The organism is Streptomyces sp. CWNU-52B, assembly GCF_047444975.1.
In the GTDB taxonomy this organism is placed as follows: domain Bacteria; phylum Actinomycetota; class Actinomycetes; order Streptomycetales; family Streptomycetaceae; genus Streptomyces.
The window spans coordinates 62389-176081 of sequence record NZ_JBLFJV010000013.1 but is presented as its reverse complement, the minus strand read 5'-3'; the positions used below and the strand labels follow the sequence as shown (position 1 = coordinate 176081).

97 protein-coding genes, 2 pseudogenes and 2 riboswitches (1 of these 101 running past the window's edge) are annotated in these 113693 nt (G+C 72.3%); of the genes and pseudogenes, 46 read left to right on the top strand and 53 right to left on the bottom strand.

Annotated elements, in window-relative coordinates; genetic code table 11:
• Positions 1-2157 carry the 5' portion of a catalase gene (locus tag ACLVWQ_RS15740; RefSeq protein ID WP_414109300.1) on the bottom strand. It extends 210 nt beyond the left edge of the window, so only the first 2157 of its 2367 coding nucleotides appear in the window; the start codon lies at positions 2155-2157; its stop codon lies beyond the left edge, outside the window.
• Positions 2158-2338: 181 nt separating this feature from the next.
• The gene (locus ACLVWQ_RS15735; RefSeq protein WP_414109299.1) at positions 2339-2662 is read right to left on the bottom strand and encodes a plasmid stabilization protein; all 324 of its coding nucleotides are present in this window, start codon (positions 2660-2662) and stop codon (positions 2339-2341) included.
• Positions 2663-2939: 277 nt separating this feature from the next.
• Here ACLVWQ_RS15735 and ACLVWQ_RS15730 point away from each other — a divergent pair, with 277 nt between their 5' ends.
• Positions 2940-3662 carry a lysophospholipid acyltransferase family protein gene (locus ACLVWQ_RS15730; protein ID WP_414109298.1) on the top strand — a complete coding sequence of 241 codons (723 nt, stop codon included), beginning with the start codon at positions 2940-2942 and terminating at the stop codon, positions 3660-3662.
• 160 nt (positions 3663-3822) lie between these two features.
• Here the strand turns inward: ACLVWQ_RS15730 and ACLVWQ_RS15725 are convergent, their stop codons facing one another.
• From ACLVWQ_RS15725 to ACLVWQ_RS15690, 8 genes are all read right to left on the bottom strand, one after another.
• Positions 3823-5466, bottom strand: a complete 1644-nt coding sequence (locus ACLVWQ_RS15725; protein WP_414109297.1) for an alpha/beta hydrolase — start codon at positions 5464-5466, stop codon at positions 3823-3825.
• A 235-nt stretch (positions 5467-5701) separates the two neighbouring features.
• On the bottom strand, positions 5702-6493 hold the full coding sequence (locus ACLVWQ_RS15720) for an urease accessory protein UreD (RefSeq protein ID WP_414109295.1): 792 nt from the start codon (positions 6491-6493) through the stop codon (positions 5702-5704).
• The gene (ureG, locus tag ACLVWQ_RS15715; protein ID WP_414109294.1) at positions 6490-7173 is read right to left on the bottom strand and encodes an urease accessory protein UreG; all 684 of its coding nucleotides are present in this window, start codon (positions 7171-7173) and stop codon (positions 6490-6492) included. Before ureG ends, ACLVWQ_RS15720 begins: the two co-directional genes overlap by 4 nt.
• 165 nt (positions 7174-7338) lie before the next feature.
• Positions 7339-8040, bottom strand: coding sequence for an urease accessory protein UreF (locus ACLVWQ_RS15710; RefSeq protein ID WP_414109292.1), 702 nt, complete (start codon positions 8038-8040; stop codon positions 7339-7341).
• Positions 8041-8142: 102 nt separating this feature from the next.
• The gene (locus ACLVWQ_RS15705; protein ID WP_414109291.1) at positions 8143-9864 is read right to left on the bottom strand and encodes an urease subunit alpha; all 1722 of its coding nucleotides are present in this window, start codon (positions 9862-9864) and stop codon (positions 8143-8145) included.
• Entirely contained in the window at positions 9857-10168 is a 312-nt protein-coding gene (locus ACLVWQ_RS15700) for an urease subunit beta (RefSeq protein WP_414109290.1), read from the bottom strand. The genes ACLVWQ_RS15705 and ACLVWQ_RS15700 overlap by 8 nt, the downstream gene beginning before the upstream one ends.
• Positions 10169-10184: 16 nt before the next feature.
• The gene (locus ACLVWQ_RS15695; protein WP_107018782.1) at positions 10185-10487 is read right to left on the bottom strand and encodes an urease subunit gamma; all 303 of its coding nucleotides are present in this window, start codon (positions 10485-10487) and stop codon (positions 10185-10187) included.
• Positions 10488-10676: 189 nt separating this feature from the next.
• Complete coding sequence (locus ACLVWQ_RS15690) at positions 10677-11315, bottom strand: TetR/AcrR family transcriptional regulator (protein WP_414109289.1); 639 nt, start codon at positions 11313-11315, stop codon at positions 10677-10679.
• Positions 11316-11461: 146 nt separating this feature from the next.
• On the opposite strand from ACLVWQ_RS15690, the gene ACLVWQ_RS15685 reads away from it, so the two are divergent.
• The gene (locus ACLVWQ_RS15685) at positions 11462-12553 is read left to right on the top strand and encodes an ABC transporter permease (protein WP_414109287.1); all 1092 of its coding nucleotides are present in this window, start codon (positions 11462-11464) and stop codon (positions 12551-12553) included.
• 189 nt (positions 12554-12742) lie between these two features.
• Here ACLVWQ_RS15685 and ACLVWQ_RS15680 read toward each other — a convergent pair whose 3' ends face one another.
• Entirely contained in the window at positions 12743-13342 is a 600-nt protein-coding gene (locus ACLVWQ_RS15680) for a TetR/AcrR family transcriptional regulator (RefSeq protein WP_414109285.1), read from the bottom strand.
• A 98-nt stretch (positions 13343-13440) separates the two neighbouring features.
• Between ACLVWQ_RS15680 and ACLVWQ_RS15675 the strand changes: the two genes are divergently transcribed.
• The 3 genes from ACLVWQ_RS15675 (at position 13441) to ACLVWQ_RS15665 (ending at position 16267) form a co-directional block, all read left to right on the top strand.
• Positions 13441-14472: a zinc-binding dehydrogenase gene (locus ACLVWQ_RS15675; protein ID WP_414109284.1), complete on the top strand. Its 1032-nt coding sequence runs from the start codon at positions 13441-13443 to the stop codon at positions 14470-14472.
• Positions 14469-15071 (top strand): NADPH-dependent F420 reductase, encoded by a 603-nt coding sequence (locus tag ACLVWQ_RS15670; protein WP_414109282.1) that lies wholly within the window; start codon positions 14469-14471, stop codon positions 15069-15071. Before ACLVWQ_RS15675 ends, ACLVWQ_RS15670 begins: the two co-directional genes overlap by 4 nt.
• Positions 15072-15133: 62 nt before the next feature.
• Positions 15134-16267 carry an alkene reductase gene (locus ACLVWQ_RS15665; protein ID WP_414109281.1) on the top strand — a complete coding sequence of 378 codons (1134 nt, stop codon included), beginning with the start codon at positions 15134-15136 and terminating at the stop codon, positions 16265-16267.
• A gap of 118 nt (positions 16268-16385) precedes the next feature.
• Here the strand turns inward: ACLVWQ_RS15665 and ACLVWQ_RS15660 are convergent, their stop codons facing one another.
• Positions 16386-16664 carry a type II toxin-antitoxin system Phd/YefM family antitoxin gene (locus ACLVWQ_RS15660; protein ID WP_414109280.1) on the bottom strand — a complete coding sequence of 93 codons (279 nt, stop codon included), beginning with the start codon at positions 16662-16664 and terminating at the stop codon, positions 16386-16388.
• Between the two features lie 606 nt (positions 16665-17270).
• Here ACLVWQ_RS15660 and ACLVWQ_RS15655 point away from each other — a divergent pair.
• The 7 genes from ACLVWQ_RS15655 (at position 17271) to ACLVWQ_RS15625 (ending at position 25308) form a co-directional block, all read left to right on the top strand.
• Positions 17271-17654, top strand: coding sequence for an effector-associated constant component EACC1 (locus ACLVWQ_RS15655; RefSeq protein WP_414109279.1), 384 nt, complete (start codon positions 17271-17273; stop codon positions 17652-17654).
• A 6-nt stretch (positions 17655-17660) separates the two neighbouring features.
• Positions 17661-21554 carry a caspase, EACC1-associated type gene (locus ACLVWQ_RS15650; protein WP_414109278.1) on the top strand — a complete coding sequence of 1298 codons (3894 nt, stop codon included), beginning with the start codon at positions 17661-17663 and terminating at the stop codon, positions 21552-21554.
• 154 nt (positions 21555-21708) lie between these two features.
• Positions 21709-22290, top strand: coding sequence for an RNA 2',3'-cyclic phosphodiesterase (gene thpR, locus ACLVWQ_RS15645; protein ID WP_414109277.1), 582 nt, complete (start codon positions 21709-21711; stop codon positions 22288-22290).
• 283 nt (positions 22291-22573) lie between these two features.
• A complete protein-coding gene (locus ACLVWQ_RS15640) occupies positions 22574-23233 on the top strand; it encodes an ATP-dependent Clp protease proteolytic subunit (protein WP_414109275.1) in 660 nt (219 codons plus the stop codon).
• Between the two features lie 7 nt (positions 23234-23240).
• Entirely contained in the window at positions 23241-23549 is a 309-nt protein-coding gene (locus tag ACLVWQ_RS15635; protein ID WP_414109273.1) for a hypothetical protein, read from the top strand.
• A gap of 348 nt (positions 23550-23897) precedes the next feature.
• Positions 23898-24099: riboswitch (cyclic di-AMP (ydaO/yuaA leader) on the top strand.
• A gap of 3 nt (positions 24100-24102) precedes the next feature.
• Complete coding sequence (locus tag ACLVWQ_RS15630) at positions 24103-24576, top strand: C40 family peptidase (RefSeq protein ID WP_414109271.1); 474 nt, start codon at positions 24103-24105, stop codon at positions 24574-24576.
• Between the two features lie 99 nt (positions 24577-24675).
• Positions 24676-25308: a DUF6328 family protein gene (locus ACLVWQ_RS15625; RefSeq protein WP_414109269.1), complete on the top strand. Its 633-nt coding sequence runs from the start codon at positions 24676-24678 to the stop codon at positions 25306-25308.
• Positions 25309-25323: 15 nt separating this feature from the next.
• On the opposite strand, the gene ACLVWQ_RS15620 is transcribed toward ACLVWQ_RS15625, so the two are convergent.
• Positions 25324-25767, bottom strand: a complete 444-nt coding sequence (locus tag ACLVWQ_RS15620) for an ATP-binding protein (RefSeq protein WP_414109267.1) — start codon at positions 25765-25767, stop codon at positions 25324-25326.
• A gap of 262 nt (positions 25768-26029) precedes the next feature.
• Here ACLVWQ_RS15620 and ACLVWQ_RS15615 point away from each other — a divergent pair, with 262 nt between their 5' ends.
• On the top strand, positions 26030-26887 hold the full coding sequence (locus ACLVWQ_RS15615) for a helix-turn-helix domain-containing protein (RefSeq protein ID WP_414109266.1): 858 nt from the start codon (positions 26030-26032) through the stop codon (positions 26885-26887).
• 9 nt (positions 26888-26896) lie between these two features.
• Positions 26897-27118, top strand: coding sequence for a DUF397 domain-containing protein (locus ACLVWQ_RS15610; protein ID WP_414109264.1), 222 nt, complete (start codon positions 26897-26899; stop codon positions 27116-27118).
• Here ACLVWQ_RS15610 and ACLVWQ_RS15605 read toward each other — a convergent pair.
• Entirely contained in the window at positions 27102-28238 is a 1137-nt protein-coding gene (locus ACLVWQ_RS15605) for an 8-amino-7-oxononanoate synthase (RefSeq protein ID WP_414109263.1), read from the bottom strand. The two genes, ACLVWQ_RS15610 and ACLVWQ_RS15605, sit on opposite strands and share 17 nt — an antisense overlap.
• A gap of 213 nt (positions 28239-28451) precedes the next feature.
• Between ACLVWQ_RS15605 and bioB the strand changes: the two genes are divergently transcribed.
• From bioB to bioD, 3 genes are read left to right on the top strand one after another with little or no spacing between them, the layout of a single operon-like run.
• Complete coding sequence (bioB, locus tag ACLVWQ_RS15600; RefSeq protein ID WP_414109261.1) at positions 28452-29690, top strand: biotin synthase BioB; 1239 nt, start codon at positions 28452-28454, stop codon at positions 29688-29690.
• A complete protein-coding gene (locus ACLVWQ_RS15595; RefSeq protein WP_414109260.1) occupies positions 29683-31014 on the top strand; it encodes an adenosylmethionine--8-amino-7-oxononanoate transaminase in 1332 nt (443 codons plus the stop codon). Before bioB ends, ACLVWQ_RS15595 begins: the two co-directional genes overlap by 8 nt.
• 1 nt (position 31015) lies before the next feature.
• Complete coding sequence (bioD, locus tag ACLVWQ_RS15590) at positions 31016-31750, top strand: dethiobiotin synthase (RefSeq protein ID WP_414109259.1); 735 nt, start codon at positions 31016-31018, stop codon at positions 31748-31750.
• 42 nt (positions 31751-31792) lie between these two features.
• Here bioD and ACLVWQ_RS15585 read toward each other — a convergent pair whose 3' ends face one another.
• On the bottom strand, positions 31793-34171 hold the full coding sequence (locus ACLVWQ_RS15585) for a LuxR C-terminal-related transcriptional regulator (RefSeq protein WP_414109258.1): 2379 nt from the start codon (positions 34169-34171) through the stop codon (positions 31793-31795).
• A 169-nt stretch (positions 34172-34340) separates the two neighbouring features.
• Between ACLVWQ_RS15585 and ACLVWQ_RS15580 the strand changes: the two genes are divergently transcribed.
• Together ACLVWQ_RS15580 and ACLVWQ_RS15575 are read left to right on the top strand one after the other, a co-directional pair.
• On the top strand, positions 34341-35027 hold the full coding sequence (locus ACLVWQ_RS15580; protein WP_414109257.1) for an esterase/lipase family protein: 687 nt from the start codon (positions 34341-34343) through the stop codon (positions 35025-35027).
• Between the two features lie 172 nt (positions 35028-35199).
• On the top strand, positions 35200-35886 hold the full coding sequence (locus ACLVWQ_RS15575; RefSeq protein ID WP_414109255.1) for a class I SAM-dependent methyltransferase: 687 nt from the start codon (positions 35200-35202) through the stop codon (positions 35884-35886).
• A gap of 23 nt (positions 35887-35909) precedes the next feature.
• On the opposite strand, the gene ACLVWQ_RS15570 is transcribed toward ACLVWQ_RS15575, so the two are convergent.
• Together ACLVWQ_RS15570 and ACLVWQ_RS15565 are read right to left on the bottom strand one after the other, a co-directional pair.
• A complete protein-coding gene (locus ACLVWQ_RS15570; RefSeq protein WP_414109384.1) occupies positions 35910-36248 on the bottom strand; it encodes a fic family toxin-antitoxin system, toxin component in 339 nt (112 codons plus the stop codon).
• Positions 36249-36297: 49 nt separating this feature from the next.
• A complete protein-coding gene (locus tag ACLVWQ_RS15565; protein ID WP_414109254.1) occupies positions 36298-36525 on the bottom strand; it encodes an antitoxin in 228 nt (75 codons plus the stop codon).
• A gap of 294 nt (positions 36526-36819) precedes the next feature.
• Between ACLVWQ_RS15565 and ACLVWQ_RS15560 the strand changes: the two genes are divergently transcribed.
• The 10 genes and pseudogenes from ACLVWQ_RS15560 (at position 36820) to mug (ending at position 47852) form a co-directional block, all read left to right on the top strand.
• The gene (locus ACLVWQ_RS15560) at positions 36820-37755 is read left to right on the top strand and encodes an ABC transporter ATP-binding protein (protein WP_414109252.1); all 936 of its coding nucleotides are present in this window, start codon (positions 36820-36822) and stop codon (positions 37753-37755) included.
• Positions 37756-37766: 11 nt separating this feature from the next.
• On the top strand, positions 37767-40334 hold the full coding sequence (locus tag ACLVWQ_RS15555) for an ABC transporter permease (protein WP_414109251.1): 2568 nt from the start codon (positions 37767-37769) through the stop codon (positions 40332-40334).
• 9 nt (positions 40335-40343) lie between these two features.
• Positions 40344-41231, top strand: coding sequence for an LLM class F420-dependent oxidoreductase (locus ACLVWQ_RS15550; RefSeq protein ID WP_414109249.1), 888 nt, complete (start codon positions 40344-40346; stop codon positions 41229-41231).
• 134 nt (positions 41232-41365) lie between these two features.
• Positions 41366-41791, top strand: a complete 426-nt coding sequence (locus tag ACLVWQ_RS15545) for a GNAT family N-acetyltransferase (RefSeq protein WP_414109248.1) — start codon at positions 41366-41368, stop codon at positions 41789-41791.
• A gap of 175 nt (positions 41792-41966) precedes the next feature.
• Positions 41967-43418 carry a hemolysin family protein gene (locus ACLVWQ_RS15540; protein WP_414109247.1) on the top strand — a complete coding sequence of 484 codons (1452 nt, stop codon included), beginning with the start codon at positions 41967-41969 and terminating at the stop codon, positions 43416-43418.
• Positions 43415-44437, top strand: a complete 1023-nt coding sequence (locus tag ACLVWQ_RS15535; protein ID WP_414109245.1) for a hemolysin family protein — start codon at positions 43415-43417, stop codon at positions 44435-44437. Before ACLVWQ_RS15540 ends, ACLVWQ_RS15535 begins: the two co-directional genes overlap by 4 nt.
• A 55-nt stretch (positions 44438-44492) precedes the next feature.
• On the top strand, positions 44493-45284 hold the full coding sequence (locus ACLVWQ_RS15530) for an SGNH/GDSL hydrolase family protein (RefSeq protein ID WP_414109244.1): 792 nt from the start codon (positions 44493-44495) through the stop codon (positions 45282-45284).
• A 105-nt stretch (positions 45285-45389) separates the two neighbouring features.
• Positions 45390-45725, top strand: a pseudogene (locus tag ACLVWQ_RS15525) (DUF4326 domain-containing protein); the annotation flags it as partial.
• A gap of 142 nt (positions 45726-45867) precedes the next feature.
• Positions 45868-47310, top strand: a complete 1443-nt coding sequence (gene purB, locus ACLVWQ_RS15520; protein WP_414109243.1) for an adenylosuccinate lyase — start codon at positions 45868-45870, stop codon at positions 47308-47310.
• Positions 47307-47852: a G/U mismatch-specific DNA glycosylase gene (mug, locus tag ACLVWQ_RS15515; protein ID WP_414109382.1), complete on the top strand. Its 546-nt coding sequence runs from the start codon at positions 47307-47309 to the stop codon at positions 47850-47852. The genes purB and mug overlap by 4 nt, the downstream gene beginning before the upstream one ends.
• Before the next feature lie 223 nt (positions 47853-48075).
• On the opposite strand, the gene ACLVWQ_RS15510 is transcribed toward mug, so the two are convergent.
• From ACLVWQ_RS15510 to ACLVWQ_RS15500, 3 genes are all read right to left on the bottom strand, one after another.
• Positions 48076-48522, bottom strand: a complete 447-nt coding sequence (locus ACLVWQ_RS15510; RefSeq protein ID WP_414109242.1) for a hypothetical protein — start codon at positions 48520-48522, stop codon at positions 48076-48078.
• A 73-nt stretch (positions 48523-48595) separates the two neighbouring features.
• Positions 48596-49330: an ABC transporter permease gene (locus ACLVWQ_RS15505; protein ID WP_414109241.1), complete on the bottom strand. Its 735-nt coding sequence runs from the start codon at positions 49328-49330 to the stop codon at positions 48596-48598.
• A gap of 2 nt (positions 49331-49332) precedes the next feature.
• On the bottom strand, positions 49333-50298 hold the full coding sequence (locus ACLVWQ_RS15500) for an ABC transporter ATP-binding protein (protein WP_414109240.1): 966 nt from the start codon (positions 50296-50298) through the stop codon (positions 49333-49335).
• Positions 50299-50406: 108 nt separating this feature from the next.
• On the opposite strand from ACLVWQ_RS15500, the gene ACLVWQ_RS15495 reads away from it, so the two are divergent.
• From ACLVWQ_RS15495 to ACLVWQ_RS15485, 3 genes are all read left to right on the top strand, one after another.
• Positions 50407-51561: a sensor histidine kinase gene (locus ACLVWQ_RS15495; protein WP_414109239.1), complete on the top strand. Its 1155-nt coding sequence runs from the start codon at positions 50407-50409 to the stop codon at positions 51559-51561.
• 14 nt (positions 51562-51575) lie between these two features.
• Positions 51576-52250 carry a response regulator transcription factor gene (locus ACLVWQ_RS15490; protein WP_414109238.1) on the top strand — a complete coding sequence of 225 codons (675 nt, stop codon included), beginning with the start codon at positions 51576-51578 and terminating at the stop codon, positions 52248-52250.
• A 172-nt stretch (positions 52251-52422) separates the two neighbouring features.
• Complete coding sequence (locus ACLVWQ_RS15485; RefSeq protein WP_414109237.1) at positions 52423-53583, top strand: ROK family protein; 1161 nt, start codon at positions 52423-52425, stop codon at positions 53581-53583.
• A gap of 167 nt (positions 53584-53750) precedes the next feature.
• Here ACLVWQ_RS15485 and ACLVWQ_RS15480 read toward each other — a convergent pair whose 3' ends face one another.
• The gene (locus tag ACLVWQ_RS15480; protein WP_414109236.1) at positions 53751-54512 is read right to left on the bottom strand and encodes a GntR family transcriptional regulator; all 762 of its coding nucleotides are present in this window, start codon (positions 54510-54512) and stop codon (positions 53751-53753) included.
• 317 nt (positions 54513-54829) lie between these two features.
• The gene (locus ACLVWQ_RS15475) at positions 54830-55714 is read right to left on the bottom strand and encodes an RNA polymerase sigma-70 factor (RefSeq protein ID WP_414109235.1); all 885 of its coding nucleotides are present in this window, start codon (positions 55712-55714) and stop codon (positions 54830-54832) included.
• A 234-nt stretch (positions 55715-55948) separates the two neighbouring features.
• Here ACLVWQ_RS15475 and ACLVWQ_RS15470 point away from each other — a divergent pair, with 234 nt between their 5' ends.
• Positions 55949-56779: an alpha/beta fold hydrolase gene (locus ACLVWQ_RS15470; protein WP_414109234.1), complete on the top strand. Its 831-nt coding sequence runs from the start codon at positions 55949-55951 to the stop codon at positions 56777-56779.
• Positions 56780-56872: 93 nt separating this feature from the next.
• Here ACLVWQ_RS15470 and ACLVWQ_RS15465 read toward each other — a convergent pair.
• Positions 56873-57661: pseudogene (locus ACLVWQ_RS15465) on the bottom strand (EamA family transporter); the annotation flags it as partial.
• A 62-nt stretch (positions 57662-57723) separates the two neighbouring features.
• On the opposite strand from ACLVWQ_RS15465, the gene ACLVWQ_RS15460 reads away from it, so the two are divergent.
• From ACLVWQ_RS15460 to ACLVWQ_RS15435, 6 genes are all read left to right on the top strand, one after another.
• Positions 57724-59187: a PLP-dependent aminotransferase family protein gene (locus ACLVWQ_RS15460; RefSeq protein WP_414109233.1), complete on the top strand. Its 1464-nt coding sequence runs from the start codon at positions 57724-57726 to the stop codon at positions 59185-59187.
• 369 nt (positions 59188-59556) lie between these two features.
• Positions 59557-61149 carry an alkaline phosphatase D family protein gene (locus ACLVWQ_RS15455; RefSeq protein WP_414109232.1) on the top strand — a complete coding sequence of 531 codons (1593 nt, stop codon included), beginning with the start codon at positions 59557-59559 and terminating at the stop codon, positions 61147-61149.
• Between the two features lie 160 nt (positions 61150-61309).
• Entirely contained in the window at positions 61310-62725 is a 1416-nt protein-coding gene (locus ACLVWQ_RS15450; RefSeq protein WP_414109231.1) for an SWIM zinc finger family protein, read from the top strand.
• The gene (locus ACLVWQ_RS15445; protein ID WP_414109230.1) at positions 62722-65499 is read left to right on the top strand and encodes a DUF6493 family protein; all 2778 of its coding nucleotides are present in this window, start codon (positions 62722-62724) and stop codon (positions 65497-65499) included. The genes ACLVWQ_RS15450 and ACLVWQ_RS15445 overlap by 4 nt, the downstream gene beginning before the upstream one ends.
• 125 nt (positions 65500-65624) lie before the next feature.
• Complete coding sequence (locus tag ACLVWQ_RS15440; protein ID WP_414109229.1) at positions 65625-67067, top strand: N-acetyltransferase family protein; 1443 nt, start codon at positions 65625-65627, stop codon at positions 67065-67067.
• 137 nt (positions 67068-67204) lie between these two features.
• A complete protein-coding gene (locus ACLVWQ_RS15435; protein WP_414109227.1) occupies positions 67205-68896 on the top strand; it encodes a DUF885 domain-containing protein in 1692 nt (563 codons plus the stop codon).
• A 649-nt stretch (positions 68897-69545) separates the two neighbouring features.
• On the opposite strand, the gene ACLVWQ_RS15430 is transcribed toward ACLVWQ_RS15435, so the two are convergent.
• The 9 genes from ACLVWQ_RS15430 to ACLVWQ_RS15390 all read right to left on the bottom strand — a co-directional run bounded on the left by ACLVWQ_RS15430 (position 69546) and on the right by ACLVWQ_RS15390 (position 79632).
• Entirely contained in the window at positions 69546-70061 is a 516-nt protein-coding gene (locus ACLVWQ_RS15430; protein ID WP_414109226.1) for an immunity 21 family protein, read from the bottom strand.
• Positions 70062-70184: 123 nt separating this feature from the next.
• Positions 70185-73211 (bottom strand): AAA family ATPase, encoded by a 3027-nt coding sequence (locus ACLVWQ_RS15425; protein ID WP_414109225.1) that lies wholly within the window; start codon positions 73209-73211, stop codon positions 70185-70187.
• 79 nt (positions 73212-73290) lie between these two features.
• Positions 73291-74454 carry an exonuclease SbcCD subunit D gene (locus tag ACLVWQ_RS15420; RefSeq protein ID WP_414109224.1) on the bottom strand — a complete coding sequence of 388 codons (1164 nt, stop codon included), beginning with the start codon at positions 74452-74454 and terminating at the stop codon, positions 73291-73293.
• A gap of 68 nt (positions 74455-74522) precedes the next feature.
• Entirely contained in the window at positions 74523-75149 is a 627-nt protein-coding gene (locus ACLVWQ_RS15415) for a YigZ family protein (protein WP_414109223.1), read from the bottom strand.
• 99 nt (positions 75150-75248) lie between these two features.
• Positions 75249-75836 carry a SixA phosphatase family protein gene (locus ACLVWQ_RS15410; RefSeq protein WP_414109222.1) on the bottom strand — a complete coding sequence of 196 codons (588 nt, stop codon included), beginning with the start codon at positions 75834-75836 and terminating at the stop codon, positions 75249-75251.
• Entirely contained in the window at positions 75833-76663 is an 831-nt protein-coding gene (locus ACLVWQ_RS15405) for a hypothetical protein (RefSeq protein WP_414109221.1), read from the bottom strand. Before ACLVWQ_RS15405 ends, ACLVWQ_RS15410 begins: the two co-directional genes overlap by 4 nt.
• A gap of 46 nt (positions 76664-76709) precedes the next feature.
• Positions 76710-77591 (bottom strand): ABC transporter ATP-binding protein, encoded by an 882-nt coding sequence (locus ACLVWQ_RS15400; RefSeq protein ID WP_414109220.1) that lies wholly within the window; start codon positions 77589-77591, stop codon positions 76710-76712.
• Complete coding sequence (locus tag ACLVWQ_RS15395; RefSeq protein ID WP_414109219.1) at positions 77588-78604, bottom strand: FecCD family ABC transporter permease; 1017 nt, start codon at positions 78602-78604, stop codon at positions 77588-77590. The genes ACLVWQ_RS15400 and ACLVWQ_RS15395 overlap by 4 nt, the downstream gene beginning before the upstream one ends.
• A complete protein-coding gene (locus ACLVWQ_RS15390; protein ID WP_414109218.1) occupies positions 78601-79632 on the bottom strand; it encodes an ABC transporter substrate-binding protein in 1032 nt (343 codons plus the stop codon). The genes ACLVWQ_RS15395 and ACLVWQ_RS15390 overlap by 4 nt, the downstream gene beginning before the upstream one ends.
• A 67-nt stretch (positions 79633-79699) precedes the next feature.
• A riboswitch (cobalamin riboswitch) is annotated at positions 79700-79885 on the bottom strand.
• 178 nt (positions 79886-80063) lie between these two features.
• Between ACLVWQ_RS15390 and ACLVWQ_RS15385 the strand changes: the two genes are divergently transcribed.
• Positions 80064-80471 (top strand): CoA-binding protein, encoded by a 408-nt coding sequence (locus tag ACLVWQ_RS15385; RefSeq protein WP_414109217.1) that lies wholly within the window; start codon positions 80064-80066, stop codon positions 80469-80471.
• On the opposite strand, the gene ACLVWQ_RS15380 is transcribed toward ACLVWQ_RS15385, so the two are convergent.
• The 5 genes from ACLVWQ_RS15380 to ACLVWQ_RS15360 all read right to left on the bottom strand — a co-directional run bounded on the left by ACLVWQ_RS15380 (position 80428) and on the right by ACLVWQ_RS15360 (position 84717).
• Positions 80428-81318 (bottom strand): MHYT domain-containing protein, encoded by an 891-nt coding sequence (locus ACLVWQ_RS15380; protein ID WP_414109216.1) that lies wholly within the window; start codon positions 81316-81318, stop codon positions 80428-80430. The genes ACLVWQ_RS15385 and ACLVWQ_RS15380 overlap by 44 nt on opposite strands.
• Before the next feature lie 182 nt (positions 81319-81500).
• Positions 81501-82298, bottom strand: coding sequence for a VOC family protein (locus ACLVWQ_RS15375; protein ID WP_414109215.1), 798 nt, complete (start codon positions 82296-82298; stop codon positions 81501-81503).
• 267 nt (positions 82299-82565) lie between these two features.
• On the bottom strand, positions 82566-83123 hold the full coding sequence (locus ACLVWQ_RS15370; RefSeq protein ID WP_414109214.1) for a YbaK/EbsC family protein: 558 nt from the start codon (positions 83121-83123) through the stop codon (positions 82566-82568).
• 114 nt (positions 83124-83237) lie between these two features.
• Positions 83238-83810: a helix-turn-helix domain-containing protein gene (locus tag ACLVWQ_RS15365; protein ID WP_414109213.1), complete on the bottom strand. Its 573-nt coding sequence runs from the start codon at positions 83808-83810 to the stop codon at positions 83238-83240.
• A gap of 121 nt (positions 83811-83931) precedes the next feature.
• Entirely contained in the window at positions 83932-84717 is a 786-nt protein-coding gene (locus ACLVWQ_RS15360; protein WP_414109212.1) for an acyltransferase, read from the bottom strand.
• A 142-nt stretch (positions 84718-84859) separates the two neighbouring features.
• Here ACLVWQ_RS15360 and ACLVWQ_RS15355 point away from each other — a divergent pair, with 142 nt between their 5' ends.
• Positions 84860-85390 (top strand): gamma carbonic anhydrase family protein, encoded by a 531-nt coding sequence (locus ACLVWQ_RS15355; protein WP_414109210.1) that lies wholly within the window; start codon positions 84860-84862, stop codon positions 85388-85390.
• A gap of 58 nt (positions 85391-85448) precedes the next feature.
• Here the strand turns inward: ACLVWQ_RS15355 and ACLVWQ_RS15350 are convergent, their stop codons facing one another.
• Both ACLVWQ_RS15350 and ACLVWQ_RS15345 read right to left on the bottom strand, forming a co-directional pair.
• Positions 85449-85652, bottom strand: a complete 204-nt coding sequence (locus tag ACLVWQ_RS15350) for a DUF397 domain-containing protein (RefSeq protein ID WP_414109208.1) — start codon at positions 85650-85652, stop codon at positions 85449-85451.
• Positions 85649-86482 (bottom strand): helix-turn-helix domain-containing protein, encoded by an 834-nt coding sequence (locus ACLVWQ_RS15345; protein ID WP_414109207.1) that lies wholly within the window; start codon positions 86480-86482, stop codon positions 85649-85651. Before ACLVWQ_RS15345 ends, ACLVWQ_RS15350 begins: the two co-directional genes overlap by 4 nt.
• 287 nt (positions 86483-86769) lie before the next feature.
• Here ACLVWQ_RS15345 and ACLVWQ_RS15340 point away from each other — a divergent pair, with 287 nt between their 5' ends.
• Positions 86770-87156: an ATP-binding protein gene (locus tag ACLVWQ_RS15340; protein WP_414109206.1), complete on the top strand. Its 387-nt coding sequence runs from the start codon at positions 86770-86772 to the stop codon at positions 87154-87156.
• A gap of 27 nt (positions 87157-87183) precedes the next feature.
• On the opposite strand, the gene ACLVWQ_RS15335 is transcribed toward ACLVWQ_RS15340, so the two are convergent.
• From ACLVWQ_RS15335 to iolC, 13 genes are all read right to left on the bottom strand, one after another.
• Entirely contained in the window at positions 87184-90579 is a 3396-nt protein-coding gene (locus tag ACLVWQ_RS15335) for an SAV_2336 N-terminal domain-related protein (protein ID WP_414109205.1), read from the bottom strand.
• On the bottom strand, positions 90572-91567 hold the full coding sequence (locus ACLVWQ_RS15330) for an AAA family ATPase (RefSeq protein WP_414109203.1): 996 nt from the start codon (positions 91565-91567) through the stop codon (positions 90572-90574). Before ACLVWQ_RS15330 ends, ACLVWQ_RS15335 begins: the two co-directional genes overlap by 8 nt.
• Positions 91567-93750, bottom strand: a complete 2184-nt coding sequence (locus tag ACLVWQ_RS15325; protein ID WP_414109201.1) for a hypothetical protein — start codon at positions 93748-93750, stop codon at positions 91567-91569. Before ACLVWQ_RS15325 ends, ACLVWQ_RS15330 begins: the two co-directional genes overlap by 1 nt.
• The gene (locus ACLVWQ_RS15320) at positions 93747-94868 is read right to left on the bottom strand and encodes an alpha/beta hydrolase (RefSeq protein WP_414109200.1); all 1122 of its coding nucleotides are present in this window, start codon (positions 94866-94868) and stop codon (positions 93747-93749) included. Before ACLVWQ_RS15320 ends, ACLVWQ_RS15325 begins: the two co-directional genes overlap by 4 nt.
• A 221-nt stretch (positions 94869-95089) precedes the next feature.
• On the bottom strand, positions 95090-95758 hold the full coding sequence (locus ACLVWQ_RS15315) for a DedA family protein (protein ID WP_414109198.1): 669 nt from the start codon (positions 95756-95758) through the stop codon (positions 95090-95092).
• Between the two features lie 121 nt (positions 95759-95879).
• On the bottom strand, positions 95880-98360 hold the full coding sequence (locus ACLVWQ_RS15310) for a beta-glucosidase family protein (RefSeq protein WP_414109197.1): 2481 nt from the start codon (positions 98358-98360) through the stop codon (positions 95880-95882).
• Positions 98361-98568: 208 nt separating this feature from the next.
• The gene (locus ACLVWQ_RS15305) at positions 98569-101055 is read right to left on the bottom strand and encodes a SpoIIE family protein phosphatase (RefSeq protein WP_414109195.1); all 2487 of its coding nucleotides are present in this window, start codon (positions 101053-101055) and stop codon (positions 98569-98571) included.
• A 147-nt stretch (positions 101056-101202) separates the two neighbouring features.
• Positions 101203-101985, bottom strand: coding sequence for a GntR family transcriptional regulator (locus tag ACLVWQ_RS15300; RefSeq protein ID WP_414109194.1), 783 nt, complete (start codon positions 101983-101985; stop codon positions 101203-101205).
• Positions 101986-102013: 28 nt separating this feature from the next.
• On the bottom strand, positions 102014-103510 hold the full coding sequence (locus ACLVWQ_RS15295) for a CoA-acylating methylmalonate-semialdehyde dehydrogenase (RefSeq protein WP_414109193.1): 1497 nt from the start codon (positions 103508-103510) through the stop codon (positions 102014-102016).
• 46 nt (positions 103511-103556) lie between these two features.
• Positions 103557-105431 (bottom strand): 3D-(3,5/4)-trihydroxycyclohexane-1,2-dione acylhydrolase (decyclizing), encoded by a 1875-nt coding sequence (gene iolD / locus ACLVWQ_RS15290; protein ID WP_414109192.1) that lies wholly within the window; start codon positions 105429-105431, stop codon positions 103557-103559.
• A gap of 7 nt (positions 105432-105438) precedes the next feature.
• Entirely contained in the window at positions 105439-106332 is an 894-nt protein-coding gene (gene iolB, locus ACLVWQ_RS15285; RefSeq protein WP_414109191.1) for a 5-deoxy-glucuronate isomerase, read from the bottom strand.
• Positions 106333-106348: 16 nt separating this feature from the next.
• Positions 106349-107227 (bottom strand): deoxyribose-phosphate aldolase, encoded by an 879-nt coding sequence (locus ACLVWQ_RS15280; RefSeq protein WP_414109190.1) that lies wholly within the window; start codon positions 107225-107227, stop codon positions 106349-106351.
• Between the two features lie 33 nt (positions 107228-107260).
• Positions 107261-108235, bottom strand: coding sequence for a 5-dehydro-2-deoxygluconokinase (iolC, locus tag ACLVWQ_RS15275; RefSeq protein WP_414109189.1), 975 nt, complete (start codon positions 108233-108235; stop codon positions 107261-107263).
• Between the two features lie 315 nt (positions 108236-108550).
• On the opposite strand from iolC, the gene ACLVWQ_RS15270 reads away from it, so the two are divergent.
• Genes ACLVWQ_RS15270 through ACLVWQ_RS15255 form a run of 4 tightly spaced genes read left to right on the top strand, consistent with a single transcriptional unit; the run spans position 108551 to position 112679 of the window.
• A complete protein-coding gene (locus tag ACLVWQ_RS15270; RefSeq protein WP_414109188.1) occupies positions 108551-109567 on the top strand; it encodes a sugar ABC transporter substrate-binding protein in 1017 nt (338 codons plus the stop codon).
• Between the two features lie 5 nt (positions 109568-109572).
• Entirely contained in the window at positions 109573-110646 is a 1074-nt protein-coding gene (locus ACLVWQ_RS15265) for an ABC transporter permease (protein ID WP_414109186.1), read from the top strand.
• 3 nt (positions 110647-110649) lie between these two features.
• On the top strand, positions 110650-111660 hold the full coding sequence (locus ACLVWQ_RS15260) for an ATP-binding cassette domain-containing protein (protein WP_414109185.1): 1011 nt from the start codon (positions 110650-110652) through the stop codon (positions 111658-111660).
• Positions 111660-112679: a Gfo/Idh/MocA family protein gene (locus tag ACLVWQ_RS15255; protein ID WP_414109184.1), complete on the top strand. Its 1020-nt coding sequence runs from the start codon at positions 111660-111662 to the stop codon at positions 112677-112679. Before ACLVWQ_RS15260 ends, ACLVWQ_RS15255 begins: the two co-directional genes overlap by 1 nt.
• 124 nt (positions 112680-112803) lie before the next feature.
• On the opposite strand, the gene ACLVWQ_RS15250 is transcribed toward ACLVWQ_RS15255, so the two are convergent.
• The coding region (locus ACLVWQ_RS15250) for a Gfo/Idh/MocA family protein (RefSeq protein ID WP_414109183.1) at positions 112804-113693 on the bottom strand (890 nt) is incomplete at its 5' end.

Here is a 113693-nt window from a genome sequence, read left to right as displayed (position 1 = left end):
ATCGGCGATCCCGTCCGCCCCCGCGCCGCCCGCCTTCGCGTCGCGAGCGCCGTAGGCGTCCTTGCCGGGTCCCGGGACGCCCGCCACGAGGAGGGCGTCGTACTCCACCGACCGGGCGGCGGCGAAGGTGCGCTGCACCTGAAGCGCCTTGGCCCCTGCATTGGCCCCTGCCTTGGCCTTGCTCCCGCCCTTCCCCTTCGCCTTGCCCTTCGCGTCCAGCTTCCCGCCCGTGGGCGCGATCACCAGGGGGACCATGCCGGCGCCCAGGACCGCTTCGCGTACGGCGCGTACGCCGTCCAGATCGCCCTGCTCGTCGGTGACGATGCCGATGACCCTCCCGTCCAGCGGCCAGACCCCGCCGAGCTGGGAGAGGGCCGGACTCGGGTCGGCCGCCACAAGGCGCACGGTCGCCCGGGGCGCGGCCAGACCGAGACCTGTGGCGACCTGCGCGCACAGCTCGGAGTCGACGTTGGCGAGCACCTTCAGCACACGCTCCCTGACCGGCTGCTCGTAGCACTTGCTCAGCTCGAAGGTGTACGCGGCGACGATGTGTTCACGTTCCACGGGCGTCATGCTGAGCCAGAAGAGCCGGGCCTGGCCGAAGTGGTCGGAGAAGGAGTCCGGCGCCCTGCGTTCCTTGTTCGCCCGCACCACCTCCGCCGGCGTCTCGATGTACGCGCGGGTGTCAGCGCCCGCCAGGAACGGGCAGCCCCCGTCGAGGGAGTTGGGGTGGTACGGCGCCGCCCCGGTGGGCACGGCACTCTGGTGCATGCCGTCCCGCAGCATGTCGTTGACCGGGGCCTGCGGGCGGTTGACCGGGATCTGCCCGAAGTTCGGCCCGCCCAGGCGGCTGATCTGCGTGTCGAGATAGGAGAAGAGCCGGCCGGCGAGCAGGGGGTCGTCGGTGACGTCGATACCGGGAACGAGATGGCCGGGGTGGAAGGCGACCTGCTCGGTCTCGGCGAAGTAGCTGGACGGGTTGGCGTTCAGGGTCATCAGACCGACCGGCTGAACGGGGGCCAGCTCCTCGGGGACGAGGTTCGTCGCGTCCAGCAGGTCGATGCCCTCGAAGGTCTGCTCCGCGTTGTCGGGGAAGGTCTGGATGCCCAGCTCCCACTGCGGGTACGCGCCCGCCTCGATGGCGTCGGCGAGGTCGCGGCGGTGGAAGTCCGGGTCCATGCCGTTGATGAGCTGTGCCTCCTCCCACACCAGGGAGTGCACTCCGAGCCGGGGCTTCCAGTGGAACTTCACCAGCGTGGTGCCGCCCTCGGCGTTCACCAGGCGGAAGGTGTGGACGCCGAAGCCCTCCATCATGCGGTAGGAGCGCGGGAGACCCCGGTCGGACATGTTCCACAGTGTGTGGTGGGTGGCCTCGGTGTGCAGGGACACGAAGTCCCAGAACGTGTCGTGGGCGCTCTGGGCCTGCGGGATCTCACGGTCCGGGTGCGGCTTCCCGGCATGGATGATGTCCGGGAACTTGATGGCGTCCTGGATGAAGAAGACCGGGATGTTGTTGCCCACCAGGTCGAAGGTGCCCTCGGCGGTGTAGAACTTCGTCGCGAAGCCCCGGGTGTCGCGCACCGTGTCCGCCGAGCCGCGTGAGCCCAGGACCGTCGAGAACCGCACGAACACCGGCGTCTCGACCCCCTCGCCGAGGAAGGCGGCCTTGCTGACCTTCGCGGCGGTGCCGTACCCCTGGAAGATCCCGTGCGCGGCGGCGCCGCGGGCGTGCACGACCCGCTCCGGGATGCGCTCGTGGTCGAAGTGGGTGATCTTCTCCCGCAGGTGGTGGTCCTGGAGGAGGACCGGGCCGCGCGCGCCGGCCTTCAGGGAGTGGTCGGTCTCGTACAGCCGTGTCCCCTGCGCCGTGGTCAGGTAGGCACCTGCCTGGGCGCGCCCGGCCGGGTCCGCGCTCGTCGGCGACCCGGTGGGGCCGACGGGCGCCGGTGCGCCCTGGTCGGCCTTGGGCGGCAGGGGGTCGCGGGGCTCGGTCGGTTCGGCGACCGGGGGCGTCTCCACTCCGGGTCTGCCGGGAACGCCATCCGCCGGACCCTTCTTGCGCGCGGCGGTGGCGGCCTTCGCCGCTGTGGCCTTCTTGGCCGTGGTCTTTGCCGCGGTCTTCTTGGCCGTGGTCTTCCGGGGTTTCTTCTCAGCCATCGGGGCTCCAGCCTTCGGGGAGCGGCTGAGTACCCCTTGCCCTCTGGGCGAACCGTCACTTCAGGGTGGATTACGGCGTAATGCGCCACCCGGCGGGCTCGGACCGGCGGATGCCGTACCGCCGGTGGAGTGAGCCACCGCGCGCAGAGCCCGCCAGGGGTGCCGGGTCAGGCGGCCGGTGTCAGTGGCCCAGTTTCTGCTTCAGCTCCGACTTGTTCATGGCGGAGCGGCCCTTGACGTTGCGCCGCTTGGCCTCCTCGTACAGCTGGTCGTACGTGGGGCCCTGCGCTCCGCTGTGCGAGCGCAGGCCGCCCCGCTTCGACGACGACATGTCCCGCGTGGACGTCTTGCTCGCCGTCCTGGACTCACCTGCCCGAGCCCGTTCCTTGTTGACGGTGCGGGCGGCGATCTCCTTGGCCCGCCCCGTGCTCTCTCCGCGCTGCTCGGCGCTGTCCTTGATGTGCTCGTACTGCCGTTCCCGCTTGGGGCTGGAACCACGAGGCATGATCACTCCTTGTTCGGCCGAGGGATGCCGGCGCTCCGCGCCGTCGGCTCCGCGTCGCCCGAGTCCCCCTTCTTCCCTTTTCGACACTCCGCCGGGGCGCGGGCCGCGCGCGGAGCCGTCGGGGCCCGTCGGGGCCGGTCACGACGGGTCGGTACGAGTCCGCTCGGGGACGGTTACAGGGGGCGATGCCTGCACATACACTGGCGTCCCGCAGCACACCTCTTGACCAGCTAGAACACGGCGGTTGAGCCGACCCGGCGAAGCGAGGAGCGACCCGTTGTTCTATTACGTTCTCAAGTACGTGATCCTGGGACCGCTGTTGCGGCTGGTCTTCCGGCCCCGGATCGAGGGGCTGGAACGCGTACCGGCGACGGGCCCGGCCATCATCGCCGGCAACCACCTGTCGTTCTCGGACCACTTCCTGCTGCCCGCGATCCTCAAGCGGCGCATCACGTTCCTCGCCAAGGCCGAGTACTTCACGGGCCCCGGAGTCAAAGGCCGCCTGACGGCGTTCTTCTTCCGCAGCGCCGGGCAGATCCCGGTGGACCGTTCCGGCAAGGAAGCAGGTCAGGCGGCGATCCGTGAGGGTCTCGGGGTGCTGAGCAAGGACGAGCTGCTCGGCATCTACCCGGAGGGCACCCGCTCGCACGACGGCCGCCTCTACAAGGGCAAGGTCGGTGTCGCGGTGATGGCGCTCAGGGCCGAGGTGCCCGTCGTCCCGTGCGCGATGATCGGCACCTTCGAGGCACAGCCCCCGGGCCGGAAGATCCCGAAGATCCACCCCGTGGCGATCCGCTTCGGGAAGCCGCTCGACTTCTCCCGCTACGCCGGCATGGAGAACGAGAAGGCGATCCTGCGCGCCATCACCGACGAGATCATGTACGCGATCCTCACCCTCTCCGAGCAGGAGTACGTGGACCGGTACGCGGCCGACGTGAAGGCGGAAGAGGCGGCCGAGAAGGCGAAGGCGCGCAAGTTCCCGCGGATGCCGCTGCGTTGACGCTCCGCTCGGCGAAGGCGTCGATTCGTGCTTCGGGCAGTGAGAGGGGGCGGCCGTGGGACGGCCGCCCCCTCTGCTGCAACTACCGGCTCAAGGTGCCGACTTCAGGCACTGGCTTCAAGAGCCGGCTCCAGGTGTCGACTTCAGGTGCCGGTGGCCGCTACGGCTTGGGCGTGGCGTGCGGGGCGCACGTCACGTCGGCCGCGCCGACCTTGCCGGTGAGCAGGTAGGTGTCCACCCGCTCGTTCACGCACGGGTTGGTCAGCCCGGTCACACCGTGCGAACCCGCGTCCTTCTCGGTGATCAGGCGGGAGCCCTTGAACCGCTTGTGCAGTTCGACGCCACCCGCGTAGGGAGTGGCGGCGTCACGTGTGGACTGCACGATCAGGACGGGCGGCAGGCCCTTGCCCGACTTCACCTCGACCGGGGTCTGCTGCTTGGCGGGCCAGGTCGCGCACGGCAGGTTCAGCCAGGCGTTGGCCCACGTCATGAACGGGTAGTTCTTGTGCAGCGCGCTGTTGTCGCGGTCCCACTTCTTCCAGCTGGTGGGCCACTTGGCGTCGGTGCACTCGACGGCCGTGTAGACGGCGTTGCCGTTCTCCGAGGCGATGTTGCCCGCGGTGTCGGAGAGGTCCGGCGCGGCCGCGTCGACGAGCGCCTGGGTGTCCCCGGCGACGTACTTGCTGAAGACCGTCGCGACCGGCACCCACGACGAGTCGTAGTACGGGGCGCTCTGGAAGAAGCCGATGAGCTCGGACGGGCCGACGACCCCGCCGACGGGGTTCTTCTTCGCGGTGGCGCGCAGCTTCAGCCACTGGTCCTGGACCTTCGCCCGGGTGTCCCCGAGGTGGAACGCCGCGTCGTTCGCGGCGACCCAGTCCTGCCAGTCCTTCCAGCGCTTCTCGAAGGCGACGTCCTGGTCGAGGTTGGCCTGGTACCAGATCTTCTCGCGCGACGGGTTGACCACGCTGTCCGCGACCATACGGCGCACATGGTCCGGGTAGAGCGTGCCGTAGACGGCGGCGATGTACGTGCCGTACGAGACGCCCAGGAAGTTGAGCTTCTTCTCGCCGAGCGCGGCCCTGATGACGTCCAGGTCGCGAACGGTGTTGGGGGTCGTCATCTGCGGCAGCATGTCGCCACTGCGTTCGGCGCAGCCGGCCGCGTACTCGGCGGCGAGCTTGCGCTGGACCCGCTTGTCGGCCTCGGAGTCCGGTACCGGGTCCAGCTTGGGGGCCTTGACGAACTCCTGCGGGTCGGCGCAGGAGATGGGCGCCGAGTGGCCGACACCGCGCGGGTCGAAGCCGACGAAGTCGTACGCCTTGGACGTGTTCACCCAGAGCGGGTTCTTGGTGGTGACCCGGGTCGGGAAGCGCAGTCCCGAGCCGCCGGGGCCGCCGGGGTTGTAGACGAGGGCGCCCTGGCGCTCCGCCTTCGTGCCGGTGTTGCCGATGCGGTCGACGGCGAGCTTGATCTTCTTGCCGTCGGGCTTCGCGTAGTCGAGCGGCACCGTGACCCAGCCGCACTGGATGGGCTTCGCGATGGCCCAGTCGGCGGGGCAGTCCTGCCAGTCGATACCGGCCTTGGCCGCGCGAGCGGCGGCGATCTCGGCGCCCCGCGCCCGGCTGTCCTGACCGTGGCCGTTACCGCCGTGGCTGTTCCGGCTCTGGCTGTTCTGGCTCTGGCTCTGGCTGCTCTGGCCCTGGCGAATGTCCGCGCTGGCCGTCGGGGCCGCGACGGCGCCGGTTATGAGCGTCGCGGTGACGAGCGCCCCGGCCGAGCCGAACGCCGTCACCTTTCTCATACCTCTCAAGAGAGTTCTCCCCCTACTGTCGTCGTGGTCAGTACCGGGGATCCTTTCTGCTGTGAGGTACCTGAGGACAGGGGCGAAGTGTCTTCTTTGCCAATCCGATAACCGGAACATCTCTGTCCGTTGAGCGGAGATGCCGGTTGACCCCCATCACCGCTTCGTCACCACATCTCCACACCACGCCTCCACACCACGCCTCCACACCACGTCTCCACACCACGTCTCCACGTCAGCCGAGTGGGCACAGCGCCTCAAGGGCCTCGTCGAGGGTGCGGCGCAGGTGCCGGGCGTCGGGGGCGAGGGCGGTCACCAGGACCCCGGGCCCGGCGAGCGGGGTGAGCACGGCGCGCTCCCCCAGCAGCCGCGGTGCGAGGGGCTGCCGCGCGAACTCCGGCCGTACGACGAGGAGTTGCCCGAGTGCGCGGTGCCCGCCGAGTACGGCGGGGCCGTCCCACCCGCCCGGCGCGCCCGGACCGCTGGAGAGCTCCTGGTCGAGCAGGGGGCGTCCGCCGAGCAGGACGGTGAGCCGGCTGGTGAGCCTCCCGGGCTCCTCGCCGGTCCGCCCGAGGACCTGTTCCTCGCGCAGTGTCAGCCGGGCGCCCGCGGCGAGGTGGACGCGTGTCGTCAGGTGCAGCTCGCTGCCGTTCGCGGAGATCAACTGCTCGGGAAGCCACCGCAGTTCACCGCCCTCAGCGACCGTGAGGCGTACGTCGTAGCGCGCCTCCCCCTTCGCCTGCCCCGGCAGCGCGATGGTGGCCGCGGCCGATCCGACGTGCAGGTGCGCGCCCTCGGCCACGTCGGCCGTCACCGTGAAGTGGTCTCCGCCCAACGGCCCGCTCATCGCGCCGACCAGCATGACCCTGGCCTCGGAGCCGCCGGCCCGGGTCCGCCGCAGGGCGAGCGGGCCGTCCCCTTCCAGGGTGGGGAGCGCGGTGCCGCCCCGCCCGTCCGGCCGGGCCCCGATCCGCGCGGTGGCCCGCACTCCGGCCACTCCGGCCACTCCGACCGCTTCGGCTGTCATGCCGCCCACGCGGCGAGCTGCTCCCGCACCCAGGCGACCACGTCCTTGACCCCGTCATCGGTGCGCAACGACTGGAACACCACCGGCAGTTCGCCCCGCTGCGCCTTCGCGTCGGCGGCCATCCGCCCGAGGTCCGAGCCGACATACGGGGCCAGGTCCGTCTTGTTGACCACGAGCAGGTCGGCGGTGGTGACTCCGGGGCCGCCCTTGCGCGGGATGTCGTCCCCGCCCGCCACGTCGATCACGAAGATCTGCGCGTCGACGAGCCCCTTCGAGAAGGTCGCGGTCAGGTTGTCGCCCCCGGACTCGACCAGGATCAGCTCCAGCGGCCCGACCTCGTCCTCCAGGTCCTCGACCGCTTCGAGGTTCGCGGAGATGTCGTCACGGATCGCCGTGTGCGGGCACGCCCCGGTCTCGACGGCGGTGATCCGCTCGGGCGGCAGCACGGCCTCACGCAACAGGAACTCGGCGTCCTCGCGCGTGTAGATGTCATTGGTGACGACCGCCAGCGACAACTCGTCGCGCAGCGCCCGGCACAGCGCGGCCACCGTGGCGGTCTTCCCGGATCCGACGGGCCCACCGAGCCCGACCCGCAGAGCCCGCCGCCGCCCGTCGGGCCGACGAGCATCGGCACTGACGGCCGAGGCCCCGCTGTGAGAGTGGTTGTGGTCAAGATGCACAGGAAACGACTCCTTTTGTCTACAGATCGGACTTACCGACTTGGTCAGCGCCCGTCGGCCCGTCCGGCGCTTGAGGACGAGCGCGTCCAGCGCGACGCGGGGGGCCTGGGGGCGACAGCCCCCAGAAGGGACGGGAAGGGTAGGGGCGGTGGGGGGCGAGAAACCCTACGAGGCGAACAACCGCACAGCCCAAGCGGCGTGCGCCTCCGCCCCGACCTCCAGCAGCGGAGCCGAAGCCGCAGGCAGCACACCGACCCATCCCCCACCGCTCACACCACCCACACCGTTCCCCACCGCACCCCGCGCGGCCTCGACCGCCCGCGCCGCGACCAGGTCGAGTTCGGGAGCCAGCCGCGCCAACACCCCGGTCGCGTCGAACGGATCAAGACTCAGCAGCCGCACCGTCGCACTCGCCGGCCCGCTCACACTCTCGTACACGGCGCAGTACGCGGCGTCCTCCGCGCCGAGCCCGGCGACCCGAGCCGTCAGCCCGAGGACGACCGGCTGGTGGGCCCCCTTGGGGAACTCCCGGGCCAGCGCGTCGAGTTCCGGCGAGGGCCAGGTCGCACGAGCGGCCCGCATCAGCTGCCGTCCGAGCTTGCGTGCGGCGACCCGCAGCGCTGGCGACGGCGTACGGGCGTCCGCGGCACGGTCCAGTTCCACCGGGTCGACTCCGAGTGCGGCCGCGGCGGCGAGCGAGGCCGACACCAGTCCGGTGGTGTGCAGCCGCCCCCGGCAGAACTCCGCCAGGTCCGCCGCCCCGGTGATCCGGCCGGCCTTGACCGCGGCCTCGGCCCCGCCGGAGTGGGCATGCCCTCCGGCGGGGAACCGGCCGTCGGCCAGCACAAGCAACGCAGCACGCGACATGACGAGCCCCCGAACACAGAGTCAGAGATCGAAGCCAGGGCCGAGTTCCGGTTGCCGATTGCCGACTGCCGACGACGGGCGAGGGCAACCGGAACTCGGCCGTCAGAACAGGAAGTACCGCTGGGCCATGGGCAGTTCGGCGGCAGGTGTGGCCTCCACCAGCTCCCCGTCGATCGTGACGGCGAAGCTGTCGGGATCGACCTGCACCCGCGGCCGCGCGTCGTTCTCCCGCATGTCCGCCTTGGTCACCCCGCGCGTCGACTCGATCGGGACGAACCGCTTCCCGAGCGCGAGCCGCTCCGGCAGCCCGTCCTCGATCGCGATCGGCGCCACGAAGTTGAAGGAGTTGGACGCGGGAGCCCGCCCGATCGCCCCGAACATCGGCCGCGGCAGGATCGGCTGCGGCGTGGGGATGGAGGCGTTGGCGTCGCCCATCTGCGCGTACGCGATCTGGCCGCCCTTGACGACGAGATGCGGCTTGACCCCGAAGAACGCGGGTTCCCACAGCACGAGGTCGGCGAGCTTGCCCGTCTCGACGGAGCCGATCTCGCGGGCGAGGCCCTGGGCGACGGCGGGGTTGATCGTGTATTTGGCGACATAGCGACGAACTCGGCGGTTGTCCGCCCGGCCGTCCCCCGGCAGGGCGCCCCGACGCCGTTTCATGACGTGCGCGGTCTGCCACGTACGCATGATGACCTCGCCGACGCGTCCCATCGCCTGTGCGTCGGAGGAGATGATCGAGATCGCGCCGAGGTCGTGCAGGATGTCCTCGGCGCCGATGGTGCTGGGCCGGATCCGGGACTCCGCGAAGGCGAGGTCCTCGGGCACGGCGGCGTTCAGGTGGTGGCAGACCATCAGCATGTCGAGGTGTTCCTCGGCCGTGTTGACGGTGTAGGGGCGGGTCGGGTTGGTCGAACTGGGCAGCACGTGCGGCTCGGAGACCACGGTCATGATGTCCGGCGCGTGCCCGCCTCCGGCGCCCTCCGTGTGGTACGCGTGGATGGTGCGCCCCGCGATGGCGGCGAGCGTGTCGGCCACGAACCCGGCCTCGTTGAGCGTGTCCGTGTGGATGGCGATCTGGGCGCCGGTCCGGTCCGCGACGGTGAGCGCGGCGTCGATGACGGCGGGCGTGGAGCCCCAGTCCTCGTGGAGCTTGAGGCCGAGCGCGCCGCCGCGCAGCTGGGACAGCATCGCCTCCTGGGAGACGGTGTTGCCCTTGCCGAGCAGCCCGAAGTTGACCGGGTACCCCTCCATCGCCTCCAGCATCCGGGCCAGGTGCCAGGGCCCGGGGGTGACGGTGGTGGCCTTGGACCCCTCGGCGGGGCCGGTGCCGCCGCCCACGAGGGTCGTGATGCCCGAGGCGAGCGCCTCGTCCGCGATCTGCGGGCAGATCAGATGCACATGGGCGTCGATGGCCCCGGCCGTGAGGATGCGTCCGTTGCCCGCGATGATCTCGGTCTCCGGGCCGATCACCAGGTCCGGGTGCACCCCGTCCATGGTGTCGGGGTTGCCGGCCTTGCCGATGCCGGTGATCCGGCCGTCGCGGATACCGACGTCGGCCTTGACGATCCCCCAGTGGTCGATGATCACCGCGCCCGTGACGACCGTGTCCGGGGTGCCCTCGGCGCGCGTGGCGCGGGACTGGCCCATGGACTCGCGGATGACCTTGCCGCCGCCGAACACGGCCTCGTCCCCGGCGCGTCCGGGGCCGCCGGAACGGTCCTCCTCGATCTCGACCAGCAGGTCGGTGTCGGCGAGCCGGATCCGGTCGCCGGTGGTGGGGCCGAACAGGTCGGCGTACGCACCGCGTGAGATCTCAGGCATCGAGAGAACCTCCGGTCTCGCCGCGCAGACCGGGCACGAGACGGGCACCGGCGATCGGGACGAGTTCGACGTCGACGGGGATCCCGGGCTCGAAGCGCACGGCGGTGCCCGCGGCGACGTTGAGCCGCTTGCCGTGCGCGGCGGCGCGGTCGAAGTCGAGACCGGGGTTGGCCTCGGCGAAGTGGTAGTGGGAGCCGACCTGGACGGGCCGGTCGGCCGCGTTGAGGACGGTGAGCCGGGTGACGGCGAGGCCTTCGTTGAAGGCGACGGGCCCCTCGGCGAACAGGAACTCTCCGGGAATCATGACTGCCGCTCCCCCGTCAGACGATCGGGTCGTGGACGGTGACGAGCTTGGTGCCGTCGGGGAAGGTGGCCTCGACCTGTACGTCGTGGATCATCTCGGGGATGCCCTCCATGACGTCCTCACGGGTGAGGATCTTGCGTCCGGAGGCCATGAGTTCGGCCACCGTGCGGCCGTCCCTGGCTCCTTCGAGGATGTGGGAGGTGATCAGGGCGACGGACTCGGGATGATTGAGCTTCAGTCCCCGGGCCCGGCGCTTCTCCGCCACATCGGCGGCCACATGGATGAGCAGCCTCTCCTGCTCGTGCGGCGTCAGTTGCACGGCGTCCACCTCACAGTCCTCGCTCCGGACCGTGCGGGGTCCGGTTGCCGCAGCCACCACGACGGATCCCTGCGCAGCACGCGAACGCGACTGCGGTACGCGGCCGGACCGCGCGAGCGCGCGCGACCGAGCCCCGAAAACCCCTGGTGACGTGGTGGTGCAGGCTAGTTGCGCGGGATTTCAGGGACGTTAACCGCCACGCGGAGTCTCCATACTCATCAGGGCCCGCAGACCGTCCTGCAGCACTTCCACGCTCGTGGTGCCGAAGAGCGCCTGCTGGGCGCCGAACCCCTGAGCCACGGCGATCAGGGTCCTGGCGACATGCTCGGCGGGGACGTCCGCCCGCATCAGCCCGGCCTCCTGGTAACCCTCGACGATCTTCACCCAGGCGTCCCGTACCGAACCGAAGCCCTCGCGCAGCAGCGCCGACAGCTCGCTGTCGCGCAGGGTCTCCGTCCAGACCTGCACCATCAGCCGGGCGAAGGAGTTCTCCCCGTCCCAGGTCAGGCCGTGCCTGCCCGCGCCCCCCATGCCCAGCACCTGGGTCACGACCCGGCCCACGAGCACGTCGGGCGGCGGTGGCGGGGTGTGCCGGGCGGCCTCCTCGAAGGCCTCGCGGATGTCCCCGAGGACCTCGGTGACGATGGCGGCGATCAGCTCGTCCTTGCCGCTGAAGTAGCGGTAGACGGCGCCCGCGGAGAGGTTCACCTCCTTCAGCACGTCCTGCATCGACGTGGCGTGGAACCCGTTGCGGGTGAAGCAGCGGGCCGCACCGTCGAGGATCTGCCGGCGACGGGCGTCCAGGTGTTCCTGCGATACGCGGGCCATGCGCAGAACGCTAAAACGAACATTCCTTCTTGACAAGCCCGAACCCCGGCGAGACAGTGGGGCCACGCCTAAAACGAACGATCCTTCTTTTAGAAAAACACCCCCGCCGCCGCCACCGCCGCCGCCGCCGAATCGAGGGAAGAAGCATGTCCGCCGCCTCCGCTACACCGACGCCAACACCCGCGCCCGCGCCCACACCCACGCCACCGCCCTCGGATCAGTCGCCGCCCCAGCCGTCGCCGCAGCCGTCCGCGCCGTCGCACCGCCTCCGCATCGCCGCCGTCGTCCTGCTGGTCCCGGTCCTCGCGGCCCTCGCTCTGTGGGCCTTCGCCTGGCCGGCGGCCCGTACCGCCCCTCATGACCTGCCGCTCGGTGTGGCGGGTCCGGCGGCCGCGACGGCGCAGGTCCAGAAGCAGCTCGAAGCCCACGAGGGAGCCTTCGAGATCCACCGCTACGCGGACGAGGCCGCCGCCCGGGACGCCATCGAGGACCGGACCGTATACGGAGCGGTCGTCGTCACCGGACGGGGACCCACACTGCTCACCGCTTCGGCCGCGAGCCCGGTCGTGGCGCAGTCGCTCCAGCAGGCCGTGGCCCAGCAGTCCGGCGCGGACCGGGTGAGGACCGTCGACGTGGTGCCCGCCTCGGCGGACGACCCGCGCGGCTCGGTGCTGACGTCGAGCGTGCTGCCGATGACGCTGGCCGGTATCGCCGCGGGAGCCGCGGTGACCCTGCTGGGGCTGCGCGGCCGGCGCGCGATCGCCGCGCTGACCGGCGCGGCGGTGGTGGTCGGTACGGTGGCCGCCCTGGTCTCGGACAGCTGGCTGGGCGCCTTCACCGGGAACTGGTGGTCCGAGGCGGCCGCGCTGACCCTCGCGACCCTGGCCGTGGGCGCCGCGGTCGCGGGCCTCGCGGCGCTGATCGGCACACCGGGGGTCGGACTCGGCGCGTTCATGATGATGATGCTCGGCAACCCGTTCTCCGGCGCGAGCTCCGCCCCCGAGATGCTGCCCGCGCCGGTCGGCGCCATCGGGCAGTGGCTGCCGCCGGGAGCCGGCGCCTCACTCCTGCGGTCGGTGTCCTTCTTCGACGGGGCTGCCGCGACCGGCCCGGCGATGACGCTGGCCTGGTGGTCCGTCCTGGGCTTGGGAGCGGTCCTGCTGGGCAGCGCGCTCAAGCGCCGCAAGCCGGCGACCGCGCCCGCTCGGCCCGCCCGAGAGCCGGCACCCACGAATTGACCACCAGGAGGCCGCCCGGAACCGACCGTGCACCCCCGCAGTAGCGGACGGGGGTGCACGGTCTTTCACACTCCAACACACACCCCGACACGCCGACACGCCGAGCCCGAGGTCCGCGGTCGGCAGTCAGCGCTCAGTGCTCAGTGCTCAGTGCTCAGTGCTCAGTGCTCAGTGCTCAGTGCTCAGTGCTCAGTCGAGAGCGTGGGCGCGGCAGGTCCGCAGAATCTCGTCGGACAGTTCGGGCTGGACCTCGCTCACGGCGCGGGCGAGGGCCATCGCCCCCACGAGCCGGCTCAGCAGCAGCACCGCACGGTCCCGTGCCTCCTGTGAGGCGATCTCCCCTTCGTGCTCACGGGCGAACTCCTCGGCGAAGCCCGTGAGGTACCCCTCCACACCGGTCGCGTAGGCGCTCTGGACCGTGTCGCCGTGCCGTCCCGCGTCGATGACCAGGGAGGCGGACGGGCAACCGCCGTCCGAGGCGTCACGGTGGGCGACCGAAAGGTAGTCGTCCACCACGCGCTTCAGCGGTGTGCCGGTGGGATCGGTGCCCTGCTCGACGGCCTGGTCCAAGGCGCCCAAAGAGGCTGCGAACGAGGCGCCGCACGCCTCGGTGGCCAGATCGCCCTTGGACGCGAAGTGGTTGTAGAAACCGCCGTGGGTCAGGCCCGCCTCCTTCATCAGTTCGGCGATGCCCACGGCATCGACGCCCTGCGAGCGGAACATGCGTCCTGCCGCCTCGACGATGTTCTGCCGGTTCCTGGCTTTGTCTTCCTTGGTGATCCGCGGCATGGCCGCCCTCCCGCGTCGGCAGTGTTTGACGTTTTCAATGTTACCGCTCATCATTCTTTTTAATGACGACCATCATCAAAGAGTGAGGGGAGGCGCCCATGCGCACGGTGGAGTACACCCGGCAAGGGGTGGCCGCACAGGTACTGACACTGAAGGAGGAGTCCCGCCGGCCGACTCCCGGCACCGGAGAGGTTCTGGTCCGCATGCTGGTCCGGCCCGTTCATCCGGGGGACCTGGCCGGTGTGGAGGGTCTGCCGGGGCGGCCGGAACACCTGTCGGAGGCCCGGACGCCCGGGGTGGAGGGGATGGGCGTCGTCGAGAGCGTCGGAGCGGACGTCCACGCACCGCGTCCGGGGCAGCGGGTGGCGGTCTTCCCGGTGCCGGGAACGTGGCGCGACTTCGTCGTGGTCCCGGCCGAGCTGGCGATACCGGTACCGGACGGGGTCAGCGACGAGACCGCGGCCCTGATGCTGGTCAACCCGCTGACGCTGCGCATGCTGTACGGCGCGGTGGACGACGCCCTGCGCGGGCAGCCGGGGCCCGTCCTGCAGACCGCCGCCGGCTCCTCCGTCGGCAGGCTGGTCGGCGCGGCCGCGGTCCGGCACGGCCTGGAACTGATCAACCTCGTGCGCAGCGCCTCCGGCGCCGAGAGGACACGGACGCTGTACCCCTCCCAGCCCGTGGTCGCGACCTGCGACGACGACTGGCGGGAGCAGGTCCGGCGGCATGCCGGCGAGCGGGGCGTTCAGGTGGTCCTCGACAGCGTCGGCGGTGCCATGACCCAGGACCTCGCCGAACTGCTCGCCGACGGCGGCACCCTGATCTCCTACGGCCGGCTGGGTTCCGGCACCACACCGCTGGAGGCGCTGCCCCTCATCGCGCGGGCGCTGACGGTGCGGGGTGTGTCGGTACTGCGCTGGCTGAGCCGCACCCCCGAGGAGCGGGCCGACGACGTCGCCTTCGCCCAGGACCTGGCGCGGAACACACCGGACCTGCTCGAAGTCGCGGCCGGCTACGACCTCGCCGACTTCGGGGCGGCCGTCGAGCACGCCCGCCGACCGGCCAAGAGCGGAACCGTCCTGCTCACCACACCGCGTGCGGCCGGCTCGGGACACGGGGCCGCCCGATGAGGATCGGAACGCTCGGAGCCGGAACGATCGCCCAAGCCGTCGCCCGGCACGCGATCCGGCACGGCCACGAGGTCGTGCTCAGCAACAGCCGAGGGCCCGCCTCCCTGGCCCCGCTGGTCGAGGACCTCGGCACGCTCGCGACAGCCGCGACCCCCGCGGAGGCCGCCGCCGCGGACCTCGTCGTGCTCGCGGTCCGCTGGCCGCAGATCCCGGACGCCGTCGCCGGGCTCCCCCGCCTGGACGGGACCGTCGTCATCGACGCCACCAACCAGTTCGCCTCCCCTCCCCCGAATCCGAGGATCGCCGACCTGGGCGACCTCACCGGAAGCGAATACGTGGCCTCCCTGCTTCCCGGCGCGCGCGTGGTCAAGGCGTTCAACACCCTCTTCGCACAGTTCATCGCACCCGATCCCCGCCACGAGGCGGGGCGGCAGGTGCTGTTCCTCGCCGGCGACGACGCCGACGCCAAGCACACCGTGCAGGACCTGACCTCCGAGTTCGGCTTCGCCCCCGTCGACCTCGGGACGCTGCGCGACGGAGGACGCCTCATGCAGCTCGGCGGGCCCCTGTCCGCCCTCCACGCCCTCAAGCAGGACTGATCCCACCGGCCTGCCCGCGCTCCCCATGTCGAGGAGCGTCCTCCACCACGAAAGAGATCTTCATGTCCGACCAGACATCGGCACCCGGCACCCAGCCCCTCCTGCGGCCCGTCCGACTGGGCGCGCTCGAACTGCCGAACCGCGTCGTCATGGCCCCCATGACGCGCTCCCGGGCCGCCAACGAGGAACTGACCCCCACCGCCCTGCACGCCACCTACTACGCGCAGCGCGCCGGCGCCGGTCTGATCATCAGCGAGGGGACCTGGGTCAGCACGGACGCGATCGGCTTCATCAACGTCCCCGGCATCTACACGGACGCCCAGACCGCCGGCTGGGCCCAGGTCACCGAAGCCGTGCACTCCGCGGGCGGGAGGATCGTCTCGCAACTCGGCCACGCGGGCGCCGCCTCCCATCCGGATCACCACGGCGGCAGGCTCCCCGCCGGCCCTTCGGCGGTCAATCCCCAGGAGATGACCTTCACCCCCGGCGGACCGAAGGACTCCCTCACGCCACGCGCCCTGAGCGCCGCGGAGATCGCCGCCACGATCAGCGCCTACCGGCAGGCGGCCGGCAACGCCCTGCGCGCCGGATTCGACGGCCTGGAGATCCACGCGCAGGTGTCCCATCTCGTGGCCCAGTTCCTCAACCCCCGCCTCAACCGGCGCACCGACGCCTACGGCGGCAGCGGTGAGAAGCGGGCCCAGTTCCTCCTCGACATCGTGGACGCCGTCAGCGGCGTGTGGGGCAGCGACCGCGTCGGCATCAAACTGTCCCCCTACTGGAACGGGCCCGCCTTCACCGCGGACGCCGAGCTGCTCGCCGACTACGACCAGCTCCTCAAGCGCCTCAGCGACAGCGACCTGGCCTACCTCCACCTCCTCGGCCCGGATCCCACCACGAACGGCGATCCCGGCACGGGCACCGACGACACCCTCACCGCGTTCACCCGCTACCGCGCGCACTACCGCGGGGCCGTCGTCGCCAACCTCGGCTTCACCCAGGCGAGCGGCAACGAACTGCTCGAACGGCAGCTGGCCGACGCGGTTTCCTTCGGCGCCCCCTTCATCGCCAACCCCGACCTCGTCGAGCGGTTCGCCCACGGCCACCCTCTCGCCGTCGGCGACCGCGACACGTACTTCGCGGGTGACGTGGCGGGATACACGGACTACCCCGCGGTGACCGGCTCCGGCTCGTAAGTCTCGCCAAGCCCCCAAGGGCTGCCCCGAAGCCTCATGACGGTCCGCCGACCCGGAGTCGGCGGACCGTTCTCGTGCCGGATGTGAGGCCGTGCGGGCCGCTGCGAAGGGCGCGAGGCTAAGAAATCCCTGGCCCCCGGTGCTCGGCCGCGATCCCGAACCGCTGCCGTTCGCGAGGAGCGGACGCGACCTCGCGGACCCCGGAGACCGAGCTGATCACCTGCTCGTCCCCCACCGCGTCGAGTTTCTCCAGTCGCTCCAGGTCAGCGGCGGACACCAGGGCGACGAGGGGCTTTCCGTGCCGCGTCACCACGACGCGCTCGGCGCCGTACACCACGCGGTTGATCAGGTCGGCGAGCTCAGCCCTGGCTTGCGTCACCGGAATCTCGTAGGCCATGCCCTCTAGCTTACGGGGCGTCCGTGGAGTCCATCAGTTCCACTGGGCGCACGGAAAGACCAGGTCAGATGCTTCTCGGCTGCTGCCTCTCCTACAGTCCGTGAGAAGTGAGTGAGAGACGGCAGCGGTCTGTCACGACAGCGTCTTCCCCCCTTGCCGGTGAGGATGAGCTCACTGCCACGCCGACCTCGCAAACTCCGATCCGGTCTCCGCGGTTGGGGCGTTCCGGGCTCGCGAGCCCGGACGACGCAGATACCAGCGGATGAGTTCACGTACGGCCTCAGTTGAGCTCGCCGACGCGTGGACCGGACGCGTGCCCCTCTTCCTCGACCGGAAGTGGCAGGGCAGGGGAGAGTCCGCCCGGAGCCCCTGAATCGTCGCCGAGGTGGCGAGCCGCAGGGCGGTCGCCAGCACGGTGAACGCTGGGGGAATCCGTATCAGCGGAACTGCGCATGGCCCGAGACACGCACGCTCCGGCCATCGTCGACCGGTTTCACGCCAACGAGCCGGACAGCAAACCCTCGTGGGCGTGCCACGTGAGTGCCGGGCATTAGTCTCGTTCGCCCGGCAGGCAGCCGGTGAATCCAGGGGGAGCACGAGACCGCCATGCCCGAAAACCACACCGGATATCTGATCGCAGTAGTCGACGACGATCCGCTGCGCGCCCGTAAGGACGCGCGCGAACTGCTCGCCGCGTTCAGCGAGGTGGACCCCGGGGCCAGGCTCGATCTTCCCGCGCCCGGGAGTGCGATGGGGGTCGGTGACAAAGGTGGGCCGTCCGCCGAGACCATCGGGCTGCTGCTGAGCGCCGGCTCGTTCGTCGTCGCGCTGTTGCAGACATGGCTGGCGCGGGTCCCGCAGCGCACCATCGTGGTCAAGCGGCCCGACGGGGCGACCCTGCGCATCACCGGCAAGGAGGCCCGCGAGGACGACACCCTGGTCGAGCAGTTCCTCACGGACGACGGCGACGACGGCACGACGGCGGGCTGAGCATCGATGACCGACAACGACCGGCACGCTCTGCTCGTCGGCGTCTCCACGTACGACAGCGAGACGTACGCCGAACTCCCGGCCGTACGCGCCGACCTGCACTACATGCGGGCTGTGCTGGAGAACACCGAGATCGGCATGTACAACGAGTGCGCGGTGGCCGCCGAGCCGACGCGGGCGGAGATGCTGCACGCCGTGGAGACGTTCCTCGAAGCACGGCAGCCCAGTGAGACTGCGCTGCTCTACTTCAGCGGGCATGGCGAATACTGCGAGCAGGACGGTCAGTTGTACTTCCTGACCCGGGACACCGACCCCGCCGACCTGCCGGGCACGGCAGTCCCCGCGGACTTTCTGGAGCGGATGCTGCAGTCCTGCCGGGCCGCCTCCAAGCTGGTCCTGCTCGACTGCTGTTCCAGCGGGTCCGTCGTCCAGGGCTGGACCGCCAAGGGCCCGTCGGGCGTACCGGCCGAGCCCGCGGCGAGCACCTTGCTGCGACCGACCGGCGTGTACTTCATCACCGCTTCCGACGCCCTCCAGGCGGCCTCCGCGATGGCACCGGCCGGGTCGGACCTCGGCACCTCCCGGTTCACAGGCGAGATCGTCGAGGGACTGCGCAACGGCCGGATCAAGGAGGGCGGCTGGATCACCCCGGACGACCTCTTCGAGTACCTGACCGCCCAGATGGCCCGCGACGGCGTACCGGAGGAACAGCGGCCCACCAAGTCCACGATCAGGGCCACCCGGAGCCTGCCCTTCGCCCGGTCGGTGGCACGACCGGTGCGGCTCACCGCGCTCCCCCACGACGCCTCCGGGGCCGTCCGGCTCTCCCCCGCGATGCTGAAGGCCCGAGGGCTGGCCGAGGCGGACGAGCAGGACGGTGTCGACCGCCGGAGTCTGCTGCGGTACTACGCCGACTGCCTCACAGCGCAGGCGGCGGCCGGAATGCGGCCGGACCGGGACAGTGGCCGGAACAAGAAGTACTTCCTGCTGGCCCAGGGCGAGGAGACCATCCAGTCGGGGCGCGGACCGCACATCGTGGCGCCCGGAGCGCTGCCCCGGCCGCAGAAGGGGGACGGTGGTTCGGACACCGAGGCGAGTTCACGGCAGGAGTACTGGTACGGCTATCCGGCGATCACCCTGCCCGCGAGGGACGGCGGTCGAGGGCGGCGCGCGGCGCTGGAACTGGCGCCGTTGCTCATCCAGCAGCTGGAACTGGCGCCGGACGAGGAGGGCCGGGACGTGCTCCAGCCCAGCGGCGTGCCGTCCCTGCACAGCGGGGTCGTCTCGGAACTCCTGGACGCCGGCGACGCGGCCGACCTGGTCGCGCGCTGGCAAACCGCCTGGCAGGAGGGCAACGACGCCCAGATGCTGCGCGCCGTGCGGGAGTTGCTGGACGAGCTGGGACTGTCGGAGCTGGAACCTCTGGACCCGTCCGCGCTGAGTGATCGCACGGTGATGCAGGCGCTGCGGCCGGGCGCGCACAACGCGGCTGTGCTGCTGGTGCCTTCGGAGGCGGAGGCCACGGCCACCCAGGCCCTGGTGGACAACTTGCTCCAGATCTCGACGCGTACCGCGCAGATTGCCGGCACCGCCCTGGACGCGCTGCTGAACGGCGGGGCCCCGCAGATGCCCGCCGTCGCGGCGGGCCAGGTGACGCCGGTCGCCCCGGGGCCGTGCAACGAGAGCCAGGAACTGGTGATCTCCTCGGCGATGACCCAGCCGCTGACCGTGGCGACCGGGCCGCCCGGCACAGGGAAGAGCGAGGTCGTCACGGCGGTCGTCACCACCTGTGTCGCCGCGGGCCAGTCGGTGCTGGTCGCCTCCACGAACAACGAGGCCGTGAATGTCGTCGCCCAGCGCTGCGACGACATCGCCCCCGGGCTGCTGATGCGAACGGGCAACAAGGATGCGCTGGAGCGGGAGGCAGCCAAACTGGAACGGCTGCTCGCCGCACCGGCCGGGGCCTCGCGTCGTGGATCGGCCACCGTGGGCGGCGAGATGCGCAACACCCGGGGATCGGCCGACCGACTGCGGGAACAGGCAGCACAGCGTGTCCACGAGGAAGGACAGTTGCTGGAACTGCTCCGCGACCGGGAGGAGCGGGCCACGGTTCTGGAGCTGCCTCTGTCTCTGCTCGAAGAGGCTTGGGAGGCGGACACGGACGGCGTGGCAGCGCTGGGCCGGTGGGCGGAGCGGGCGCGAAGGACAGCCGGAGCCCGCTGGTGGCAGCTGGCGGCATGGCGGCGCGGGCGGGCGCTCACCGCTCTGGTCACGGCGGGGACGGAGCGTACGGACGGTGCCGGACCGGCATGGCCGCAGTGGGCGACGGCACGCCCCGTGTCGCCTGAACTCCTTGAACTGCTGGCCGGAATCGTGTCTGTGGAGCGGGAGATACGGGAACTCGTCCACCGGCATGGGGAATGGGACGAAGACAGGCTCAGGCGATCCCGGCTCGCGACGGCGGAAACGCTGTCCGGGCTGTCGGCGGAACTGTCGCGTGCGCTGTCGTCCGAAGCGCTGAACCGAGCCACCGGGCTCATGAACCAACGGCTCCAGGCGCTCCGCCGCCGCTCCGGCTACCAGCGCAGCCAGAGGAACCTGATGACACACATCAAGGGATGGGCCGTCAGCACCCACTCGGTGCGACAACTGGAGCTCGCCCCGAAGCTGTTCGATCTCGTGGTCATCGACGAGGCCAGCCAGTGTTCCGTCCCGTCGGTACTGCCGCTGCTGTTCCGGGCCCGCCGGGCCCTGATCATCGGTGACCCGATGCAGCTCGGCCACATCCCCGGCGTGTCACCACAGCAAGAGCGTCAAGCACGGGTACGGGCCGGGCTGAGCGCCGCACAGTTGGAGCACCGTCGCCTCACCTACCACCTGCATTCCTCGTACCACGCGGCCGAGCAGCACGGCGACAGCGCGCTGCTCCTCGACGAGCACTACCGCTGCCACCCGCGGATCGCGGACGTCGTCAACGGCCACTGCTACGGCGGCCGGTTGCGGGTGCTGACCGACGTGCGGCGGCAGGTGCCGGCGCACGACCCGGTGGGAACGGCCGACCCGGCTCCGGTGCTCGGCTGGGTCGACGTACCGTCGGGGGAATCTGCGCGCGGCGGCGACGGCCAGTCCTGGCGCAACGCGGAGGAGGCGAAGGCCGTCCGGCTCGTGGTCGACGAACTGCTGGCGGCACTCCCGCCGACGGCGACGGTGGGAGTGGTCACACCGTTCCGGGCGCAGAAGGAGACACTGGCACAGATGTGGCGGGACGACGACCGGGTCCGGGTCGGCACCGTCCACACCTTCCAGGGCGGACAGCGTGACGTGATGGTGCTCAGCCCGGTGGCGGCGCACAACACACCGCCCCGGACCACGCACTGGGTCGCAAGCCAGGTCAACCTGTGGAACGTGGCGATCACCCGGGCCAAGTCACAGCTGATCACGGTGGGAGGTCACGCCTTCTGGCAGGACCGGAGCGGTCTGCCCGCCCTCCTCGCCGCGCGTTCGGCACCCCTGGGAACGGGCGACGACCGAACGACGGCCAGGACCGGCACGCCCGAGCCGGGGACCGAGGCCCGCCATGACCTCGCCGATCGCCTGCAGCAGTACTTGGCCGAACGGGGCGTCACCGATCTGGAACGGGCCGTTCTGGTGGGCGGCCACCCGGTGGACCTCCTGTTCACCGACGCCGGCGAGAACACAGCGGTGCTGATCGACGTCGGCCCGAGCCCCGATGCGGACCCCGCGCGACACCTTCGCCTGACCCACGCACGAGGCGACCTGCTCACCCAACTGCCCTCCGGGGGCCGCGGAGCCAAATCCTGCCCCGTGAGCCGAACGGTACGCGTGCCCGCCTGGCGGATCGTCGCGGGCGAAACCGCACTGGCACCGCTGTTCGACTGAGGCCGGCCAAGGCGGCCCGGCCTCACGGCAGGCCGGGCGGCCCGCCCAGCTGCCGAGCGGCTCTTTCATCCGAGTATCACGCCGTGGGCGCGTGGCCACGTGTTGGCCACAGTTGGGCTTCGGCCCCGCGAACGCATGAGGTAGGAAGACATCCGTGACCGAACCGCCCCGGACCGCTACCCAGCACGCGTTCATCGCCCTCGCGCCGCCTGACGATGCGAAGGACGAGCTGGCGCACGCCCTGAGCCCGGCCTACGCCGCCTGTCCCGACCTGCGCTGGAACCGCATCGAGGACTGGCACATCACCCTGGCCTTCCTGGGCGAGCTGCCGGTGCGGGCCGTCCAGCGGCTTCGTTCACCCCTCGCAGACCTGGCGGCTGCCCGCCCCTCCCTCGAACTGGCACTGCGCGGAGGCGGACACTTCGACGAGCGAGTGCTGTGGAGCGGCATCGAGGGCGATCTCGACGGGCTGCACGAACTGGCCGAAGCAGTACGGGCGCGGGTCAGGGACTGCGACATCGCCTTCGCCGAACGGCCGCTGCGTCCCCACCTCACGTTGGCCCGCGCTCGCCGCTACGACAACGCGTCCGTGTCGGCGGCGGCCGCCTGCCTCGACGGCTTCACCGGACGCCCTTGGCAAACGGAACGCCTCCATCTGGTCGGCAGCACGACAAGTGGCCACCCAGGTCCGCGACGCTATCTGGACATCGACACGTGGGCACTGGCCATTGATTGAGGGCGTCCCGATCCGAGACCGTCGCTGACTGCTCTCGAACTCGAATGCGCGCGGTGCCCTGCGCAGTCGGTTTGTGCTGCCACCGCTCATGGGTCACGCCGCCACGCTCGATGAAGCCGAGCTCACCCTTGCGCTCCGCGGTCTCATCGTCGTCGAACCACTCCGGACCGGCGCTGCACCCTGGCCTGCCGTGATCTCTGGATCGCTGGAACACCCTCACCCCATAACCTAATGTACGTCCTGTACATTTTTTACAGGACCTCTCCCGGAGGAGGCGTGTGTCATGAACCGACCGCCGGCCCGACCGTTCGCCCGACCGTCCGCCCGCCACGCGCTGCCCGAGTTCACCGAGCGCACCGGTTCGGGGACGCGGACCATGGACCCGTACTCCAAACTCCTCGAAGAGCGGATCGTGTTTCTCGGGACGCCGATCGACGACACCTCGGCGAACGACGTGACGGCGCAGTTCATGCACCTCGAGTACCAGGCACCCGACCGGGACATCTCCCTCTACATCAACTCCCCCGGCGGCTCGTTCAGCGCGATGGCCGCCGTCTACGACACGATGCGGTTCGTCAGCTGCGAGGTGGAGACCATCTGCCTGGGGCAAGCCGCGTCGGCCGCCGCGGTGCTGCTGGCGGCGGGCACCCCGGGCAAGCGGTACGCGCTGCCGGGCGCCCGCGTGCTGATCCACCAGCCGTCGCTCTCCGAGCCGGTCCAGGGGCAGGTGTCCGACCTGGCCGTCCAGGCCGACGAACTGGCCCGTACCCGTACGCGTCTGGAGGATCTGCTCGCCCTGCACACGGGGCAGAGCCGGGAGCGGATCGCCGCGGACATCGAGCGGGACAGGATCCTGGACGCCCCCGGGGCGCTGGAGTACGGGCTGGTCGACCGGATCGTCCCGAGCCGCAAGGCGGCCCTCGGCGCGTCGGGCGCGAGGTGAAGCGCGGATGCTCCCACCCGAGTTGCCCCCGCTGCCGGCACTGACACGGGCCGAGGCCGAGTTGATCGACCGCTATCTGGAGGTCGTCGATCTGCTCGGCCGGATCAACCCGGCACACGCCGGCGACACCTACCGCGGACTGCGCGCGGCCCAGGCCCTGGTCGGCAAGGCCACCGCGCTGCGGGACGCCCTGGCCCTGATGCACCAGCGGGGTGAGCACGAGGTGCACGCGCCGACCCTGGCGCGGGCGCTGCGCGTCCTGGACGGTGAGCGCCGGGCGGGCCGCGTCGCTCTGCCGCCCGGCTCCGACACCTGACGTACACCCCGTGTCCCGGCGTCACGCAGGCAGGCGACGAGGCGTCCGGGCCGGGAGCGAAACGGACCAGACGGTGTACCCCCGGACGGCGTAGAAAGTGCTGCCTTTACAGGCCCCCGGGAGTTGCGCAACACGCGCGTCCCCGAGGCGGGATCAGCCACTCCTGTGCTGGTGCGGGGGTCAACGACGTTCTCGACACCCACCCGTGAAACGGGCTGTCCACCCGAACGGGTGAGTGGTGAGTAAGCCCACAAATCGCCGGTTCCACTCGGCATTTGGGACATCGGTGCGTCAAGATCCCTTCCGACGACAAGCCCCCGCCAGCAGCGGCGGGGCGGTCCGGGCGGACGCCGAGTCCTGCCGCTGCCCGGATGACCGGTCGACAGAAGTGGATCGGCAGGAGTGGAGGACCCAAGCACGACGGGTCGCCGGAACGGTCACGCCATGGCCGGGCCGAGCTGCCCTTGGGGTGAAGCCGCAGCAGCGGCCGGGCAACTTCGCCAGCCCGAATCCGACAGGTCATCCTTCACAGGCGGCTGACGAAGGGTTGCGCATGTCTGCGCTCAATCGTGTCCCGTCGCTGTTCACCAGGGCCGGTACCGCATCGGCTCTCACCCTCGCCGCTGTCGGCGGCGGCATAGTGGCCCCGGGCTTCGCGTCCACCGCCGAAGCGGCCACACCCGCGACGAAGGCACTTCAGGTGGCGGCCTCCAAGAAGGGTTCCCTGTACAAGTACGGGGCCGCGGGGCCCAAGCGCTTCGACTGCTCGGGCCTGACGCTGTACTCGTTCAAGAAGGCGGGCAAGAGCCTGCCCCGTACGGCCGCGGCCCAGTACAACAAGACGAACCATGTCTCCGCCTCGAAGCGCAAGCAGGGGGATCTGGTCTTCTTCCACTCGGGCCGGAACGTCTACCACGTCGGCATCTACGCCGGGAAGGGACGGATCTGGCACTCCCCGAAGACCGGGGAAGTGGTGAAGCTCCAGAAGATCTGGACGAAGAGCGTCTGGTACGGCCGAGTCAGGTGATCTGCCCGCGAGGTGGCCGTGGCGATCACCACGGCCATCTCGCCCACCTCGTGAGGCCCCGGATGTGTTTTCGACGGCGGAATGGTTAGCCGTTCACCCATGGCCGAACGTCAGCACCCCCGAGCACACCTCCAGGAACACCTCCAGGAGCACCCCGAGGAGCGCGACGAGACCCGTCTGGAGCGCGCCGACCGGAACTTCAACGAGCTCCTCCAGGAGCTGCGCGTCACCCAGACCGGCGTTCAGATCCTCTTCGCCTTCCTGCTGACCCTGGCCTTCACCCCGCGGTTCCCGTCGCTCGACACGGTGCAGCGCACCACCTACGTCGTCACCCTGCTCCTGTCGGTCCTGGCGGCCGCCCTCTTCACGGCGCCCGCCGCACTGCACCGCCGGCTGTTCCAGCAGGGCGCCAAGCCCCAGATCGTGCACGTCTCGTCCCGTCTCGCACAGGTCGGCCTCGCCGTGCTCGCGGTCGCTCTCGCCGGTTCCGTCCTGCTCGTCGTGGACGTGGCGCTGGGACGTACCGAAGGCATCCTGGCGGGCGCGGCCACTCTGGTCGTGTGCACCGGCCTGTGGGCGGTCATGCCCCACCTGGTGAAACGGGCCGCCGACAAGACCGCGGCCGCCGGCAGCGGCACGGACGCCGAGGCCGACGCCACGGTCGACGGAGCATCCGACGGCAGAACCCCGGCCGACACGCAGCCCCCACCCGCCCGTCCCCCGAACGAGTGAAAGCGGGCGCAGGCCTCAGTCGGTCCGCGCCGACTGCGCCGGTACCGCCCAGGGGAGCACGATCGACACGGTCTTACCGCCCTCGCTGGTGGGCCGGACCAGGAGCCTGCCGCCGCTCTCCGCGGTCAGCCAGCGGATGATCACCAGTCCGCGGCCGTTGTCCTGCTGGACGGCCGCGGGCAACCGCTGCGGGAAGCGCGGGTGGCTGTCGGTCACCCCGATGCACAGTTGTTCGTCACGGTCGAGCTCGATGTCCACCGTAAAGGTGGGTGACAGCCCGAATGTGTGCTGTACCGCGTTCGTGGCAAGTTCGGAGACGATGAGCCGGACCGTGTCGGCGGCCTCCGAGCCGGACGGGAGTCCCCACTCCGCCAGGACGTCGGTCACGTACCTACGGGCGGCCGAGACCGAGGCGGGATCGCTCGGCAGAGTGACGGATGCTTCCTGGTGATCTGCCATGCGACGTAGTCCCTTTCCCACGGGACCGGAACCCCACCCGAAGAGGATGACTTCGGGCACGGTCCCGGACTGGTGCTTGCGCCAGAGTGCCACTACCTCGGCGTTCTTGGTGCCGATCCACCAAGATATGCATATATCTGTCGCTCGAAGCGGTGAACTCTACGGCGGTCGACCATATTTGGGCATGGACCCGGTTTCTCCTCTACCGTCGGCGTGACGCCGAGCGCCACAGCGTCGGCGCGACGGTCGGAAGGAGACGGCCATGCAGCACGGCCCCGCGGTGCGCCGCCGTAAACTCGGCGCCGAACTGCGTGCTTTACGTGCCCTCGCGGGCCTCACGAGCGGTGAGGCGGCCCGCCGCGTGGGCTGGCACCAGTCGAAGGTGAGCCGGATCGAGACCGGCCGCAGCGGCGTCAAGCCCGCGGACGTACGACTGCTCCTGGACGCGTACGGCGTCGAGGACCCGGCACAGTACGAGTTGCTTGTCGTGCTGGCGGGCTCCGACGAGGACGGACGGCACCACTGGTGGCGCGCCTACCGGGGCCTCCTGCCGACGACGTACAGCGATTTCATCAGCCTGGAGTCGCAGGCCGGCGCGATGCGCACGCTGGAGAACTCCGTCGTGCCGGGCCTCCTGCAGACGCCCGAGTACGCCCGTGAGGTGACGCGCGCCGTCGTGGGCGCGGCGCTCGACGACGAGGTCGACGCACTGGTGCGGGTGCGCCTGGCGCGCCAGGACGTGCTGCGTTCGAATCCGCCGCTCCGGCTGAGCGCCGTCCTGGACGAGGCGGTGCTCCGGAGGACCGTCGGCGGCCCGGAGGTCATGGCGCGTCAACTGGAGCGGCTCCAGGAGGCCGCGCACCTCCCTCACGTGCGGATTCAGGTGCTGCCGTTCGGAGTTGGCGCCCAGATCGGCATCACCGGGCCTTTCGTAATGTTTTCTTTTCCGAACAAATCTGATCTGGATGTGGTTGTTCTCGACCACTTGACGAGTAGCCTCTACCTCGAACGGAAAGAAGACCTTCAGGCCTACAGCAAGGCCTTCGACTCCCTTCAGGTCCACGCCCTTTCGCCCAAGGACACGTTGGATTTCCTCGCCGGTGTCACTTCCGGCGCATAAGGAGGCACCATGGCCGCCATGCCTCGGTACGTACCTTCCAGCACACGACTGCACGGTGTGCGGTGGCAGCGCAGCAGCCGCAGCACAGGAATGAACAACTGCGTCGAGACCGCCCGTCCGGGCTCCGGCCCCTGGGCCGGTCTGCTCGCGGTGCGCGACTCCAAGAACACCTCGGGGCCCGCCCTGCTCTTCGACCCCGTGGCCTGGGAGGGCTTCATCGGCGCGTTGTGAGGATCACGTCCACGGCCCGGTCGAGCTGCCCGTCGGTGAGATCCGCGCGGGCGGTGAGCCGCAGCCGTGAGACGCCGTCCGGCACCGAGGGCGGACGGAAACAGCCGACGGCCAGACCCGCCGCACGGCAGTCCGCCGCCCAGCGCAGCGCCCGCTCGGGAGAGGGGGCGCGCACGGAGACGACCGCCGCGTCCGGCCGTACGGCTTCCAGGCCCTCGGCCGTCAGGCGTTCGTACAGAGTCGTCGCCACCGCACGCGCGCGCGTGGCCCGTTCCGGTTCCCCGCGCAGCAGCCGCAGGGCCGCCAGGGCCGCGCCCGCCGACGCGGGTGCCAGCGCGGTGTCGAAAATGAAGGTGCGGGCCGCGTTGACCAGATGGTCGATGACGTGGGCCGGGCCCAGGACGGCGCCGCCCTGGCTGCCGAGCGACTTCGACAGCGTGACGGTGGTGACGACGTCGGGCGCGCCCGCGAGCCCCGTCGCCCACGCCGCGCCACGCCCGCCGTCGCCGAGCACTCCCAGACCGTGCGCGTCGTCCGTCACCAGGGCCGCGCCGGACTCCCGGCAGACGACGGCCAGCTCCGCCAGCGGGGCCGCGTCGCCGTCCACCGAGAAGACCGTGTCGGACACGACGATCGCGGGCCCGGTGCGCGTGCCCAGCGCCTTGCGGACTGCGTCGGGGTCGGCGTGGGCGACGACCTGGGTGGTGCCGCGCGCGAGACGGCAGCCGTCGATCAGGGAGGCGTGGTTGCCCGCGTCGGAGACGACGAGGGAGCCGTGCGGCGCGAGCGCGGTGACGACGGCGAGGTTGGCCGCGTAGCCGGAGGAGAAGACGAGGGCCGACTCGAAGCCGCAGAACGCGGCCAGTTCGCGCTCCAGTTCCGCGTGCAGTTCGGTGGAACCGCTGACGAGCCGGGAGCCGGTGGCACCGCCGCCCCACGCGCGGGCGGCCCGCGCGGCGGCCTCCGTCACCTCGGGATGCCGGGCCAGGCCCAGATAGTCGTTTCCGGCGAGATCGAGCAGCGCGGAGTCGGCGGGGCGCGGACGCAGCGTCCGGACGAGTCCGGCCCGCCCGCGGGCCAGCGCCTGCTCGTCGATCCACGCGAAGGGCGACTGCGCCATGTGTCCTCCGGGCCGTGAGGTCGAGGGTGTCCCGGGAGAGGGTCCGGACACGACGTTCCGCCCGGCCGCCCCCGACTGCCTTTTGTAGGCACCGCACAGACCCTAGCCCGGCCACCAGACGCCCATGATGTGGCAATGTCCACACGTCGAGCCGACTCTGTTGTCCGGTTCCTCCTTGGCCCGGCGAGGTCGGATAGGCCAGGATCGGACCCCATGGACCTGCTGAACACGCTGCTGGACAAGGGGCTTCGGCGCGAGCTGCCGACCCGCGACGAGGCGCTGGCCGTGCTGGCCACCTCCGACGACGAACTCCTCGATGTGGTGGCCGCGGCCGGCAAGGTACGCCGCCACTGGTTCGGCCGACGGGTGAAGCTGAACTACCTCGTCAACCTGAAGTCGGGCCTGTGTCCCGAGGACTGCTCCTACTGCTCGCAGCGGCTCGGCTCAAAGGCCGAGATCCTCAAGTACACGTGGCTGAAGCCCGACCAGGCGTCGCAGGCCGCCGCCGCGGGGCTGGCGGGCGGCGCCAAGCGGGTCTGTCTGGTGGCGAGCGGACGCGGGCCGACGGACCGTGACGTCGACCGGGTCTCGGACACCATCAAGGCGATCAAGGACGGGCACGAGGGCGTCGAGGTGTGCGCCTGCCTCGGGCTCCTCTCGGACGGCCAGGCCGAGCGGCTGCGCGAGGCGGGGGCGGACGCCTACAACCACAACCTCAACACCTCCGAGGCCACGTACGGGGACATCACGACCACCCACACGTACGCGGACCGCGTGGACACGGTCCGCAAGGCGCATGCCGCGGGCCTGTCGGCCTGCTCCGGTCTGATCGCCGGGATGGGCGAGAGCGACGCGGACCTCGTCGACGTCGTCTTCGGACTGCGGGCGCTCGACCCGGACTCGGTGCCGGTCAACTTCCTGATCCCGATGGAGGGCACCCCGCTCGCCGGGGAGTGGCACCTCACACCGCAGCGGTGTCTGCGGATCCTCGCGATGGTCCGGTTCGTCTGCCCCGACGCCGAGGTGCGGATCGCGGGCGGGCGCGAGGTCCACCTCCGTACGATGCAGCCCCTCGCGCTGCACCTCGCCAACTCGATCTTCCTCGGTGACTACCTCACCAGCGAGGGACAGGCGGGCCAGGTGGACCTGGACATGATCGCGGACGCCGGGTTCGAGGTGGAGGGCACCGGCGAGGTGACGTTGCCGGAGCACCGGGTCACCGCCGCCGCGCGCGGAGGATGCGGTTCCGGTTCACCCGCGGAGGCCGGCTGCGGCTCGCACGAGGGCGCGGACGCGGGGTGCGGCGCGCACGAGGGCGGCGGGTGCGGTCCCCGCGACTCGGCCGCCGAGGAGGAGCCGGTTCCCGGCGCAGCCCGGGTCTCCGCGGCGCGTACGGACCTGGTCGCGGTACGCCGCCGGGGCGCCGGAACGGATCTCGCACCCAATGCCTGACCTGCCCCCGCCCGGCCCCTCCCGCTCCCCCTTCCTTCCCCCGGCCCCCTCCCCTTCCGTACGTGAGCTGCTCGATCTCGACCGGCGGCACGTCTGGCATCCGTACGGGCCGATGCCCGGCCGGCAGGAACCGCTCGTCGTGGAGTCGGCGAGCGGGGTACGGCTGCGGCTGGCCGGCGGGACCGACGAGCTGATCGACGGGATGTCGTCCTGGTGGTCGGCGATCCACGGCTACAACCACCCGGTGCTCAACGAGGCGGCCCACGACCAGCTCTCCCGGATGAGCCATGTGATGTTCGGCGGCCTCACGCACGAGCCGGCCGTACGGCTGGCGAAGCGCCTTGTCGACATGTCGCCCGATGGTCTTGAGCACGTCTTCCTCGCGGACTCCGGGTCGGTGTCCGTCGAGGTCGCGGTCAAGATGTGCCTCCAGCACTGGCGTTCGCTCGGCCGGCCCGGCAAGCAGCGCCTGCTGACCTGGCGAGGTGGCTATCACGGCGACACCTGGCAGCCGATGTCGGTGTGCGACCCCGAGGGCGGGATGCACGAGCTGTGGCAGGGCGTGCTCCCCCGTCAGGTGTTCGCCGACGCGCCCCCGGCCGCGTACGAGGAGTCGTACGCCGAGGAGCTGCGGGAGCTGATCGAGCGGCACGCGGACGAACTGGCCGCGGTGATCGTGGAGCCGGTGGTGCAGGGCGCGGGTGGCATGCGGTTCCACTCGCCCGCCTATCTGCGGGTGCTGCGCGAGGCGTGCGACGCCCATGACGTGCTGCTCGTGTTCGACGAGATCGCGACGGGCTTCGGACGCACCGGGACGTTGTTCGCAGCCGGGCACGCGGGGGTGACGCCGGATGTGATGTGTGTGGGCAAGGCGCTGACCGGCGGATATCTGACGATGGCGGCGACGCTGTGCACCTCACGGGTCGCGGAGGGCATCTCGCGGGGCGAGGTCCCGGTGCTCGCCCACGGCCCGACCTTCATGGGCAACCCGCTCGCCGCCGCCGTGGCCTGCGCCTCGATCGACCTGCTCCTCGGCCAGGACTGGCAGACCGAGGTCAAGCGTGTCGAGACGGGACTGCGGGACGGTCTGGCACCGGCGGCAGAACTGCCGGGCGTCCGGGACGTACGGGTCCTCGGCGCCATCGGGGTGGTGCAACTGGACCACGAGATCGACATGACCGCGGCGACCCGGGCGGCGGTGCGCGAGGGTGTGTGGCTCCGCCCGTTCCGGGATCTCGTGTACACGATGCCGCCGTACGTCACCGACGACGCCGATCTGGCGCGGATCACGGCGGCCGTGTGCGCGGCGGCGCGGGAGGGCTGAGATGACGGTACTGGTGATCACGGGGACGGGCACGGAGGTCGGCAAGACCGTCACGACGGCCGCCGTGGCCGCGGCGGCTCTCGCGGCCGGGCGGTCGGTGGCCGTGCTCAAGCCCGCGCAGACGGGTGTGCTGCCGGGTGAGCACGGGGACGCCGACGAGGTGGTCCGGCTCGCGGGGCAGGTCACGGCCGTCGAACTCGCCCGCTACCCCGAGCCGTTGGCCCCCGCGACCGCGGCCCGGCGGGCCGGTCTGGCGCCGGTGGGACCCGAGGAGGTGGCCGAGGCCGCGGGCGAACTGGCCGCAGATCACGACCTGGTGCTGGTGGAGGGCGCGGGCGGTCTGCTCGTACGGTTCGACGACGCGGGCGGTTCGCTCGCGGACGCGGCGCGGCTGCTGGACGCACCGGTGCTGGTGGTCGCCTCCGCCGGGCTCGGCACGCTCAACACGACGGAACTGACCGCGCGCGAACTGCGGTTCCGGCGCCTCGACCTGCTGGGCGTCGTCATCGGCAGCTGGCCCGGCGACCCGGACCTGGCGTCACGCTGCAACCTCGCGGACCTGCCGACGGTGGCGGGGGCACCTCTGCTGGGCGCACTTCCCGAGGGTGCGGGCCGCCTCCCGGCCGCCACCTTCCGGACGACGGCGGCCAGTTGGCTCGCGCCGCGACTCGGGGGATCGTGGAGCGCGGCGGGATTCGGTGGCGCCCGGTCCGCGGACAGCCGGCGGCACCGATGATCTCCGCTGCGCCGCGGGCATCGAACGACGGTCCGGCGGAGCCTACTCCTCCGACGCCAGGAGCTTGACGAGCTCGATCCGCGACCGTATGCCGAGCCGGTTGAAAACTCCCCGCAGATGGTGATCGATCGTGCGTGGGCTGAGCAGCAGCCGCGACGCGATCTCCCGGTTGGTGGCACCCTCGGCGGCCATCCGCGCCACCGTCAGCTGCTGAGCGGTGAGCAGGCCGCCCGCCTCGCGGGACCCGTTCCGCGGCCGGACCGGCTCGCCCAGCGCGCGCAGCTCCGCCCGCGCCTGGGCCGCGCAGTGCGGGGACCCGAAGTACTCGAACGCCTCAAGGGCGCTGTGCAGCCGGTCACGGGCCTCCGTACGGTTGCGCAGCCGCCGCAGGGCGCCACCGAACAGCAGCTCCGTACGGGCGCGTTCGAAGTCGCGGGTGCCGTCCGCGTGCAGGTGAAGGGCCGTGCGGTAATGACCGGCCGCCTCGGGGCCGGTGGCCAGCAGGGCCCGGCAACGGGCGCTGAGGGCCAGGTCGTCGGGGCTGGCGACGATGTTCGCCCAGTGGTCGTAGTCGGCGTGGGCGCTGCGGGCGACCCGTGTGTCGCCGGAGCGGACGGCGGCTTCCACGTAGTGCGGGGTGGCGAGGTGGCGCACGGCCCGGTGACCGTGCCCTGGGCCGAATCCGGCGAGCGCGCGCAGCCGGGACGCGGACGCCGCGTACCGGCCCATGCTGAGGTCGAGGAAGGCGAGCGCCCACAGGGCCAGGGCGGCGGGGAGGCCGAGGCCCCGTTCCAGGGCGTGGGCGCGGGCCGCCTCGGCGCGGACCCGGCACAGCTCCTCGTCGCCGGTGACGGCCGCGAACATCGCGAGGGCTGCCTGGAGATGGCAGGCCCCGTTGTCCTGCCCGGTGGCGTACGCCTGCCGCAGGGCGTCCAGCGCGGCGGCCCCGGCGGAGCGCGGCCGGCCCGTCCAGAACTCGGCGTACGCCCGGAACTCCATGGCCTGCGGAACGGTCGCGGGCTCGCCCAGGGCACGGGCCGAGGCGGCGGCCCGGACGGCGGCGGACGCGGCGCGGGTGTGGTCGCCGAGCAGCAGCGCGGCGATCGAGGCGTGGATCAGCGAGGTGGGGTCGCTACCGGGTCCGCAGCGCCCGGCGGCCTCTCGTAGCAGGTCGCGGGCGTCCTCGTACCGTCCCTCGAACGCCGCGGCCAGTCCCCCGAGGGTGCCCGGCGGTACGATCCCGAGCCGGGCGGCGACGGTCGCGGCCTCCCGGCAGCGGCGCAGGTCACCGGTGTAGATGGCGGCCTCGGTGGCACGTGCCACCAGGTGTGCCGCGGTGTCGGGACCGGCGGGGCGCGTGCTTCGGGTACCGCCCGCGCCCTCGATCGGCGCGCCGCCGACCGGGCGCTCGCGCGGGGCGCCGGGGCCCGGCCCCACATCCGGCCCCGCACCCGGCCCCACATCCGGCTCCATGCCCCGGTCCGCGCCCGGCTCCCGCTCCGTGCCGCGCGCCGTTTCGCGCGCCGCGCGGCGTCCGACGTCGCGTCCGGCGCTGCGTTCCGCCTCCGTGAGCAGCGTGTCGAACGCCTCTGTCGCGTTCTCCGCGCGTAGAGCGAGCACCCCGCTGAGCCCGTCCACGTCCCCGTGCGAGGCGAGGCGGCGGGCCCGGTCGCCGTCGCCGGAGCGCCAGGCGTCGGCGGCGGCGCGGGCCAGCAGCCGCGGCCGTTCGCGGGGGTCGGGGGTCAGTGCGGCGGCCCGTTCGAGGAGCGCGCAGGCCAGCGCGTGTTCACGGGCGGCGCGCGCCTCGTGCGCGGCGGCGCGCAGCTCTCCCGCGAGGCGCCTGCTGGGGCCGAGCGCCGCGGCGGCCCGGTGCCAGGACCTGCGGGGTGTCTCGCCCTCGCCGCGCAGGACCCGGGCGAGGAGGCGGTGTGTGTCGCGCCGGTCCGCGGCGGACGCGGTCTCATAGGCGGCGACGCGGGTCCAGGGATCCCGGAACACGACGCCGGCGGAGGTCGTACGGGCGAGCCCGGCCGCCTCGGCGTCGTCGAGCGGGCCGGTGTCCAACCGGGCCGCGGCCACCGCCCGTTGGTAGGCGTGGGTGGCGAACGGGTGCTGGTCGGCGGCGGCGATCAGCAGCAGCCGCCGGGTCTTCGGGGCGAGCGAGCGGAACGGGGGCCGGTGGGACCGCAGCAGTCCGGGCACCGCGCCGACCGGGTCGGCCGGCAGCGGTTCGAGACCGGCCCGTTGACGGTCGCCGAGGACAGCGGCGACCTCCGCGGCGGCGAGCGGATCGCCGTGCACGGCACACAGCACCCGTACCTGAACGCCCTCGGACAACGGCGTGCGCGCGGTCGTCCGCGGCGCGCTGTCCGGTCGTACGCCGTCCGGTCGTACGCCGCCCGGTCGTTCCGGAGCGTTCATCTGAGGCGGTGGCGAAGGGTGCGGGAGGAGCGGAGGGTTCACCGGGGTCACCACACCGCTCACGTTACTGGCGAGTTAAGTGGTGCGTAAAGACCGGCGATCTCACCGATGCGGCGCGCGTAGACCCCACCGGACACTCCTGGCGAACCCACCCTCGTCAGGAGGCGTCATGACCCGCCGCATCCGCACTGCCGGCACGGTCTTCGCAGCCGCGCTCGCGTCGCTGCTCCTGTTCCTCTCCCTGCCCGCGGCCCCGGCCCACGCGGCCGCCCACAACCCCGTCGTTTTCGTACACGGACTGAGCAGTTCGTCGAGCAGTTGGGACGACTGGATCGCCGACTTCAAGGCCGACGGCTATACGAGTTCCGAGCTGTACTCCTGGTCGTACGACTGGGGCCAGTCGAACGTCACGACCGCCCAACAGCTGGCCACCAAGATCCAGAGTGTGCGTTCCCAGACCGGCGCGGCCAAGGTCGACCTGGTCGTCCACTCGATGGGCGCGCTGAACTCCCGCTACTACCTCAAGAACCTCGGCGGCACCGCGTACGTGGACGACTTCGTCTCGACGGCCGGTGTGAACCACGGGACCACCACCGCCGGCTGGTGCCAGTGGCTCTACACGTCCTGCGCGGAGATGTACACCGGCAGCTCGTTCCTGACCGCGCTGAACTCGGGCGACGAGACACCCGGCGGTGTCTCCTACGCCAGTTACTGGTCGAACTGCGACGACGCCCTGACCCCCGACACCAGCGCGATCCTCAGCGGCGCCACCAATGTCGAGGTCGGATGCGTCTCGCACACCGACATGAACAACGACTACGGCGTCTACGAGCAGGTGCGCGACTTCATCGCCTGACGCCCCACGAGCCGGCCCGAGCCCCGCCCGCACCTCGCGCATCCGCCCTGTGGTCCCCGCGCGGCCGGGACCACGGGGCGGGACCGCGGTGGGAACACGGAGCGGCGAACGGGTGAGCGCGGCCCTCCTGGGGGACAATCGCGGTAGGCCCACGCCCCAGGGGGAGGCCCCCATGCGACCGCTCGGCTCCAGAATCGCCCGGACGGGCGCGCTGTCTCCGGCTTCGGTGCACCATCCGCTGTTCGCCCGCTTCTACGCCCGGCTCAGCGTGGCCGCCGAGCCGACGATCGGCGTCCATCGCGAGGAGCTGCTCGCGGGCCTCTCCGGCCGGGTCATCGAGATCGGCGCGGGCAACGGACTGAACTTCGCCCACTGTCCGAGCACCGTCTCGGAGGTCGTCGCCATCGAACCCGAGTACCGGCTGCGGCAGTTGGCCGTGACCGCGGCGCGGCGTGCGGACGTCCCGGTCGACGTGGTGCCGGGGGTCGCGGAGGCGCTGCCGGTGAAGAGCGAGGCGTTCGACGGGGCCGTCGTGTCGCTGGTCCTGTGCAGCGTGCGAGACGTTCCGCGGGCCCTCGCCGAGATCCGTCGGGTCCTGCGCCCCGGCGGTGAGCTGCGCTTCTTCGAGCACGGCAGGGGCGGCGGACGCGCCATGACGACGGCTCAGCGCGTCCTCGACCGCACGGTGTGGCCACCGTTGTTCGGGGGCTGTCATGTGTCCCGTGACCCGATCGCCGCGATCCGGGACGCGGGGTTCGAACTGGGTCCCCACCGGCGGCTGCTGGTGCCCGACAAGGGGCCGCGGACCCCCAGTGCGTACTGTGTGCTGGGCACCGCGCGCCGCCCGCCCGCCTCCTGAACCGGCTCGGAAGCCGCTGGGCCTCACAGGCTCCACCGGCGCAGCTCGCGCGCGATGTCCTGCACCGTGGCCTCACCCGTCTTGACCAGTCGGGCCAGGTCGCGGACCTGTTCGGGCGAGGTGACGACCTTCAGGCCGCTGGCGACGAGGTAGGCGTACGCGACGGCCATGGCGAACATCGCGTTGGAGCGTTCGAGCGCCGGGACGTGCAGCAGGACCTGCAGCAGCGCCGCGGCGCGGGTCTGCGGGGTGTCGTAGACGGGGACGCCGAAGATCTCGGCCTGATGCCGGCCGACGGCGGCGACGAGCGCTCCCCAGTCGGTGACCTGGGGGTCCCCCGGTGTCTTCTGCTCGGCGACCATGAGGAGCCAGGCGAGGTCGACTCTGATGTTCAGTGGATCGTCCAAGAGCTCAGTGACGGCCTTCCCGGTCCGCGCCGAACTCCTCGGCGAACACGGACTCGTACTGCTTCATGAAGTCGGAGGCGGCCTCGACGAAGGTGTGGCCGGCTTCTCCGGTGTCCTGCCTGACCAGTTCCTCGATGTAGCGGTTGACGCTCATCCCGCGGGCCAGGGCGCGCTCACGCGCGGCTCGGGCGGTGCCCTCGTCCACGCGAACGTTCAACTGGGTCTTAGCCATACTTCGAAGCTAGCGCCAAAACGCTAGCTCCGGCAAGAGGGCAAGGGAGGTATGGCCTGTGCGCACTCTTCCCGAACCACCCGACGTCCGCGGGCGAGGTCGAGCACTGCCGGTGCGGTTGCGACGCCTTCGTGGTGCTCTCCCCAGCGGGCCCGGCCGCTTTCACCGGCCCTCGGGCGCACCGCCCTACGGCGGAGAACGGCGGAGAACACGGTACTTCGGAGGGATACCGAGTGTGCCCGGGGTCACACTAGGCTCGCCCGTGGACACCTGAGTCCGACAAGGGAGGCGGCCTTGTCCACAACAGCTGCGGAGCACGCCCGCGGGCACACGGGCCCGGAGGCGACAGCGGCCCGCGCCCGGGGACTGACGAAGGCGTACGGGTCGGGTGAGACGACCGTGCTCGCCCTCGACTCGGTCGACGTGGACATCGCGCGGGGGCGCTTCACCGCGGTCATGGGCCCCTCCGGGTCGGGCAAGTCCACCTTGATGCACTGCCTGGCGGGGCTCGACACCGTCTCGGCCGGACAGGTCTGGCTGGGAGACACCGAGATCACCGGGCTGAAGGAGCGGGAGCTGACCCGGCTGCGGCGCGACCGGATCGGCTTCATGTTCCAGTCGTTCAACCTGATCCCGACCCTGAACGCGGCGGAGAACATCACGCTGCCCATGGACATCGCGGGCCAGAAACCCGACGACTCCTGGCTGAACCAGATCATCGACTCGCTCGGCCTGCGCGACCGCCTCAAGCACCGGCCCGCGCAGCTCTCCGGTGGTCAGCAGCAGCGGGTGGCCTGCGCACGGGCGCTCGCCTCGCGCCCCGAGCTGATCTTCGCGGACGAGCCGACGGGCAACCTCGACTCCCGGGCCGGTCTTGAGGTCCTGGGCTTCCTGCGGGACGCCGTCGACGACCTGGGGCAGACCGTGGTCATGGTCACGCACGACCCAGGCGCGGCGGCCCACGCCGACCTGGTCCTCTTCCTCGGGGACGGGCGGATCGTGGACGAGATGGCCCGGCCCACCGCCGACGCGGTGCTGGAGCGCATGAAGAGGTTCGACTCGGTCCGCGGGACGTTCGAGGAGGGCACCGGCCACGGGGAGGAGCACGCGGGCCCCGCTACCCCCGAGGAACCAACGGACCCCGCGGAACCCACGGACCCCGCTGATCTCACGGACCCCAAGACCCAGAAGAGCACCCCCGCCCCGGGCACCATCCCCGACAGCGACTGAGGCAGGCCGTCGTGCTGAAGGCGACACTCCGGAGTTTCCTCGCTCACAAGGGCCGGCTGCTGCTCTCGGCGCTGGCCGTCGTCCTGTCCGTGGCGTTCGTCGCGGGCAGCCTGATCTTCTCGGACACCGTCAGCCGCACCTTCGACCGGCTCTTCGCGTCCACGTCGGCCGATGTGACCGTCAGCCCGAAGGAGGATCTGGAGTCACAGGTGCCCTCCGGGGCCGTCGAGACGGTGCCCACGAGCCTCGTGGACCGCATCGCGAAGATCGACGGAGTCGCCCTCGTCCGTCCTGACGTGTCCGTCCAGAACGTCACCGTCGTCGACCGCGACAACGAGTCGGTGGGCCCCACCACGGGCGCGCCCACCATCGCCGCCGACTGGTACGTCACCGACCGCAGCCCCGTGGAACTGACCTCCGGGCACGCCCCGCGCGGCCCCGGCGAGGCGCTGCTCGACGCGGACACGGCCGACAAGAAGCACGTGGACATCGGCGACCCGCTGACCGTGATCGCGCAGCCGGGTTCGTTCAAGGTCGAGGTCGTCGGCATCGCGACCTTCACGACCACCAACCCGGGCGCCGCGCTCGTCTTCCTCGACCCGGCCGTCGCCGCGGACAAGCTCCTCGGCGAGACCGCGGTCGCCACCAGCGTCCAGGTCGACGCGGACCGGGAAGTGTCCGACGCGCAGCTCGAACGGCGCATCGCCACGGAGATCGGCTCCGGCACCTACGAGTTGGAGACCGCGGACGAGCAGGCCGAGTCGTCCGCGGAGCAACTCGGCGGATTCCTCGACGTGATCAAGTACGTGATGCTCGGCTTCGCGGGTATCGCCGTGCTGGTCGGCGTCTTCCTGATCGTCAACACCTTCTCCATGCTGATCGCCCAACGCACCCGCGAACTGGGCCTGTTGCGCGCGCTCGGCGCCGACCGGCGCCAGGTGCGCCGCTCCGTGCTCACCGAGGCGGTTCTGCTGGGCCTGGTGGGCTCCACGCTCGGCCTGGCCTCGGGCATCGGGCTCGCCTTCGGCCTGATCAAGCTCATGGGCGTGTTCGGCATGAACCTGAAGACCACCGAGATGGTGATCGGATGGGGGACGCCGGTCGCGGCGTACGTCGTCGGCGTGGGTGTCACCTTCGTCGCGGCGTACCTTCCGGCCCGCCGGGCCGCCGGGGTGTCGCCGATGGCCGCGCTGGCCGACGCGGAGATCGCCGGTGTGGGGCGGCCGTTGCGGGTACGGGCCGTCGTGGGGTCGGTCGTCGGCGTGCTGGGTGCCGTCGCGCTCCTGGGCTGCGCGACGGCGACGCGGACCTCGGCCGCCGCCTCGCTGCTGGGGCTCGGTGTCGTCCTCACCCTCCTCGCGACGGTGATCGCGGGACCGTTGCTCGTCCGTCCGGTGATCCGGGTCCTCGGCGGGCTCTTCCCCGTCCTGTTCGGGTCGGTCGGCCGGATGAGCCAGCGCAACGCGCTGCGCAACCCGCGCCGCACCGGCGCCACCGCGGCCGCCCTGATGGTGGGCCTCGCCCTGGTCGCCGGCATGTCCGTGGCGAGCGCCTCCATGACCAAGTCCTTCGACCAGCAGATCGACAAGACGCTGGGCGCCGACTTCGTGGTGCAGAACGCCAACTTCATGCCGTTCCCGCCGGAGATCACCGAGAAGGTGGAGGCCACGGACGGCGCGGGGCTCGTCGTACGGCAGCGGTTCGCGCCGGTCGCCGTCCGGCTGCCGGACGGCAAGCGCGTCGAGACGACCGCGTCGGGCTACGACCCGGAACTCGACGACGTGGCCCGCCTCACCTACGCCGAGGGCGACACGGCCGCCGCGCTCGCCGACGGGAACATCGCCATGGACGCCGGCTTCGCCGAGGACCACGACGTACGGGTGGGCAGCACGGTCCCCGTCGAGTTCCCGGCCGGGCGCAGGACCGAGCTGAAGGTCGCGGCGCTGACCGACCAGGACGCCGCGGAGGGCTTCGGAACGCAGGGCGGACTGTTCCTCGGCTTCGCGACCCTCGTGAAGTACGTCCCGGGCGGCCAGGACTCCGCGCTGTACGTGAACGCGGCCGCCGGTGCCTCGGACGACACCCTGCGCTCCCACCTCGACAAGACCCTCGATCCGTACCCCCAGGTACAGGTGCGCGACCTGGCCGACTACAAGAAGCTGATCCACGACCAGATCGCCGTGCTGCTCTATCTGGTGTACGCCCTGCTGGGGCTCGCGATCGTCATCGCGGTGCTCGGTGTGGTCAACACCCTCGCCCTGTCGGTCGTGGAGCGCACCCGCGAGATCGGGCTGCTGCGCGCGATCGGGCTCGCCCGGCGGCAGCTGCGGCGGATGATCAGGCTGGAGTCGGTGGTGATCGCCGTGTTCGGCGCGGTCCTCGGGCTGGCGCTCGGGCTCGTGTGGGGCGTGTGCATACAACAGGTCCTCGCCCTGCAGGGCATGAAGGCGTTCGCGATCCCGTGGACCACGCTCGTCTCGGTCGTCGTGGGCTCCGCCGTCGTGGGCATCGTGGCGGCGCTGCTGCCCGCGCTGCGCGCGTCACGCATGAACGTGCTGGCCGCCATCGCCCACGAGTGAGGAGAGTCTGTGCCGCGCCCCTTCCGCTTCGGTGTCAGCCTGATCACCCCCTCCCCCGCCGCCGAATGGCGCGCCAAGTGCCGCCGGGCCGAGGAGCTCGGCTACGACGTGATCCTGGTGGCGGACCACCTCGGTATGCCAGCCCCCTTCCCGTCGCTGGTCGCGGCCGCGGAGGCGACCAGGCTGCCGCGCCTCGGCACGTTCGTGCTCAACGCCGGGTTCTGGAATCCGGCGCTGCTGGCCCGCGAGGTCGCCACCACGGACGCGCTCACCGGCGGACGCCTGGAACTCGGGCTCGGCACCGGCTACGTACAGGCGGAGCACGACACGGCCGCGCTGCCGTGGGGTTCGCCGCGCGAGCGGGTGGACCATCTGCGGCGCACCGTCGAGGAGTTGGACCGGCTGCTCGGTTCGCCCGATCACCAGCCGCGGGCGGCACAGAAGCGGGTGCCGCTACTCATCGGCGGCAACGGCGACCGGATGCTGCGGCTGACCGCCGAGCACGCCGACATCGCGGCCTTCTCCGCCGCGCGCTCGGTACCGGGCAGCCGTTCCGGCACGCTGGAGCCCCTCACCGCCGGGGAGGTCGACGAACGGGTCGCGGCCTATCTGCGCCTCGCCGCCGACCGCCCCTCGCCCGCCGAACTGAACCTGCTCGTCCAGCTCGTCGCCGTCACGGACGACCCGGGAGCCGCCGTCCGGCCCCTGCTCGCCCGTGTCCCGCAGCTCACCGAGGCACAGGTCCTGGAACTGCCGATCGTGCTGGCGGGATCGGTGGAGCAGATCAGGGAGAAGGTGCGGGCGGTGCGGGAGCGGTACGGATTCTCGTATCTGACCGTCCTGGAGCCGTACATGGAGGCCTTCGGCACGGTGATCGCGGGGCTGCGGGGCGAGTGACTCCGGCCCCCGCCGGGCGCCTCGCCCCGCCCCCGCCCCGCCCCTGTCCGCCACCACAGCCGGGCGACAGCGGGCCGGTGTCCGGATCGTGGAATTCGACGTCCATGTCCGGCCGCCGTGATGGGATCGGAGCCATGAGTGATCTTCGGATACGGGCCGCCGTGCCCGACGACCTCGACGCCGTCCTCGCCTTCTGGCGGGCCGCGGCCGAGGGGACCAGCATCAGCGACGACCGGAACGGCGTGGAGCGGCTGGTGGCCCGCGACCCCGAGGCGCTGATCCTCGCCGAGCAGGACGGGCGGCTCGTGGGCACGGTCATCGCCGGCTTCGACGGCTGGCGCTGCCATCTGTACCGGCTGGCGGTCGAGCCGGACCGGCGCCGTCAGGGCATAGGCTCGGCACTCCTGACGGCGGCGGAGGACCGGTTCGTACGCCTCGGCGGGCGCCGCGGCGACGCGATGGTCCTGCGCCGCAACGAAACCGCCCACCATGCCTGGCGCGCCGCGGGGTACGAGCCCCAGGAGCAGTGGCGGCGCTGGGTCAAGCCGCTGGTCGAGTGACAGCAGCCGGGGTCTCACCGGTCCCCCGGTACCGAGGGACCCCGTCGTCCCCCTAGGAAAGGTGTGACCGTCCGCCCATGGGCGAGCCTCCCGACATACGACGCCACGGCGTCCCGCCGCGTCGACACCGCGCGCTTCCTCCGCACCTGCCCGATCATGGAACGGAGGTGACCCGATGACAGAAGTGCTCCTCCTGGTCGTGGCCGTGCTGCTCTCGCTGGCCTGCGGCGCCTTCGTCGCGGCCGAGTTCTCACTGACCACCGTCGAGCGCAGCCAGCTGGAGCGGGCCGTCGAGCGCGGCGAGGTCGGCGCGGCGGGCGCCCTCAGAGCCGTACGCAATCTCACGTTCCAGCTCTCCGGCGCCCAGCTCGGCATCACCGTCACCAACCTGGTCGTCGGCATGCTCGCCGAGTCGTCCGTCGCCAAACTGATCGCGGGGCCCCTCGAATCGGCCGGGGTGCCGAGTTCGGCGACGTCGTCGGTCTCGCTGGTGATCGGTACGGCCCTGTCGACGGTCTTCCTGATGGTCGTCGGGGAGCTGGTGCCGAAGAACTGGGCGATCTCCGCACCGCTGGCCGTGGCCAAGCGGGTGGCGACGCCGCAGCGCTGGTTCAGCGCGGTGTTCCGGCCGTTCATCTCCCATCTCAACAACACCGCCAACCGGGTCGTACGCCGCTTCGGCATCGAGCCCGCCGAGGAGCTGGCCTCCGCGCGCGGCCCGCAGGAACTGGTGGCCCTGGCCCGGCACTCCGCCAAGCAGGGCGCCCTGGAGGCGGACACCGCCGAGCTGTTCGTGCGCACGCTGAACCTCGCCGACCTCACCGCGGAGAACGTGATGACGCCGCGGGTCCAGGTCATCGGCCTCGACGTCCAGGCGACCTGCGAGGACGTGGCGAACGCGACCCGGGCGACCGGTCTGTCGCGCTTCCCCGTCCACCGCGGCACCCTCGACTCGGTCGTCGGGGTCGCGCACATCAAGGACGTCATCGGCGTGCCCGCCGACCGCAGGGCCCGTACGACCGTGTCGCAGGTGATGCGCGAGCCCCTGCTCGTACCGGAGACGCTGACCGTCGACCGGCTGCTCGACCGCCTGTCCGGCAAGCGCACGATGGCCGTCGTCATCGACGAGTACGGCGGCACCGCCGGGGTCGCCACCCTGGAGGACATCGTCGAGGAGGTCGTCGGCGAGGTGCGCGACGAGCACGACCCGCACGAGACGCCCGACCTGGCTCCGGCCGGCACGGACGACGAGGGCCGCACGCTGTACTCGGCCGACGGGTCCGTCCGCATCGACCGGCTCGCCCGCGTCGGACTGCGCGCGCCCGACGGGCCGTACGAGACGCTCGCGGGCCTGCTGGCGGCGGAGCTCGGGCGTATCCCCGTCGAGACGGACACGGTCGAGGTCGCCGGGTGGCGGCTGGACGTGGTGGACGCGGGGGGACGGCGGGCCGCGCGGGTGCTGATGCACGCGCCGGGCACCGGGGACTCTCCGTCGGACGATGCCGGCGCAGGATCGGGACCAGGCTCAGGCTCAGGTTCGACGTCAGGTTCGACGTCAGGGTCCGGCTCGGGCTCGGGCTCGGGCTCGGGCTCGGGCTCGGGCTCTCAAGGAAGGCGGGGGCGATGACCGTCGTACAACTGCTGATCGGTCTCGCGACCCTGGTCGTGAACGCCTTCTTCGTGGCGGCCGAGTTCGCGCTGATCTCCGTGCGCCGCAGCCAGATCGAGCAGTCCATGGAGGGCGGCGGAGCGGGAGACCGGCGGGCGCGGACCGTGATCTGGGGACTGGAGCACGTGTCCGCGCTGATGGCGGCCGCCCAGCTCGGCATCACCCTGTGCACGCTGGTCCTGGGTGTGGTCGCCGAACCCGCGATCGCGCATCTGCTGGAGCCCGCGTTCCACGCGATGGGCCTGTCGACCGGCACGGGGCACGCGATCTCGTTCGTGATCGCGCTGGCCGCGGCCACGTACCTGCACATGCTGCTCGGCGAGATGGTGCCGAAGAACATCGCCCTGGCCGAACCGGTGCGGACGGCTCTGCTGCTCGGTCCGCCGCTGGTCGCCCTGTCGCGGGCGCTGCGGCCGGTGATCTTCACGGTCAACGCGTTCGCCAACGCGCTCCTGAAGCTGTTGCGTGTCGAGGTCCACGACGAGGTGTCCGCGACCTTCTCCGACACGGAGCTGGCCCGTCTGGTCAAGGACTCCAGCGAGGCGGGGCTCATCGACGACCGTGCCCAGGAGCGTCTGCACGACGCCCTGGAACTGGGCCGGCGCCCCGTACGGGACGTGGTGCTGGCCCGGGAGAACGTCGTCTACGCGCGCGTGGGCGTCACCCCCGAGCAGTTGGAGGCCCTGTCCGCCGAGTCCGGCTTCTCCCGCTTCCCCGTCGTGGACGAGGGGCTGCGCATCGTGGGCTACCTCCATGTCAAGGACGCCCTGGACGCGATGCCGCGCGATCTGCCGTTCCAGGTCCGGGACATGCGGTCCATCGCCCGGGTCCGCGAGACCACGCCGCTCGACGACGTGCTGACCGCGATGCGGCGCAGCCGTACGCATGTGGCGGCCGTGCTCGGCACGGACGGACGGCTGGCCGGGATGGTGACGATGGAGGACGTGTTGAGGGAGCTGTTCGGCCAGCCCGTGTGACGCCCGCCGCACGGCAGACCAGTGGGTATGTGTAGGCGCTATCCTTTCTTCCGCCATGCAGACGAATGCCACCTTCACCAGCCTTGTCGCGGTCGGCGACTCCTTCACCGAGGGCATGTCGGACCGCCTTCCCGACGGCTCGTACCGGGGCTGGGCGGATCTCCTCGCGGCCCGGATGGCCGCACGGACGCCCGGCTTCCGGTACGCCAACCTCGCGGTGCGCGGCAAGCTCATCGGACAGATCGTCGCCGAGCAGGTGGACGTCGCGGCGGCGATGCGGCCGGATGTGATCACGCTGGTCGGCGGCCTCAACGACACGCTGCGGCCCAAGTGCGACATGGTGCGCGTCCGGGACCTCATGGAAGAGGCCGTGGAACGCCTGGCGCCGGCCTGCGAGCAACTCGTGCTCATGCGCAGCCCCGGCCGCCAGGGTCCGGTCCTGGAGCGGTTCCGCCCCCGGATGGAGGAACTGTTCACCTGCATCGACGATCTCGCGTCCCGCCACGGCGCGCTCGTGGTCGACCTCTACGGGGCGCGGTCCCTGGGCGACCCCCGGATGTGGGACGTGGACCGGCTGCATCTGACGGGCGAGGGACACCGCCGGGTCGCCGAGGCGGTGTGGCAGACGCTCGGGCACGCGGCACAGGACGCCGAATGGCGTACCCCGATGCCACCGTCCGCACCGCCCGGCTGGGCCGCCCGCCGGACCGCTGACGCACGCTTCGCGCGCCAGTACCTACTGCCGTGGATCGGCCGCCGGCTGACCGGCCGCTCGTCGGGCGACGGCCGCCCGCCCAAGCGCCCGGAACTGCTGCCGTGGGAGGAGTACCGGGGACCGGTGGAGTAGCAGTTCCGTGGGGTGGAAACTGGAAGCTCCGGCGGGCATGAGGCTCCGGTGGAGCGGAGGCCGGCGCGAGGGCCCGACGGACGGCGCACGTGAACGGAGGCTCCCGTGACCACCACCGTGATCAACCTCAAGGGACACATCCACGAGTTCGGCACCCGCCTGGAGCGGGCCCCGGCGGACCTGGTCTACGTCGGCAGGCGCTGGACCATGGGGCACTGGGACCTGCCCCGGCATCCGCTCTACAACCCGTTCGCCTACGACACCCCCACCAAGAAGCGCGACGGGACCCGCGCCGAGGTGATGGACAGGTACCGGGCGTACCTGCTCGGCAGCCCCGAGCTCCTCGCCCTGGTGCCCGAGCTGCGCGGCAGGACGCTGGCCTGCTGGTGCGCGCCCCTGCTGTGCCACGGCGACATCCTGGCGGAACTGGCCGACGCCGGGTCGGATACCGGGTCCGATGCCGGGGCGGGGGCCGAGGCAGGGGCAGGGGCCGACGCCGAGTCCGGGGCCCCGTCCACCTCGTAGGTTCCGACGAACGGACCGTGGCGCCGGCCTGCGGGAACCGCCAGTAGAATTCCGCCACGTGACTGCTGCGCCCGCAAAGCCCCGTATCCCGAACGTCCTCGCCGGCCGCTACGCCTCGGCCGAGCTCGCCACCCTGTGGTCCCCCGAGCAGAAGGTGAGGCTGGAGCGTCAGCTCTGGCTCGCCGTGCTGCGCGCCCAGAAGGACCTCGGGATCGAGGTGCCCGACGCCGCCCTCGACGACTACGAGCGGGTCCTCGACCAGGTCGACCTGGTCTCGATCGCCGAGCGCGAGAAGGTCACCCGGCACGACGTGAAGGCGCGCATCGAGGAGTTCAACGACCTCGCCGGGCACGAGCACGTCCACAAGGGCATGACGTCCCGGGACCTCACCGAGAACGTCGAGCAGCTGCAGATCCGGCTCTCCCTGGAGCTGGTGCGCGACCGCACGGTCGCCGTGCTGGCGCGCCTGGGCAAGCTCGCGGGCGAGTACGGCGAGCTGGTCATGGCCGGCCGTTCGCACAACGTGGCGGCGCAGGCGACGACCCTCGGCAAGCGGTTCGCGACCGCCGCCGACGAACTGCTCGTGGCGCACGGCCGGGTCGAGGAGCTGCTCGGCCGTTATCCGCTGCGCGGCATCAAGGGCCCGGTGGGCACCGCTCAGGACATGCTCGACCTGCTGGGCGGGGACACGGCGAAGCTCGCCGACCTGGAGCAGCGGATCGCCGGGCACCTCGGCTTCTCGACGGCGTTCACGTCGGTGGGCCAGGTCTATCCGCGCTCGCTGGACTACGAGGTGGTGACCGCGCTGGTGCAGCTGGCCGCGGCGCCCTCCTCCACCGCCAAGACCATCCGGCTGATGGCCGGGCACGAGCTGGTGACCGAGGGGTTCAAGCCGGGCCAGGTCGGCTCCTCGGCGATGCCGCACAAGATGAACACGCGCTCCTGCGAGCGGGTCAACGGCCTGATGGTGATCCTGCGCGGCTACGCCTCCATGACGGGCGAACTGGCGGGCGACCAGTGGAACGAGGGCGACGTGTCGTGCTCGGTGGTGCGCCGGGTCGCGCTGCCGGACGCGTTCTTCGCGCTGGACGGTCTGCTGGAGACCTTCCTCACCGTCCTCGACGAGTTCGGCGCCTTCCCCGCGGTCGTCGCGCGCGAGCTGGACCGCTACCTGCCGTTCCTCGCGACGACGAAGGTCCTGATGGGCGCGGTGCGCGCGGGTGTGGGACGTGAGGTCGCGCACGAGGCCATCAAGGAGAACGCCGTCGCCTCCGCCCTCGCCATGCGCGAGCAGGGCACCGAGCGCAACGAACTGCTCGACAAGCTGGCCGCGGACGAGCGCATCCCGCTCGACCGCGCGCAGCTCGACGCGCTGATGGCCGACAAGCTGTCCTTCACGGGGGCCGCCGCCGACCAGGTGACCGCGGTCGTCGCCCGCGTCGACGAGGTCCTCAAGCAGCACCCGGAGGCCGCGGGCTACACGCCGGGGGCGATCCTCTGACGCGGTTCACCGCCGCCGAACTGGAGGCCGCCCGTGACCGGCTGGTGCCGGATGTCGTCGCGGCCGGTCTCCAGGTGCTGTTCTGCGGGATCAACCCCGGTCTCATGACGGCCGCGACGGGCCACCACTTCGCGCGCCCCGGCAACCGCTTCTGGCCGGTGCTGCACCTGTCCGGCTTCACCCCCCGGCTGCTGAAGCCGTCGGAGCAGGACGAGCTGCTGTCGTACGGGCTCGGCATCACCAATGTGGTGGCGCGGGCGACCGCGCGGGCCGACGAGCTGAGCGCGGACGAGTACCGGGAGGGCGGCCGGCTGCTCACCGCCACGGTGGAGCGGCTGCGGCCGCGGTGGCTCGCGGTGGTGGGCGTGACCGCCTACCGGGCGGCCTTCGACGACCGCCGAGCCGTGATCGGGCCGCAGGAGCGGACGTTCGGCCCGACTCGTGTGTGGGTGCTGCCCAACCCCAGCGGCCTGAACGCGCACTGGACGGCGGCGACGATGGCGCAGGAGTACGGCCGGCTGCGGGAGGCCGCGCGGGACTAGGGCGGTTCGTTCGGATCGGCCCGGGTCCGCGGCGCCCGGCACGGCACCTCGCGGCGTCGTCGCACGAACCGAGTACGGCCAGTACGCGCATCAGGCTCCGCCTTGCGACGCACCGCACCGCACCGCACCGGACACCGTGGCCTGTCTGACCTGAGCCGAACGAGACGCCCCAGCCCACGGCCCGGCTCAGGTCCCGCCCAGGGCCGGCTCGGGTCGGGTCCCGTCACGGTGGGGGTAATTCCGTGACCAGTGCGAAGAGTTGGAACTCGTCCTCCTTCGCGGGCTCCGAGACTCCCACGGCGACCCAGCGCCCGGTGCCGTCGGCCTCCCACAGATTCACGTATCTCACGTAGGCACTGAGGTACGCCCACGGCTTCGGTATGTGCTCGGCCGGGTCCTCGGAGCGCAGGAAGACACCGTCCAGGCTCTTCGGTTCCGCCTCGCCCCACCGCTCGTCCAGCCGCTGCGAGACGCTCTCCCGGTAGGCGGTGAACTGGTCCGCGGTCTCCTCCCGCCCGGACTGGTCGCCCGTACCGAAACCGCGCGTCGTCTCCAGCACCACCAGGTGGTAGCCGGGTCCTCCCGCGCCGACGTCCGACCAGCCGTGCGCCACGGGGAAGTCGCGGACGCACAGCTCGTCGATCGTGGCGAGGTGTCGCTCAGTGGTCATGAAGTCCAGTAAAGCGGTCACCACTGACATGTGGCGGCCCGTCAGGAGACCTCGTCGCGACGGGCATCCTGTTTCACGCGTCCCGGCGGCGAAGGCTCCACCCTCCGGCCAGCAGCGCGGCCGCCGTCCAAAGCGCCGTCACCACGAGCCCGGTCCACGGACCGAGCACGCCGTCCCGTGTCTCGTGCAGCACCACCTGCCCCGCCCTGTCGGGCAGGAAGTCGGCGGCGTTCCCGGACACGTCCCCGACCACGAAGGAGACCAGCAGCAGAAAGGGCACGAGGATGCTCAGCGTGGCGACACCGCTGCGCAGCAGCGCGGTCAGCCCGACCGCGAAGAGCGCCATCAGGGCCAGATAGATCCCACAGCCCACGGCGCCCCGCAGCCCTTCGCCCCAGCTGATCCCGTCGGCCCGGTCACCGAGCGCGGCCCGGCCCACCGCCAGGCTCACGCAGCCGGTGAGGAGGCCGACGGCCAGTGCCGGTACGCCGATGGCCGTCGCCTTCGCCGCGAACCAGCGTCCACGGCGGGGCACGGCGGTCAGCGAGGCCCGCAGGGCGGCTCCGGCGGCTCCCTGGAACTCGCAGGACATGGCCTGCGCGCCGAAGGTGATCGCCGCGATCTGTCCGAAACTGACCCCGAAGAACGCCGAGAACAGGGGATCGAGGTCCGCATCCCCGGAGGCGTCGCCTCCCGCCAAGGCGGAGAAGAGCGCGGTGACCAGTACGACGGCGGCCAGGCCCGCGACGAGCGACCGCAGGGTGCGGATCTTGAGCCACTCGGAGTGGAGTACGGGTGCGAACGGCACGGTCAGGCCTCCTGCGGACGGCTCGGGGTCCGGGCGGCGAACTCGGCCTCGGCGGACGTCAGATCGAGGTACGCCTGCTCCAGCGTGCCGTCCTGCGCCGCCAGTTCGAGAACGGGCAGGCCCGCGGCGGAGGTGAGGCGACCGATGTCCGCCACGCGCGCGTGGTGCACGATCCACCGGTCCCCCACCTCCTCCGCCCCCTCTCCCCCTCCCCCGGGCTCGCTCTCCACGGCGTCGTACCCGTGCCGTGCGAGCAGGTCGCGGAGCGCCGCGCCGTCCGTGGTGCGCACCCGTACCCGGGGGTCCACGCGTGCGTCGATGAACTCCCGCATCGGCAGGTCGGCGAGCAGCCGGCCGCGCCCCAGGACTACGAGGTGGTCGGCGAACGACGCGGTCTCGTTCATCAGATGGCTGGAGACGAACACGGTGCGGCCCTCACGGGCGAGCCCGCGCAGCAACTCCCGGATCCAGATGATGCCTTCGGGGTCGAGCCCGTTCGACGGTTCGTCGAGCAGGAGCACCGGCGGGTCCCCCAGCAGCGCCACGGCGATTCCCAGACGCTGGCGCATGCCCAGGGAGTACGTCCTGACCCGGTGCCGGGCGACCGGGGCGAGGCCCGCCTGGACCAGGACCTCGTCCACACGCCGCTCCGGCAGGCCGTTGCTCGCCGCGAACACCCGCAGATGGTCCCGCGCGGTGCGCGAACCGTGCGCGGCCCCCGCATCGAGCAGCGCGCCGACGTGGCGCAACGGCTTCTCCAGCGTCGCGTACGCCCGGCCGCCGAGGGTCGCGGTGCCGGACGTGGGGCGGTCCAGGCCGAGTACGAGCCGCATGGTGGTGGACTTGCCTGCGCCGTTGGGACCGAGGAAGCCGGTGACCCGGCCCGGCTCGACCCGGAAGGTCAGCCGGTCCACGGCGCGGGTGGTGCCGTACTCCTTGGTGAGGTCTTCGACGTCGATGGTGGTCATGGCCCAAGGCTGGCCGCCGGGCGGGGACTTGGTCCTCCCCCGTCCGGGGAGAACCTCTCCCCCGCCCGGGGGAGGACCGCTGTCGGTGCCGGGTGTCACGATGACGCCATGGCCCGCCTGCTGCGCCCGCTGACCCGTGGGACGACGTACACCCGCCTGCTGCACCTGTGGGTTCCCATGCTGGCCGTCAGCGTGTGGATGTTCATCGACCCGTCCGTGCCGTGGGTGCCCGCGCTGGTGGCGGTGCCGCTGGGGCTGATCCCGGCCGTGCGTCGCGGCGAGGGTGTGCAGGCGCAGTTCATGCTGACGCGCGGCGGGCCTGATCCGGCGATCTCGGTCGCCGCGTCGGCCACCTGGCAGGACCGGCTGCGGACCGTCGTGTGGCTGGAGATACGCGTGGTCCTGGGCTGGGCCGTGGCGGGGGCCACGGTCTGGCTCCCGCTCGTCGCCGTGGACCTGGTCCGGCTCTCGGCCGGTCACGTGCCCGACGACAATCCCTTCCTGCCGGTGTCGCACGCGCACGGGGCGTACGCGCTGCTCGCCCCACTGCCGCTGATCGCCCTGTACGGGGTGGTGGTGGGACTCGGCGAGCTGGTCACGGTCGTCGCGCGCCGCCTCCTGGGGCCGTCGGCGGCCGAGCGGCTCGCCGCACTGGAGGAGCGCACCGAACAACTGCTGGAGCGCACCCGTATCGCCCGTGAGCTGCACGACTCGATCGGTCACGCGCTGACGGTGGCCGTGGTGCAGGCGGGGGCCGCGCGGACCGCCGGAGACCCGGAGTTCACCGACCGGGCCCTGCTCGCCATCGAGGACACCGGCCGGGCCGCGCTGGAGGACCTGGAGCGGGTGCTCGGTGTGCTGCGCGAGACAGGGCGGCCCGTGAGCCGCCGCCCGACCCTGGTGGAGGCCGACCGGCTCCTGGAGTCCGCGCGCGCCTCCGGGGCGAAGATCGACGCCGAGGTGACGGGACCGCTGGAAACGGTGCCGGGGCCGGTCTCCCGCGAGGGCTACCGCATCCTCCAGGAGTCGCTCACCAACGTGCTGCGGCACGCGGGCCCGGTGCCCGTCCGGATCGGTATCGCGGTCGAGGACCACACGCTCGTGCTGGAGGTGCGCAATCCGCTGACGGCCCGGATACCGGGGCCCGGCCGGGGCAGCGGGCTGCGGGGCGTCCGCGAGCGGGCCGCGCTGCTCGGCGGCTGGGCACGGACCGGTCCGGACGACGGTGACTGGCAGGTGCATGTCGAGCTGCCGCTGCGCTGATCTACGCTGGCCGGATGCCGGTCACCGTTCTGCTCGTCGACGACGAACCCCTCGTACGGGCCGGGCTGCGGGCCGTTCTGGAGGCGCAGCCCGACATCGAGGTCGTCGGTGAGGCCGCGGACGGCGCGGCGGTGATCCCGCTGGTGCGGCGGCTGCGGCCCGACGTCGTGGCGATGGACGTCCGAATGCCCCTGATGGACGGTATCGAGGCCACGCGTGCGGTGCTGCGGACCGTCGACCGGCCGCCGAAGATCGTCGTCGTGACGACCTTCGAGAACGACGAGTACGTGTACGAGGCGCTGCGCGCGGGCGCCGACGGGTTTCTGCTGAAGCGGGCCGAGCCTGCCGAGATCGTGCACGCCGTGCGGCTGGTCGCCGAGGGGGAGTCGCTGCTGTTCCCCGCCTCGGTACGGCGGTTGGCCGCCGAGTACGGGGACACCGGCCGTGACGGCCGCGGGAATCCCGCGGCCCGCGCCGCACTGGAACGGGCCGCCCTGACCGAGCGCGAGACACAGGTGCTGCGCCTGATGACACGGGGTCTGTCGAACGCGGAGATCGCCGCACGTCTGGTGCTCGGCGCCGAGACGGTGAAGTCCCACGTCAGCGCCGTACTGACGAAACTGGGGACCCGGGACCGCACCCAGGCGGTGATCATGGCGTACGAGTCGGGGTTCGTGGCGCCCGGATGATTCCGGTACCGGGTGAGGGACTGATTCCGGTCGCGCCGAGGGGCTGATTCCGGTCCCGGGGAGGAACGGGTTCCGGTCGTGGGCCGGGAGGTGGCGCCCGGCACTCGCCGGGACCCGCCGCGCCGAGTACGATCCGGCCAACCGACACGCGCACGAGCTGGGAGGACGGACGTTGGGGCAGTTGACCGGCGGGGACCCCTCCCTGCTGCGGAGGATCAACTCCGCGGTGGTGCTGCACGCGTTGCGGGCGGCCACGGACTCCGCGACACTCACCGAGATCACCCGGGTGACCGGCCTGTCCCGGCCCACCGTCGAGGGCGTCGTCGAAGGGCTCATCGACGGCGGGCTCGTCGTCGAGACCGCGGCCGACGGAAGCGCCGCCCGGCGCCAGGGCAGACCCGCACGCCTGTTCCGCTTCCGGGCCGAGGCGGGTCATCTGCTGGGCCTGGAGATCGGTCCGCACCGGGTGGCCGCGCTCCTGTCCGATCTGGACGGCCGGGTGCTCGGTTCGCTCGCCAAGGACGTCTGCGAGACGGCGTCGGCGGACGAGCGGCTCGAACGGCTGCGCACGGCCGTCGCCGAACTGCTGCGCCGCGCCGGAGTGGCACGCGGCTCCCTGCGTGCCGTCGGGGTGGGCTCGCCCGGCATCGTCGAGGCCGACGGCACCGTACGCCTGGGTACGGCGCTGCCGGAGTGGACGGGCCTGGCGCTGGGCGAACGGCTGCGCCGCTCCTTCAAGTGCCCGGTGCTCGTGGAGAACGACGCCAACGCGGCGGCGGTCGCCGAGCACTGGAAGGGCGCCGGCACCGAGTCCGACGACATGGTGTTCGTACTGGCCGGACTGAGCCCCGGTGCCGGTTCGCTCATCGGCGGGCGGCTGCACCGCGGTTACGGGGGCGCGGCCGGCGAGATCGGCGCGCTCCACCTGCTGGGCCGCGAGGTCACTCCGGAGACGCTGCTGTCCACGACCGACGAACCGCTGCATCCGCTCGACGAGCAAGCGGTGGCGGAGGTCTTCACGCACGCCCGCGCGGGCGACGAACGGGCTCTGGCCGCCGTCGACCGCTTCATACAACGCCTGGTGCACGATGTCGCCGCGCTCGTCCTGGCCCTCGACCCCGAACTCGTCGTGATCGGCGGCTGGGCGGCGGGTCTGGACGGTGTCCTGGAGCCGCTGCGCGAGGAACTGGCCCGTTACTGTCTGCGGCCGCCCCGGGTGACGCTGTCGCTGCTGGGCGAGGCGGCCGTGGCGACGGGCGCCCTGCGACTGGCTCTCGACCACGTGGAGGAACAGCTGTTCGCGGTGGAGGGCACGGTGACGGCCCGCCGCTGACCCCTCTCCCCCGGCCCCGCGACCAGGCCGTCGCCGGGCCGCAGCCGGACCCCGGCAGGCCGCCCCGCCACGGCCGACCACGGCCCGGCGCCGGCCCGACAGCGAAACGTCGCGCCCCGCAGTCCGGGGCGCGACGCACGCTGGATCGAGAAGGTGACGCCGGTCGGTCAGGAAGCGCGGCGCTCCGGGTCGTGGTGGATCTCCACACCGCCCGAGTCGCCGAAGGTCAGCCGGCAGGTGTCCGCGCGGTAGGTGGCCACGGAGACCGCCGCGACACGTCCCTCGGCGAAGAAGCGGGTCGTGACGACGAGGACGGGCGCACCGGGGAGACGGTCCAGTTCCTTCGCGTCGTCCGCGCGGGCCGAGCCCAGCTCCACGGCACGGTCCTCACCCTCCAGCTCCAGACGCTGGAGCTCGCGCAGCACGGCACGCGCGCGTGCCGTGCCCGACGGCGCGTCGATGCCGGACAGGTCGGGCACCGACGAGGCGGGGACGTAGAGAAGCTCGGCGGCGACCGGCTGGCCGTGCGTCACGCGGGAGCGGCGCACGATGTGCACCTGTTCGTCGGGGTCGGTCTCCAGGCTCCTGGCCACCGCCGACGGCGCGAGTGCCACCGCGCAGTCCGCGGGCTGCCAGGCGTCACCGACCGCGCCCGGCCACGTGTGCTGCTCGGATCCGACGGCCACACCCACACGCGGCGGCGCCACGGTCGTACCGACACCGCGCCGGCGCTGCAGGCGGCCCTCCAGCTCCAACTGCTCCAGCGCCTGACGGAGCGTGGCCCGCGCGACACCGAACCGGGCCGCGAGATCGCGCTCGTTCGGAAGGATCTCACCCACCGAGAACTCGGAGTCCAGTGCTTCGCTGAGCACGGTCTTCAGATGCCAGTACTTCGGCTCCGGCACCGTTTCCAACTGCGTGGTCCCCACCGCGTCCTCCGCAATCGCCGTGTCCCGGCGGCTTTTAGCGCCCTTGTTTATTAAAGGTTCCTGCACTATCCCGCGACCATATGGCGGTCCCCACACTTGGTCAAGACCAATCCTCGATCCGTTACAGCTCGCACATGCGTGTGACCGCAGAGCGTTCATACGACGTTCGCGATACGCCATATACCTGACACAACGGCGAAGCCCCCGTCGTTCAGAACGGGGGCTTCGGCCGGAACGTGCCCTGTCGGCGGGAGTCGGCCGATAACCGCCGATGCCCGTCGGCCGCCCGCCGGTGCCCGTCGGCGGGCAGCCGGACGTCAGCCGGCGGCGAGGGACAGCAGCTTCTCCGGGTTGCGGACGACGTAGACGCACTGGATCCGTCCGTCGGCGACGTCCAGCTGGAGAACGGTGTCGGGCTTGCCGTCGGACAGCACCAGGACCGCAGGACCGCCGTTGACCTCCAGGAAGCGGAACGTCGCGTTCGCCACGCCCTTGCGCGTGACTCCGTCGACGAACCGGCCCACCTTGTCGGCCGACTCCAGGACCCGCAGCGGCGCCTGGGCCCGGCCTCCGCTGTCGCCCACCAGGCGCACGTCCGGAGCCAGCAGGGACATCAGCCCTTCGAGATCGCCCTCCGTCGCCGCGGCGAGGAACCGCTCGGTGAGATCGCGCCGCTCGACGGGGTCCACCTCGTACCGCGGCCGCTTCTCCTCGACATGCCGACGGGCCCGCCCGGCGAGCTGGCGCACCGCGGACTCGCTGCGGTCGAGCGTCACCGCGATGTCCGCGTACGGATAGCCGAACGCCTCCCGGAGCACGAACACGGCACGCTCCAGCGGCGAGAGGGACTCCAGGACCACGAGGACGGCCAGCGAGACCGAGTCGGCGAGGACGGCACGCTCGGCGGTGTCGGCGACGGTGTCCCCGAAGTCGGTGACGTACGGCTCGGGCAGCCAGGGCCCCACATAGGCCTCGTTACGGGACTGGGCCTGCCGCAGCCGGTCGATCGCGAGCCGGGTGGTGACACGCACCAGGTAGCCGCGCGGTTCACGCACATCGGAACGGTCGCCGCCGGACCAGCGCAACCACGCCTCCTGCACCACGTCCTCGGCGTCGGCCACACGGCCGAGCATGCGGTAGGCGACGCCCATCAGAACGGGCCGGTGCTCTTCGAAGACCTCGGTCACAGTGTCGGTAGCCACCCGTCCATCCCATCCCGACGCGTCAGGCCGTGTCCAGGCGATAGGTCCGCGTCGCACGAGAGGTCCACCACGTCCGCCCGGGTCGAGGGACGTACGCCGCGGGGCCCGGCGGCAACAGGACACAGGGGGCTACCCGTCGGTAGCAATTGCTGACAAGCTGTCTAGGAGCCAGCCGTTCCAGGCTCTCCCCAGCACCCAGCACCCAGCACCCACCCACCAGACAAGGAGCAGCCCATGTCCGCCACGGTCTCCTTCAGCGTCCCCTCTTCGCACGGCCCGCGGACCGTGACCCTCGCGTACACGCGCGTGGGCAGCGGCGCACCGCTCCTGCTGCTGCACGGCATAGGCCATCACCGGCAGGCGTGGGACCCGGTCGTCGAACTCCTCGCCGCCGAGCGGGACGTGATCGCGGTGGACCTGCCGGGCTGCGGCGAGTCCCCCGCGCTGCCCGAGGGACTCGGCCACGACCTGGCGACGACGACCGCGGCGCTCGCCGCGCTGTGCGAGACGCTGGAGCTCGACCGGCCGCATGTGGCGGGCAACTCGCTCGGCGGGCTGCTGGCCCTGGAGCTGGGCCGCGAGAAACTCGTACGGTCCGTCACGGCGCTGTCGCCCGCCGGGTTCTGGTCGCCCGTCGAGCGGCGTTACGCGTTCGGTCTGCTCCAGGCGATGCGGCAGGCCGCGCGGGCCATGCCGCTGCCGATGATCGAGCGGCTGTCCCGGTCGGCCGCCGGGCGCGCGCTGCTGACCAGCAGCATCTACGCGCACCCGGCCCGCCGTTCACCCGAGGCGGTGGTCGCCGAGACCCTCGCGCTGGCCGCCGCCGAGGGATTCACCGAGACTCTCAGGGCGGGCAACTCGGTCCAGTTCACGGACGACGTCCCCGGCCTGCCCGTCACCGTCGCCTGGGGCACGCGGGACCGGATCCTGGTACGCCGCCAGGGAGTCCGCGCCAAGCAGGTCATCCCCCGGGCCCGGCTGGTGCGGCTGCCCGGCTGCGGGCACGTCCCGATGAACGACGACCCCGCGCTCGTCGCGCGCGTCGTCCTGGACGGCAGCCGCTGAGGCCCGTGCGCCGCGGCTGAACGCGCCCGACCCCAGGGCGACTCCGGTACCGACCAGCGCGCTGCCCACGGCCTGCGCCGCCCCGTAGGAGCCCGTTCCGACGAGCGGGGCCGTGCAGGCGGCGGCCACCGGGATGAGGCCGGAGAAGAGCGTCGCGCGCTCCGCGCCGATGCGCTGCATGCCCATGTACCAGCAGACGAAGCCGACGACCGTGACGACCGCCGCCTGCCACAGCAGCGCGACGGCCTCGGTCGGGTCCGGGGTCCGCAGCCAGTCGCTGCCGTCGACGAGCACCCCGGCGAGCGCCGACTCGGCCGCGGCGAGGCCGCACACCGTCGCGGACAGCAGACGCGGTCCGAGCGGCCGCAGGACGGGCACGGCAAGCACCGCGAAGCCGATCTCGCCGACGAGCGCACACACGGAGAAGGCGACACCGGCCCCGTCGGTACGGCCCCAGCCCTGGACCGTGAAGGCACCGGCGGCCACCAGCGACGCCCCGTACAGGACGGTCCGTCGGGGCCCGCGGCCCTCCAGGAGGGGGACGAGCACGGCCACGACGACCGGGGCGCACCCTACGAAGACACCCGGTATCGCGGGTTCCGCGCTGTGTTCGGCGGCGATCACGGAGAGGTTGAAGCCGACCATGCCGACGGCGGCGAGCAGCGCGAGGCGTACCCACCGGCGCGGTGCCAAGGCGCGCAGGGGCGCCGCGCCGCCTCGTCCGACCAGCGGGAGGAGGAGCAGACAGGCGAGGCCGTAACGCAGGAACTGACCGCCCGCGTACGGGTAGTGGCCCAGCACGCTGTTGGCGGTGAAGGAACCTCCGACGAGGACGGCGGCGAGAGCCGCGAGCAGGGACCCGCGCGTGGTGGTGGCGTTCATGGTGGTGGCGTTCATGGAGGTGACGCTATGAAGGACCGCGGCCCGGTTTAAGGTCCACTTCCATGACGCCATCGGGGACCAATCCGGAGCCGCCCGCGGCGGCGGGCTGGGCCGGTGCCTGGGAGGTGCTCCTGCCGGCCGCTTCGGCACCGGCACGCGCGCGTGGCCGTGCGCTGCAGACCGCGCTGCGGGAGGCGGTCCGCTCGGGCCTGCTCACACCGGGCACCCGTCTGCCGTCCAGCCGCGAACTCGCCGCCGACCTCGGGGTGTCCCGGGGCCTGGTCACGGAGGCGTACGAGCAGCTGACGGCGGAGGGCTATCTCCGCAGCGGCCGGGGTGCCGGGACCTGGGTCGGCGGGGCGGTGCGGGCCGCGCTCCCCCGCGCGCGGGACCTCGCTCCCCGCGCCCCGGGCGGCCGGGTGGACTTCCTGCCCGGTACGCCCGACCTGTCGCTGTTCCCGCGCGCGGCGTGGTCGGCCGCGCAGCGCGGGGTGCTCGCCGAACTGCCGCACCACGCGCTCGGCTACCCGGATCCACGCGGGCTGCCCCGGCTGCGTACGGCGCTCGCCGAACTGCTCGCCCGGCGCAGGGGGGTGGTCGCGGATCCCGAGCGGGTGACGGTCGTCTCCGGGGTGGCCCAGGCGACCACGCTGCTCGGATTCGTGCTCCACGCGCGCGGGGTGCGTGCCGTGGGCGTGGAGGATCCCGGCAGCCCGGAGCACGGTGCGCTGTACGCGTCGGCCGGCCTCGACGCCGTACCGCTGCCGCTGGACGACGAGGGGCTGGACATCGGGGCGCTGCGCGCGTCCGGGGTACGGGCGGTGGTGACGACGCCCGCGCACCAGTTCCCGACGGGGATCGCGTACTCGGCGCGGCGCCGCGCGGAACTCCTCGACTGGGCACGGGAGGTGGACGGACTCGTCGTCGAGGACGACTACGACGGTGACTTCCGCTACGACCGGGCGCCCGTCGGGGCTCTTCAGGGGCTCGATCCGGAGCACGTCGCGTATACGGGTTCCGTGAGCAAGTCGCTGGCGCCGGGGCTGCGGCTGGGCTGGCTGCTGGTTCCGGCCTCGCTCGCCGAGGAGGTCGTCGACCGCAAACGGACGCTGGACCTGGGCAATCCCGTCGTCGACCAGGCGGTGCTCGCGCGATTCGTGGAACGGGGCGACTACGACCGGCAGCTCCGCCGGTGCCGGCGCGCGTACCGGGAGCGGCGCGACGCGCTGGTCGCGGCGCTGGCCGAGCACTTCCCCGGCGCGGAGGTCTCGGGCGTCGCCGCCGGGTTGCACGCGATCGCCGCGCTGCCGGCGCGGTACGGGCCGGCGGGACGGTTCCTGGCCGCGACGGGGGCGGCCGGGATCGCGGTCCGCGCGCTGGCGTCCTACACGCGGATCCCGTCGCCCGAGGACGACGTGGTCCGCCTCGTCCTGGGCTACGCCCATGTCTCCCCGGCCCGCATCCGGGAGGGCATACACGCGACGGCCCTCGCAGCCGGAACGACCCCGCCTCCCGTCGACGGCTGACCACCGGGTCCGACCGCCCGGAACACCGCCTGCGGCAGAGTGGGGGCTGATCGCGCAGTTCCCCGCGCCCCTAAAAACACCGCCCCACCCCGCCCCGTCAGGGGCGCGAGGAACTGCGCGCTCAACCCCCACCACCCGCAGCCCCCCGCACCACCGCCACCCACCCCCACCCAGGGGCGCGGGGAACTGCGCGGCCGGCCCCCGCCCACCCGCACATGTCCGCCGGCCTCGCCCGCTCCCACCACCCCCACCCGCAAACCCCTCCAATCCCCGCGGAGCGAGTTGTTCACTTGTGGTTTGCGTGCACGCTGCGGCACACCAGTAGGTGTAGCCGTGCACACCGGTCGAACCCGTCCCAGGAGGCGTCCCATGTCACACCGTCCGCCGAGCAGCCCCCTCCCCGGCCGCCGCAGCGTCCTGCGCGGCTCGCTCGCCGCGTCGGCGGCACTCGCCCTGCCCGCCGCGGCCGGCGCCGCCACCGCGGCCCCGGCGTTCGCCCTGTCGGGCCGGCCCAGGGCACAGTGGGGCGTACAGGCCGGAGACGTGACCACGAACTCCGGCCTGGTGTGGGTCCGCTCGGACCGCCCCGCCCGCATGATCGTCGAAACGTCCGCGACCGAGTCGTTCCACAGGCCCCGGACATGGCGGGGCCCGCTCCTGGGCACCGGCACGGACTTCACCGGCACGGTCCCCCTGCACGGCCTGCCGGCCGGTGAGCAGATCCACTACCGGGTGACGCTGGCCGACCCGGACGACTACCGCCGCACCGGCGAGCCCGTGTCCGGCACCTTCAGGACCGCGCCCTCGAAGCGGCACCAGGACGTCCGGTTCCTCTGGTCCGGCGACATCGTGGGCCAGGGCTGGGGCATCAACCCGGACATCGGCGGCCTCTACGCGTACGAGGAGATGCGCCGTCTGAACCCCGACTTCTTCCTGTGCAGCGGCGACACCATCTACGCGGACGGCCCGCTGTCGGCCTCCGTGACCCTCCCGGACGGCCGGGTGTGGCGGAACGTCACCACCGAGGAGAAGTCCAAGGTCGCGGAGACCCTCGCCGAGTACCGCGGCAACTTCCGTTACTCGCTGCTCGACGAGAACGTACGCCGGTTCAACGCCCAGGTCCCCACGATCACCCAGTGGGACGACCACGAGGTCACCAACAACTGGTACCCGGGCGAGATCCTCGCCGACGACCGCTACACGGTGAAGGACGTCGACACGCTGGCCACCCGCGCCCGCAAGGCGTTCAGCGAGTACTTCCCGATCTCGACCCTGCCCGCCACCGGCAAGGAGGGCCGGGTGCACCGGGTCGTGCGCCACGGCCCCCTGCTGGACGTCTTCGTGCTCGACATGCGCACGTTCCGCAACGCCAACTCCCCCGGCCGGCAGACCGACGACACCACCGGCATCATGGGCGCGGAGCAACTGGCCTGGCTGAAGCGGGAGCTGACCCGCTCGCGCGCGGTCTGGAAGGTGATCGCCGCCGACATGCCGCTCGGCCTGGTCGTGCCCGACGGCGCCACGGACATCGAGGCCGTCGCCCAGGGCGACCCGGGAGCGCCGCTCGGCCGCGAACTGCAGATCGCGGAGCTGCTGCGGTTCGTCAAGCACCGGCGGATCACCGGCACGGTGTGGCTGACGGCGGACGTGCACTACACCTCGGCGCAGCACTACGACCCCTCGCGCGCCGCCTTCAAGGACTTCGCGCCGTTCTGGGAGTTCGTCTCAGGACCGCTCGCCGCCGGCGGGTTCCCGGCGAACGCGCTGGACGGCACGTTCGGTCCGGACCGGGTCTTCGTCAAGGCGCCGGCCACGTCGAACGTCTCGCCGATGGAGTCGCCCCAGTACTTCGGCGAGGTCGACATCGACGGCGGGAGCGGCGAGCTGACGGTCCGGCTGCGCGCGACCGGCGGGTCGGTACTGTTCACGAAGGTGCTGCAACCGGGGCGCGTGGGACAGTAGTTGCCCCCGGGGGCGCGCCCGATGGGCCCGTCTCCCGTACTCTCGTAGCCCGTGCCGCGTACCGGCGTCATCCCCCGGTACGCGGCACGTCGGCGTTCTCGAATTCATGCGTTTCCGCAGGTCGGGGCCGATTGTCAGTGGTCGCCCCTACGGTTTTCACATGACGCGATCGATGCAGGCCGTGGCCTACACCCGACCCTCCGCGCTGGAGTCCGCACCGGGCGGACAGCGCCTGGGCCTTGAGACCTCGCGGGGTGCGACGCCCCGGGGTGTCGAGGACCATCCCCGCTTCTTCGCGGGTTTCCTCACCTCGCCCCAGGTGGCGTCGGCGGGGCTGCTCGCGGTCGCCGACGTGGCGAGCGCCCGCTACTACCAGCGCCAGTTGCAGGCGTCCCTCGACCCGGTGGTCACGGGCAACGGCGACCGGCTGCGTTTCGAGTCCTTCTCGGGCTGCGGCGGGGTGTACGCGCGTCTGGACGTGCTGGAGGCGGGCCTCGACGGCGGTGAGGTGGGACACGGCACGACGAACGTCGACGTCAACAACCCCTTGCGGAACGCCCTGTCGAGGATCGGCTCCGCGGATCCGCTGCACCTGCGCGTCGGTCCGGACGAGCTGGCGGTGACCACCCTGGACGGTCCGGTCGTGGAGAAGAAGGTGCCGCTGCCTGACCGGTGGCTGCGGGGGTTCGCAGAGGCCCAGGTGACGGCGGCCGGTTTCGACCTGCGGGCCGAACTGCCCGCGGCGGAGGCCGTGCGGTTCCTGCGCTCGCTGCCGCGTGGCGGCGCCCGCGGCGCCTCCCGGGGAGCCCAGTGGGTCGTCCCGGTACGGGGTGTTCTGCGGCCCACGACCCGCCCGGTGCCCGGAGCCGTCTGTCTGCCCGGCCCGGAGCGGCTGATCGCCCTCCAGCGGGTCCTTCGCCATGCGTCGGCCCTGCGGGTGTACGGTCCCGCGCTCGCCGGGACCGCCCCGTCGGCCAGTGCCTGGGAGGTCGTGCTGCCCGGTATGCGGCTCACGCTGACGCTGTCCCCGGAGGCGTCCCGGGGCTTCTCCGGTGAGGGCGGTGTGCTCGACGCGCTGGCCACCGACGAGGCCGCCGAGGACGCGGAGCTGATAGCGGTCCTGCTGGCCTGGGAGCCCAGGATCGACATCGGGGACCTGGCCGCGTCCTCGGGCCTGCCCGTCGAGCGGGTGCGGGCGGCCCTCGTCCGGCTGGGCACCTCGGGACGCGTGGGCTACGACACGGCGGAAGCCGCCTACTTCCACCGTGAACTGCCCTACGACGCCGAGCGGGTGGAGCGGCACAACCCCCGGCTGAAGGCCGCCCGGGACCTCGTGGCGGCGGGCGCGGTGGTCCTGGACGGCGACCTCGGCACGGTGACCGCGCAGGACGGGCACGCGCACCGGGTGCGCGACGCCGCGGGGGTGCTGAGCTGCAGTTGCCTGTGGTGGGCCACGTACCGGGGCGGGCGCGGGCCGTGCAAGCACGCGCTGGCGGTACGGATGGTCCGGCGCGGCGCGGTGGCCGGACAGGCGGGGGTTCTGGCGGCGGTTCGGATCGACGGCGGTGTGCGATGAGCGGAGCGGTCTCGGTGAGCGGTGTGGTGTCGGTGAGCGGTGTGGTGTCGGTGAGTGATGTGGTGCCGGTGTCGGCAGGTGGGGCGGTCTCGGTGAGTGACCCGTTGCTGAAGGCCGTCCGGGCGGGGCGGCTGGAGGAGGCGGCAGGGCTGCTGGACGGGATGACGGATCCCGAGCGCCGGCTCTGTCTGCCCGCGCTGAAGGAGCTGCGCAAGGAGTTGCGGAGCGCGCGCTGGGACGCCGTGTCCCGCAAGGCGTATCCCACCCTGCACGCGGCCGGGGCCGCCTGCCACACCGGAGCTGCCGGGACGGCCTCCTGGATCGCCGCGGCCGACATGCGCTGGTCGCAGGCGTCTCCCGCGACCCTGCTCCATGTCCTGGGCGACCGGGAGCAGGACTGGCTGGGCAACCTCGCGCAGCGGCTCGCGGACCGCCCGCCGGCCTCCGAGGTGCCGTACGAGTTGATGGCGGGGCTGGTGCGGCTGTCCGGCTGCGCGGTGCCGACGACGGAAACCTATGTCATGGGCTGGGTCGAGCAGACCGGCAGCCTGTGGCAGCGCGGGGACACCGTCCTCGACCGGCTCCGCCGGGATCCGTACACTGCGCGGCTCGTCGCCGCCCTCTTCGAGATCCCGGGCATCGGCAGCCGGCTGGACTGGCTCTTCGGCGACGGCCCGAACAGCTGGATCAACGCCCTCACGGCACTCACCGAGGAAGGGCTCCTCGACCGTGGGATCCTGATCGACGCCTGCGCCGCCCGGCTGCTGCGCGGCACCCTGGCGTCCGACTGCCGGGTGTTCCTGCGGCTGTTGAAGGCACTCGCGCCCAGCCGGGACGAGGAGCGGGAGCGTGCCGCGGACTGGCTGGCGCTCGTCTCCCACCCGGTCTCCACCATCGCGTCGCACGCCCAGGCGGTGCTGGGCTCGCTGGCCCTGGCCGGCGAGATCGCACCCCGGCAGCTCGCCGAGATGACCGACGCCGTGCTGTTCCGCACGGAGAAGAAGCTGGTGCGCGCCCAGCTCGTGCTCCTCGGCAAGGCGCTCCGGCACGATCCGTCGAGCGCGGCCGACCTGCTGCCCGCGGTGGCACAGGGCTTCGGGCACGAGGACACGGACGTGCAGGAGCGCGCGCTAAAGCTGGTGGAGCGGTACGTCGGCGCGGTGGACGAGCGGGCGCGCGACGAAGTGGCCCAGAGCGCCGACCAGTTGAGTGCCGGGCTCCGGGCACGGGCCGCCGTCGCCCTCGGGCTGGACGCGGCCGAGCTCGCGCCGCAGGCGTACCTGGAGCTGCTGCCGCCCGTTCCCGCGCCGGCCCGGGTCGAGCCCGCGCCGGAGTCGGTGACCGAGCTGGCCGAGGAGGTCGGAGCCCTGCTGGCGTCCCCCGACGGTGACATCGGACCGTTCGAGCGTGCCCTGGACGGCCTGGTGCAGCAGGCGTATCTGCGGCGGGAGGAGCTGGTCGAGGCCCTGACACCGGTGACCGCCCGGTGCTGGTGGATGGACACCGATCGCCTGTACCACCCGGTGGACCAGTACTTCCGGGACACCCCGCACGGCGTGGAGGTCGTGCTCGCGGCCCTGCTGGGACGGGTGCGTACGGCCACGCTCCACAAGGCCGATCAGCGCGGCCCGGCGTCGGACCCCTGCGTGCACACCCCGCTCGCCGTCGCCTTCGACGCCCGTCTGTGGGAGGTGGCCTACCGGCTGCGGACCGACCCGTTGCCGCTCCTGCTGGCCACACCCACCTGGTCGTCGGGGTTCCTGGAGCCGGACGAGCTGGTGGACCGCCTCGCCGAGTACCACCGGCTCGGCGCCCGCGTCGGGGAGGCCGACTTCGCTCAGGCACTGCTCCGGGTGCGCCGCGACGACCGGGCGCTGACCGCGGCCGCCGCCGAGCGGGCCGCCGCGCTGGGCAGCACGGCGGGCGAGCGGCTGGCCCGATGGCTCACGAGCGAGGGCCCGAAGCCACCCACGAGCAGTCGGCGCCTCTCGGGAGAGTGCATCCTGCTCGAACTCGGCGAGACCGCAGGGCTGCCGGAGCACCTCCCCCCGGCCTTCCGCCCGCTCGGCCGGCCCGTGGGCGCCCACGCCACCCGCAGGTTCTGCGACCACTACTGGAACCCGGCGGGGCGGCAGCACTGGCTGGCCGTGCTGCCCGGGTGGCGGGAGACCGTCGCCGTGCGCCTGACGCGCGAGCTCTCCACGGCCGCGGTGGACGACACCCGGGGCGCCGCCGCGGTCCTGCCGCTCATGGCCGAGGCGGAGGGCGAAGCGGGTGAGGGCGTGCACCTGTGTGTGGCGTACGGGCTGGGCGCGCGTCACCCGGAGGACCGGCTCAGCGCGGTGGACGCCCTGCTGGTCCTCGCCGCGCGGGGACAGTTGGACGCCGAGGGGCTCGGCAGGGACCTGGCGCAGCTGGTGCGGCACGGGGCGGTGAAGCCCGTGCGGCTCGCCGAGTCCGTGCAGACCGCGGCGACGACCGGCGCGTACGCCACCGTCTGGTCGATACTCAGGGCCGCGCTGCCGGAGCTGCTCGCGGGCCTCGCCTCGCAGGGCGCCGCCCCGGCCGCCCGCGGGTTCGGCGAACTGCTGGCCGTCGCCGCCGAGTGCGCAGAGCGGACCGGAGCGCGGGGTGACGTGGACCATCTCGCGTCGGTGGCGGACCGGCGGGGTTCGTCCCGGCTCTCGACCCAGGCACGCCGGCTGCGAACCGCTCTGGAAACCGCGCTGGAACCGGCTGGGGAACTGGTTCGGGAACAAGAGGTCACCGGCTGACGGAACCACGACAGGGAATCGTAAAAAGTGCAACAAAGAAGACAGATGCATACTTAACCGATCAGTCACAAAGCGTTCGCGATCACGCAACACCCGTACTTCACAGTGACGGTATGACTCCAGACATGTCTGATGTGACACGCGCGAAAAACGGCCGGCCGGTCCACCACTGGCGCAGGGATCTCGTCGAACTGGCCGCCCTGTTCACGGCGGTGGCGGTCGCCGACGCCGTGGCGAACCTGATCGGGCACGGCCCCGACGGCCCCGTCCTGCTCGCGATCTCGGCGGTCGCGCTGATCGCCACGGCGGCGTTCCACACCTGGTGGTCACGACGCCACGGTCACGCACCTCCGGCGGACGATACCGGCGCCGGCCCGGCCGCGTCCGCGCGGCAGGCCGGGGCGGCCGGGCACGAATCCGGTGCCCCGGCGGCGGGTTCGGGAGAGACCGTGCTGTGGCGGATGCGTACCACCGTGCGGGACGAGCCGGGTTCGCTGGCCACGCTGTGCATGGCCCTCGCGGGTCTGCGGGTCGACATCCTGAGCCTGCAGACGCATCCGCTGGCCGAGGGCACCGTGGACGAGTTCCTGCTGCGGTCCCCCGCGCAGGTGGCGGCGTCCGAGGTCACACGCGCGGTGGCGCGGTCGGGTGGCTCCGGCACCTGGATCGAGCGGGCCGACGCGCACGACCTGGTGGACGCGCCCACCCGTGTGCTCGGTCTCGCGACGCGCACGGCGCTGGACGCGGCGGAACTGCCGTTGGCGCTGCGGCAGTTGCTGGGCCGGTGCACGATCAGGTCGCTGCCCGCCTCGTCGGCGCGCGGGGACCGTCCGGAGGAAGGGGCGCCCGTCGAGGGAGCGCTTGAGGAGACGGTGATGCGGTTGCGCGCACCGGAAGGCGGAGTGATCACCGTGGAGCGGCCCTATCTGCCGTTCACGCCCACCGAGTTCGCGCGGGCCCGTGCCCTGGTCGAGCTGGACGCCCGGCTCGGCCCGCGGGTCCCGAGCAGCCGGGACGTCCTGACCCTGCCGCAGGGCAACGCGATCACGGTGCGCCGCGCCGACGCCGGTGACGTCGACGCCGCGAAGGCCATGCACGAGCGGTGCTCGCAGCGGACGCTGAGCATGCGCTATCACGGGCCCGTCGGCGACGCGGACAAGTACCTCAAGCACCTCCTCAGCCCTCACTTCGGGCGCACGCTCGCCGTGCAGACCGCGTCGGGGCGGATCGTCGGACTGGGCCATCTCCTCTGGGACGGCGACGAGACGGAGATCGCGCTGCTGGTGGAGGACGACTGGCAGCGGCGCGGTATCGGCGCCGAGCTGATCGGCCGGCTGGCCGCGATGGCCGTCGAGGCGGGCTGCGAGAGCGTGTACGCGGTCACGCAGTCCTCCAACACCGGCATGGTCGCCGCGATGCGCGGCCTGGACCTCCCTCTCGACTACCAGATCGAGGAGGGCACCCTCGTCATCACGGCCCGCCTGGGCACGGCGTCACGCCACACCGGCACGCCGTCCGCGGAAGCCGCCGAGCACGAGCCCGAGCCCGAGCACTCGGTGCGCGACTGACGGCACGGCGGGCCCGGTGACCGTACCGGGCCCGCCGGGGCCGCTCGTGTCACGCCCTCGGCGAAATCGGGCTGACGTGGCCCGATGCCTGGAAAACCGGGCTGACGCGGCGGCCGTCGCCGTATGAGGATGGCGGTATGTCACAGACGAAGAACCCGCTGCCCCGAGAGGTCGCCGACACCTACGTCGACGAACTCGTCGCCCTCGACCCGGTCACCGGTACGTATCTCGGCGTGAAGGAGAGTTCCAGCAGGCTGCCCGACACCTCGCCGGCCGGCCAGGAGGCCCTCGCGCAGCTGGCGAGGACGACGCTGGCCCGGCTCGACGAGGCGGAGCGGCAGCCGGGCGCGGACAGTGACATCGAGCGCCGCTGTGCGCGCCTGCTGCGCGAGCGGCTCACCGCCGAGCTGGGCGTGCACCAGGCCGAGGAGGGCCTGCGGGCCGTCGGCAACATGCACACGGCCGTGCACGCGGTGCGTGAGGTGTTCGCCGTGACGCCGGCGGACACCGACGAGGACTGGGCCGCGATCGCCCAGCGGCTGCGCGCCGTGCCGAAGGCCCTCGACGGTTACCGCGAGTCCCTCGGTCTGGGCCTGGAGCGCAAGCTGTACGCGGGGCCGCGCCCCACCGCGACCTTCGTCGAGCAGCTCACCGAGTGGTCGGACACGGACGGTTCGGGCCGCGGCTGGTTCGAGGACTTCGCGGCGGCGGGCCCCGAGGCGCTGCGCGCGGAGCTCGACGAGGCCGCCCGCGCCGCGACGGCCGCCGTCGTCGTGCTGCGCGACTGGATGCGGGACGTGTACGCGCCCGCGATCGAGGGCGCGCCCGACACGGTGGGCCGCGAGCGGTACGCGCGCTGGTCGCGGTACTTCAACGGTACGGATCTCGACCTGGACGAGGCGTACGCGTACGGCTGGGCCGAGTACCACCGGCTCGCCGCCGAGATGAAGAAGGAGGCCGAGAAGGTACTGCCCGGCGCCGCGACCCCGTGGGTGGCGCTCGCGCACCTGGACGAGCACGGCAAGCACATCGAGGGCGTCGACGAGGTCCGCGAGTGGCTGCAGGCCCTGATGGACCGGGCGATCGAGGAACTGGACGGCACCCACTTCGAACTCGCCGAGCGGGTACGGAAGGTGGAGTCCCGTATCGCCCCGCCGGGCGGCGCCGCGGCCCCGTACTACTCGGCGCCGAGCGAGGACTTCTCCCGCCCCGGCCGTACGTGGCTGCCGACGATGGGGCAGACCCGTTTCCCGGTGTACGACCTGGTGTCGACCTGGTACCACGAGGGTGTCCCCGGTCATCACCTCCAGCTCGCCCAGTGGGTGCACGTCGCGGGGGACCTCTCCCGCTACCAGGCCACCGTGGGCGGGGTGAGCGCCAACGCGGAGGGCTGGGCCCTGTACGCGGAACGGCTGATGGACGAACTCGGCTTCCTCAAGGACGCGGAGGAACGGCTCGGTTACCTGGACGCGCAGATGATGCGCGCCGCCCGGGTCATCGTCGACATCGGGATGCATCTGGAGCTGGAGATCCCGGCTCAGTCGCCCTTCCATCCGGGTGAGCGCTGGACCCCGGCACTGGCTCAGGAGTTCTTCGGCGCGCACAGCAGCCGTCCCGCGGACTTCGTGGAGAGCGAACTGACCCGCTATCTCTCCATCCCCGGCCAGGCGATCGGCTACAAACTGGGCGAGCGTGCCTGGCTGCTGGGCCGCGCCAACGCACGCGAGCGCCACGGCGACGCCTTCGACCTGAAGGCATGGCACATGGCGGCACTGTCCCAGGGCTCGCTGGGCCTGGACGACCTGGTGGACGAACTGTCCCGCCTGTGACCTGAGGGAACACGGCGGCAGGCCCGGGGGTGGCCCGGGGCCCGGAACCGAGGCCCGAGGCCCCGGGCCCGGAGCCCGGGACCGGCCGGAGCCGGAGCCGGGGCCCGAAAGCCGGGAAGCCCGGAGGCCGGACCCGGAACCCGAAAGCCGAGACCCGGAGCCGAGGCCGGAAGCCCGAAAACCCGGACGCCAGACCCGGGACCCGGAATCGGACCCGGGACCCGGGACCCGGAAGCCGGGGCCGAGGCTCGGAGACCGGAAGCCCGGAGACCCGGAGACCCGGAGACCCGGAGCCCGGGGGGCCTGTGCCCGAAAACCCGGAGTCGGACCCGGAAGCCGGGGCCGGAACCCGGAGCCAAGGCCCGGAGCCCGGGGGTCCGGAGACCCGGAGCCCGAGGGCCGGAGCCCGAAAGCCCGGAGTCGGACTCGGGACCCCGGGCCGGAACCCGGAGCCGAGGCCCGGAGACCAAAGCCCGGAGGCCGGAGGCCGGACCCCGGACCCGAAAGCCGGGGCCGGGACCCAGAGGCGAGGCCGGACCCGGGGACCGGCCCACGGGGCCGTCCAGCCTCGGCCTCCTGCCCGGCCGCCCGGCCCGGCTGGGCTCAACCGTCGCTCCTGGACGCCCAGTTATCCTGCCCTCCACCTCAACTACCGCCCCAGCAACCGCAGTTGTATCAACCCGAGCCAGGTCTCCGGGCCCGGTTCGGCGTGGGCCGTGCGTACCGCGTACCGGCCCGGGGCGAGGGGGATCCGTAGGTGTCCCGTCTTGGTGGACTCCTCCCCCGGCCAGGCCGCGTCGAACAGCACGACGTCCCCGGGGACCTGCCAGTGCACCTCGCGCCCCCACGCGGCCGTGTCGAGGGCCGCCGGCACCCCGGCCAGCAGCTCACGCTCCGACTCGCCCGCGAACCACCGTACGAACGTGGCGTGCTGGGGCAGATAGGCGGTGGCGGCCGGTTCGTCACCGAGGACGAGGGCCGTGACGTTCCCGACGGGCAGCAGGCCGACGTAGCCCTCCACCTCGCACGCCCTGTCGTAGTCGGAAGCCAGCTCGTCGCCGTCGGCCCCCGTCCAGAACGGGAGCACCCCTTCCGGTATCGCTATGAGCGGTCCGCCGCCCGACTCGACCCACTCGACCGGACTGCGGTCCGCATAACTCGCCATGAGCAGAAAACTACACGCCCCGATGGGCCCCGATTGACGATTCCTTTGCCCGGACGCCCAGCCGATATACGACTGAGTCCATGCGGCCGGCCACGGCCCCCTCGACCACCGATCGGTACCCGGTCAGGACCCGGCCCGTTGCCGGACGACCGACCCCGATCGGCCCTTCACGACCTCCAGTTGGGCGTGGATCCGGCGGCGCAGATCCGCGACATGGCTGACGATGCCGACACTTCGGTCCCGCTCCCGCAGGGAGTCCAGCACGTCGAGGACCTCGTCGAGCGTCTGGTCGTCGAGGCTGCCGAAGCCCTCGTCGATGAAGAGCGTGTCCAGACGCACCCCGCCCGCCTCGTCGGTGACCACGTCCGCCAGGCCCAGCGCGAGGGCGAGGGAGGCGAAGAACGTCTCGCCGCCGGAGAGGGTCGCCGTGTCGCGCTCGCGCCCGGTCCAGGCGTCGACCACGTGCAGCCCGAGCCCGCTGCGGCCGCGGCCGGCCCGGTCGTCGGAGTGGACGAGGGTGTACCGCCCGGCGGACATGCGCCGCAGCCGCGCCGTGGCGGCGGCCGCGACCTGCTCCAGCCGGGCCGCGAGGACGTACGACTCCAGGCGCATCCGGCGTTCGTTGTCCGCGGAGGTGCCCGCCGTGAGCGTCGCGAGGCGGGTCACACGGTCGTGCTCCTCACGCAGCGGCGCCAGCCGGCGGACGGCCGCGGTGGCCCGGTGGGTCAGCCGGTCCAGTTCCGCGCAGCGGCGGGAGGCCGCGTCGCGCGCGGAGGCCGCCTCGCGCACCCGCCGGACGGCCACGGCTGCGTCCTGTTCGGCGGCCCGGACGTCGGCGGGCGGCTGCTGCGCGGCGGCGGCCGTCTCGGCCTCCGCGAGCACCGCGCGGACCGTGGCCTCCTCCTGCTGCCAGGTGTCGAGCCGGTGTTGCAGCTCCCGGTGGGCCGCGTCGTCGAGGAGGGCGGCCGCGGCGGCCCCCGGCGTGTCGAACCCGGCGCGGAAGGCCGCGTCGGCGAGTCGCGCGTCGGCGTCCTTGAGCCGCTGCGCGCTGTCCGCCGCGACGCGCGCCGCGTCCGCGGCGTCCGTGAGCGTCGAGACCTGCCGCTCCAGCTGGGCGGCCCGCTCGGCGACACTGCCCGCGGAGCCCCTGGCCTGCGTCAACTCACCTTCCAGCGCGGTGGTTTCACCGGCGAGGGCGTCTCTGCGCGCGGTCCGTGACGCACCGCGTACGGCGGCCTCCTGGTGGGCGGTGAGCCGGCGCCGGTGCTCGTGCTCGGCCTGCCTGAGTGCCTCACTGGCCCCGTGCAGCCCCGACGCGGCGTCCCGGGCCTCGGCGTGTCGGCGCTCCAACTCCGCGGCCTGCTCGGCGAGTCGGGCGGTGGGGGCGTCCCCGGCCTCGGCGGTCGCGGCGGCCAGTGCCTCACGCACGACCCCGAGCCGCCGCTCCTCCTCGGTACGCCGCTCGACGGCGCTCTCGTACGCGGCGAGCGCGGCGTCCTCCGCCCGCTGGTCGACGTGTCCGCCGGCCTTCCGGGCGGGGGCGGGGTGCTCGGTGGCGCCGCACACCGCGCAGGCCTCGCCGTCCACCAGGCCCGCGGCGAGTTCCGCAGCGATGCCCTTGAGCCGCTGCTCCTTGAGGACCAGCCAGTGGGACTGCGCGTCCACCGCCTGTTCGCGCGCGGCGAGCACGCGTGCGTGGGCCTCGTCGGTGTCCCCGGCGAGCTGGTCGCGCAGCCGGGCGGCCGAGAGCCGGGACCGGGCGGGGTCGCGCTGGACGGCGAGCTGTTCGGCGCGGGTGGTGGCCTCCTGCGCCGTCTCGATACGGGTCTGGAGGCCGGCTCTGGTCGTCTCCCACTCCGCGAGCCAGTGCTCGGCGTCCGTCAGCACGTCGTCGTCGGCGCGCTCCTGACGGTCCAGCACCGCGCGTTCGGCGGCGAGTTCGGCGAGCCGCTGCTCGGCGCGGCGGGCCGACTCCAGGCCGCCCAGTTCCTCGGCGGCCTTGCGCGCTCCGGCGGCGAGGCCCACGGCCCCGGCGTCGGCGAAGCCCTCCGCGCTCTCGGCGGGGCCGAAGAGGCCGGGGAGATCGGCCAGTCGGCCGCGTGCGCGCGCCTCGGCGTGGGCCGCCCGCCGGTGCTCGGCCTCGGTCTCCTCGCGCAGGGCGAGTGCGGGCGCCACCGCCTCGGCCTTGCGGGCCCGTTCCATGCGCGCGCGGTTCTCCTGGTGGGCCCCGGAGCGCTCCTCCAGCCGTGCGGCCCGCTCCCTGGCCTCGGCGAACCGGTGCTGGAGCCGCGCCACTTCGCGTACGTCCTCCAGTACGCGAGCCGCGGCGGCCTGGGCGGACTCGGTGGCCGACTGGGCGCAGTGGGTGATCGTGAACCGCTCCCGGGCCGTGCTCCTGGCGATCGCCGCCCACTCCAGGACGGCCTCGGCGAGCCCGGGGTCGCCGGGGGCGAGGTCGGGCAGCGGCAGCTCGACGAGGTCACCGGCGGCCTGCTGCATCCGGTGGGCGTCGGCCAGCAACTCGGCGTCCCTTGCCCGCACTTGTGTCTCGGCCGCGCGCCTGCGCTCGGCCAGCCGCTGCTCGACGGCGGCGAAGCGCCGGGTGTCGAAGAGGCGCCCGAGGAGCTTGCCGCGGGCCTCGGCGTCGGCCCGCAGGAAGCGCGCGAAGTCGCCCTGGGGCAACAGCACGACCTGGCAGAACTGCTCGCGGCTCATCCCGAGGAGCTGGGTGATCTCCTCGCCGATCTCCTGGTGGGAGCGGCTGAGGTCCTTCCAGGAGCCGGCCGGGGCGTGGTACTCGCGCAGCCAGCTCTGCGCCTTCTCCGTCGTGGTGCCCGTGCCACGCTTCTTGGAGCGCTCGAAGGGCGGTTGCCGGGTGACCTCCAACCGGCGTCCGGACACGGTGAGTTCGAGTGTCACCTCGGTACGGGTGCCGGGCAGCGCGTGGTCGCTGCGCAGCGAACCGCCCTGCCGGGCCCCCGGTACGGAGCCGTAGAGCGCGAAGCAGACGGCGTCCAGGACGGAGGTCTTGCCGGCGCCGGTCGGCCCGTGCAGCAGGAAGAGCCCGGCGGTCGACAGGTCGTCGAAGTCCACCTCCTGGGAGCCGCCGAACGGCCCGAACGCGGTGATGTGCAGCCGGTGCAGCCTCATCGGTTCCCCTCGAAGTCCGGCGTGCCGGCCGGGCCGTGCGGCCGGGCCGGGCCCTGCTGGCCGCTCGCGTCGTACCGGATCACCTGGCGACCTCGTGGACGGTGTCGTCGGCGCGGACGGTGTCGAACGCGTCCTGGAGCACGGCCTGTTCGCGGACGTCGGGTCCCGCGCCGCGCACATGGGCCACGAAGTCCTCCGCGATCTGCTGGTCGCTGCGGCCCGCGAGCCGTCGCGCGTAGGAGACGTCCGGGTCGTCGGGGGCCCGGTCCGGTTCGAAGACGAGGCTCAGCGTGTGCGGGAACCGCTCGGTGAGCCGTGCCATGGGGTCGGCGGGACGCACCGCGTCGGTGAGGGTCGCCTCGACCCAGGCCTCCTCGTGGCGCGCCAGCTCCGGATCGGCGAGCAGCTCCTCAAGACCGCCCCGGATACGGGCCAGGGCGCGCGGTACGGGGCAGTCGAGGCGCTCGGCCGCCACCGAACCGTCGGCCGCCAGGTCCACCAGCCACATGCTCTTGCGGTGGTCGGTCTCCGAGAAGGAGTACGGCAACGGCGAGCCCGAGTAGCGCACGCGCGCGGTGATGGTCTGGCTGCCGTGGAGGTGGCCGAGTGCCACGTAGTCGACGCCGTCGAAGACCCCGGCGGGGACGGCGGCGACTCCGCCCACCGTGATGTCCCGCTCGCTGTCGCTGGCCTCTCCGCCGGTGACGAAGGCATGGGCGAGGACGACGGATCGCGTGCCCCGCGCGCGCGTGGCGAGGTCGGCGCGCACCCGGTCCATGGCGGCGGCCAGCACGCTCTCGTGGCCCGCTTTCTCCACTCCGAACTCGTCCTTCACCAGGGCCGGTTCCAGATACGGCAGTCCGTAGAAGGCCACGTCCCCGAAGGCGTCCTTCAGCACCACCGGCGTACCGCAGGCCGAGGGCTCGGTCCGCAGATGGATGCCGGCGCGGTCGATGAGCCCGGCGCCGACCCCGAGGCGGCGCGCCGAGTCGTGGTTCCCGGAGATCATCACCGTGGGCACGCCCAGGCCCGCCAGCCGGTGCAGCACGTCATCGAAGAGCTCGACCGCGGCCAGCGGGGGCACGGCCCGGTCGTACACGTCCCCCGACACGACCACCGCGTCCACGCCCCGCTCACGCACGGTGGCGACGAGGTGACCGATGAACTCGGCCTGGGCGCCGAGCATGTTCACCCGGTGGAACGCCCGGCCCAGATGCCAGTCGGAAGTGTGCAGAAGCCTCATGATCCCCGAGACTAACGGCCGGGTCGGACATCACGGGCGGCTACTCCCGTATCGGCCCGATCTGTGGCCTATGCGTCCCCGTACGCCTCTCCGCCCAGTTCGAACCCTGCTGTCCCCGCCGTGATGTCGGCCAGCCAGCTCCGGAAGGCCTCGACGTCGGCGTCCGGCAGGCCGATGTCGATGGTGACCACCTCTCCGTAGCGCACCTCCCGTACTGTGCGCCCCGTCGACCGCAGGTCGTTCTGCACCTTGCCCGCCCGTTGGTGGTCGACGGTGACGGTGGCGAGACGAAAGCGTTTACGCGTGAGGGTTCCGAGGGTGTCGAGGGCCTCCCCCACCGCGCCGCCGTAGGCCCGGATCAGACCGCCCGCGCCGAGTTTGACGCCTCCGTAGTAGCGGGTGACGACGGCGACGACGTACCGCATGTCCCGCCGCAGCAGCATCTGGAGCATCGGGACGCCCGCGGTGCCGCCCGGTTCGCCGTCGTCGCTCGCCTTCTGCACGGCGGCGTCGGCGCCGATGACGTACGCGAAGCAGTTGTGCGTCGCGTCCCCGTGCTCCTTGCGGACGGCCGCGACGAAGTCCTGGGCCTCCCGCTCGGTGGCGGCCGGCGCCAGCGCGCAGAGGAAACGGGAGCGGTTGATCTCGGTCTCGTGCACCCCTGCGCGGGCCACGGTGCGGTACTCGTCCTGCATCGGCCCAGCGTATGCGCGCCGCGCACAGGCGTGCGACCACCCACCGGTCGGCGACCCGCCATGAACGGCCCGCGGTCAGTGGTCAGCAGTGATCAGTGGTCAGTGATCGGGAGTGTCCCGGAGCTTTCCGGTCCTTCCGCCGCTCTCCTTCTTCTTCCCCCGGGGCACGATCATGTCCGTGAGCAGCGCCATGCCGGAGCCCAGCGTGGCCCAGCCGGGGCCGTGCCAGGCGAGGATCGCGATCGCCGAGGTGGGGAACTTCGCGCTGACGTCGTCCAGCGCGTCGTCGAGGCTGTCGCCGGCCAGGGTGAGGACCAGTTCCTCCAGGCCGGGGTTGTGCCCGACCAGCAGCAGGGTCTCGGCCTGCGCGGGAGCCTCGCGCATCGCTTCCAGCAGGTCGGACACGGTCGCCGCGTACAGCCGTGAGTCATGGCGTACCGGAGGCGGCGTACCCCACTGCGCGGCCGTCAGCTCCCACGTCTGCCGGGCGCGCACGGCCGTGGAGCAGAGCGCGAGATCCGGCAGGCAGTCCGCGGCCGCGAGGGCGCGCCCTGCGGCCGGGGCGTCCCGGCGGCCGCGCGGTGCGAGCGGCCGCTCGTGGTCGGCGACGCCGTGCGGCCAGGCGGACTTGGCGTGCCGCAGCACGACCAGCCGGCGCAGCGGGCCCGCCCCGGCTCGCGCGATCACTCCGGGGCTCCGCGGCCGATGTCCCGGGTCAGTTCGAGACCGAGCAGCCGGTCCGCGTAGGCGTACGTCTCGAAGCGGGCCCCGTCCGGAACGGTCCCCGACGTCTCCACCTCCCGCAGCACGGCGAGTACGGCGGGCACGTCCAGGTCGTCCTCCCAGGCGGCGCGCAGCTGTTGCCGCACGGATTCGGGGACGGGCCCGGAGGGCCGGGTGGCCCAGCCGGCGACGGCGCCCCGCCAGCGCTTCAACTGGTCCTCGGCGTCCGCGAGGTCGGCCGCGCCCAGCCGCAGGGGCTCGCGGCGGGGGCGGGCGAGCAGGGCGAGGCGCAGGGCCGTGGCGCTGCCCTCGCCCTCGGCCGCGCCGCTCTCGGTCACGCCGCTCTCGATGTCGGCCGGCGCCACGTCGACGAGTAGGCCACCGCCCGCCGGCCCAGCTTCCGCCGTCCCGCCGGCGATCGTCCCACCGTCGGTCGGCTCACCGCCCGGGCCGTGCGCCGGGCCGTCTCCCGGCTCGTCCGCCGGGCCGCGTACCCGCAGCGCCTGGGCTGTGCTCAGGCCGGGGCTGCTGTCGCGTTCGTCCTCGAACGGCCGGATACCGAGCCACGCGGCCCGGTCCCGGAGCTCAGCGCGTCCCTCCGTTCCGGTCAGGACGGTCCAGACGGGCGTCCCGCCGATCTCCAGGGCCCGTACGAGGACGTCGGCGACCAGGAGCACGCGCAGCCCCGTGGTGTCGGGCCGCGGCACATGGGCCTCGACGCGGGTCAGGCCCCGGCGGGCCGGGGCGGCGGTGGTGGAGTCGCCTGTTCGAGTGTCGGTGATACGCAGCACGGGGTGAGCGTAGGCGGGTGCGGGGCCGCGCGCAGGGATGCCGACCTCATTCCGGACACGTGTTCGCGAGTGGCCGGGTCGTGGGCCGGCTCACGGTGCCCAGGAAACGCACGTGCGGCCGGCCTCCCGAGCCGTCGAGGGTGACGGCGGCGCGGACTCCGTACACCTCGGCGATGAGTTCCTCGGTGAGCACCTCGGCCGGGGTCCCGGCGGCCACCACGCGTCCCTCGCGCAGGACGACGAGCTGGTCGCAGTACATCGCCGCGAGGTTGAGGTCGTGCAGGGCGACGACGCTGGTGACCGGGAGCGAGGTGACGAGGGTCAGCAGGTCGAGCTGGTGCTGGACGTCCAGGTGGTTGGTCGGTTCGTCCAGCAGGAGTTCGCGGGGTTCCTGGGCGAGGGCGCGGGCGATCTGCACGCGTTGGCGCTCGCCGCCGGAGAGGGTGTGCCAGGACTGGCGGGCGCGGTCGGTGAGGCCGGTGCGGGCCAGCGCCTCGCGGACGGCCGCCTCGTCGGCCCCGGACGGCGGCGTCCAGGCGCGCCGGTGGGGGGTGCGGCCGAGGCGTACGACGTCCAGGACGCTCAGCTCGACCTGGGTGTCGGCCTGTTGCTCGACCACCGCCACACGGCGGGCGAGGTCGCGTCGGCCCAGTTCGGCGAGCGGGCGGCCGTCGAGGGTGACCACGCCGGAGGCCGGGGCGAGGACGCCGGAGAGCAGCCGCAGCAGGGTGGACTTGCCGGAGCCGTTGGGGCCCAGGAGTCCGACGGTGGCGCCGGTGGCGGGGCTGATGCTGACGCCGTCCAGGATGAGACGGCCGTCGGCGGTACGGCTGACGCGGCGGGCCCGGAGCCCGGCGGCCGACCCCGTCCCGGCGGCCGGCCCGGTCCCGGTGTGCTCGGTGGCGCTCCTGGTGTCCTCGGCCGTCATCGTGTCCTCCGGGTCCGGTAGAGCACCAGCACGAACACCGGTACGCCGATGAGTGAGGTCACCACGCCCACGGGCACCTCCTGGGGATCGAGGACGGTACGGGCCAGGGTGTCCACCCACACCAGGAACACCGCCCCGGCGAGCGCGGCGACCGGCAGCAGCCGGGCGTGGCCCGAACCCACCAGCGCGCGGGCGGCGTGCGGCAGGACGAGGCCGACGAAGCCGATGGCGCCCGCCGAGCTGACGAGCGCGGCCGTCAGGAGCGCGGTCGCGCACAGCAGCACCAGCCGGGTGCGGGCCACGGACACCCCGAGGGTCGCGGCGGCGTCCTGGCCGAAGGCGAACGCGTCCAGCGTGCGCGCGTACGCCAGACAGACCACCAGCGTGACCGCCAGCACCGCGAGGCAGACCCAGACATCGGTCCAGCCGACCCCGCCCAGGGAGCCGAGCAGCCAGAAGAGGACGCCGCGGGTGGTCTCGGCGTCGGCGGCCGTCATCACGACGAAGGAGGTGAGGGCGGAGAAGAGCTGCATCGCGGCGACCCCGCTCAGCACCACGCGGTCCGTCGTCCCGCCGAGGGTGTGGCTGAGCAGCAGCACCAGCCCGAACGAGAGCAGCGCGCCGAGGAACGCGCCCGCGGAGACCGACACGAGGCCGCCGCCGGCTCCCAGGACGACCACGACGACCGCGCCGGTGGAGGCGCCCGAGGAGACCCCGAGGACGAACGGGTCGGCGAGCGGGTTGCGCAGCAGGGACTGCATGACCGCGCCGCACACGGCGAGTCCGGCCCCGCAGACGGCGGCCAGGAGGGTGCGCGGCAGGCGCAGTTGCCAGACGATCCCGTCCCGGATGGGGCTCAGGTCCGTACTCCCCCAGCCGAGGTGGGACGCGACCACGGACCAGACGTCGCCGACGCGGATGTCGGCGGGTCCGATGGTGATCGCGACGGCGACGGATGCGACGAGCAGGGCCGCACCGGCCGCGCAGAGCAGGCCCACGCGCGGCCGGGTCACCCCGTGAGCCCGGACTTCCGCAGCGCGGAGGCCACTTGTTCGACGCCCTCGACGGTGCGGATGGACGGGTTCATGGCCTGTCCGCTGAGCAGGACGTACCGCTTCTTCTTGACGGCGGTCATGTTCCTGGTGACCGGGTCGGACTCCAGGAACTCGATCTTCTTCTTCGCGGACTCGGCGGTCTGCGACTTGCGGGTCAGGTCGCCGATGACCAGGACGTCGGGGTCGCGGTCGGCCACCGTCTCCCAGTTGATCTGGGGCCATTCCTCGTGGGTGTCGTCGAAGACGTTCTTCGCGCCGAGTTCCCTGGTGATGATGCCGGGGGCGCCGCAGCAGCCCGCCATGTAGGGCGATTCGGAGTTGGCGAACCAGTAGAGGAGGGAGACGTCCGAGGCGTCGATGCCCGACGTGGCCTTCGTCATGCGCTGCTTCAGCTCGGCGACGAGCTTGTCGCCCCGTTCCGGTACGCCGAAGACCTGGGCCAGGTCCCGTATCTCGCCGTAGATGACGTCGATGCCGATCGGTTTCTGCCGGGCGCCGTCGCCGTCTCCGGTGTTGTCCTTGCCCGCGCAGTCGGAGGGCGAGACGTACGCGGGCACGCCGAGCTTCTCGAACTGGTCCCGGGTGGCGACGCCGCCCTTGCCGAGCGTGGACTCGAACGACGCGGCGACGAAGTCGGGGTCGGCGTCCAGGACCCGTTCGAAGGAGGGGTTGTTGTCGGCGATCCGGGGCACCTCGGCGTTGGCCTCGGCCAGGCCCTTCATGACCGGGTCGGTCCAGGTGGCGGTGCCGGCCATGCGGTCGGCGAGGCCGAGCGAGAGCATGATCTCGGTGGTGCCCTGGTTGAGGGAGACGGCCCGCCGGGGCGGGGCCTCCACCCGGACGGTGTGGCCGCAGTTGTCCAGGGTGACGGCTGCCGCGGAGTCCGCGTCGGGTGAGTCGGGTGAGTCGGTGGCGCCGCAGCCGGTCAGCAGGATGGCCCCGGAGACGAACAGGGCGGCGCGGCGGGCGGGTCGTGCGATGGGCACGGGAAGTTCCTCAGACGTCGAGGGCTCGAACGCGAAGCCCGGTCGTACGGTGCTCCCCCGCCGTCAGGGGACCGCGGAGGCCGCCAGCAGGTCTTCGGACTCGGGTTCACCCGGACGAGGCGCCTTCCCGGACCGTCTTCGGGTCCAGTGGCCGATGCCCGCCCGTCACCCTCACCGCTGCGCGTCAGCTCCGGATTTCCACCGGATTCCCTGACCCACGTACATGGGTTCGACTGGCTCCCGCAAGCTATCACGGCGGGTTTTCCGGCCACGCGGCAGCACGGGCGGGCCGGAGTGCCCGGCGGGGACCTGGACACCGGTTCCCGCCGCACGTGCCCGGGAATCAGCACGCCGTGTCCGCTGTTGTCCGGCGCAGCAGCACTCACCCCGTCTGCATCCCGTCCGCATCCCGTCTGTCCAGGAGGCCCACCGTGTACGGCGACCCGGCAACCATCCGCAAGATCCTCTCCGAGCTCGGCGACACCTGGGCCGTCGTCGGCCTGTCGTCGAACGAGCGGCGTCCCGCGTACGGCGTCGCCGCGGTGCTCCAGCGCTACGGCAAGCGCGTGGTCCCGGTCCACCCGAAGGCCGAGACGGTCCACGGGGAGAAGGGGTACGCCTCGCTGGCGGACATCCCGTTCGAGGTCGACGTCGTCGACGTGTTCGTCAACAGCGACCTGGCCGGTGCCGTCGCAGACGAGGCCGTGTCCATCGGCGCCAAGGCCGTCTGGTACCAGCTCGGTGTGATCGACGAGGCCGCCTACGAGCGCACCCGCGCGGCCGGCCTCGACATGGTCATGGACCGCTGCCCGGCGATCGAGATCCCCCTCCTTGGCTGAACGTCCGCCGGTTCGTCCTGGGCGGCGCCCCGAACGCCGAGCCCGACCAGGCGGGTGCGTCCGCGTCCTGGGCGGGCGCCCGGCCGCGTGACGTGCCGCCGTTCCAGTCGCCGTCCCCGAGGACGAGCAGCGGGTCGAACATCACCACCACGGCCGCGAGCAGCAGGAAGAGGACCGGTCCGAGGAGCATCGGCAGCAGGAGCGAGTGGGCGGACCCGCCCGCGCCCACCCCGCCGCTCACGCCGTGCAGATGCACGCTGACCGCCGCCATGCCCGTGTAGTGCATCCCGGTCACGGCGACCCCCATGACCAGGCTCGCCCCCAGACTGGCGAGGAAGCCTCGGATCGCGATGGCCGCCCAGAGCGCGGCGGTGGCGGCGCCGACGGCGATCACGACGGAGAGCGCGACGGTCGGGATGTCGTACCGCAGGCCGCCGTTCAGCCGGATGGCCGCCATGCCTATGTAGTGCATGGCGGCGACCCCGAGGCCGGTGAAGGCGCCCGCGGCGATCAGGGTGAGGGTGCTCGCGCCGCGGTAGCCGACGGCGAAGACGCCGAGACCGACCACGACGACCGCCACCGCGAGGCTGAGGATCGTCAGGCCGACGTCGTAGCGGATGCGGCTCTCCTCGACCTGGAACCCGATCATCGCGATGAAGTGCATCGTCCAGATGCCGCAGCCGATGGACGCCGCCCCCAGCGCGAGCCAGCCGGCTTTCCTCGACGCGTCGTCGCGCAGGGACCGGGTGATGCAGCGCAGTCCCAGCGCGGCCCCCAGACAGGCCATGACATAGGCCGCGAGCGGTGTGAGCGTGCCATAACTGAATCCGTCGACCGTACCTTGCATATGCCAACATCCCCCCGGAATACGACGCTTGCGGGGACAGATGTTCGTGCCGTGGCGGGACGGGAGCAAGAGGTTTCGTGCAATCCACAGCCAACTGTGCCCTCCACCAGTCGATTCCGGTCAGGAGTAGGCGCCTTTGCGGCGGAGGAAGGCATTCCGGTGGCGCGGCTCCCGGACGACGCTCAGCGCTGCGGCTTCGACGTCACCGTGAACGGGGCCCCGTCCGGGTCCCGCAGCACCGCCTCCGTGGCGGACGCCCCGTCCCGGACCGTGCCCCCGTGGTCCAGCGCGGCACGGATGCAGGCGTCGACGTCGGTGACCGTGAAGTGGACCTGCCAGTGGGGCCGGATCGTGGGGTCGGGGGCGGCCTCCACCGCGCCGGAGTGGATCCGGGCCACCACCTCGCCCTCGCTGCGCAGCACCACCTCGTCCCCGTCGTAGTGCACCTCGCAGCAGCCGGGCCGGGAGGTCGCCCACTCCAGCACCTCGCCGTAGAACATGGCGGCGTCGAAGGCGTTGCGCGTGTGCAGCCGCAGGAAGGCGGGGGCGGCCCGGCGCCAGGTCTCCCAGCCGACGACGAGCTGGCCCTCCCAGATGCCGAAGACGGCTCCGTCGCGGTCCGCGAGGAGGGCCGCCCGGCCCGGCGGGAAGGCGATGGGCCCGACCGCCGTCGTACCGCCGCGCTCGTGGCCCCGGGCGGCCGCCTCGTCGGCGCTGTCGACGGCGAAGTACGGGGTCCAGGCGACGGCCATCTGCCAGGTCGAGGCGACGGCCGCGATACCCGCCACCGGCACCCCGTCCGCGTAGGCGATCCGGAACCGGTCCATCAGCGCGGTCGTGCGGAACCGCCAGCCGAGCACCGCCCGGTAGAACTCCTCCGCTGTCCCCTGGTCACGCGCTGTGAGACTGACCCAGCACGGGGCGCCTGCCACCGAGTGACTGGAGACGACGTCGTTGCGGACTCTTGCGTCGCGGTTCATGGCAGTACCGTTCCTGAATCGTGCCGAGGGATGCGGGCGGACGTCCGGCGGCGTGGTGGCGCTCACCGGACCGTGGTTCCGCCTCGCTCAGCATCCCCCGCCCGAGCCCTCCTCGCCCGGAGGCGGGCGGGGGTTCATCGTCCGAATACCCCCGAGACACACCCGAAACAACCGGCGGGCAAGGGCCCCACGGCCGTACGCGGGTCCCGCGCGCGGGGCGCGCAGATCACCCGGCGCCACCGCCTGCGTGTGTTGACGGGCCCCGGCTCAGGCGACTCCGAGCCCTTCCAGCACCACCGCGTTCGGCAGCTCGGCGAAGACCTTGCCGGGGACGAGCAGCTTCCCGCGGCGCCGGCCGCTGCCCACCAGCACGTACGGCAGGTCCACGACGGCGGAGTCCACCAACACCGGCCAGTCCACGGGCAGTCCGAGCGGCGTGATGCCGCCGTACTCCATGCCGCTCTCGCCGGTCGCCGTGTCCGTCGGCGCGAACGACGCCTTGCGCGCGCCGAGTTGCCGCCGGACCACGCCGTTCACATCGACCCGGGTGGCGGACAGCACCACACACGCGGCGAGGGTGGTCTCCCCGCCCCGCTTGCCCGCGACGACCACGCAGTTCGCGGACCGGTCGAGGAGTTCCGGCCCGTAGTGCTCCAGGAAGGTGGCGGTGTCGGCCCACTCGGGCTCGGTGTCCACGTACACGATCTGCTCGGCGGGGACGCTGCCGCGCCAGGCGCGTACGGCCTCGGCGACCGGGCCGGTCAGCACGTCGAGGCGTTCCGTGACGGGCGAGGCGTCGTCGAAGTGTCCGATGGGTGCGCGCATGACGGCACGCTAACAGCCGCGGGTACGGCCCTCACCGAGGGTCCGCCGCGCGCACGAACGCCCCCGTGGCACATGGCCCGCGTAGCTCGCGTGCCCTGCGGCCCGTGGGGGCTCTCAGTGCACGCCGGGGACCGACACCGCCATGACCATCTCGACGGGTACGTCACCGGCGTTGGCGTAGGTGTGGGAGGTGTTGGCCTCGAAGGAGGCGCTCGCACCCGCCGGAACGCGGTACTCCGTGCCGTCGACGGTGAGCGCCAGCTCACCCTTCGTGACGTGGAGGAGTTCGACCGTGCCGGTGGGGTGCGGGTCCGAGGGGCTGCCCTCGCCCGGCATCAGCACCCAGTCCCACATCTCCAGCGGACCCGGCGCCTCGGTGCCCGCGAGGAGCCGGTTGTAGCTGCCGGCCTCGGTGTGCCAGAGCCGTACCGCCCGCTCGGCGGGGACGATCCGCACCTTGGGGCCCTGCTCGTAGTCGAGCAGCGTGGTGACGCTGATGCCGAGCGCGTCGCCGATCTTGACGACGGTGCCGAGGCTGGGATTGGTCCTGGCCTGCTCGATCTGGATGAGCATGCCGCGGCTGACCCCGGCACGGGCGGCCAGCGTGTCCAGGGTGAAACCCCGGTCGGTGCGCCAGCGCTTGACGTTGCGCGCCAGTGACTGGGTCAGCAGGTCGAGGTCCGACACATTCCGTCCAATATTCCGGATGACAGAGTTCAGCGAAGTGGATGACGGTGGGGTGCACCGGATCGTCCACCGAACTGTACTGCGAGGTCAGCGCGGGCGTACGCCGTGCCGGCCGGTACGTTCAGGACTCCGCGCGTACGTCCCCGTGGGCGGTCCCGGTGGCCCGCAGCGCGGCGATGCCCTCGGCGTCCAGCTCCGCCAGCGCGTGCAGTTGCTCCGGAGTGACCCCGTCGGGGATCGGCACCGGCGCCGGCGTCCGCAGCGGCGGCTGCCAGCCCTCGCCCGGGGTCCAGCGCCGTACGACCCGGGCCGGCGCCCCGGCCACCACCGCGTGGTCGGGCACGACGCCGCGCACCACCGCACCGGCCGCCACCACGACGTTCCGCCCGATCCGCGACCCCGGCAGGATCACCGCACCGGTGCCGATCCAGCAGCCCGGACCGATCTCCACCGGCTCCATCCGCGGCCACTGCTTGCCGATGGGCTCCTGCGGGTCGTCGTACGAGTGGTTCGTGGACGTCACGTACACATAGGGCCCGAAGTAGCAGTCACTGCCGATCGTGACCGTCGTGTCCGCGATGACATGGCTGCCACGGCCCAGGACGACGCCGTTCCCGATGCGCAGGATGGGCTCGGCGCCGAGGTCGAGGTCGGGCATCAACCCTGCGGTCAGCGTGACCTGTTCGCCGATGATGCAGTGGTCGCCGAGATGGATCCACGGCTCACCGAAGACCGTGCCCTGCGGGAAGGCCAGCCTGGTCCCCGTCCCCATCGCGGCGAAGCGCAGCCGTCCGGGCCGCTCGGCGGTCACCGCGCCCGTCCGCTGCACCCAGGCCCAGCCCGCGTGGACGGCCCGCTGGACGAGGCGGCTCCGACGGGACGAGAACGTGTTCCTCTTCTTGGGCACCCGCTCACCGTACTCAGCGTGACGTCCGACCAGCAGCCGACGCGGCTGTGATCTTCACCCCACACGGTCCCGCCCCCGTGGCGTCGTGCCCCCTGTCCCGTGCCTATACGGTGCCGGTACCGACGAGCACGAGGAGACGGCGATGACGCACGAGGCGCTGATCAAGGGGATCGGCGGCAAGGATCCGAAGGTGGACCCGGCGGCGTTCACGGCGCCCACGTCCGTGGTGATCGGCGAGGTGACCCTGCACCCGGGCGCGAGTGTCTGGTACGGGGCGGTGCTGCGCGCGGACTGCGGGCCGATCGTGATCGGCGCGGACAGCAACGTGCAGGACAACTGCACGCTCCATGTCGACCCGGGTTTTCCGATCACTGTCGGGGAGCGGGTGTCCATCGGCCACAACGCCGTGCTGCACGGGGCGACGGTCGAGGACGACTGCCTGGTGGGCATGGGGGCGACCATCCTCAACGGGGCGGTGATCGGAGCGGGGTCCCTCGTCGCCGCGCAGGCGCTGGTGCCGCAGGGGATGCGGGTGCCGCCCGGGTCGCTCGTCGCGGGCGTCCCCGCGAAGGTCAAGCGGGAACTCACGCAGGAGGAGCGGGAGGGTGTCTCGCTGAACGGGGTGCTGTACGTGGAACTGGCGAAGGCCCACCGGGGTGTGCACGAGGGGTAGGCGGGTGCCCCGTGACCGAGTGAACGGTCACGGGGCACCGGCAGAGGTCGTGCTCGCTCTATGCAGAGTGCTGGGCGGCAAAACTGAGGAACTCGGCCCAGGCGGTCGGCGTGAGGCTCACTATGGGGCCCGTCCGGTCCTTGGAATCACGGATGTGGGTGAGGCCGCGCCAGGGAGCGACCTCGACGCACTCACCCCCCGAACCTGTGCTGTAACTGCTCTTGAACCAGGCTGACGCGGGTACGAACTGTTCGACGTTCATCTCTCTCCAAGCAATTTCTCGATGAGGGCCAGCGACTCGCGCGGAGTGAGCGCCTGGGCCCGGAGGATGCCGTACTGCTCCTCAATCTCCCTCACCGCCCTCCGTTCTGTGTAGAGACGGCTGTCCTTATACGACTCCACGTAGGAGATCCTCTGCCCGTCCTCCGTCTCGATCAAGGTGAAGGGTCCCTCCAACCCAGCATGCTCTTCCCGCTCGATCGGCATCACCTGAATTTCGACGTTACGCCTGTGCCCCTGCAGCAGGATCTGCTCCAACTGACCCCGCATCACCGCCCGACCCCCCAGTGGGCGGCGCAGCACGAACTCCTCGATCACAAAGCTGATCGTGGACAGCGGAGCGCGAGAGAAGATGTCCTGGCGGGTCAGGCGAGCGGCGACCCTCTGGCCGACTGTTTCCTCGTCCAGCAACGGACGCCACATGGCAAAAACGGCACGAGCGTACTCGTCCGTCTGCAACAGTCCCGGAACCGCCTTGGTTGCGTACACATGCAAAGCGACAGCCTTCGCCTCCAAACGTGCCGCATCCCGGAAGAACGCCGGATACTGCGCCCGAGCCACCTCCCCCTTCCCCACTCTCAACAAGCCACCGGCATCCAGCACTTCATCGGCGAGGTCGATGAACTTGGGCGGCGGAATCCGTCTCGCCTGCTCGAACGACGCGATCGTGGACGCGGAGTACCCCGTCCGCCGCCCCAACTCGGCCCGGTCCAGCCCCGCCCGCTCGCGGCACAGCTTCAGCTGGCGTCCGAAGACATGCAGTATCCCGGTCCCGACCTCGTACTGCCCCTCGGCCTGCTGCTGCTCCTCCACGCCCACGCACCTCCCGTACGTCACACCTCTGCCGACGCCAACGACCCACCCCGCGACCGCGATCGGGCCCACGGACGGACACCGTTCGCGCGGCCAACGGAACACGCGGAGGACCGGTCACGCCGCACCGCGCGCACAACGGCACGCCGACGGCGTACAGCCACCGCGGTCAGCGCGTCGTGCCTGTTCAAAGCTACGCACGGGCCACGATCGTTGCGGGCATGAAGTCCGTAACTCCACCCCAAGGGCATATGCCACAACGCATCGCGCCCGCACAAGAGTTCGCCATGCGGTTCACTTCGACCCCGCGCGGCGCACGACTCGCCCGCCGTCTCATCGCGCACCGCCTGAACGACTGGGGCCACCCCTACGCCTCGGCCACCAACGAGACGGTCACGCTCATCACGGCGGAGCTGACGGCGAACGCGGTCCGGCACGGGCACGTACCCGGGCGGGACTTCCACGTGCGCCTCACGCAGACCGACGGCACGTTACGGATCGAGGTCACCGACAGCAGGTCCGAGAAACTCCCCGCCACGGGCACCCCCGACCCCGACGGCGAATCGGGCCGGGGCCTCCTCCTCGTCGAAGCACTGGCGGACGACTGGGCCGCCGTCCCCCGCACGAACGGCCCCGGCAAAACGGTATGGGCGGAGCTCCACCCGCCGGCCTGAGACGTGGGCGCGCGACACGGTCCTGACTCACATGTCTTCGTGCGGGTGGGGCTCCGGAGGGTTCGTGCCGCGGAACTCCAGTTCCACCTCCTCCGATTCCCGGCGGGCGTCGAAGACCAGTTGGGCGCTGCGTTCCACGCTCACCTCCACCATGTGGTCGTTGACGTCCCCCACCAGGCGGATGTCCTCCTCGGTGAGGCTGTAGTCGCTCTTGTGCATGAGGCCTTCCAGGACGAGCTGGACGTCCACCGTCACCTGTCCGAGAACCAGGCCCTCCTCGTACTCCTCCACCACGTCCCAGACGATCGACTGGGTGTCCGGAGTGACGTCCTGGATGGTCACCTCGATGAGGCCCGGCGGCAGCGCCACCCCGTTCAGCGTCCAGGTCTCGTCCACCGGGAAGTCGTCGGCCGTCTCGCCGCCCACGGCCTCTCCGAGGAGTTGCTCGCAGGCCGATTCCACCGCGTCGGACAGCGCGTCCCGTCTGAACCACCTCAGGCCCCACGGCGCGTCCGTCGCCTCGGACTCGGCCTCGTCGGCGGTGTCCTCGGAATGGTGGACGCTGTCCCGTGGGACGGGCAGCCGAATGATCACGAGACAGGATCGCTCACCGCCGCCGGTGAGGTCGTCCGAGCTGTCCGAGGTGTCCGAGACGAGGCATTCCACGAGGTCGGTCATCCAGGCATGACCCTCGCGGTCCAGCACGAGTTCGAAGCTGACCGAGGGTTCGGCGTTCCAGCTGACCGTCGCTCCGTCACCCGCGACACGGATGGTGAACAAGCCGGCCTCGGAGAACCAGCCGAGGTCGCCGCGGAGCACCTCACGTTCCGTCGTGATTCCCCGATCACCGAGGAACTCCTGGACCGCACCGGCCAGCGTCAGTTCACTGTCGGCTTGGCCGGCTCCGTCGATGAAGCTCGTCATGAAGGCGAGCAGTTCACGCAGGAGTCGGTCGGCTTCGCTTCGGTACCGGCCTCGGTAGGTACGCGGCAGGGCCGCCCGGAGTTGTGCCTGGATCGACGCGTACACCGGGTCGACGGGTTCGGGGGCGGAGGCCGGGGAAACCCAGGCGCGGTTGCGGGCGAAGGCGCAGGGAGGTGCGTCCCCTTCGCTGCCAAGTACCCGGCGGTTCGACCAGAGGTCGAAGCCGCTCATGGCTCTGACCACGGTGCGCAGGTCCAGGAACTCTGGTCCACCCGGCAGACCTTGGCTCGCGACCCGCAGAAGCTCTTGCGTCAACGATCCACCGCTCAGATCGTTCCGCCCTCGTTCCGCGAACAACGTCTGCACTCTCGGAGCCATACGCCTGCCCCTCCCACGCAGACCGGCCCTCTCCTCCAGGGCGTGAGCCGCAGAGGCGCCCCCGTCGTGGTCGAGGATCAGCATGACGTGCCGAGGCCATGACTCGACGACAGCGTGCGCCACGCGTGAAAACTCCAGGCTCCCCTTGGGGGACAGCACATCACCGTGCTCTCCGGCGAGCAGCCAGTGGGCCTTCCCCGTGCCGTCGACGACTCCGTGCCCCGCGAAGTAGATCAGCACCGTGTCGTCCGTGTCGCACGCCCGCGCAACCGCTTCCAGAACCTCCCTCGCCCCACTGGGGTTGACGAGCGAGACACACCGGTCGGCCGGCAGGTTCCAGCCCTCCGGCGAGGTGAGGTAGGCCCGCATCCCCATGAGGTCGGCTTCCACACCCGGCAGGTCGTGTTCGCTCGTGTACCGGGACACCCCGATCAGCAGCGCGGTGCTCCGTGCCGGGTCCGGCAGGCCTTGCGCGGGGCCCGGGTCCCGTGGTGGCGCGGGGGGCGTCGGGGTCCTGCGCGCGGGCGTGGGCGCGGGCGGCGTCGGGGCGCCCTCCCTCAGCAGCGTCAGCAGCTCGCCGGACGCGCGGGCGAACGGGTACAGGTCCGCAGGGACCGACTCCGGGTCGGCCGTCGCGGTCGCCAGGACGTCCTCCGCGCCGCCGGGGGCCCGCGCGGCGAGGTGCCGGCTGAGTGCCTCGTACGTGCGCCACGCGTCTCGGCGGCCGAGGCGGGAGGCCAGACGTTCGCGGGTCGTGTCGTCGAAACGGACGACCGGCGGGCGGTCCTCGTGCTCCGTGATGGTCACGACCGGGTTCGTCAGCAGCTCGGCCAGGTCGTCGACGCCCGCCTCGGGGAGGACCTGCTGACGGATCAGGTGCAGGAGAGGCAGGCTCAGGCTGCCGAACGGGCTGCACAGCGCGGCCAGCCGTACCGCCGAGGGCGAGGCGGTCCGCAGGAACGCCTCCGTGCGGTCGGGACCGGTGGTGGTCGTGGTGGTGGCGCGGCGGCCGCCGTTCGGTGTGGGGAACAGGCTGGGTACGACGCCGCCGCTCGGGACCAGGACGGCGTCGTACCCCTGGGGTGATCCCCGCATGAAGGTCTCCGCCCAGCGCGCCAGGGAGTGCGGGGAGAAGGTGAGCGTGGGCAGCGGCTGCCAGTCGGCGGTCGCGGCGCCGGGCAGGGTGCGCAGGAGCAGCGGGACGTGGAAGGTCAGGTCGGCGTTGCGGACGCCGGGGCGGCGCTGCGCGACGCGGATCGCGGGGTGGTTCAGGCCGGTGCGGTGCCACAGGCGGCCCGGCAGCGGGTTGAGCAGCGCGACGGGGCTCCGCGCTCCCCACCGGCGCAGCAACTGCCAGGTCTCCGCGCGCCGCCAGCCGGGCGCCACGCAGTCGGAGAGCACCAGGACCAGGCGTCTGCCGTCCGCGGAGACGGCCTGTCCGGGGGCCACCCGTCGGCCCTGGTGATCGGTGAGCACCGGGTCGGCGCCGGGGCTCAGGCGCCAGGTGCGGACGCTGCGGAACGCGCCGAGCCCGGCCAGGAGTGCGGCGAACTCGGCGTTGGTGTTGTCCCAGACCGCCATGGAGGGCGAGGCGTCGATGACGAGCAGGACGTCGAACCACGGTTCGGGGGCCGGGGACAGCACCGGCGTGAGTTCGCCGGTGCGGCGGTAGTCGCGGACGGTCGCGTCCAGGTCGAGTTCCGAGCGTCGGCCGCGCGGATGGCGGCGTTTGAAGGGCCGCAGCGCTCTGCGCAGTTCCAGGGCCCTGGGCAGATCGCGGCCGCCCGGGACCGTGACCGACGCGCCCGGCGCCGACCGGGTGTGCGGCAGGCTCTCGTAGAGGACGGTCTCGCCCGGGTCCGTCCCGGGGTCCGCCGCGGAGGCTGCCCCCGTGGGCTGTTCGGGGAACGGGTCCGGTGCGGGCCGCTGACCCGTCGTCCCGGCGTCGGACGGTGGCACGGGCTCCGGCGGGCCACCGCCCTGAGCGCCCCGCGCGGTCGGGTCGGCCGGGGCGCCGGGGGCCGCCGCCAGCCACAGCGCGTCGGCGATCGCTGTGGCGTCCGCGTCCTCGCTCAGGGCCCCGGCCAGCGCGCGGATCAGCGATTCGAGGGCGTCAGCCACCGGAGAGTTCACGCAGGAGCAGGGCGAGGATCCGGTCACGCTGCTCGCCCACGGGTGCCTGCTCGTCGCTGATCAGCCGTACCGCGTTGAGGAGTTGGTCGACCGCCAGCTCGTCGCCCCGCGCGACCCGTTCGGCGAAGTCCTTGATGAGCCCCGCCACCGGGCCGGTCTCGGGCACCTCGACGCGCAGGTGCGCGGCGACCGCGTCACGCAGGGTGCGTACGGTCGGCACGGGCATGGTGTAGCGGATGCAGCGGCGCAGGAAGGGCGCGGGGAAGTCGCGTTCGCCGTTGCTGGTCATCACGATGAACGGGAACCGGGTGCACTGCACATGGCCGTCCCGTACGAGGCGGGTCCGCTTCTTCTCCCGCCACTCGCGGATCTGTACCTGTCGCAGCCGGTGGCGTACCAGTTCGGGGATCCCGAACTCGCCCCGCTCCAGTACGTCGAGGAGATCGCTGGGCAGGTCGATGTCGCTCTTGTCGATCTCGTCGATGAGCAGCGCGCGGGGCCGGTCGCCCGGCAGCAACGCGGTGCCCAGGGGCCCGAGTTCGAGGAACTGCCCGATCTCGTCGGCCGGTCGGACGTCGTCGGTCCTGGCCCGGCCGCGCCCTCCGCCGCGCCCGGTGGGCCGTCCCTGGTGAACCGTCTGGTGCAGCCGCAGGGAGTGGATGTGGCCGAGTGCGTCGTACTGGTAGAGCGCGTCCGGCAGGGTGCTGCGGGAGGTGATGTGCCAGCGCAGCACGGGCCCCAGCTTCAGCTCCGCGGCGACCTGCTCGATGACGGTGGACTTGCCCGTGCCCGCCGAGCCGGTGATCAGCAGGGGGCGGTGGAGGTAGAGCGCGGCGTTCACCGCGTCGGTCAGGCCCTCGGGCGGCTGGAAGGCGTGCTGGTCGGGGACCCGGGGGAAGGTGCGCCAGGGCGGCGGGTCGGCGAGGGCGACCTCGCGCGGTTCGCCGTCTCCGACGTAGTACGAGTTCCAGGACATCACGCGCTCCACTGAGAGGTCTGAGAGGTCTGAGAGATCGGAGAGGCCGGAGAGGCCGGAGAGGCCGGAGAGGCCGGGGGGTGCTCTTCGAACCAGCGGCAGAAGTCGAGCCATTCCAGGTCGTGCCAGGCCGCCCGGATTCCCGCCAGGTTCGTGAGGTGCTCGTCCCCCGGCCGTGCCGGACGGACGGGCCCACCCGTCTCGGCGCGCCACCGACGCCGGTACGCCTCGATGAACTGGTCGGGCAGTCGCTCCCAGTACTCCTCCAGGCAGCCGCTCCCCCGGCGGTCCGTGTCGGCGTCCGTGCGGGGCCACAGCAGGATGGGCGTGTGGACCAGCAGGGTCTCCACCAACTCCGCGACGTGCGGCGGCCGGTGATCGAGGCCGATGGCCCGGTCGTAGAGCCCTCTGTTCAGGCGCTCCGCCAGCGCCACCGTGTCGCGGGTGTCGTCGTCGGCGAGCCAGTCGACGGGGACGCCGCTGTCCTCCAGGTACGCGTTCTCCAGGCTCTTGAGCCGGACCCGGTCCTCGTCGTTGATGCCCACGAGGTGGTGCGGGACCGCGAGGCGGCCCGTCCAGCGCAGCACCACCGAGTGCTGTGCCCCCAGCCAGGACCGGCCGGCCGACGCCGTCTCGGGCTCCCACGTCAGCAGCAGCGGAGCGGGGACCACGACGTCGACGTGCTTGATCCGCGCACCCGCCGGTACCTTTCCCCGCGCCCAGTGGACGATCTCCGGGAGCCGGCGCTCGACCCCGACCCGCGTGGGGTCGCAGCCGAACTCCTCGTGGTGTGCTCCGCTCGCGCCGTCCCGCAGCCACACCGACAGCGACTCCGGCCAGTCGACGCGTGCGGCGTGGAGGCTGATGACGAGCCGCCAGGTCCGCTCCTCCCGCAGGGCGGCCTGCCGGGCCAGGGCGTCGTTGAGTTCGGCGCGTGCGTGGCCCGCGGCCCGTATCCACGCTTCGACACGGTCGTCGTGGGCGTCGAGGCCGCACCGGTCGGCCAGGGCGGCCACCGTCTGCGCCAGGCGTCCGGCGGCATCCCCAGTGACGGACGCCCCGAGTGCCGCGTGTTCCAGGATGTACTGCAACAGGGCGGTGCCCGCGAGCCACTTCGGCGGGCGCAGCGGGTCGGCCGGCGTCCCGGCGGACTCGTACAGGGTGTTGAGGTCGAAGACCACGCTGCGCAGCGCCGGAGTGGTGAGCGCCCGGCCGGCCCACTCGTGGATCATGTCCCCGGCCGCACCCGCGTGCAGGAGGCCGTCGACGACCTGCCGCGCTCGCAGCGCCTCCGAGGACGGGTCGGCCGCCGCCCGGTCGCGCAGTGCGCGCAGTGCGGTCCGGTCCCAGCCGCCGGCCGGGGCCTGGTGTCCCGGCCACGCCCGCAGTGCCTCTTCGAGGTCGCCGCCTCCCAGGAGGCCGACCTGCCGGCCGGGTGTCCAGGTCGCCCGCTGCGCGTTCACCGCCACCCACAGTTCCTCGACCGCGTCCGGGTCGCCGTCCCGGTCGGACACCTCGCAGTTCTGCTTCAGGAGCCTCTTGGCCAGGGCCAGTTTGAGGAGGTGCGCCGTCAGCAGCTCCCGGCCGCCCGGCACGCCCTCGCGCAGCAGCGTGGTCAGTTCGCGGCTGAAGTCGAGGTCGTACGCCTCCTGGTGCGCCGCCGCGCCCATCAGCAGCGCGTGTCTGCTGTTCCGCAGGCTGAAGCCGCCCGCCAGTGCCTCGGTGTCGACGGCTCCGGCATGGCAGGTGTCGATGAGGCCGATCACTCCCTTGACGAAGCGTTTGTCACCGACGTCAGCGAGGAGGTGCCCGACCCGGACGGAACTGGCCGTGTCCTCCACCTTGGTGTCGTACGCCATGTAGAGGAGCGTCGCGTTGCCCTTGGGCGGCGTCTGGCCGTGGCCGAGGAAGGCGAGGACCAGTTCGGCGCCCTCCTCGTCCGCCCGGTCGGCCGCGGCCTTGACGCCGTCCTCGATCTGCCGCGCGGTCACCCGGCCGGAGCGCAGTTCGGGGCTGCCGTCCGGCAGGCTGGGCAGGCAGGCGCCGACCTCCGGGTCGGTGAGGGCCCGGTGCAGGTCCTCGGCTCGGGTTTCGAGGTGGCTGAGGGTCTGGTCCGCGGACGGACACTGGGTGGCGATGACCAGGGCGTGCCGGACGGGTGTCCTGGGCCGGGCTGCGCTCATGAACCGGCCGGGCGGGAGGCCCCGGCTGAACCGGCCGCGCGGGAGACCTCGGCGGGCTCGTCCGTCCCGGTCTCCGTACTGATCCCCGTCTCGATGCCCCGATCGATACCTGTGCCGATACCTGTGCCGATGTCTGCGTCGATGCCCGTCCCGGTCGACGCGGCGCGCAGCGCTCGTATCACCGGCTCCGCGACCTCGGCGCGCGCCAGATACGTTTCCGCCCCGTGCGCCCACCACCTGCGGGAGTCGAACCGCAGGGGCGTCGGCGCCACCCCTCGCTCGTTGGGCCGGACGAGATCGGCGAGCTTGCGGCGCGGTACGACCACGTCGTCGCCGTCCCAGAAGTCCAGCCACCGGTCGACGCAGTCGGGGGTGGCGGGCGGCCTGGGTCTGAGCCTCGGCCAGACGAGTCCGCTGGTCGCGATCGGCGAACCGATGGTGACCAGGAGGGGGACGGGACCTTGGTACGACTTCAGCGCCTCGAACGCCACGACACTGCCCAGGGAGTGGCCGACCACGACGGTGGGCCGTTCGGAGTCGAGGCAGTCCAGGACCTGTGCGCGGATCCGTGCGTCGAGCGTCGTGCCCTGGTCGTCCTTGTCCCCGCGCCGCAGATAGCGGGCGGGCTGGGACCACGTGCGGAGTACGTCCCTTGCGGTCGACCAGCGGGCCACCTGGGCCAAGCCGGGCACGGCGGCCGCCGCGGTCAGCAGGCCCGCGAGACGGCGCCCGGCCCCGCCCGCGCCCTGCGGCTGCCCGTCGGGGCTCAGCTGGGCGCTGAGGCGCGCCAGTGCCCGGTCGCCCTGGTTCTCCGGACGCGCCGCCTCCTCTTCGAGGAACTCGGCGAGGAATCCGAGGACGAGGGCCGCTTCCTCCTCGTCGAGGTCGTCCGGGCCACCGGCGCCCTGTGGCTCGCCGTCGGTGAACAGGTCGCCGTAGTAGGCGAGGGAGCAGTCCGCCATCCAGTCCATGGTCAGCGCGGAGATGTCCGGGGCGAGGTGCGCGTCCCGCATCCCCTCGGCCAGCGCCCGCTTCCACTGCGCCAGCTTCTCCCGCGGTTCGAACGGCTTGCCGATGCCGTGCACGAAGACCAGTTTCGGTTTCGGCCTGCTCTTCATCTGTGTCCCCCGACCCCGACCGGCGCTCGGTGAAGCGCCCTCCCGCACGGAAGAGGAAGCTACCAAAGAGGCGCATCCCCATTGGCCGAATTGTACGAACTACGGCCAAGGGCCTGCACCCCCCGGGCAGTTCACCGGGCGGGGTGCGGCGCATCAGGCTCCGCGGAGGGCGGCCGGACGCACGCGGCGGCGCGATCAGCCCGCGCCGCGCAGGGGCGGCCTCAGTCGGTCGCCGGTACCGGCTCCGCCGTCTCGGTCTGCTCGGTCTTCTCGGTTCCGCTCTCCGCCGACATCTTGTTCGCCTTGCGCTTGACGATCAGCATGGAGACGGCGCCGACGAGCACGGCGGCCACCAGGCCCAGCCAGGAGAACCGCTTGAGCCAGGACTCGGCGACGACGCCCACGTAGTAGATGACCGCGGTGGTGCCGCCCGCCCAGATGATCCCGCCGAGCACGTTGGCGATCAGGAACTTCCAGTACGGCATGCGCAGCACACCCGCGAGCGGTCCCGCGAAGATCCGCAGCAGCGCGATGAAGCGGCCGAAGAAGACGGCCCACATGCCCCACTTCTCGAAGGAGCGCTCGGCGGTGGCGATATGGCCCTCCCCGAAGTGCTTGGGGAATTTCGCGCCGAGCCAGGCCAGCAGGGGCCGCCCGCCCTTGCGGCCGATGGCGTAGCCGATGGAGTCCCCGACGATCGCTCCGGCGGTCGCGCAGGCGCCGAGGATGACGGGGTTGATGTCACCGTGCTGGGAGGCCAGCAGCGCCGCGGAGACGAGGATGATCTCGCCCGGCAGCGGAATGCCCAGGCTCTCCAGGCCGATGACCAGGCCCACCAGCGCGTAGATGCTGACCGCAGGCACGGTCTCTAGCCACTCCTGGACGTGCAACGCCGGTTCCTCCCGATTCACCGCGGGCCCGGCCGGGCCCGGCGTGCGCCACTCTCGCGCACGCCGGGCAGCCTACCCGTTCACCACCCGGGACCGGGCGTCCGCCGGGTCCGTCGGGCGCTCACACGGTGACCGTCGTCCGCAGGCGCAGCTCGCGTGACGAGGCCCCGACCCACACGGTCCGCCGCCCGGTGCCGAGCACCCAGTCGTGCCGCCGCGCGTCCCACGAGGAGAGGGTGCGTGCGTCGACACGCACGGTGATCCTGCGTGACTGTCCCGCCGCCAGCGTGAGCCTGCGGTAGCCGCTCAGCACCCGTACCGGCTGGTCGACCCGGAGGTCCGGCGAGGGGCCCAGATAGACCTGCGGGATGTCGACGCCGTCCCGGCGCCCGGTGTTCCGCACGGTGAAGGCCACGTCGAGGCCGTCCCCGGTCCGGGTCACCGCCAGTGCCTCGTACGCGAAGGAGGTGTACGAGAGTCCGTGCCCGAACGGGAACAGCGGCCGTACGCCCTTGGCGTCGTACCAGCGGTAGCCGGCGTGGATCCCCTCCGAGTACTCCTCGACGCCGTTCACGCCGGGGTAGCGCCGTGGGTCACCCGCGACCGGGTGGTGGTCGTCGTCGGCCGGGAAGGACTGGGTGAGCCGTCCGCCGGGGTCGCAGTCGCCGAACAGGACGGCCGCGGTGGCCGCCGCGCCCTCCTGGCCGGGGTAGTACATCTGCAGGACGGCGGCGGTGCGCTCCAGCCAGGGCATCGCGGTCGAGGACGAGGTGTTGAGGACGACGGTCGTGCGCGGGTTCGCCGCCGTCACCGCCTCGATGAGGTGTGTCTGGTGGCCGGGGAGCGCGAGGGTCGTGCGGTCCTGGTTCTCGGTGGCGTCCTCGTAGGCGAAGAGGACGACGTCGTGCGCGGCGCTCGCGGCCCGTACGGCCTCGGCCACGTCCTGGGCGCGGGTCGCGCCGGTGACGCGCCGCAGTCTGAACGTCTGCCCGGTGGCTCCGCCCTTCGCGACGATCTCGATCCGGTGCCCGCCCGCGGTGAGGCCGAGCGTCCTGCGGCGCACCGCGAGGCCGTCGGGCGCGGCCGACACCAGTCCCCCGGTGAAGTGCTCGGCGAGCCCGGCCGCCACCGGGAAGAGCTCGGTCCCGTCCAGGAGCACCTTGGGCCGCGTACCGGAGTAGTGGATGACGAAGGTCCACTCGTCGGCGTCCTCGACGGTCAGCGTCCCGTCGTACGTCCAGGTCTTCCCGGCGGCGACCTGCTGGCCCTCCGGGGAGAGGCCCGCCGAGAGCGCGCCCTTCGGCAGGGGCTTGCCGAAGAGGTCCTCGCCGAGCGCGTACGACACCCGGGACCCCTGGCCCGCGCGGGACCTGATGGCGTCGAGGGGGCTGTCGGCGTGGTCGGGGACGACATGGGCGCTGCCGCCGCCGCTGACGAACGGCAGGGAGCCGGTGGGGCCGACGACGGCGATGCTGCGGGCGGCCTCACCGGTCAGGGGCAGCGCGTGGTCCTTGTTGTGCAGGAGGGTCGCGCCCGCCTTGGCGACCTCCAGGGCGACGGCCGCGCCCGCCGCCGGGTCACGGGCCGGACGGGGCGGGGCGCTGCCGTCGAGCAGCCCGAAGTCGTCCATCGCGGTGAGGATCCGGCGCACGGACCGGTCGACGTACTCCTCGGAGACGGTGCCGTCCTGGACCGCCGCCTTGAGGGCGGCCCCGAAGTACTTGCCGCCCGGCATCTCCATGTCGAGGCCCGCGGTGAGCGAGGCGACGGTGCTGTGGGCGGCGTGCCAGTCGGTCATCACCCAGCCCTCGAAGCCCCAGCGGTCGCGGAGGATGCCGGTGAGGAGTTCCTCGTTCTCGCAGGCGTAGGTGCCGTTGACCTTGTTGTAGGCGCCCATGGCGGAGCGGGAGCCGGCGCCGACGGCCGCTTCGAAGGCGCGCAGTTCGACCTCGTTGAGGGTCTGTTCGTCGACCCGTACGTCGACGGTGTCGCGGTCCTTCTCCTGGTTGTTCATCGCGTAGTGCTTGACGGTCGCGATGAGGCCGGCGCCCTGGATGCCCTTGATCTCCTCGGCGACGAGGTCGGCGCTGAGCAGCGGATCCTCGCTGAAGGTCTCGAAGTTGCGGCCCGCGTACGGGGTGCGGACGAGGTTGACCATCGGGGAGAGCAGCACGTCCTGGCCCAGGGCGCGGCCCTCGGTGCCGATGACCCGGCCGTAGCGGCGGGCGAGTCCGGGGTCGAAGGCGGCGGCGAGCAGGACCGGCGCGGGCAGGGCGGTGGCGCGCTGTTTGACGCGCACTCCGGCCGGGCCGTCGGCCAGCCGCAGGGGCGGGATGCCGAGGCGCTCCACGCCGGGGACGTAGCCGGCCTGGCCGAGGGACTTCGGGTCGGTGGCGCCGTGCAGCAGGGAGATCTTCTCGTCGAGGGTGAGCCGGGTGAGCAGGGCCTCGACGCGGGGTCCCGCGGCGGCGGGCCGCCGGACAGCGGGCTGTCGGGCGGCGGCCCCGGCCGGTGAGGAGAACCCGGCGGTGGCGGCGAGGGCGACGGCGGTCGCGCCGCCCAGCAGGCGCAGCACGGACCGCCGGGACACGGTGTCGGACATGAGGCGTCACTCCTCGTTGGGTGCGGGCACGAGGAGGTGAACCGAGGGCGCACGGGCGGCCGTCCTGGTTCGCCCTCCGGACGCACTATGCGACAAAAGTGACTTTTCACACCGTTAGGCGCCACGGTCAGCCGAAAATATGACTCCGACGGAAGCGCGCGGAGGCACGAAGGAATGGAGGTACGGAGGGTGTGTCCGCGCCGCGCGGTCAGATCGACGGGCCCGTCAGGGACTGCTCCGTCCAGATGATCTTGCCGTTCCGGGTGTAGCGGGTCCCCCAGCGCTGTGTGCACTGGGAGACCAGGAACAGGCCGCGGCCGCCCTCGTCGGTCGTCTTCGGGTGGCGCAGGTGCGGGGCCGTGGGGCTGGCGTCCCACACCTCGCAGACCAGGGTCCCCGACATGATCAGCCGCAGTCTGATCGGAGCGGTCGCGTGCCGGAGCGCGTTGGTGACGAGTTCGCTGACGACCAGTTCGGTGGTGAAGGTCAGCTCGTCGAGGCCCCATTCGGTCAGCTGCCGCGCGGTGCGTTTGCGGACCTCGGCGACCGAGGCCGGGCCGCCGGGCAGCTCCCAGGAGACCACCCGGTCCGCCGACAGCAGGCGCGCGCGGGCCATCAGCAGCACCACGTCGTCCGGCGGGCGCGCCGGGACCAGGGCGTCGACCACGGCCAGGCAGCGGGCGTCGAGGCCTGCGCCCTGCCGCTCCAGCACCCGGCGCAGCCTCTCCCGGTCGGCGGCGGCGTCCCGGTCGCTCGCGGGCCCCTCGGCGGCGAGCAGGCCGTCGGTGCACAGGGCGAGCACGCTGCCCTCGGCGAGCCGCAGTTCGACGGACTCGAAGGGCGGACCGCCGACGCCCAGTTCGGGTCCTGGCGGCAGTTCGGGGAACTCCACCGTGCCGTCCGGGGTGACGACGACGGGCAGACCGTGGCCCGCGGCGGCCATGGAGCACCGCCCGCCGACCGGGTCGTACACGGCGTAGAGGCAGCTGGCGCCCTTCGCCCGTACGCCGTCGGCGCGCGGAGCCGTCCCCGGGTCCCCCTCCTGCCCGGTCCGGCCGACCAGGTCGTCGAGGTGGGCCAGCACCTCCTCGGGCGGCAGGTCCAGATCGGCGAGGGTCTGCACGGCGGCCCGCAGCCGGCCCATGGTGGCGGCGGCCTCGATGCCGTGCCCGACCACGTCGCCCACCACGAGGGCGACCCGTGCGCCCGACAGCGGGATGACGTCGAACCAGTCGCCGCCCAGGCCCGTCAGTTCGTCGGCGGGCCGGTAGCAGGCGGCGACCTCCATCGCGTCCTGCTCGGGGAGCCGGTGCGGCAGCAGGTGGCGCTGCAGGACCAGGGCCGCGTCGCGCTCCCGGGTGTAGCGGCGGGCGTTGTCGAGGCACAGGGCGGCGCGGGACACGAACTCCTCGGCCAGGGCCAGGTCGTCCTGGTCGAAGGGGTTCTTGCGGCGGCGCCGGAAGAACGTGGTGACGCCGAGCGTGGTGCCGCGTGCCCGGACCGGCACGACCATCGCCGTGTGCACTCCGAGGTCGAGGAAGGTGGTCGCCGTGCCGTGGGGGCCTTCGCGGTCGCCGGGCCGGCCGGCGGTCCACTCCTCGGCGAGCGGGTCGAGGCGCTCGTCCAGCCAGGGCCTGCCGCTGGTCAGGACGGAGATCGGGGGCGCGTCCGCGCGGTAGCGGACCGGCTGCCCGATCCCGGCGGCGGCTCCGGTGAGCCCGTCGTCGGCCGACCGGTGGCCGGCCCGGCGCAGCGGTACCGCGTCCGGTCCGCCGAGCGGCCCGGGAGCCAGTTCGCCGCCGTCCAGGACGCTCTCCAGCAGGTCCACGGTGACGAGGTCGGCGAGCCCCGGCACCGCGACGTCGGCCAGTTCCTGGGCGGTGCGGGTGACGTCCAGGGTGCGGCCGATGTGTCTGCCCGCCTGGTCCAGGAGGGTGAGGCGCTCACGGGCCCGGTAGCGCTCGCTGATGTCGACGACCGTGTAGGACACGCCGAGCGGGTTGCCGCGGTCGTCGTCGAGGCGGGTGAAGGACATGGCGTGGGCGGTGTCGCGGTGCGGCTCCGAGCGGACCGTGCCGACGTGTTCGTAGCCCTCGACGGTCACGCCGGTCTCCAGGACCTGGCGCATCACCGCCTCCAGTGCCTCGGCGTCCAGGCCGGGCTGGACGTCCGCGAGCCGTTTGCCGATCCGCTCCCGGCCGGGCCCGCCGCCGAACCGTTCCAGGGCGGCGTTGGACCAGACGAACCGCAGGCCGGTGTCGACGATGGCGATGCCGATCGGCGAGTGCGCGGCCAGCCGCTCCAGCACCCCGCGGCTCATGTCCCAGCCCGGGGTGCCCGCCGTGTCGGTGGCCAGGGCCACCCAGCGGGGCGGGCCGTCCGCCACCTCCAGGGCCGGGACGACCCGTACGGTGGCGACGACCGGGTGGCCGTCCCGGTGACGGACCGCGAGGAGCCCGGTCCAGCCGCCGTCCCTGGCGCACCGGCCGCCCAGGGCGGGCAGGCGCGCGGCGTCCGCGGGCATCAGCAGGTCGGCCACGGCCCGGCCCACCGCCTCGTCCCGGCGGTAGCCGAACAGCCGCTCGGCGTCGGTGGTCCAGCCGGTCACCACCGTGCGGGCGTCCAGCAGCACGACCGCGGCGTCGGCCGGCTCGGGCCGCTGCCGCGCCTGGTCGCTCTCCTCGCTCGTCGCCACCCTGACCTTCTCCGTCCCTGGGAGCGGTCCTGCTGTCGGCCGCGCTCGGTCCACCGCGCCGCACGGCCCCAACGTACCGCCGCAAGGGCCCGGCGAGCCCGGTGACCGCATCCGATCAGGGGCGGACGGGGGCCGGCGGCGGACGGGTCAGGGGCGGACGAGCAGCTGGAAGTCGAAGGAGTAGCGCGAGGCCCGGTAGACATGGGTGCCGTACTCCACGGCCCGCCCGGTGTCGTCGTAGGCCGTGCGCCGCATGGTGAGCAGCGCCGACCCCGCGGGTTCGTCGAGCAGGCGGGCCTCCTGCGACGTGGCACTGCGGGCGCCCACGGTCTGGTGGGCGCTGTGCAGGGTGATGCCGGCGGCGCGCATCATCCGGTAGAGCCCGGTCGCCTCCAGTCTCTCGGTGTCCAGGGCGAGGAGCGAGGCGGGCAGGTAGTTGCACAGGTGGGCCACGGGGTCGCCGTGGGTGGAGCGCAGCCGTTCGAGCACGATGACGTCCCGGCCCTCGGGGATGCCGAGGGCCGCTGCGACCTCGGCCGAGGCCGATTCGACCTCGTTGCGCAGCACCCGGGTGGCGGGGCCCTGGCCCGCGGCGGCGAGGTCGTCGTACAGGCTGGTCAGTTCCAGCGAACGCCGGACCTGGCTGTGCACCACCTGGGTGCCGATGCCCCGGCGGCGTACCAGCAGGCCCTTCTCCACCAGGGACTGGATGGCCTGACGGACGGTGGGACGGGACAGGCCGAGCCGGGCCGCGATGTCGACCTCGTTGCCCAGCAGGTCCCCCGGGGAGAGGGCCCCCTGCTCGATCGCGGACTCCAGCTGCTGGGCGAGCTGGTAGTAGAGCGGGACCGGGCTGCCCCGGTCCAGCGTGACCTCCAGGCGGTCGAAGGCCGCGCCGGTCGCCGGACGTGCCGTTCCGGTCTCTGCCACGGGAGCCCTCCCATCGGGTGTGACTCCGTCAGGAGTGGCTGGGGAAACCGAGGTTGATGCCGCCGCTGTCGGCCGGGTCGGGCCAGCGGGTGGTGATGACCTTGCCCTGGGTGTAGAAGGCGATGCCGTCGTTGCCGTAGATGTGGTGGTCCCCGAAGAGGGAGTCCTTCCAGCCGCCGAAGGAGTGGTAGCCGACGGGGACGGGGATCGGCACGTTGACGCCGACCATGCCGGCCTGGACCTCCAGCTGGAAGCGGCGGGCGGCGCCGCCGTCCCGGGTGAAGATCGCGGTGCCGTTGCCCCAGCGGGAGGCGTTGATCAGCGCGATGCCCTCGTCGTAGGTGGCGACGCGGACCACGCACAGCACGGGGCCGAAGATCTCGTCGCGGTAGGCGTCCGCGGTGACCGGGACCCGGTCCAGGAGCGAGACCCCGAGGAAGAAGCCGTCCTCGTGCCCCGGCACGGTGAGCCCGGTGCCGTCCACGACCACCTCGGCGCCCTGGGCGCGGGCGCCCGCGACGTACGAGGCGACCTTGTCCCGGTGCTCGCGGGTGATGAGCGGGCCCATCTCGCTGGCGGGGTCGGTGCCGGGGCCGATCCTCAGCCCCGTGGCCCGCTCGGCGATCTTGCCGACCAGCTCGTCGCCGGTGTCGCCGACCGCCACGACGACGGAGACGGCCATGCAGCGCTCGCCCGCCGAGCCGTAGGCGGCGTTGATGGCCTGGTCGGCGGCGAAGTCCAGGTCGGCGTCGGGCAGCACCAGCATGTGGTTCTTGGCGCCGCCGAGGGCCTGTACGCGCTTGCCGTGCTCGATGCCCTTGAGCTGGATGTACTTGGCGATGGGCGTGGAACCGACGAAGGAGACGGCCGTGACGTCCGGGTGCTCAAGGAGCCGGTCCACGGCGACCTTGTCGCCCTGCACGACGTTGAGCACGCCGTCCGGCAGTCCCGCCTCGGAGGCCAGTTCGGCCAGCCGCAGCGAGGCGGAGGGGTCCTTCTCGCTCGGCTTGAGCACGAAGGTGTTGCCGCAGGCGATGGCCAGCGGGAACATCCACATCGGCACCATGGCCGGGAAGTTGAACGGCGTGATGCCGGCGACGACCCCGAGCGGCTGGCGGATCGCGGCCACGTCGACCCGGTTGGAGACCTGGGTGGACAGCTCGCCCTTGACCAACTGCGGTACCGAGCAGGCGAGTTCGACGATCTCCATGCCCCGGGCGATCTCACCGAGCGCGTCCGAGTGCACCTTGCCGTGCTCGGCGGTGATCAGCGCGGCGATCTCGTCGCGGTGCGCGTCGAGCAGTTCGCGGTACTTGAAGAGGACCGTGGTGCGCTTGGACAGCGAGGCGGTGCCCCAGCTCTCGAAGGCGGTCCTCGCGGAGGCGACGGCGGCGTCCACCTCGTCGACGGAGGCGAAGGCGACCTGCTTGTCCTGGGCGCCGGTGGCCGGGTCGTACACGGGTCCGAAGCGGCCGGAGGTGCCCTCGACGGGCTTCCCGCCGATCCAGTGGTCGATGTTCTTCATGGGATGCGGATCCTTTTCGTGAGCGGGCGGACCGTGCGGGCGGATGTCAGAGGTGGCGGCGGCGGTCGGCGAGCTGCCGCTCGTACGTCGTACGGGCCCGGGTGGCGGCCTCGCGGGAGGCGACCTCGGCGACCGGTACGTCCCACCAGGCCTCGGCGTCCGGCGCGGTGGGCGTGGGGTCGGTCTCGACGTACACGCAGGTGGGCCGGTCGGACGCGCGGGCGGTGGCCAGCGCGTCCCGCAGCTCGCGCACCGTCTTGGCGCGCAGGAGGTCCATGCCGAGGCTGGCGGCGTTGGCGCCCAGGTCGACCGGCAGCGGGGCCCCGGTGAAGGTGCCGTCGGGGGCCCGGTAGCGGTAGGCGGTGCCGAAGCGTTCGCCGCCCACCGACTCGGAGAGGCCGCCGATGGACGCGTACCCGTGGTTCTGGATGAGGACCAGGTTGACGGGCAGCCCCTCCTGGACGGCCGTGACGATCTCGGTGGGCATCATGAGGTACGTCCCGTCGCCGACCAGCGACCAGACGGGGGTGCCCGGCGCGGCCTGCTGGACACCGATGCCGGCCGGGATCTCGTAGCCCATGCACGAGTAGCCGTACTCCAGGTGGTACTGGCGCCGGCCGCGGGCGCGCCAGAGCTTGTGCAGGTCGCCGGGGAGCGAGCCGGCCGCGTTGATGACCACGTCGTCGTCGCCGACCACCGCGTCCAGGGCGCCGAGGACCTGCGTCTGGGTGGGGACCGCGTGCTCGTCGTCGGCCCGGTAGGCGGCGTCGACGATCCGCTCCCAGCGTTCCTTGCCCGCGCGGTACTCGGCCTCGTACGCCGGGTCCACCCGGTGTCCCGCCAGCGCCCCGGTGAGGGCCTCAAGACCGGCGCGGGCGTCGGCGACCAGGGTCAGCGCGCTCAGCTTGTGCGCGTCGAAGGCGGCCACGTTGAGGTTGACGAACCGCACGTCCGGGTTCTGGAAGAGCGTCGCGGAGGCGGTGGTGAAGTCCGAGTAGCGGGTGCCGACGCCGATGACCAGGTCGGCGGTGCGGGCCAGCTCGTCGGCGACGGCGGTGCCGGTGTGGCCGACGCCGCCGACGTCCGCCGGGTGGTCGTGGCGCAGCGAGCCCTTGCCGGCCTGGGTGGACGCGACCGGGATGCCGGTGGCCGCCACGAACTCCCTGAGGGCCGGCTCGGCCTCGCTGTGGTGGACGCCGCCGCCCGCGATGATCACGGGGCGCCGGGAGCCGCGTACGGCCGCCACCGCGGCGGCGAGTTCGGCCGGTTCGGGCGCCGGGCGGCGGACGTGCCAGATCCGCTCGGCGAAGAACTCCTCGGGCCAGTCGTACGCCTCGGCCTGGACGTCCTGCGGCAGGGCGAGGGTGACGGCGCCGGTCTCGACGGGGTCGGCGAGCACCCGCATGGCGTTGAGGGCGGAGGGGATCAGCGCCTCGGGGCGGTTGATGCGGTCGAAGTAGCGGGAGACCGGGCGCAGTGTGTCGTTGACCGACAGGTCGGCCTCGACCGGGTGCTCCAGCTGCTGGAGCAGCGGGTCGGCGACCCGGGTGGCGAAGTAGTCGCCGGGCAGGAGCAGCACGGGCAGGCGGTTGACGGTGGCCAGGGCCGCGCCGGTGACCAGGTTGGTGGCGCCGGGGCCGATGGAGGTGGTGACCGCCTGGGCGGAGAGCCGGTCGAGCTGGCGGGCGTGGGCGACCGCGGCGTGCACCATGGCCTGTTCGTTGCGGCCCTGGTGGAAGGGCATGGTCCCCTCGCCCGCTTCGAGGAGTGCCTGGCCGAGCCCCGCCACGTTGCCGTGGCCGAAGATCCCCCAGGTGCCGGCGATCAGCCGGTGCCGTACGCCGTCGCGTTCGGTGTGCTGCGCGGCCAGGAAACGCACCAGTGCCTGGGCGACGGTCAGGCGGAGAGTGGAACGGCTCATCGGTTCCTCACTGGGCTGCGGAGGGGGTGGGCGGGGTCAGCCGGGGATCGACGGGCCGGCTCGGCCAGGTGTCGCGGATCCAGGCGTGGTCGGGGTGGTCGCTGATCAGCCAGGCCCGGTCGGCGCCGGGGCCCGCCATGACGTTGAGGTAGTACATGTCGTGGCCCGGCGCGGCGATCGAGGGGCCGTGCCAGCCGTCCGGGATCAGGACGACGTCGCCGCCGCGCACCTCGGCGAGCACGTCCGTGCCGCCGTCGCCCGAGGGTGAGACCCGCTGGTAGCCGAGGCCGGGGGTGCCCTCGTGGTCGGCGATCTCGAAGTAGTAGATCTCCTCCAGCTCGGACTCCTCGCCCGGCCGGTCCTCGTCGTGCTTGTGCGGCGGGTAGGAGGACCAGTTGCCGCCGGGGGTGATCACCTCGACCGCGATGAGCTTGTCGCACTCGAAGACCCCGGCCGCGCCGAAGTTGTGGACCCGGCGGGAGCAGGTGCCGCTGCCGCGCAGTTCGACGGGCACGGACTCGGCGGGGCCGTAGCGGGACGGCAGGCGGCGTTCGCAGCGGGCGCCGGTGAGCGCGAAGCGGCCGCCCTCGTCGGAGGAGAGGGCGGTGGTCGCGTCCCGGGGAACGTATACGAAGTCGCTGACGCCGCTGAACACGTCCGGGCGGCCGCGCAGCGCGAACTCGTCGCGGCCGAAGTCGTCGGTGACGGCGACCGTGCAGGCGCCGCCGAGCGAGGTGACGATCCACTCGCTGTCCCCGGCGGTGAACAGGTGGGTGCCGCCCGGGGGCAGTTCGAGGACACGGAGGCTGGAGTGGGCCCAGCCCGCGCTCTCCGGGGTGACGTCCACGGCGTACGGGCCGCTCGCGGCCCGGCCGGCGGGCAGGTGGTGTGCGCTGGTCATGAAGGGGTCCTTCCGGTCAGAGCAGGCCGACCGCGGTGTCCACCGCGGTCTCCACGCCGCCCTCGGCGGGATAGAGCAGGGACCGGCCGACGACCAGACCCTGGACGGTGGGCAGCCGCAGCGCCTTGCGCCACTTCTCGTACGCGCCCTCCTGGTCCCTGCCCACCTCACCACCGAGCAGGACGGCCGGCAGGGTGGAGGTCTCCAGCGCGGCGGCCATGTCGTCCGGGTCGCTGGTGACGGGCAGCTTCAGCCAGGTGTAGGCGGAGGTGCCGCCGAGGCCGGAGGCGATGGCGATGGACCGGGTGACGGCCTCCGCGGTGAGGTCGTTGCTGAGCCTGCCCGCGACGCGGCGGGAGATGAACGGCTCGACGAACACCGGGAGGCGGCGGGCGGCCATGGCGTCGATCGCGCGGGCGGAGGACTCCAGCGTGGTGAGCGAGCCGGGGTCGTCGTAGTCGATGCGCAGCAGGAGCTTGCCCGCATCGAAGTTCAGCCGGTCGACGTCCTCGGCGCGGTGGCCGGTGAAGCGGTCGTCCAGCTCGAAGGCGGCGCCGGCCAGGCCGCCGCGGTTCATGGAGCCCATGACGACCTTGTTCTCCAGCGCGCCCAGCAGCAGGAGGTCGTCCAGGATGTCGGCGGTGGCGAGCACCCCGTCCACGCCCGGCCGGGACAGCGCGACGCACAGCCGCTCCAGCAGGTCGGCGCGGTTGGCCATGGCCAGCCGGCGGTCGCCGACGGCGAGCGAGCCGCGTGCCGGGTGGTCGGCGGCCACGATCATGAGGCGGCCGCTGTCGCCGACGAGGGGCCGCCGGGTGCGGCGGGCGGCCGCTTCGGCCACGGCCTCCGGGTGCTGGACCCGCACTCTGACCAGGTCGGGGATGGTGATGCTCAAGGGGGTGGCTCCGTTCGTGGGGGGGGTGCGGCGTCAGCCGCGGGAGGTGACGAGTTCCTCGACCTCGGCGGCGGTCGGCATCGCGGAGGAGCAGGCGAGGCGGGAGGCGACGAGGGCGCCGGCCGCGTTGGCGTACCGCATCGTCTTCTCCAGGTCCCAGCCGGCCAGCAGGCCGTGGCAGAGGGAGCCGCCGAACGCGTCGCCCGCGCCGAGTCCGTTGACCACCTCGACGGGCACGGGCGGTACCTCGGCGGTGGTGCCGTCGCGGTGGACGGCGAGGACGCCCTTGGGGCCCTGTTTGACGACGGCCAGTTCCACGCCGGCTTCGAGGAGGGCGTCGGCGCAGGCCCGCGGTTCGCGGACGCCGGTGGCGATCTCGCACTCGTCGAGGTTGCCGACGGCGACCGTGGCGTGCCGCAGGGCTTCGGCGTAGTACGGGCGGGCCGCGTCCGGCCCGCGGCGGGAGCCGCTGATGTCGTCGCGCCAGAACATGGGGCGCCAGTCGAGGTCGAAGACGGTGGTCCCGGCCCTGTCGCGGGCCTTGAGGGCGGCGAGGGTGGCCGAGCGGCTGGGTTCCTCGCTCAGTCCGGTTCCGGTGATCCAGAAGATCTTCGCCGCCCGGAGCGCGAAGAAGTCGAGCTCGTCGGTGCGGATCTCCAGGTCCGGCGCCTTGGGCTGCCGGTAGAAGTAGAGCGGGAAGTCGTCGGGCGGGAAGATCTCGCAGAAGGTGATCGGTGTCGGATAGGCCTTGACCGGGGTGACCCAGCGGTCGTCGACCCCGAAGTCCTGGAGGGCCCGGTGCAGATAGGCTCCGAACGGGTCATCACCGGTACGGGTGACGATCGCTGTCGTACGCCCCAGGCGCGCGGCGGCGACCGCCACGTTGGCCGCCGAACCGCCGAGGAACTTGCCGAAGGTCTCGACGTCTGCGAGCGGTACGCCGGTCTGCAGGGGGTAGAGATCGACCCCCATGCGACCCATCGTGATCAGGTCGAATGACTCGGTCATACGCGTCGCTCCTCGTGGTGGCTGCGGACTTCCGGGGGTGCGGGATGCAGGAGACCGGTGTGTCCTAGGTGTAAGACCGGGACCGAAGCCATGTCAAGACTTTGTACTTACATTCTCACGTCACCCTGAAATGATGTCTTAACAAAGTATTGACAGTAAGGCCCGTCAGGGACTTACATCCCCTCCCAACAGCACAGCCGACGTTTGACGCTCCGTGGCCCTGTGGTTTCCTTCCGTGGGGCCGTGAGTTCCGGGCGACCGTCCGGACCGCTGCCCCTGATCCCTCCCCCTGTCGCACAGTGAGGTGCCGGAAAGATGGACCGCACGTCTCGCCCCCGCTCCCGCAGATTCGCCCTCGTCGCCGCGGCCGCCGCGGCCGTCCTGATAGTCACCGGCTGTTCCAGCGACTCCGGTGGCAAGAAGGCCGAGGAGGGCGCGGACAACGCGTCTGCCGGCAAGGCCGACACGCCCCGTATGAAGATCGCGATGATCACCCACGCGGCTCCCGGGGACACGTTCTGGGACCTTGTCCGCAAGGGAGCGGAGGTCTCCGCAGCCAAGGACAACGTCGAGCTGGTGTACTCCAACAACCCCGACTCGTCGAAGCAGGCCAACCTCGTCCAGAACGCGATCGACCAGAAGGTCGACGGTATCGCGGTCACCCTCGCCAAGCCGGACGCCATGAAGTCCGTGGTCGCCAAGGCCGAGAAGGCCGGTATCCCCGTCGTCGGTCTCAACGGAGGCATCGACGACTGGAAGGAGCAGGGACTCCTCGAATACTTCGGCCAGGACGAGTACGTGGCCGGAAAGGCCTTCGGCGAGAAGCTCAACGAACTCGGCGCCAAGAACAACATCTGCGTCATCCACGAGCAGGGCAGCGTCGCCCTGGAGGACCGCTGCCGCGGTGTGGACGAGACGTTCAAGGGCAAGACCACGACGCTCAACGTGAACGGCACGAACATGCCGGCCGTGAAGTCGACGATCAACGCCAAGCTCAAGCAGGACTCGTCGATCGACTACGTGGTCACGCTCGGCGCCCCGTTCGCCCTGACCGCCGTGCAGTCCGTGGCCGACTCGGGCAGCAAGGCGAAGGTGGCGACGTTCGACCTGAACAAGGAGATGGTCTCCGCCGTCAAGAGCGGTGACATCGAGTTCGCGGTCGACCAGCAGCCGTACCTGCAGGGCTACCTGTCGGTGGACGCCCTGTGGCTCTACAAGACCAACGGCAACTTCAGCGGTGGTGGCCAGGAGCCGGTGCTGACCGGTCCGGCGTTCGTCGACAAGGAGAACGTGGACGCCATCTCGAAGTTCGCCGCGAAGGGCACTCGGTGACACCCATGACCCAGGCAACGGCACCGGCGACGAGTTCCTCGTCGCCGGCTTCGCCGGCCGCCCCGAAGGACGGCCGGACCTCACAGCGGTCCCTGGTCCGCAGGCTCGCGGCCCGTCCCGAGATCGGCGCGCTGATCGCGGCGATCGCCGTGTACATCTTCTTCTTCGCGGTCGCCTCGCCCTTCCGTGAGGCGAGCTCGCTGGCGAACGTGCTCTACGAAGCCTCGGTCATGGGCATCATGGCCCTGCCGGTGGCCCTGCTGATGATCGGCGGCGAGTTCGACCTCTCCGCCGGTGTGGCGGTCACCACCTCCGCGCTGACCGCCAGCATGTGGAGCTTCCAGCTCTCCATGAACGTCTGGACCGGCGTCCTCGTCGCCCTCGTCGTCTCGCTCGCGATCGGCGCGTTCAACGGCTATCTGCTGGTGCGCACCGGCCTGCCGTCGTTCCTCATCACGCTCGGTTCGTTCCTGATCCTGCAGGGCGCCAACCTCGCCGTCACCAAGCTCTTCACCGGGAACGTCGCCACCGACTCCATCAGCGACATGGACGGCTTCGACCAGGCCAAGAAGGTCTTCGCGTCGGAGATCGGCATCGGCGGCGTCGATGTGAAGATCACGGTCATCTACTGGCTGGTCTTCGCGGCCGGCGCGACCTGGCTGCTGCTGCGCACCAAGTTCGGCAACTGGATCTTCGCCACCGGCGGCAACAAGGAGAGCGCCCGCGCGGTCGGCGTGCCGGTCACCTTCACCAAGATCGCCCTGTTCATGGGCGTCGGCGCCGGTGCCTGGTTCGTCGGCATGCACATCCTGTTCTCGTTCAACACCGTCCAGTCCGGCGAGGGCGTGGGCAACGAGTTCCTGTACATCATCGCCGCGGTCATCGGCGGCTGCCTGCTCACCGGCGGCTACGGCTCCGCGGTCGGCGCGGTCATCGGTGCCTTCATCTTCGGCATGGTCTCCCAGGGCATCGTCTACGCCAACTGGAACCCCGACTGGTTCAAGGCCTTCCTCGGCGTCATGCTCCTGCTCGCCGCCCTCGTCAATCTGTGGGTCCGCCACCAGGCGACCCGGAGGTAACCCATGACCGACAGCACCACCTCCAGCGACGACACCGGCGACGACGGCCCGGACACCGGCACCGCCGCGCCCACCGGCTCGACGGCCAAGGACCGCGCCCAGCTCGCGGCCGAGGCCGAGGCCCAGGACCGGACCCGGGACCAGGCCGCGGACCAGGCGTCGGACGGCCCGCCGATCGTCCAGCTGCGCGGAGCCGGCAAGGCGTACGGCAACGTCCGCGCCCTGCACGGCGTCGACCTGGCCGTGCACCCCGGTCAGGTGACCTGTGTCCTCGGCGACAACGGCGCCGGCAAGTCGACGCTGATCAAGATCATCTCCGGTCTTCACCAGCACACCGAGGGCGAGTTCCTCATCGACGGCGAGGCGGTGCAGCTCAGCACCCCGCGCGAGGCCCTCGCCAGGGGCATCGCGACCGTCTACCAGGACCTGGCCACCGTGCCGCTGATGCCGGTGTGGCGGAACTTCTTCCTCGGCTCGGAGATGACCAAGGGGCCCTGGCCGGTCCGCCGCCTGGACATCGCGGCGATGAAGCGGACCGCGGACACCGAGCTGCGCGCCATGGGCATCGTCCTGGACGACCTCGACCAGCCGATCGGCACCCTGTCCGGCGGCCAGCGCCAGTCCGTGGCCATCGCCCGCGCCGTGTACTTCGGCGCCCGCGTCCTCATCCTGGACGAGCCCACCGCGGCGCTCGGCGTCAAGCAGTCCGGGGTGGTGCTCAAGTACATCGCGGCCGCCCGCGACCGCGGCCTGGGCGTCATCTTCATCACCCACAACCCGCACCACGCGTACATGGTCGGCGACCACTTCAGCGTCCTGCGGCTGGGCACCATGGAACTGTCGGCCGCCCGCGCCGACGTGACCCTCGAAGAGCTGACCAACCACATGGCCGGTGGCGCCGAACTCGCCGCGCTCAAGCACGAGCTGGCCCAGGTGCGCGGGGTCGACGTCGAGGGGCTTCCCGAGGAGCGGGACCTCCAGGCGTCCCTCGCCTCGTCGGAGGGGAAGTCCTGATGGCCCGCGGCGGATCGCTCGGGGTGGCCGTCGTCGGCACCGGCAAGATGGGAGCCGACCATGTGCGCCGGCTCCACGACGTGACGAACGGGGCCCATGTGGCCGCGGTCGTGGACGTCGACGCGGAACGGGTCAAGCGGATCGCCGACGGCATCGAGGGCTGCTCCGCCTTCACCGACCCGGCCGCTGCGCTGGCCGCGGACGGTGTCGACGCCGTGCTGATCGCCTCCCCCGGCCCCGCGCACGAGGCGGCCCTGCTCACCGCCTTCGAGCACGACCTGCCCGTCCTGTGCGAGAAGCCGCTGACGACCGGCTCGGCCTCGGCCCTGCGGATCCTGGAGGCCGAACAGCGGCTCGGGCACCGCAGGGTGCAGGTGGGCTTCATGCGCCGGTACGACACGGAGTACGTGAAGCTCAAGGCGCTGCTGGACACGGGGCAGCTGGGCCGGCCGCTGATGCTGCACAACAAGCACCGCAATGTGGCGACCCCGCCCGGCTTCACCACCGAGATGCTCATCAACGACTCCGTCGTGCACGAGATGGACATCACCCGCTGGCTGCTCGGCCAGGAGATCGCCGCGGTCACCGTGCTGAAGCCGACGCCCTCGGACAACGCCCCGCAGGGCCTGCTGGATCCGCAGCTGGTGCTGTTCGAGACGGCGGGCGGCTCGATCGTCGACGTCGAGATCAACGTCAACTGCGGCTTCGGCTACCAGGTGCAGGCCGAGGTGGTCTGCGAGCGCGGCACGGCCCGGATCGGCGACGGGCACGCCCTGGTCACGAACATGGCGGGCCGCTGGGGCGGCACCATCGCCCAGGACTTCGTGGAGCGGTTCGAGGACGCGTACGACCGCCAGATGCAGGCCTGGGTGGACGCCACCCGGCGCGGCGAGGTCACCGGGCCCAGCGCCTGGGACGGCTACGCCACGGCCGCGGTCTGCGAGGCGGGCGTCCGCGCCCAGCAGGAGGGCACCCGCACCGAGGTCACCCTGGTGGACCGCCCGGCCTTCTACAACTGAGCGGAACGGGGGCGCCCCCGAAGGGGCGCGGGGAACTGCGCGACCGGCCCCCAACGGCCCGCGGCCGACGAATCGACGGGGGCCGCCAGAACCCGCGAGGTTCATGGCGGCCCCCGTCGGCCGACTACACCCGCGGCACCTCCGTACGCGGCCGGGGCTCGAACCCCGCCCCCCGATAGCAGTCGTCGATCAGCCGCATCGTCGCCACCGCGTCCTCCGCGCCGAGCGGCGACGCCGCCCGCCCCCGCACATGCGCCGCGAACGCCTCCAGCTGGTACGTGTACGAGGGCCGCTTGCCCAGCTGCTCGGTCCGCTCCCCCTCCGGCGTACGGACGACGACCCGGTCGTCCTGGTGCGGCAGGACGAAGTTCAGCGCGGTCGCCTCACCACGGGAGCCGACGATCCGGCAGGTCATCCGCAGCTCGCCGTAGTCCATGTGGCAACGGGCCGAACCGGTGGCGCCACCGGGGAACGCGAGCTCCGCGTCCAGCCACTCGTCCACGCCGGGCGCGCCCTCGCGGACCCCGCCCTTCGCGCCGACCAGCGTGGGCTCACCACCGGCCCAGGGGGCGAGCGTGCGCAGGGCGTGCAGCCCGTAGCAGCCGAGGTCCATGAGCGCGCCCCCGGCGAGCGGCAGCGACCAGCGGGGGTCCTCGGCGGGCGGCGCGGCGACGGCGACGAGTGTCTCGACGTGCCGCAGCTCCCCCAGCTCGCCCGACTCCAGCAGCTCGTGCAGCCGCCGGGTGACGGGGTGGAAGAGGTAGTGGAAGGCCTCCATGAAGACGGTGCCGGCCTTGGCGGCGGCGTCCCGGACCTCGACGGCCTCCTCCGTGTTGCTCGCGGAGGGCTTCTCCGTCAGCACATGCTTGCCCGCGGCGAGCGCGGCGAGGTTCCACGGGCCGTGCAGGCCGTTGGCGAGCGGGTTGTAGACCACCTCGACCCGGGGGTCGGCGATCACGTCCGCGTACGAGTCCAGGACCCGCTCGACGTCGTGCTCGGCGGCGAACGCCTCGG

Excerpts from the sequence above, each read along its gene's own strand:
- ACLVWQ_RS15325 (WP_414109201.1), bottom strand. The coding sequence starts at position 93,750 with ATGAGCGCAGCCCGGCCCAGGACACCCGTCCGGCACGCCCTGGTCATC.
- ACLVWQ_RS15675 (WP_414109284.1), top strand. The coding sequence starts at position 13,441 with ATGCGCACGGTGGAGTACACCCGGCAAGGGGTGGCCGCACAGGTACTG.
- ACLVWQ_RS15620 (WP_414109267.1), bottom strand. The coding sequence starts at position 25,767 with ATGGCAGATCACCAGGAAGCATCCGTCACTCTGCCGAGCGATCCCGCC.
- ACLVWQ_RS15735 (WP_414109299.1), bottom strand. The coding sequence starts at position 2,662 with ATGCCTCGTGGTTCCAGCCCCAAGCGGGAACGGCAGTACGAGCACATC.
- ACLVWQ_RS15710 (WP_414109292.1), bottom strand. The coding sequence starts at position 8,040 with ATGTCGCGTGCTGCGTTGCTTGTGCTGGCCGACGGCCGGTTCCCCGCC.
- ACLVWQ_RS15425 (WP_414109225.1), bottom strand. The coding sequence starts at position 73,211 with ATGAGGCTGCACCGGCTGCACATCACCGCGTTCGGGCCGTTCGGCGGC.
- ACLVWQ_RS15470 (WP_414109234.1), top strand. The coding sequence starts at position 55,949 with ATGTCCGCCACGGTCTCCTTCAGCGTCCCCTCTTCGCACGGCCCGCGG.
- ACLVWQ_RS15255 (WP_414109184.1), top strand. The coding sequence starts at position 111,660 with ATGGCCCGCGGCGGATCGCTCGGGGTGGCCGTCGTCGGCACCGGCAAG.
- ACLVWQ_RS15565 (WP_414109254.1), bottom strand. The coding sequence starts at position 36,525 with ATGGCTAAGACCCAGTTGAACGTTCGCGTGGACGAGGGCACCGCCCGA.
- ACLVWQ_RS15270 (WP_414109188.1), top strand. The coding sequence starts at position 108,551 with ATGGACCGCACGTCTCGCCCCCGCTCCCGCAGATTCGCCCTCGTCGCC.
- ACLVWQ_RS15330 (WP_414109203.1), bottom strand. The coding sequence starts at position 91,567 with ATGTCCTGGAACTCGTACTACGTCGGAGACGGCGAACCGCGCGAGGTC.
- ACLVWQ_RS15705 (WP_414109291.1), bottom strand. The coding sequence starts at position 9,864 with ATGCCTGAGATCTCACGCGGTGCGTACGCCGACCTGTTCGGCCCCACC.
- ACLVWQ_RS15530 (WP_414109244.1), top strand. The coding sequence starts at position 44,493 with ATGCAGACGAATGCCACCTTCACCAGCCTTGTCGCGGTCGGCGACTCC.
- ACLVWQ_RS15690 (WP_414109289.1), bottom strand. The coding sequence starts at position 11,315 with ATGGCCCGCGTATCGCAGGAACACCTGGACGCCCGTCGCCGGCAGATC.
- ACLVWQ_RS15540 (WP_414109247.1), top strand. The coding sequence starts at position 41,967 with ATGACAGAAGTGCTCCTCCTGGTCGTGGCCGTGCTGCTCTCGCTGGCC.
- ACLVWQ_RS15490 (WP_414109238.1), top strand. The coding sequence starts at position 51,576 with ATGCCGGTCACCGTTCTGCTCGTCGACGACGAACCCCTCGTACGGGCC.
- iolD (WP_414109192.1), bottom strand. The coding sequence starts at position 105,431 with ATGAGCCGTTCCACTCTCCGCCTGACCGTCGCCCAGGCACTGGTGCGT.
- ACLVWQ_RS15685 (WP_414109287.1), top strand. The coding sequence starts at position 11,462 with ATGTCCGCCGCCTCCGCTACACCGACGCCAACACCCGCGCCCGCGCCC.
- ACLVWQ_RS15640 (WP_414109275.1), top strand. The coding sequence starts at position 22,574 with ATGAACCGACCGCCGGCCCGACCGTTCGCCCGACCGTCCGCCCGCCAC.
- ACLVWQ_RS15450 (WP_414109231.1), top strand. The coding sequence starts at position 61,310 with ATGACGCGATCGATGCAGGCCGTGGCCTACACCCGACCCTCCGCGCTG.
- ACLVWQ_RS15635 (WP_414109273.1), top strand. The coding sequence starts at position 23,241 with ATGCTCCCACCCGAGTTGCCCCCGCTGCCGGCACTGACACGGGCCGAG.
- ACLVWQ_RS15510 (WP_414109242.1), bottom strand. The coding sequence starts at position 48,522 with ATGACCACTGAGCGACACCTCGCCACGATCGACGAGCTGTGCGTCCGC.
- ACLVWQ_RS15430 (WP_414109226.1), bottom strand. The coding sequence starts at position 70,061 with ATGGCGAGTTATGCGGACCGCAGTCCGGTCGAGTGGGTCGAGTCGGGC.
- ACLVWQ_RS15665 (WP_414109281.1), top strand. The coding sequence starts at position 15,134 with ATGTCCGACCAGACATCGGCACCCGGCACCCAGCCCCTCCTGCGGCCC.
- ACLVWQ_RS15500 (WP_414109240.1), bottom strand. The coding sequence starts at position 50,298 with ATGACCACCATCGACGTCGAAGACCTCACCAAGGAGTACGGCACCACC.
- ACLVWQ_RS15420 (WP_414109224.1), bottom strand. The coding sequence starts at position 74,454 with ATGAGGCTTCTGCACACTTCCGACTGGCATCTGGGCCGGGCGTTCCAC.
- ACLVWQ_RS15340 (WP_414109206.1), top strand. The coding sequence starts at position 86,770 with ATGCGGTTCACTTCGACCCCGCGCGGCGCACGACTCGCCCGCCGTCTC.
- ACLVWQ_RS15355 (WP_414109210.1), top strand. The coding sequence starts at position 84,860 with ATGACGCACGAGGCGCTGATCAAGGGGATCGGCGGCAAGGATCCGAAG.
- ACLVWQ_RS15630 (WP_414109271.1), top strand. The coding sequence starts at position 24,103 with ATGTCTGCGCTCAATCGTGTCCCGTCGCTGTTCACCAGGGCCGGTACC.
- ACLVWQ_RS15350 (WP_414109208.1), bottom strand. The coding sequence starts at position 85,652 with ATGAACGTCGAACAGTTCGTACCCGCGTCAGCCTGGTTCAAGAGCAGT.
- ACLVWQ_RS15650 (WP_414109278.1), top strand. The coding sequence starts at position 17,661 with ATGACCGACAACGACCGGCACGCTCTGCTCGTCGGCGTCTCCACGTAC.
- ACLVWQ_RS15610 (WP_414109264.1), top strand. The coding sequence starts at position 26,897 with ATGGCCGCCATGCCTCGGTACGTACCTTCCAGCACACGACTGCACGGT.
- ACLVWQ_RS15375 (WP_414109215.1), bottom strand. The coding sequence starts at position 82,298 with ATGAACCGCGACGCAAGAGTCCGCAACGACGTCGTCTCCAGTCACTCG.
- ACLVWQ_RS15400 (WP_414109220.1), bottom strand. The coding sequence starts at position 77,591 with ATGACGGCCGAGGACACCAGGAGCGCCACCGAGCACACCGGGACCGGG.
- ACLVWQ_RS15605 (WP_414109263.1), bottom strand. The coding sequence starts at position 28,238 with ATGGCGCAGTCGCCCTTCGCGTGGATCGACGAGCAGGCGCTGGCCCGC.
- bioD (WP_414109259.1), top strand. The coding sequence starts at position 31,016 with ATGACGGTACTGGTGATCACGGGGACGGGCACGGAGGTCGGCAAGACC.
- ACLVWQ_RS15680 (WP_414109285.1), bottom strand. The coding sequence starts at position 13,342 with ATGCCGCGGATCACCAAGGAAGACAAAGCCAGGAACCGGCAGAACATC.
- ACLVWQ_RS15380 (WP_414109216.1), bottom strand. The coding sequence starts at position 81,318 with ATGCAAGGTACGGTCGACGGATTCAGTTATGGCACGCTCACACCGCTC.
- ACLVWQ_RS15460 (WP_414109233.1), top strand. The coding sequence starts at position 57,724 with ATGACGCCATCGGGGACCAATCCGGAGCCGCCCGCGGCGGCGGGCTGG.
- ACLVWQ_RS15725 (WP_414109297.1), bottom strand. The coding sequence starts at position 5,466 with ATGAGAAAGGTGACGGCGTTCGGCTCGGCCGGGGCGCTCGTCACCGCG.
- iolC (WP_414109189.1), bottom strand. The coding sequence starts at position 108,235 with ATGACCGAGTCATTCGACCTGATCACGATGGGTCGCATGGGGGTCGAT.
- ACLVWQ_RS15595 (WP_414109260.1), top strand. The coding sequence starts at position 29,683 with ATGCCTGACCTGCCCCCGCCCGGCCCCTCCCGCTCCCCCTTCCTTCCC.
- ACLVWQ_RS15440 (WP_414109229.1), top strand. The coding sequence starts at position 65,625 with ATGTCTGATGTGACACGCGCGAAAAACGGCCGGCCGGTCCACCACTGG.
- ACLVWQ_RS15615 (WP_414109266.1), top strand. The coding sequence starts at position 26,030 with ATGCAGCACGGCCCCGCGGTGCGCCGCCGTAAACTCGGCGCCGAACTG.
- ACLVWQ_RS15625 (WP_414109269.1), top strand. The coding sequence starts at position 24,676 with ATGGCCGAACGTCAGCACCCCCGAGCACACCTCCAGGAACACCTCCAG.
- ACLVWQ_RS15295 (WP_414109193.1), bottom strand. The coding sequence starts at position 103,510 with ATGAAGAACATCGACCACTGGATCGGCGGGAAGCCCGTCGAGGGCACC.
- ACLVWQ_RS15700 (WP_414109290.1), bottom strand. The coding sequence starts at position 10,168 with ATGATTCCCGGAGAGTTCCTGTTCGCCGAGGGGCCCGTCGCCTTCAAC.
- ACLVWQ_RS15660 (WP_414109280.1), bottom strand. The coding sequence starts at position 16,664 with ATGGCCTACGAGATTCCGGTGACGCAAGCCAGGGCTGAGCTCGCCGAC.
- ACLVWQ_RS15720 (WP_414109295.1), bottom strand. The coding sequence starts at position 6,493 with ATGACAGCCGAAGCGGTCGGAGTGGCCGGAGTGGCCGGAGTGCGGGCC.
- ACLVWQ_RS15445 (WP_414109230.1), top strand. The coding sequence starts at position 62,722 with ATGAGCGGAGCGGTCTCGGTGAGCGGTGTGGTGTCGGTGAGCGGTGTG.
- ACLVWQ_RS15435 (WP_414109227.1), top strand. The coding sequence starts at position 67,205 with ATGTCACAGACGAAGAACCCGCTGCCCCGAGAGGTCGCCGACACCTAC.
- ACLVWQ_RS15570 (WP_414109384.1), bottom strand. The coding sequence starts at position 36,248 with ATGGTCGCCGAGCAGAAGACACCGGGGGACCCCCAGGTCACCGACTGG.
- ACLVWQ_RS15415 (WP_414109223.1), bottom strand. The coding sequence starts at position 75,149 with ATGCAGGACGAGTACCGCACCGTGGCCCGCGCAGGGGTGCACGAGACC.
- ACLVWQ_RS15580 (WP_414109257.1), top strand. The coding sequence starts at position 34,341 with ATGACCCGCCGCATCCGCACTGCCGGCACGGTCTTCGCAGCCGCGCTC.
- ACLVWQ_RS15495 (WP_414109239.1), top strand. The coding sequence starts at position 50,407 with ATGGCCCGCCTGCTGCGCCCGCTGACCCGTGGGACGACGTACACCCGC.
- ACLVWQ_RS15655 (WP_414109279.1), top strand. The coding sequence starts at position 17,271 with ATGCCCGAAAACCACACCGGATATCTGATCGCAGTAGTCGACGACGAT.
- ACLVWQ_RS15260 (WP_414109185.1), top strand. The coding sequence starts at position 110,650 with ATGACCGACAGCACCACCTCCAGCGACGACACCGGCGACGACGGCCCG.
- ACLVWQ_RS15535 (WP_414109245.1), top strand. The coding sequence starts at position 43,415 with ATGACCGTCGTACAACTGCTGATCGGTCTCGCGACCCTGGTCGTGAAC.
- ACLVWQ_RS15265 (WP_414109186.1), top strand. The coding sequence starts at position 109,573 with ATGACCCAGGCAACGGCACCGGCGACGAGTTCCTCGTCGCCGGCTTCG.
- ACLVWQ_RS15670 (WP_414109282.1), top strand. The coding sequence starts at position 14,469 with ATGAGGATCGGAACGCTCGGAGCCGGAACGATCGCCCAAGCCGTCGCC.
- iolB (WP_414109191.1), bottom strand. The coding sequence starts at position 106,332 with ATGACCAGCGCACACCACCTGCCCGCCGGCCGGGCCGCGAGCGGCCCG.
- ACLVWQ_RS15370 (WP_414109214.1), bottom strand. The coding sequence starts at position 83,123 with ATGCGCGCACCCATCGGACACTTCGACGACGCCTCGCCCGTCACGGAA.
- ACLVWQ_RS15545 (WP_414109248.1), top strand. The coding sequence starts at position 41,366 with ATGAGTGATCTTCGGATACGGGCCGCCGTGCCCGACGACCTCGACGCC.
- ACLVWQ_RS15455 (WP_414109232.1), top strand. The coding sequence starts at position 59,557 with ATGTCACACCGTCCGCCGAGCAGCCCCCTCCCCGGCCGCCGCAGCGTC.
- ACLVWQ_RS15575 (WP_414109255.1), top strand. The coding sequence starts at position 35,200 with ATGCGACCGCTCGGCTCCAGAATCGCCCGGACGGGCGCGCTGTCTCCG.
- ACLVWQ_RS15320 (WP_414109200.1), bottom strand. The coding sequence starts at position 94,868 with ATGAAGAGCAGGCCGAAACCGAAACTGGTCTTCGTGCACGGCATCGGC.
- ACLVWQ_RS15585 (WP_414109258.1), bottom strand. The coding sequence starts at position 34,171 with ATGAACGCTCCGGAACGACCGGGCGGCGTACGACCGGACGGCGTACGA.
- bioB (WP_414109261.1), top strand. The coding sequence starts at position 28,452 with ATGGACCTGCTGAACACGCTGCTGGACAAGGGGCTTCGGCGCGAGCTG.
- ACLVWQ_RS15310 (WP_414109197.1), bottom strand. The coding sequence starts at position 98,360 with ATGTCCGACACCGTGTCCCGGCGGTCCGTGCTGCGCCTGCTGGGCGGC.